This window comes from Algoriphagus aurantiacus (assembly GCF_035156405.1).
GTDB lineage: Bacteria > Bacteroidota > Bacteroidia > Cytophagales > Cyclobacteriaceae > Algoriphagus > Algoriphagus aurantiacus.
Genome location: NZ_JAXRUT010000003.1, coordinates 57,672 through 173,014 on the forward strand (window position 1 = coordinate 57,672; position 115,343 = coordinate 173,014).

Genomic DNA, 115,343 nt, shown 5'->3' on the forward strand with positions numbered 1-115,343 from the left:
TATTCGGTATGATATAATCGATCACTTGATCTTTTCCATCATAATCGGTGAATGAGACCTCAATTTCTCCTCCTACTACTTTTAGAACGGCTTCTGTCTGGCTGCCATTCCAGATATATGGAAATGCTTCCCATCCTTTCTCACTATTGATTAATAGTCTGGTTTCAAGGATTCTTCTACCGCTTTCTGGTTTTCTGAAGTCTGCTGGATAATAGAAGTTTTTGATTAAAACTGTGCCCTCAGGAAAATCCAGTTCATTGCTTGTCAAACTCGCTTTTAATCCTTCAGGAAAGAATATAAATCGGCTTTTCAAGGCATAATCTGTGAAAAGTGATGAAGCCGGCTTGTATGGGATTACTGCTTCTACTGGATTGAGCTTATTCATTTCCCCAGAAAAGAATCCATAAGTAGATAGCCTTTTGTAAGGAAAAGTGCCATCTGCTAGCTCGTCCTCTAAAATAGGTGAAGCGGTTTGGGAGCTGGTAGGTTCCTTTTTGCAGGCAAAGATGGAAATCACCAATGCTAGCATTAAATTAACTCCCCAGAAAATCTTACTTGTTTGCATCACATTTCAGCGATTGTGCTGACGTTTGTAGTTACGCTGACTTTACAATTTTGGAAGGGTGAGGCATCTGAAAAAGCTTCAATATTATCTTCCCCATTCATAAGTGAGAACCGGGTAAAGTATAAATCTTTCATGCCTTTTTCTGAAAGACAAATTCTCATCGGGTTAGTTGAAATATCATCACTAATCGACTCATCCCAAATGCCATCATATATGATATCTTGGGTTTTAGCTTTGCCGTGAGCATTATAAATGCTGATTAATTGTCCCAGCTCTCTACTCAAATCAGGAAATCCTTTTGTGCGATCGTATTCGTTGTCATGCACATAAACATCCTTGGTGAAAGGTGACCAGTTTGGAGACTCACTGGGAAAACCAGTGATTTGATAACTAGCAATAGCCACTCCTGTGGTTTTATTGCGAAGAATACGGTTATTATAAACCTCTACTTCTTTGACCGCTAAAAGTATCAATCCAGATCCAGGAGGGATCATCGTGACAGTATTTCCATTTGGACCTTCTCCTAATGCTGTCGCAAAATTTTTATGGTTGTTTTCAATGATGTCGTTATCGTAGATTTTAGTGCCTTTTCCATCCGCCTTCGGCAAACCGGGTAGGTTGAAAACTAAAATACCGCCAGAATTATTACGAGCGACATTATTGAACACCTCTGCATTATCACAATTTTCGATTTCTATCCCAGCGACATTTCCGAAGGCAAGAGAGTTTTTGACAATGATATTTTCAGATTGTCCTACATAGATTCCCGCATCTCTGGAATGAGAAGCGATGCACTCATCTATCATCACATTTTTACACTGAACAGGATAAATCGCATAAGTTCCATTTTTAGACTTGTCACCGTTCGTCCACGTTACATTGATCCTTCGAAAGGTAATTCCATCCGTATGCTGTGCCTTAACGCCATCTCCAGGTGCATCTTCGATGGTCAGGTCTTGAATGGTAATGTTATTGCCAACCAGTTTCACTCCTTCTCCACCAGTTTTAAGGTTTTTGAAAGAAAGAACGGTTTGTTTCAGCCCAGCACCTATGATGGTGATGTTTGATTTGTTGTCAAGGATCAACTGAGTGTTCAATTCATAGAAACCTGCTGGGATTTCAATTGTCGCCCCATCTTCGGCCATGATAAAATCTTCTACGATTTTTTCTGTCTGTTCCTCTGTCATTCTAGGAAGTACAGAGCTGTCAAAGGTCTGTTCATTAGAAGAGCTGCCACAGCTGAATCCTATGATAGAAAATAGTAATAGTGCGAAGGAGCTGAGAAGTTTCATGGTGTTTTGGGTATTTAAAATGGCTCATTAAAGTTATGTACATAAGCGAACTAATTGGTTGATATTTATCAAAAAATGAAATTTTGACCGGCCATCAAATTAAATACCTGTAAAAAATCACTTGTTACTGATCAACAGGCATATAATATTCTTTTTAGTTAACTTACAATTAGTGATAAACTCAATTAATTATGCTCAAAAAACCTATTACATTTATTTTACTCACCTTGATTTTTTCGGCTCAAAAACCGAAAAATGAGGGACTGAAGGACATTTTCTCAGACAGCTATCATATTGGCGTAGCATTGAATGGAAGGCAAGTTAATAGTACCGATTCTAAGGAGAGTGCCTTGATCGAAAATCATTTCAACAGTCTAAGTCCAGAGAATGGACTGAAATGGCAATTAGTTCATCCAGGTCCTGATCGATACAGCTTCGAGTTTGGAGATGCTTATGTGGCTTTAGGAGAAAAGATTGGTGCATTTACGATTGGTCATTGTTTGGTTTGGCATCAGCAGGTTCCAAACTGGGTATTCGAAGATGAATCGGGGAATACCGTGGACAAGGATGTGCTGCTCAGTCGGATGGAAGAACATATTGAAGCCGTAGCAGGTCGATACAAAGGCAAAATTCATGGCTGGGATGTGGTGAATGAGGCGTTTGAAGAAGACGGAAGTTTTCGGAATTCAAAGTGGTATCAGATTGCTGGCAAAGATTTTATCAAGGAAGCGTTTCGTAAAGCTTATGCTGCTGATCCTGAAGCTGAACTTTACTACAATGACTACAACGTATGGAAGGCTTCAAAGCGGAAAGGTATTCTTGATTTTGCCAAAGAAATGAAGGCAGAGGGAATAAAAGTGGATGCCATAGGTATGCAAGGACATTATCAACTTGATACACCGACTCTTGAAGAAATCGAGCAAGGCATAATTGATATTCACGAGGCTGGTTTCAAGGTGATGATTACAGAGTTGGATGTGGATGTTCTGCCCCGTCCTCGAAGAGCTGTAGGTGCAGATCTGAACATGAACTTTGCCAATTCAGATGAATACAATCCCTATAAGGATGGAATCACCCCGGAAGCTGAAGCTCAACTAGCACAGCGGTATGCTGATATTTTTGAGATTTATGAAAAACACAAAGATAAAATCACCAGAGTTACATTTTGGGGATTGAGTGATCGTAACAGCTGGTTAAATAATTTTCCCGTACGTGGACGTACAAATTATCCTTTACCATTTGACAGAAACCTTGAACCGAAGAAAGCTGTGTTTGAGAAACTTGCTTCAGTTGTCAAGTAAAAGTAGCTAAGTATAAATAGGGGCAATTTCAAGTGATGAAATTGCCCCTATTTTTTTCTAAAAAGCTTCATCGATCAATTCCTTATTGCACGCAGCTCCTGCCATAGTTCCCGACGACACAGCTTGTGATACTGAGCGAAACATAGTCGTAGAATCCCCGCATGCATAAACTCCCGGGATGGTAGATTTTTGAAATTGATCTACCTGAATTAGTCCTTGTTCAGTCAGCTCCAAATCGAGCTGAGATGGGATTTGTGAACTTTGCACAAAGGGTGCCTTTGCATACATGGCTTTTAGCGAGAAAATACTGCCGTCTTTGAGGTTCAAATGTTCAAGCTTGCCTGCTTTGTGCTCAATACTTTCAATCTCAGTTTCGAGAATGTTGACGCCTTTAGATTCCAGTTTTTCCGATTGTTCAACTGTCAATGTTGATTTACCATTGGTGAAAAGTGTCAGATCATTCGTCCAGTTGGTGATCATCTTTCCGAATTCATATCCGAAATCACCATTGGCGAAAATCCCTGTTTTTTCATTTCGTACTTCGTAACCGTGACAATAAGGACAGTGGATCACAGAAATTCCCCAGCATTCTGCAAAACCGGGGATTTCGGGCATAATATCTTTAACTCCAGTTGCTAAAATCAGCTTTTTTCCTTCAAAGACTTTGTCATCTTCGGTTTTGATTTCGAAGCCCGAATTGGTCTTTTTTGCATCCACGGCAAATCCTGAAAGGGAAGTGACCGTGTCATATTGCTCAACTTGCATTCGGCCTATTGAAGATATTTCTGCCGGAGTTTTCCCGTCCTGTGTCAAAAAATTATGGGAATGGGGAGTTTGTCTATTGCAGGGTTTACCAGCGTCAATGACCAAAACTTTTCTCAGAGATCTACCCAGTGCCAAAGCTGCTGAAAGTCCGGAATAGCTTCCGCCTATAATAATTACGTCAAATTTGCTTGCATCCATTTTTGCTCAATCACAATTCCAAAGGTAAACAAACAGCGATAATTAACGCAATATTGTTGCATTAATTATCGATTCCTATTTGATAACAATTGGGGGTTTTCTATCAAGGATTAGTTGACCAAAGACCTACTTCCTTCACAAATGCTCGTTTTGGTAACTTCAAGTGTGCCACAAGCAATTCTGCAAAATCCTCAGCCTGCAATACTTTCTCAGGATTGCCATCTGTAAGATTTAAGCTGATGGACAAGTCAGTTGCCACTGTGCTGGGACTCATACTAAATACCCGGATATCTGATTTTCTTACTTCCTGCATCAGCGATTCAGTCAAACCATTCAAACCAAATTTAGAAGCACTGTAAGCACTGGTCATCGCATTCCCTTTCTGTCCGGCAGTAGAGGATACATTCACGATATCTCCTGACTTACGGGCGAGCATTCCTGGAAGTACTTCGTGAATTACATAATAAACCCCAAGCAAGTTTACTTTGATGATATTTTCCCATTCACTTACTTCCAAGTCTAGGAATTTACCAAACTTCCCTATTCCTGCATTATTCACCAGAATGTCAGGGACGCCTACTTCGGAGATCAATGACGCGATGGCAGTTTTGATGCTTGAAAAATCAGACTGATCCGCAACAGCTATAGCTACGTTTAGGGAGGAATCGATCCCTGCTATGATGTCTTTGAGAGCAAGTAAGTCCGATTCTGTTCGGGACAGAAGTGCCAGATGAACACCTTCTTTGGCCAAAGCCTCGGAGATTGCCTTGCCCAATCCTTTTCCTGCGCCGGTGATGAGCGCTACTTTTCCGTGTAGTGATTCCATTTTTTCTTTTTTTAACCTATTTGTTCTAATTCTAAAATGTTCTCAAGAGTTCACTCCTACTATATTGATGCGCTTAAGTATGAAAAAAATATTTCAGGAATCGTTAATTTTTACTTCTTGATATCAGTTCATCACCCGCTGTTAATAATATCTTAACCTCCCGAATTCCTTTTTGGGTCTGAACGGGGTTAATTTTGAGTTATACCCCACTCAGGATTATGTCCGCTTTTCAAAATTCAGCTCATTTCGAACAGGTCTTCAAGGACAATTGGAAATTGATGTATCATTCGGCCTATTCCAAAATAGGCGATCAGGCAGTAGTGGAGGATATTCTACAGGAGATTTTTATAGATATCTGGCAAAGGCGAGAATGTTTGGATATTAAAACTGGTTTCAAAGGCTACCTACTGACTGCTGTGAAATATCAGGTAATGAAGTACTTTGATGAGCTGGCTAAAAACAGACCTAATAGCGCCAATACACTACCTGAATCCTTCTATGAAGAAGATGTTTTTGGATTTGAGGAACTCTATAAAGAGATAGAAATAGCTGTTGAGATGCTTCCTCCGCGTGCTCAGTTGGTTTTTAGGATGAGTAGACTGGAGGGTTATTCGGTCGATGAAATAGCAGAAAAGCTAAAGATTTCTCCCCAGACAGTTCATAATCAGCTTTCCAAATCGCTTAAAACTATGCGAGGAGAATTAAAGCATTTAGCTCCGGCTTTAGCAATATATTTTGTGGCCTAAACCCCTCTTTGTTATGGGTAGATTAATTTTTCCCTATTCATATTTCATGATTAGATAATCAAAATGACCGGTAGTGGGGTGGCTGTTTTAGCACTTAATAAGTGAAAGACAACTGCACATGAGATTACCTTCTGTCCTTTCGGGCATCCTTTCTAAAATCCTTCGGGGCAAAGCTTCTAAAGAAGAGGTACAACAATTCAACTCTTGGTATGACAAGGGAGTTGATTCTGAGATGCACATCCAGGATTTCAAGAATCGCAACAAAGAACAAGTAGAGGCTGAGATGCTAAAGCAGATTCAGAGAGCTATCTATGACCCGATCCCCCGAACTGTTCCCAAGCAAAGTTTGAAATGGTGGAAGGTGGCTGCATGCTTTATCATTCTTGTTGGAATTGGGCTTTTGGCTAAGAATACTATGACTTCTGCCTCATCAGGAACTCAGGAGCCTAAGTTTCTGACTTTTGAAAACGCTAAGGGAATGATCAAAAAGGTACGCCTGCCAGATGGCTCTACAGTGAGTTTATTTCATGATTCTCATATTCAGGTAGCAGAAAATTTCTCTGAAAATAGGCTGGTTAAACTTTCCGGCGAAGCATTTTTTGAAGTGAAAAGAGATACACTGCATCCTTTTCGAGTAGAGTCTGCAAACCTTACCACAGAAGTTTTAGGGACTTCTTTTCTCATCAAAAACTCCATCAATCAGCAAGTTGTAGTAGCGGTGAAAACAGGACTTGTAAAAGTGTCTGATGAAGTCGATTCAATTTTTATGCTTACACCAAACCTTAGGCTCGACTATACCCAGCAACTCGGTTCCGTTTCGGGCATACCCGAAAATGATCCGCTTTTCGCCTGGACAGAGGATATAATAGTTTTTGACAATACGCCCATGGCTAAGATGATCCAGACGCTGGAAGATTGGTATGGCGTGAAAATTACTGATAATCTGACCGCGAATAACAACTGTGAGATTTCTGGTACTTATGAAAAACAAAGTTTGGAGAACCTACTGCAACTGATCCAATATTCGATTCCACTGACCTATCAATTAGACGCTAAAAATGTAACCTTAACTTTCAAAAATTGCCCTTAAAAGACGAATGGATTCGCGCCAACGAATCCATTCAGTTCTAGTAAAAAACGCTTGAAACATTTTATCACATGAACATTTCAAATCTATGAAAAAAAAGTTACTACCAGCCTTAAAAACCTTGGTTATGAGATTATTTACGGCTTGCCTACTCAGTTGCTGGATGCACTCCATGGTGTTTGCCAGTGGCGTCAATGCCCAAAAATTGGAAGAAACTATTGTCTCTTTCAGTTCTAATGAAATGGGGCTTTCTGAATCTTTTGTTCAGATCGAAAGACAATCAGGATTTAAGTTTTCCTATGAAACAGGATTAGATCTTACTACTAAAGTGAGCTATTCTAGGCGGAAAACGGATCTTCAGACCATTCTGGAAGAAATTTCCCGCCAGTCCAATCTGAAATTCAAACAGATCAATAATACCATTGCGGTAAGCACAAAGAAAAATTTCGTAGTACCGCCTTTACAGGCAGCAGAAGTACGGCTTTCCGGGATTGTGATTGATGAAGAGACCGGCGAAACGCTGCCTGGTGTCAATATTATCATCAAGGGAACTACCACAGGTACGACCACGGATCTTGATGGCAAGTTTGCGATCACAGTGGACGAAGCAGCGGTTTTGATTTTCTCTTATGTAGGATATGATAGACAGGAAGTACAAGCGCAAAACCAGACGAATCTTACTATTCGATTAAGATTGGATAGCGATGTGCTAGGTGAAGTGGTCGTTACTGCGCTGGGTATCAAAAGAGAAGAAAAAGCGCTGGGCTATGCTACACAAAAAGTGGATTCCGAGCAGTTACTTGATGCGAGATCCAATAACTGGTCAGATGCTTTGAGGGGAAAAGTCGCTGGCTTAAATGTCCTTTCCGCAGGTTCTGGACCTATGAATTCCTCACAGATCAGCCTAAGAGGGGATAATTCCCTCAACCCAAATGGGAATTTTGCACTTATAGTGGTAGATGGAGTTCCGATGAATTCGGGCTTGACTTCCTCAGGTGTGAGCAATGCCTATGGAGCGGGGTCAGGAAATGATGTCCCCGTAGATTTTGGTAATGGAATAGCTGATTTGAATCCGGATGATATCGAATCAATTAATGTGTTGAAAGGTGCGAGTGCCACGGCTCTTTATGGTAGCCGAGCTGCAAATGGTGCTTTGATTGTGACCACAAAAAGTGGTTCTCGAAGAACCAAAGGACTTGGAGTGACGATCAATTCTAATTTTAGCTTTCAGAATGTACTCAAGTGGCCTGAAAGACAATACGAATACGGACAGGGAACAGGAAAGTCATTTAATGTAGACGGTGATCCTTATTACTCGTACGGTGTTTCTGAGGATGGTTCCAGTACTGGGGGCACCAGTAGTGCCTTTGGGCCGAAATTTAACGGTCAATCTTATTTCCAATATGATCCTACTTTAGAAGGGCAATCTGCTGAGCGTCAGCTTTGGAGACCTTATGAAGATAACGTGACGGGTTTCTGGGAAACCGGTTTCAATATGGTCAACAGCGTGGCTTTGGAAGGCGCCAATGAAGGCGGATCATTGAGAGCATCTATCACTCAGACCAAGAATGAATGGATCATGCCTAACACGGGTTTTGAGCGGTTGGTAGCATCACTATCTGCTTCTCAGCAGATCAGCAAAAGATTGAAGCTGAATGCGAAGGTGAATTACACTAACAAGAGTTCTGATAACCTTCCTGCTACTGGCTATAATAATCAGTCTATCGCTTACTTTATGATCTTTCAAAATCCAAGTATTGACTTGGAATGGTATAGACCTATTTGGAAAGAGGGGCAGAAAAATGTGGAGCAGGTTCATCCTTTCAGCTCTTTCATAGACAATCCTTATTTGATCGCCTATGAGATGACCAACACAGTGAATAATAACTCAGTGTTTGGTAACCTATCTGCTAATTACACCTTTAGTGATCATTTCGAATTGATGGTACGTACTAGCCTAGCCATGAGCCAAGAAGAGAGGCAACAACAGCGACCTTACAGTACCGCCAATTTCAGAAGAGGCTACTTCAAAGAGCAAAACATCACTAATTATGAGCAAAACTCGGATTTCTTGTTCACTTACAACGGAAAGTTGGCAGAGAAAATCTCTTTGAGAGCTAGTGTGGGAGCCAATCACATGTCGAGAAAATTCCGCATGATGTCGGCCTATGTAGATGGACTGGTGATCCCGGGAGTGTACAAACTTGCCAATGGTATTAATAATCCTGTGTTTTCTACCAATGATAATAATCGTGTAATCAATTCTCTATATGGATTGATGACCTTGGATTTCGATGAAAAAGTGTTCGTTGATATAACAGGAAGGAATGACTGGTCCAGTACACTTCCGGTCCAAAACAATAGCTTCTTCTATCCCTCTGTGAGTACAAGTTTTGTACTGTCGGATATATTTTCATTGCCAAGTCCGATTTCATTTGCCAAACTTCGGGTATCAGGAGCTCAGGTAGGAAATGACACAGATCCCTATCGTACTTCCAAGTATTATGGACAAAGCGAATTCCCAGGCTCAGCCTCGGTGCCTTCTACGCTTTACAATGTAGCGTTCAAGCCAGAGATCACTACCAGTTTTGAAACTGGATTGGAGATGATTTTCTTCAATAGAAGGCTGGGATTTGATGTTAATTACTACATCTCTGAGACTAAAAACCAGATCCTTCAGGTTCCTGTAGATGTCACCACAGGATATTCCAGTGCAATTCTTAATGCAGGTAAGGTTCAAAATCGTGGAATTGAGCTAGTGCTCAATGGTAGTCCTATCAAAACAAATAATTTCCAGTGGAATTCATTTATCACCTGGGCAAAAAATGAAAATGAAGTGCTTTCTCTTCCTGACGAAGTAGATGGAAGTCAAGTGATCGGCTATGGAGGAAATGCGACCATTATCGCCAAAGTTGGAGGGACTACAGGAGATATATATGGGTTTGGTTTTGTAAGGTCTCCTGAAGGAGAAATAGTGTACGGAAGCAATGGACTTCCTGCCAGACCTTCGGAGATCGAGTACCAAGGAAATGCTTATGCGAAGTGGAAAGGCGGATTAAGAAATGAATTTGTGTACAAGAACCTTAGAATGAGTATTCTTTTTGACGGGCAATATGGAGGTATCGTCTATTCTCAAACCCACCACAAAATGACAGAGATGGGTAAGCTTAAAAGCACTTTGGAAGGCAGAGAGACCGGAATGATTGTAGGAGATGGAGTAGTGGATAATGGAGATGGTACTTTTTCTCCAAACACTACACAGGTCAATATCGCAGATTACTATAGAGACAAATACCGTAGGGCAAATGTGGAATCCAATTCCTTTGATGCCTCATTTCTAAAACTTCGAGAGATGAGATTGGAATATGGTATTCCAGTCAAATTCCTTCAAAAGACAAGCATACGTCAGGCTTCCATCGCACTCTATGGTAGAGATCTGGCGATGTGGACCAAATTCCCAGTGTTTGATCCGGAAACAGCTGCTTTAAACGGCGGAACTTTGCTTCCGGGAATAGAAATGGGACAATTACCAAGTACCAGAAATATGGGAGTGAACTTAACCCTTAAGTTTTAATTGATGAACAGTATGAAATCGAGCATGTCGAAGACGACACACGGAGGGATGATTATCCGTAATGCGAGATTCGATGTGACCATATAAAATAATTTTAAACACATGAAAAAATATATCGCAACACTACTACTAGGATCCTTGGTATGGGCATCTACTTCCTGCACCGGAGATTTTGAAGAGATCAACACAGATCCAAATAGGATTGACCAGATCAGCCCGGGTACTTTGCTTAATCCTACTATTTATGGATTATCCAGTTTTGGAACCGATAGGGCAGATGCCTTCACCTTTCAGGTCATGCAGGTGGCATTGCCTTTTCCAAGTGCGAATGGGGGTATTCATCGCTATGATATTTCAGAAGCCGCAGGGAATTCCACTTGGAGTACCTATTACAGATGGCTAATAAATATCAAAGAAATGGAGACTTCTGCCATAGCTAATTCTGATGTGAATTACGAAGCTATAGCACTTACATTAAGAGCTTACAGCCTTAGTCAATTGACTGATAGTTTTGGGGATATTCCTATGGTGGAGGCCAGCAGAGCAGAGGAAGGGATTTTCCAGCCACAGTTTGACACCCAAGAGGCTGTCTATATGCAAATTTTCCAAGATTTGGAGCGTGCAAATACCTTGTATGACGACACGCAGGCAATGATTTACGGAGATGATATTCTCTTTCACAATGATGTAATTAAGTGGAAAAAATTTACCAATTCCCTTCACTTAAGATTGTTGCTAAGAGTATCTAATAGATCAGAGCAGAACGCCTTTGCAAAGCTCGCTGCTATGATCAACAATCCAGATCAGTATCCGGTATTTGAAAATACTGCTGAGTCTGCCATACTTCAAATAACAGGAGTCACACCAAATCTTTCTCCTTGGGGAAGGGCGATTGACTTCACGACCTTCCGTTCGATGTCGGAGTTTTTTGCAGATAATCTTAATGCCCTGGAAGACCCTAGAAGAGAAAGGTTCATGACTAGAGCCCGAGCTATGGATGGAACTACTGATATTGGCTATAAAGGGATTCCGAGTGGGTTTGACGGCAATGAAAACCAGTTTCAGTTTATTCCAAGTAATCATAATCGGATATTGGTGGAGGCTCCGATGATCTCCTTGATCTTAACCTATTCGGAGGTTGAATTTATCAAAGCAGAATTGGCACAACGTGGTGTGATAGATTCAGATGCGATGGTTCATTATGAAAATGGAGTAAAGGCTGCTATGGAGCAGTGGGAAGTGGAATTTTCTGAAGGTTATTTCGAAAATCCGGCTGCTGCTTACGACGGAACCTTGGAGCGGATTATGCTTCAGAAATATGTGGGGTTGTATTTCAATGATTATCAGCAATGGTTTGAATATCGCAGAACAGGCTTTCCAGTGCTTCCAAAGAACGAAGGCATGTTAAATAACCAGCAGGCTCCAGTGAGATTTAGATATCCTGTAAGTGTACAGATCAACAATCCTGAAAATTACAAGACCGCTGTAGCCAGAATGGGTGCAGATGATATCAATACTAAAGTATGGTGGGAACAATGATATTAAAATTCATACAAGCAGGACTGTCAGCAGTTCTGCTCTTTACAAGTTTCACGGCATTTTCCCAAGAACTGGCAAAAGGCTATGTCTATCATGATGCCAATGGCGATGGGAAAAGGCAACGTAGAGAAGCTGGACTTTCCGCAGTCAGTATTTCCAATGGCAGAGAAGTGGTACAAACTGACGAAAAGGGCTATTATGAAATCGGATTGGAAGACGGTCAACTGCTCTTTGTGATCAAGCCAAGAGGTTTTGCTGTTCCACTGGATTCCCTGAACAAACCTCAGTTTTATTATATCCATAAGCCAAGTGGGTCTCCTGACCTAAAATATGCTGGTTCTGCTCCAACGGGAGAGTTGCCAAAGGAAATCAACTTTGCGATGTCTGCCACAGAAGAACCTGATGATTTTACCGCTTTGATTTTCGGTGATCCTCAGCCATACACACTGGAAGAAGTTGACTTTTTCGACCGTGGGATAGTCAGTGAAGTGGAAGGAATCCAGGACGTTGCTTTCGGTCTTTCTCTTGGCGATCTGGTAGGAGATGACCTGGATTTATTTACTCCATATGCTAAAGCTGTGGCAAAAGTTGGCCTTCCTTGGTATAATGTAATGGGAAATCACGATCAGAATTATGATGTGGAAAAAGATGAGTTGGCTGATGAGACATTTGAAGCTCATTTTGGCCCAAGTGCATATGCATACAATGTAGGTAAGGTTCACTTTATCGTTCTTGATGACATCTTGTGGCCAGACCCTAGAGATAAGCAGGGATATTGGGGTGGCTTGCGACCAGATCAATTGGACTTCCTGAGAAATGACCTGAAGTTTGTCCCCAAAGATCATTTGATAGTAATCTCTATGCACATACCACTGTCTGAACAGGGAGATTCATTCCGTGATGAAGATCGTCAGGAAATCTTTGAGTTGTTGGCAGATTTCCCTTACACACTATCGCTTTCTGCCCACACCCATTTACAGAAGCAAGATTTGTTTTACAAAGAGGACGGGTGGAAACAAGATAAACCACATCATCACTACAATGTAGGTACTACTTCTGGGGATTGGTACAAGGGCATATTGGATGAAAAGGGAGTTCCTGTATCCACCATGCGTGATGGTACTCCAAAAGGCTATGCGCTGATTCACTTTGAGGGAAATCAATATAAAATACGCTATCAGGTAGCAGGTAAATCCAGTGATTATCAGATGGAGATTTTTGCTCCAAAAGTACTGGAGAAGGACAAAAGAACTACTTCAGGTATTTTTGTAAACTTCTTCATGGGTGGAGAAGGCGATGAGGTGTTGATCAAGTTTGATGAGGGAGAATGGAAAACCGCGACTAAAGTGGAGGATTATGATCCTTCCTACTTGGTAGATTTATTTGAATGGGATGTGACAGAAGAATTGATCGATGGTCGAAGACCTTCCAGTCCTACTCAGAGCAAACACCTTTGGAGGGGCGCAATTCCTAATGGGTTGGAAGCTGGAGAGCATGTGATTCATATCCAGGCCACGGATCGTTTTGGACAAGTGCATTCCGGTGAAGCGAGCTTGCGAATTATTGAAAAAAAGTAAATTATGGTTTGAATTGGGAAAGCCCTTGCGGATATCTGCAAGGGCTTTTTTGTGGTTTATCTGCTAAGCATATCTGGAAGTTGCCCTGCTTCTCCAGAAGCTGGACACTTGTAATCTATCATTGACTCTGCTTTTCAAACATCTCAATAGTATAATCTAACAACTCCGTACCGCCGATCTTACCATGACCGGGAATCACGATGCTAGTTTCAGGAAACGTTGATTTTACGTTACGGACAGTGGTAGGCCAAGCTGCGACATTAGCATCTTCGAGATTTCCGTTTCCCGCACCCAGCTCTTTAATCATGCAACCGCCGAAGATAACTTTATCAGAAGACACGTAAGCGACAAAATTGTCTTTGGTATGTCCTTCACCTAAAAATTGGTTTATCACGTCTATATTTCCTGCTTTTAGCACTAATCTCTTTTTGAAACCATTTTCCGGAACGGGATAACCTGCAGCTTTCGCCAGTTCAATAGTCATGGAGGAAGCGTAAGAAGGTATTGCCTTTGCATGAAATTCATTCAATCCACCGAGGCAGTCCCAATGAAAATGCGTAGCTACAACTCCTTTTACTTTGGTTTTTTGGTCATTTTCCAGCCAGTTTAGCAATTCTAAACTAGCCTCATCATTTGCTGGGGTATCAAAAACTAATGCTTCGCCTTCGTTAATGACAATCATCCCATTGCAACCCACTTTTCCAAAATCTTCCGTATTCAGGTAACTGATATGAACAAAGGTGTTTGGACTGATTTGCTCGATTTTTAAGGTTTCTGACTCGTAGATGGTTGTTTGAGCAAAGCTGCTAAATGAAAATAGAAGCAGGAGTAAGAGAAATGAGATTTTGGAATTCAAGTTGTCAATAGATTTAAATGTATGATAGAAAGCATTCACAGTTGCATTGAAAATAACTGTGAATGCTGATCTTTATTTCCTCAAGGTCTCCAGATAGCTTACAAGATCCACCAGTTCAGTTTCTGTAAGTGGAAATTTAGGCATAAGAGATTCGTCAAGTTGGGTGACACTTTCCACGTCCACTAGCTTATAAATTTTCTGCTCGGCGGTGCCAACTAATTTTACCACCAAATCATTCTCAGTTTTGGAATTGACAATACATGTGAATTGAGTACCGTCTTTCATTTTTACAAGTTGGGTTTCATAGCCAAAGCCCATTCCTTCAGATGGGTTAAGGATGGCATTGAAAAGTCCTTCCTTGGAGAGTTTGTCTCCGATTTCAGTGAGTGCAGGTCCAAAATCAATGCCTTTCTCTTCTATTTTATGGCAGGCTACGCAGTAATTATCGGAAATGAGAAGCCCCTTCTCAACATCTCCTTCCTGAGCGAGAAGCTTAGGAAGATCGATAGTGGATTTTTCAGTATTATGTCCAAATTTCTCATTTGCCTCGGCACGGATACTTCCATTCCAAGATGAAAGCAGAATTTTCTGCGCAATCGGGAGCATATCTGCAGGTATTTGATCTGCTTTGGCTAGTTCCCAGAGATATGGTTCTGAATTATATCCTTTCGCAGCTTGCATCGCAGCAGTTCTTAATTCCAGTGGCTTTGATTCGTCAGAATAGATATCCGCAAGCGACTTTGCCATGGCTTCATTATCAACAGTGCCAAACTTTTGAATAGCCAAAATAGCGTAGGCCTGGTCAGTATTGCTAAAGGATTTTCGGATGTCATCCATGCCATAAAGGGATGCATAAATGTTTGCAGCCATTTGCGAATGCTGATTGTTTTCCGATTGGTAAACCAACTTTTCTATCCTGTCCTTCTGATCTGTCAAGCCATACTTGCTGACTATATCCATGAAATCTCTATCATCTGCAATGCTTCCAGCTGTTTGTTTTGCAAGCGAAAGTATCTGCCTATCCGGATTTTTTTGGTCAAAACTGATCTGTCTTAAAATAATCAATTGATCCTCCTCGGGAGCATTTGCAAGCAGCGCTTTTAAGGTTTCATTCTTGGCTGTGGGTGATTGGAAGTCCAATGCCCTATAATAAGCCTGATTGTTTCTTCCAGGTTGTGTAAGAATGATTTTGCCAAGCAATTCAGCCGTATTTGAAGCCCGTGATCTCCAGACCATATTCTTAGCTTCTTGATTTTCCATCCAGCCAGAACCGCTTGCTTCCAGATATTTTGGTAAATAATCATCCCAAAAACCTTCTGCAGCAATCCCCAAAGCTTCCAAATACCAGCGATCTCCACTCTCATATCCATCGACAAGCTTCAGCCATACTTCAGGATTAGATTTGTACCTAATAGCCAATGCAACTTCTCTGCGAACTTGTGCAGATTCATCGCCTGCCATGTCCAACAAGAATGACACGTCACTCATTTTATTGTTTCTGTAAGCTCGAATAGCTGCCACTCGGATGTTTTCATCTGAATCAGTCGCGGCGGTTTTGATGTAATCGTTCCCATTTGGTAGCTTGGTGAGCACCCAGAATGCTCTTGCTCGCATTCGGCTTTCTCCTTCGGTAAATAATTTTTCTAAAGCATCTTTCGCTTCATCTCCTTTTTCTACCAGCGCCATGAAAGCTTTAAAGTGAGTCGCACGATTCGGGTTTTGAAGTAAATTAATTAGAGAGGAAATACTGGAATAATCAGGCTTGCTCACTTCATAATCAGTGCCTTTTGGAGCTAGCCTATATATTCTTCCTTTATCCAAATCCCCCATCGCATGACCGCCTACTCCCGGATCATACCAGTCTGAGATAAATAATGAGCCATCAGGTGCTACTGTCACATCGGAAGGTCTAAACCAGTTGTCTCTTGAGTTTCCATCGAGAAGATTGATGATTTTTGCGTCGAATCCAGCTCCCGAAGGAACAGTTGGGTAAGCTCTCACAATATTAGGCCCTGCGTCCGAGTGAATGACCTGATTTTGGTATTCTTCAGGAAGTAATTTGCCTTCATATACCAAAATTCCAGTTGGAGAACCAGCGTACGTTTGAAGGAGATTTGGTACTACTCCTGGGTCATTGAGATGCCAGTGTTGCTGATAAACTGAGTCCTCCATGTTGATTCTTCTGGCTCTCCAGTCAGCTCCCGTGAATTCATCTTTGAAGCCATAGTTACCGTAATCCATGACGTAATTGATCCGGGTACTTCGGTTACCATCGTCATCATTGTCAGACTGCCACATTCTGCCGTAGCTATCTGTTGCTACTTCGTAGTTGTTTCTAAAATTCCATCCTAAAACTTCCACATCCGAACCGTCAGGATTCATTCGGAATACCATTCCTTCCCTGTATGGAGCGGTTTCACTATTCACTGGTCTTCCCAAAGGATCGAGAATCGGCGACCCATCTGCATGATGAATTCCTTTGCCTTCATTTCCGTAGTTGAAATACAATTTCCCATCAGGGCCAAAAGTAAAAGCGTGCATGCCATGGTCATGTTGCACTCCGCCTACTCCTTCGAAGAGGATCTCTTTTTTCTCAGGGACATCGTCTCCATCCGCATCGGTGAATACATACACATACGGACTTACAGAGACATACACTTTGTCGCCAAAAACCGCAATACCCAATGCTGCATTAATATCATTTCCCTGATAAAAAACCTTGGATTCATCTGCTACACCATCACCATTAGTGTCTTCCATGATTAGGATTCTGTCACCTTCTGCTCTGGTGGGGTTTCTAGGGTTCAACGTGGTACGGTAGTTATACGCCTCCGCAATCCAGACTCTTCCGCGATCATCAATATCCATATTTGTGGGATTAGACATCATTGGTTCAGAGGCAAAAAGCGTGATTTCCAAGCGGTCATCTGCTACTATAATTCCATCGACAGCATGCTCTGAGCTTCTTTTTTGCTCATCGCTGAGTTTGGAATATTCTTCGTCTGAAAGTTGAACATGCTTTTTTTCACAGGAAAAAAGTATTAATCCCAGCAGACTGAGAATCGTAAATTTCTTAAACATAGGATGAGAGGTTAAAAGGGTTAGAAAATCCAAGTATCAAATTAATGAAAAGTCTGGAAATGTGATGTGAATGTCAGGTTTGATAACGGAGGGGATTTAACTTCTTCTCTGTTAATTGTCTAATATTCAATCACTTGATAATTCCATGGTGAAATTTTTCTTTGGATATAATAAGCACTCTTCTTCTTAGAATCTTTTTTTTGAAGCATAAGAATTATTGCAAGAGCAAGCAGATTATATCATTTTTGCTATTACCATTCATTTCCATATCACAGGGAATTGAATGGTTTTTTCAGAATTGTCAGGTAGTATTACCCATTATCACACTAGTTCACTGGCGTCAATTCTTTGAAGAATAGAAAATAAAAAAAAGCAGCCCTAAGGCTGCTTTAATTATTTAGTGAGCTGCTGGAGCAGTATCGGGATTTTTCCCTTTTTGCCAGAAGTAGAAAATAAGAAACAGGACAATTAGTATCGCTGGGAATAGCATCATTTTTTGTAAAGTTTCTTGACCTGTTGCTAATTCTAGAGCGTCTCCAGTAAGACCGGCAGCAGCGTTTGTAGCTCTTGCATCATCAATCCATCTTCCTGTTATAGGATTATAAAAGAAGTTTGAAAGCATTCCAACTCCACCAATTATAGACATACCCAATGCCCCAGTGAGTGGAGCTCTTTGCGCAGTTGCGCCAATCATTACTGGCCAGAAAAAGCATACACCTAGACCGAATATTATAGCCGCCACATAGGCTAAAGGCCCAGTGACTGTGCTAAACATGTAAATACCTATAGTTGCAAGGACCGCACTGCCTAGCAGTACTCCTGGCTGACCAAATTTAGCAACAACCGGCCCCCCAAAGAATCGGCCTACAGCCATAACACCTGTTGTCAAAGCAAGAAGTAACATTCCGCTTGCTCCAGAACTATTTAATACCACATTTGCCCACTGTGTAGTGCCGAATTCAGTAGTAGCTGTAAAAATCATGCAAACAAATAAGAATATAAACATAGGCGAGATCATCGCTTTTAGATTTTGAGGTATTGACATAGCAGCATCTATATGCGGCTTAGGAAAAGCTTTTCCAAAGAAGAGAACTGCATAGATTACCGTAGGAATCATCAATACCCACATTTGTGTTTGCCAGTTGGCCAAAAATCCGCCCGAAAAGGTCATGAATTCTGAAATTAAACTTCCAACTACGATCCCACCAGGAAACCACATATGGAATCTGTTGAGCATTTTGTTCATTTTATCACCGGTGTACATGTCAGCGATTAGCGGATTACAAGCAGCTTCTGTACAACCGTTACCAAATCCTATAAACAGTGTAGAAAGTAATAAAGTAGTGTAGCCTCCAGCGTAAATAGTAAGAAGAATACCCAAGGTGTGCATCACAAAAGCAATTCTCATGATATTGGCTGGGCCAACTTTGTGATAAAGAAGACCTCCTAAAATCATAGAAATAGGAAAACCTAAGAACCACATGGAATTGATGAATCCGAGTTGCTCATTTGATAAATTAAATTCTGCTCCTAATTGTGGCAGAATTCCTGCTCGGATGGAGAAGGTAAAAGCGGTGGTAATGAGCGCAAAACAACTTGCGTTGAAGAGTGCTGATTTGTTGATGGTTTGTGTCATATGATAGGTTTTTGAATTTTGGGTTGTGAACAATCGATTGTAAAAGTTGAAAAATAGGAAAAATATTGCATTCAACTTTCCCTCTAATAAAAAATATTCTTCTGCATTGTGTCTTTAATCAATTACTAGTAGGGGGACAGTTTCTTTTTCTTCAAGACCATAAAGTGCGTTTCGGAGTATAATTACGACCACGTAATTTCCAGTTGGAACGTATTCCCCAGATGCTTTTCCATCCCAAGTGAGTATTGGCACTTCCAAGGGAATATCATTAGTAGATGTGTGATATATTAATTCCCCTTGACGGTTTAAGATAAATAGTTCTGCTTCGGTAATACCTTCACTCACTAGCACTCTAAAGTTCTTCTCAGGATCACCTAAGATCATAGCATTGGGATAAACTATTTGGTAGTCACAGACATCATAGGTTCTGAAGTTGTCTTCAAATTCACAACCATCTACTGTGGTCACTAGTAATCGGTAATCTCCAACCTGAACAGGATTATATAATCGCTCAGTAGATACTAACTGCTCTTCAAAAAACCATTCATACTTCTCATAATCTCCCGGATCGATAGGTGATAGTGTGTTATTCTTTAAGCATATCGGGTAGCTTTCATCCAGATTAGGAAGTGCCAAAAGCGAACTTTCCTCAACCAAAATGAAATTTCTTCCTATCTCACAGTGAAATTTATTATAGCCTACAGCTTCATAGGTTCCTGGTTCATCTACTACTATTTCCAAGAGATCATGGAATTCAGGTAGTTCTCTGCGCTGATCATTTAAATCGTAAAAAATCCATTCCGTCTCCGAAACCTCTTCTTCATCAGTAGTCAACGTGACTACAGCAAATCCAGGTTCAGGGCAAATTTTGGTGGTTTCTAGTTCCATGGGCACTGAAGTTACCGGAGGTACCACTTCAAATTCGATGGGAGCAACATCACAAAAGGCACTGCCTAATGGTTGTACAATTAAAGAAAAGATGCCTATTGTCCCGGGATAAAACTCAAGACCTCTGCCAACAATTACATCTTCTGAATTGAGCCACCTTATACTTGTCTCTTCAGGGAGAAGGCCTTCGATGTCTGCAATATATTGGATTGGATCAAAGCACCCCTTTTCTACAAGAATAGGTTCGAAGGTGATTTTTGTAGAAACGGTTACGTTGAATTCTTCTACTCTGGGACATAATGTAGATGATGGGTCATTTGATTCCGCTTTTAAGGAATAAGATCCCGCTTCAGCAAGAGCGAAGGGTTGTCCTGATTCTAAATCTTGAGTGCTTCCGTCAGGGAAAGTCAGAGTGAAAAGTAAATCTTCGGCTGTTTCGGGAATAAAATCGAAATTCTCGCAGATTTGAAAATCCTTAGGTATACTAAATTCTACCTGTGGCTGATCAGCAATGGTGAAAGATTCGTTAGGGTAAGTACATCCATCAATTACTTTCTCAAGAATGTAACTGTCTGAAGAGAGATCAAGCTCCAATAATCCACTGGTTGGAATCGCACCTGCATCGATTTGTCCTCTTGAAACAGAAAATAAGCGATATGTTCCATTTCCAATAGTTTGACCAAAATCTACTTCTATCTTTCCATTAATCACACCATCCGCAGAGCAAGTTTCTGGAAAGTTCGTTATTGTTGATGTTAGCTGGTTAGGTGGACTCGGTGTTACAGGAGGTTTTTTTGCTCCCAGTTGTACTAACTTGGTGATTTCACACCCATTTTGGGTAGTTATGATCGAATAGATCATTGGTTTTAGATTTGAGTATGTCAACACCTGGCCTGCTAAAACAGGGCTTTCAGAAACACCTAATTCGGGTATTACCATTGAATCTAGATTAGAGTTGGCGGTAATCTGAAAACTGCCGTTTTCAGTAATGCAGTCGTCTGGAGCGACTAAAATTTGGGTATCAACCGTTGGGGATTCTAAAAGCTCAAATGCAATTTTTCTTTCGGACGGGCAGTCTGGATATCTCTCGTCTACCGCACTAAAAAAGACTTCATATACTCCTGGCCCGGTAAGATCGCTTGATCCCAGGGTAATCTCAAATGCACTCCCAAGACTAGTTTTTGTGGCGGCACCACTTTTTCTAATGAACCATTCTCCAGTTAATGGAGTATCTGTTCCAATTAGGATGTTTTCGTCTTCACAGATTTTTTCGTCGGATTGGGTGATTTGAAAATCGACCGGTGGGCCTACAAATGTTGATCCATTGACGGTACAAGCCTGGGTGCCATCGGCATTAGTTAGGAATAATTCTACGAAGTGGTACCCATTATCGTAGGCCAAGTATTCATTTCCAGTTCCTAGATCTACCTGATTTCCATCTATATCCAGAGACTTCCATATAATAGTGTAATCAGAAAGATTAGGCGTAGTTGGATTTAAGGCTGTTAGTAAAACAGGTGCATCCCCACAGACTAGGTAGTCTGGCTTTAATTCCAATTCAGGACCCTTTTGTATTTTTACATCTAAACTCTCTTCGTAAAAATTCGAATCCGTGCCTCTTCTAATTTTTAAAGAAACAGTGTAGTCTCCGACTTCATTATACAAAAACTGAATGGATTCATATTGGTCACCTCCTCTTCTGCTCAATAATTCCTCTCCAGTTGACTTGGTTATTTTCCATTCATATACATCTCCTGGATCACCTCCTGCACTATAGTTGCCTATTACACCACCAATCACAATACACAAGTTAGTATCACCAGTGAGCCCTATGCCTGCATTTTTCGAGTAGGTAGTTTCGGGTTTACTTGGGCTTTTCACTGACCTCCCCAGTATGACCAAAGGCGTCAAAATAAGTATGGTCCAAGCCATGACCATTCCAATTTTTAGTACATTAAATTGGTTCTTCCATACAGAAAATTGGTCTTCGGACTTCAATTAACTTAAATTTGGGTGTGTGCAAAGATAACAATACTTGTCGTCAAAGTATTAATAGTAGGCGGTTGGCTTCAAAAAATGTTCCAATCCTATTTATACCTCTGCTACACGAATTAATCTATAATAAGAATGGAGCCAAATTCGGATTTAGAGATATTCTTTTCATAATTCTTAAAATTTATCCGCACAGCATAATTTCCGTTTGGAATAACTTTGCCATTATATGTACCGTCCCAAAGACATGTAGTTTCTTCAGAAATTAGATTGGTCTGGGAACATTGGAAAATAACCTGTCCCCATTGGTTTAGTATAACCAAATTTACTTCGTCAATAAGGTAATTGGTATATAATAAAAATTGCTTATCTGGATTTCCGAGTTGCACAGCATTAGGGTAAATTACCCTAAGTTCACATTCCTCTTCGGTAGCGAAATCAGTTTGAAATGCACATCCTTCTTCACTGTAAACGATTAGTCTATGATCCCCTATGTTAACCGGCTTATAAACCGTGTTGGTGGAAACTAGCTGATCTTCAAAGTACCATTCATAGCTGGCAAAGTTACCAGGGTTAATTGTAGGTCCAATTTGGTATTTAGGACAGATTTGATAGGTATCCTCCACTTCAGGTCTGACGATATCAGTACTTCGCAAAAGTAAAACCCTATCAAAGCCAAGATTACATTGAATTTGATTGAGCAATCTCACTTCATAAGTCCCTTCATTTATTGCTAAGATTTCTTCTTTGTTGCGTTCTCCAACCAGTTCTGATTGCTCACCAGTCGGCGAGGTATACCACCACTCTATCATAGTCACTAAGCTGAAGTCTGCCTCCGCTCGAATAGAAGCAGATGCCGAATCAGGACATAGTGGATCTGCTACTAGCATCACATCAATTGCTAACAATGGAGGCAAAACTTCAAAGGTAATGGGAGTAATATGGCATGGGGTGGCATCAGATGGTTGTACTTCTAAAGTATAAATTCCAGGTATGTCAATTGTTATAAATTCACTGCTTGCCACTTCATTACCATCCTTATCACTCCAAGATATGTCAACATCCTCAAGCGCATAATTACTAACTGATGCCTGATATATTTTTCTGCCATCACAAAATTCCTCCGATAAAATTGGTTGGAAATCAACAGCATCGGTTAAAGTGACCACAAGCTCCTTCTGCTCAGGACAGAAGGCAGTAGGACTATTTCTGTCAAATGCCAAGAATGTATAAATACCTGCATCTTCTAGTTTGAAGGATTGTCCAGAAGACTTTTCGACTACTTCACCTGTAGGAGTAGTGAGAAAGAATTCTAAATCTTGGCTTGTTTCAGGAACCAGTTCATAAAAGTCACAGATAATCAGTTGATCTGGAATTTCAAATTCTACTTTATCAGGAGTCAAATCCAGTTGAAAAGTAGTCCTTCCCAGTTCGCAATCTTTATTGATTTGCGGAATAATACTGTAGGCGGCTGCCTCATAAGTACCACCTATCCGTGTCATGATGATTTTTTGATTATTGAATTCTGGAAGCTCCTCGATTTCTCCAGCCTCATCAAATCTCCGCCATCTAATATTTGTAACAGCTTCCGGCGATGTGGTAATCAACTCCAAAATTGCTTCAGGGCCAAGCTCACATAGTTTGGTGGAATTTATTGATGCATCTACAAATAATACAGGTTCCTCAACTGTAAATTCCTTTGGAGAAATAGGACAGTTTTGGCTGTTTATTGGCTGCACTTCCAAAGAAAAGGTTCCTATTGAATTAGGGGAGAGGAAGAGACTTTGTCCTGTCCCGATAATATCTCCAATAGAATTTCTCCAATAAAAATTGGCCAAATTTTGATCAATCCCATAAATATCGGCTTCAAAAATTCTATTGCCAATCACGCAGTCTTCACTTATAAGTACTGGGTCAAATGGAATAGGATCAGCAGTGCTTACAGTTAGCTTAAGTTCTGATGGACAAACATCACTTTGATTAGGTAGTAATCCTAATAGGCTATATTCCCCACCTGCTGTGATAGTGAAAGGCTCTCCTGCATTTTTTGAGATTGTGTTTCCTGAAGGGTCGGTTAAAGTGAAAAGCAGGTTTTCTGTCGTCTGAGGAATTAGATCATAGGACTCGCAAATAGTTAGCTGTTCAGGTATCGTAAAGATAACTTGGGGTTTACCTGGGATTTCAATAAGCTCTCTAGTAGGTAATTTACAGCTATCAGAATCTAATATTTCGAAGAAATACTTTCCCCCTCCCAGCTCGATCTTAAAAGGATTGACTGAAGAAGGCAATGCTTCTTTTACTACCACATCCCCTTTTTCACTCAATATCCTAAAAGAGCCCTCTGTAGGCCCATTAATTAAATTGACATCGAATGAACCATTTTTTTTTCCGATGCTAGTACAGGATTCTGAGGTAATGTTTTCAATAGCAAAATCCAGAATCGATGGAGCGATGTCTAATGGTACTACGGCACCAAGTCTATTTTGGCATCCATTGAGATACGAATACAAGGTATACCCCCCTGATTCTAAATTTGTAATTGATATGGTCTCTCCAGCTAGAAATGGACCATAAGAAGTTCCCACCCCGCCAACAATTATTTGATCAAGATTGGTCTCTGCAATTAGTTCTAGTCCTCCATCCGGAGTGAAGCATCCGCTTGCCCCAAATGATGATACAAGAGAAATAAGAGGTTCTTGGTTATATGTGAAATTACTGATGGCTTGGGGTCTGCAGGCGGGGTTTTCGATATTTTCAAGGATGAGCTCTATACTGTACTCTCCAAAAGTGGGTAAATCAATGTTAGGCACAAGTGTAAGAGAAGATGAATTACCTTTAGGGATGGCAGTTGGCTCACCGGGAATTGTCAAAAGCCACTGGCCTTGATTTGGAGGATCGGATGTGAAGGTGATACTGCCATCACTGCAGACCGAAGCTGAACTTTTAATAATAGTTATAGCATCAAGGATTTCAACTAAAGTTTGAAGCTTGGTTTCGCATACGGGGTTTGAATCTTCATCCGGAACATAAAATGTAACAGAGTAGCTACCGGCAGTATTTACCTTTAGTGTGTTAGAGCTACCTACTACTTCGTCATTTTCACTTTTCCATTCGAAGATATAGTTTGAGAAATTAGCACTTGAAGGTGAGATGGCCTGTAGATCTAATGGCTGATCTACGCAGATTTTATAATTATTTGCAAGTGTTATAATCGGTCCATTTATGACTTCTACTTCTTTTTTAAAGTCAGCGATCACCTTACCAGCACGACTCACTTCTAACTTGATTGTGTGTGCCCCAATCTGTTCAAATGCATATTCGATAGTCTGAAAAGCCCCGGCTGGTCTTGTAAACAAAACTGTTCCATCTGGAGCTATAATTGTCCATTTATATACATCACTAGCAGAGTCTCCTCCACCGGAAAAAACACCTATTACACTGCCAAAAATATTACATAAGCCGTCCGGGCCAATTAGCTCAGGGTCGTTCAGCAACGATTGTGCACGAACCATAGCATAGCTTTTTTTATAAATATTCTCCAATGATGCATCAGCAACAAAAATTACTAATATGGAGAATATGGCGATTGCCACAGTTTTTAGGGATACTTGGGTCAAAATAGAGGCTATAAACTTAAATTTACTACCCCTAAGTTACAATTTTATACAGGTGAAAAAACAGTTGCCGTATCCAAGTATCATTTAACATGGAATTTTATACTTATCTCACAAAAATCCAATTGTTTTGATCGCTCATCTGGTCAGAATACTCATATCCTCCTCCATTGAAAGTCTTCAATTGTTCGGGATCTGCGATTCTGTTCTTGATGGCAAAATTACTCATCATTCCCCGGGCTTGCTTCGCAAAAAATCCAATGATTTTGTAGCTATCATCTTTATATTCTTTGAATTCAATGTTGATGAGCGGACTTTTTAAGGCTTTCAAATGAACAGCTTTGAAGTATTCCTGAGAGGCAAGATTCACTATAGTTTGCCCATTGGCAGCTTCGTTGATGGCTTTGGCGATTTTCTTGTCCCAAAATTCATAGAGGTTTTTTCCTTTTTTATTTTCCAGTTTGATCCCCATTTCCAAACGATATGGCTGGATCAAATCCAAAGGTTTTAATAAACCATATAGACCGGATAATATTCTTAGGTGGTCCTGAGCAAAATCAAAATCCTGTTTTGAATATTCATCCACATCAATTTTAGTATAAACATCACCTTTGAATGCCAAGATTGCCTGCTTTGAATTCTCCCTAGTAAAATTCTTCTGAAAAGTCTTAAAACGTTCATTATTTAGCTCTGCCAAATTATCTGAGATATGCATCAGCTCGCTTATTTCTGTGGCTGACTTCTTTTTCATTATTCGGACTAATGAGTGAGTGTCAGTTTGAAAATCAGGCTGTGTTGACTCTGAGAAATTTGGGGTGCTGTAGTCTAGCGTCTTTGCTGGTGAAATGAGAATAAGCATACTATTGAATTACTGTAATCGCTTTTGTTAATTTTTCTGTTATGTTTTGGTCTTCACTTGTAAACTTCACAACTACGGCATATGTTCCGTTAGGCACAAATTCTCCTTGTACTTGCCCGTCCCAAGGGCAGAATGGTTGTTGTGGTTCAATGTTCTCATGTTCACAATAGAAGATCAATTCTCCCCAGCGATTATAAATATAGACTTCCACATCATCTATATATTCATTCGCATAGAGGATGAAATTTCTATTCGGATCATTCAAAACCACTCCATTCGGGAAGACTATTTTCAACGAGCAGTCTTCTACAATATCTATTATGGTCACGTATGCACAACCTAGATTGTCAGAAACTGTAAGTTCATAAATCCCTCCCTCAGTTGGGGTATAGGCAGGAGCTTGCGAAATCTCCACACCGTTTAACTTCCAAGAGTAATTGTCATATATGCCAGGTTCAATTGTCTGCAGTACGCCTTCTAATGCGCAGATGGTAAAACCTGTGGGTACTACTGGAGGGATGATAGTAGATTGGGAAACAACACCATTGGCGCGCCCAAGATCACATCCTACACTACTCCTCAGTAAAGCTTCATAAGTCCCTTCTTGAGAGACTTCAATGATTGGCAATCCATCAAAAGCAGGAATTCTGGTTCGGGTGCCGTTCACTACTGAATACCATTCTATATCTGCCACATTGGTCATGTCTGCATCTACCATAATGGTAGTGCTGGTTTGATCTATACAGAATGGCACGATATCAAGGCTGACATCAACCCGCTCCGAAATGGCTTCAGCAGTAAATGTTTTTTTGTCAACGGGGCATAGTCCTCCAGCTACTGGCTGAACTTCAAGAGTATAATCTCCAGATCTGCTTGGGACAAAGGTTTGCCTTCTACCCACGATTATTCCCCCATTATCTTTCCACAGAAAGATCACATCGGCAGGGGATACATTGTTCAAAATTGCTTCGTATTGAATGCCAACTTGACAATCTACTATAGGAGGGGAAACTTCAAAATCTATTGGCTGTGTGATGTTTGCTACAATGGTTTCTTCTCGTGGACAATCTACACCGGTTGGATCTTCTCCTCTGACCGTGTAAGTGTCAGATTGAGTGATGGTGAATTCTCCATCTGTATCTGGAAAAATGACAGTTCCCGCGGAATTGGTCACTGTATAGTCCAATGTATCAGGAGAAGTAGGAGTGAAGGTGAAGCTTTCACAGGCAGTTAAATTTGAAGGGACAGAAAATACTACTTCAAATTTTTGAGCTACGGAATAAATAGTTGTATCTGGAATAGCGCAGCCACTCGGGTCCTGAATTTCTATAGCGTAATCTCCATAAGGAACATCGATATCAAACTGATTTGTAGATGTAAATGATCCTTGGAAGATTTGCCCATCACCTTGCCTTGTCACTACATAAGTGCCAGATTGAGGAGAGTTGGTGAAGTCTATCGTTAGCAGGCCGTTTTGAATTCCAGATAGTCCGCATACTTCCTCGGTTGGATTGACTGTATATTCAAATCCAGCTGGAGGATTACTATTCTCTACTGTGACACTTCCTGTATATGTGCAGCCAAAACTACTTTCTGCTTCAATGGTATAAACTCCGGGAAGGACGCCTGTAACTTGCACAGAGTTGCCTGCCAGTATGTTTGAGAAAGTATCTCCTGTTTCTAGAACAGTTAGTGTTTCAGCATCGGCTTGCATCGTGATTTCAAATGAGCCATCTGGCGTATCACAATCCGTAGCAGGAGTCGTTTGCATCGCTGTAAATAGCGGTAATGCATTTACCACTAAATCCAACTTTTTCTCAACGGTACATCCCTCAAGAATAGGGTCCTGAGTCACAAAAAAAATCTCATAAGCTCCGGGTCCTGGAAGAGTATTGATATAAAGTTCAAGCTCGAAGAATTCTCCTAAAGAAACTCGATTTGGATCACCATTAAGTTCATAAAACCATTCTCCGGTGGTTGGGGTGTTTGGCGCAAAAGTAACCGTTGTCTCTTCATAACACACCTCTTCGGCAGTCTGAGTAAGATCAAACTCAAATGCTGGGCCTACGAAGATTTCTGCGGTAGCTGGACAGGTTTCATAAAGTAAGGCTTCATCCTCAGAAAGTCCATCCGGTAATTTATAGCTCACATTTACAGTGTAAATACTTTCTTCATCAACTGTAATTGAATTGGAGTTTTCATCTCCAAAAACTTCTCCGGCGGCATTTGTCCATTCGAAATCATACAAGCCCTCAGCAGGATCGTATCCATCAATTGCTGTTAGTGTCACCGGATTCCCAGCACATAGGGTGGCATCATCTGCTAATGTCAACTCTGGTGGCGCTTCTACCAAGATCTCTGTACTCGCTCGGAAATATTCAGGATCACCACATCTATCCACTCTAAGCTCCACGGTGTACGTACCAGGATCATTGAAAATTTGATCCAAGCTTTGAAATTCATCCCCTGGCCCCCCATAATCACTCCGGATGATTGTACCATCATCATTGTTTGTAATAGTCCAGAAATAGCTATCTATATCTGGTTCTCCAGCACCTTCGAGAAGAGCTCCTGCACCAAGCTCCGGATCAAGACAAAGTCTGGCTGGAGCTGAGAGGCTAGGCTCTGGAATCGAACTTCCTGAATTTTGGACAAAGGAAGGGAGTCCCAAATTGGATGGTCCTGGCATGGCATCTACGCCATCCTGTGTAAAGGTGCTTTCAGAATTACAGCCAGACCCTACATTGATTTGCCCAATTCTATTGTCTCCAACTACGGCTACATAGATCTGACCATTTGGTCCGATCTGGAGAGCACCCAGATTTTTTCCCGCTGTATCACTGATTTGATTTTTGGTACTGATGATACAAGCTTCTATTTCAGCTCTGGTACTCGCTCCATCAAAGCAAGTAGGGCAAATAGCTGCATCAGGATCATCGTTATCATTGGCTTTGATGATGTATTCTTCTATTCCCGGTCCACCATTTCTATAAGAGACCAGTACTCGCTCTCCATCTTCTGAAAACTCCATTCCGTAAACTTCTCCATCACAGCCTAAATCTATACGGGCATATTCACTCATTTCACCAGTATCGCTGTCAAAATCAAAGATCTCTAGCTTATTACATCCTCCTTCTGTGATGGTGACGGCTATTTTGTCTCCATCCGAATTGAATTTCATAGCACCAACGCCTGAATTGAATCCATGATTGCTTCCCACTGAACTAAGAACCGGTTGACCAATGCCTTGAGACGAAACCGGATATGCCCGGAAGGTATTATTTCCTAGTTCGTGATACATTACCCAAGTCGTATCCCCTGCGTCCAAAGCTGCTGAATGCTCGGTAGATGGGCTAAAGAGGAAATTGTCCTTAGTTACAACATTCCCCACTCCTGTAGGATTTTCCGATTTGATATCTACCAGTGAATATTTAGCCTCGTTATTTCCATTTGAAGAAAGCTGTGAGGTAAATAGGTAGAAAAGTGTTTCCTCCCCCGGGACTGGCACTGCTATCACGCCTTGACTACTTGAATTATCTCCGCCAATATCATTACCATTCTCCATCAGAACTCCATTGAGATCCCAAACTGATTGTCCATCTGTGTAGAATAGCACTTGGCCTGCCTGATCAGAAATAGTAGTAGTCCCAGCAGGGATATTTTGCGGATGGGGAGATGCTATCGGTCGCGGAGTAGGGGCATCCGGATCATCCGGATCGGGATTAAAGTCTAGTCCTGCTCCATCTCCAAAGTACCAGATATTATTAGTCTGGTCTTCTACATCCCACATTTTAACACGAATCTCAGCATATGCGTAGCAAGAAGATCCAGGCTCGCGAACCAAAACCCAGTAAAGTCCTGGCTTGCAGACTTCATTTGCTTCCTTGCCAATCCACCCTTGATCCCGCTTATTTGACCAGAAGTATTCATAGTCTTCACCGCCGCCAGCTCCTCCACCTGGAGCTCCTCCTTCACCGTCTCCTCCTTGATCTTGTGCAGTAAGAAGTGGTTCTAAGTCAATGCAGGTTTCACAAAGTGTAGTATCCTGAGGAGAAAAATTAGCTTCCAGATTGTTTTCTGTTAAGGTGATAGGGTGAGAAACAGTCTTAGTCTCTCCATCTGCAAAAGTTACTGTTAGGGTTACATTAATGCTTTCACCTGAGGTAGCATCTGCTGGTATCATAAAATGCTCTTGGGCATAATCAGCTGGGAGCGCATTTCCCGTAGAGTCTGTAAGCGGAGGATCAAAATTCCATGCAAAACTTACTGGTCTATAGTTTTCTGGTGTTAACACAGAGGTAAGTTGAACAGGGTTGTTAGCACATGGCATTTCTGGGGCCCAAGTAAAATCAACCGTAGGCTCAATATCAGCATTTGGAGCAAAGGTGGGGAATACCGTGCCGCAGAAGTCAGTCCCTGCAAATGGATCTTCTTCTACCTCAATCAATGTCAAATCTGCTTCGTTCGGATTGGTTACTTTTCCAATCATTTGTGGACCTCCGTCTACTTCCTCATAGATGTAATAGATGCTTCCATCTGGACCTGCTTTGATATCATGGACCGCGAAAATCCCCACAGGCGGTGTGCCTGGATCTACTATAGGTATTACTTCTGGCGTAGAAGTGAGGTCAGATGTAGGTACTCGAAGTAAAGAATCTCCGGCGGAATAGTAGATGTAATTTCCGTCAGGAGAAAATTCGGCCCCACCGTAAGCCCCTGTCCCCGTAGATTGCGCTATTGGATTGGGTGATCCAAATGTTCCACCATTCGTATCAAAATCCAGTACTAAAATGGGATCAGATTCAGACTCAGGTATAATGATTAGTTGATTCGTTTCTTCATTGAATACAATCTTCTTTGGGATGGAAGAAATCCCTTGAGTGTCGGTATTGGTGAAATTTCCTTCTCCTGCATCTAGACTTCTGGAAATTAAATTTCCATTATCAAAACTGATTAAGTAGGAGGATGATGATGGGCTTTTTACTACTAGGAGAGCACCAGATCCATTTCCTATTGAAATGTCTTTTGAGGTGATTTCTCCTAATGGTCTTTCATTTCCTGTAGCTTGTCCGGGAGCATTCATATCTACCACGGCATACTGCAATTCCCCACCTAGAGAGAGGTAGAAGATATAAAAGAGCTTATTTCCATTTGGATCGTATTCCAAAAAGCCGGTAGCTACTTGTTGGACTCCGTCTATATTTCCATTTAATCCAGACCCAACACCTTGTATGGGGTTTTGGCTGTAATCGTAAACTAGTTCCCCATTAGTAAGAAAAAGAGTTTGCCCCGTAATTGGGTCAATTGCAAGCGCGGAATTGTTTTTTGTAAAGACAATTGATCCAGGAATTGACTGGACAATAGGAGTATCGCCTTTTCCGAAGGACAAATAATTGTTTTCAGTCGCTCCATCGCAATACCCGAATATCCACTCATTGTTATTAAAACCCTGCGAATACACAGTAGAATTAAATACAAATGTTGTAAATAGTAGAGTAATAGTAAAAATGTAGGTTAACCTTATGGAATTAGGGCTGCTTTTCATAATTTTCGAACTGCTTCCAAAACAACATACGTTTTGTATCGTTTAAGAAGCCTATCTGAATATTCAAATTAACGAACAAATACTTGTTACGGTCTCTGGTTTACGTTGTTTTTCTTTGTGTGGTTGGACTATTTATTGGAACCAATGCTTATGCACAGGATCCGCAATATAGCCAATATTATGCGGCGCCCCTTTACTTAAATCCAGCTTTTGCAGGATCTGAGTTGACTGGAAGAGTTGGTTTCAATTATCGAAATCAATGGCCAAGTATTGATGCACAATTCACGACATTTTCTGCCTATTACGACACCTACCTCAATGATTACAACTCTGGGATAGGCGTAATGGTTATGCAGGATACAGAAGGAGCTTCCAAACTTCGCTCTACCACCATTTCAGCAATTTATTCTTACGAGTTGAAATTGGGCGATAATGCTTATTTCCGTCCTGGTTTTCAGGCAAGTTATATCCGGAGAGAGATTGGTTTTTATGAGAATCTGATTTTCGCCAATCAAATCAATCCTAATGATCCCTTCGGTCCAATTTTTCCAGGTTCGGATATCGCAGGTTTAGGAGACCCTGTTAATATGCTTTCTCTATCTTTTGGAGGATTGTTTTTTACCGAGGACTTTTGGATTGGTGGATCAGCTCATCATGTGAATCAACCTAATCAGTCTTTTATTGATGGTGATAGCCCTTTGCCAGTTAAGTTTTCTGCCCATGCAGGCTATAGGATTCCTTTGGGTGAAGGCTCTATGCGAGGTGATTTTACCCACCTGAGAAAACAACGCTATCTTACCCCAACTATTAACTATAAAAAGCAGGGGCCATTTGAACAGTTGGATGTTGGGGCTTATTTTTATGTGGAGCCAATTGTATTCGGTGTTTGGTATAGAGGGCTTCCGTATAAGAAAGTGGAGGAGCAAAGTAACCGTGATGCAATTGTCATGATGGTGGGACTCAATCTTCTTTCTGGGTTAAATGTCGGTTACAGTTTTGATTATACAGTTTCACAATTGGGTATTCAGTCTGGAGGAGCTCATGAGTTGAGTGTGTCATGGACTTTGCCAAACAAAAATCAAGGCCAGCCGAGAAGAAGAGACACCTTGCTCCCTTGTCCCAAGTTTTAATCTAAAAATTCGGATTTACGATATACGAGGCTGCCGAATACAAAGTCCTTTTCTATATTCAATTTTTTTGACTGAAAGAGTGGATTGAAGTCCAGTTTATCGGAAGTAAAAATAACCTTAGCCTTTTTGGAAACCATTGGGAATTTCGCCGTAAAAAATAAAAAAAGCTGAAACGATTTCTCATTTCAGCTTTAAACAACTTTTCTCTATAGGCTATAAAACTCTTCCCATCCTTTTCTAGGGACTTCACCGCCTAGTAGCTGATTTGCTAGGGGATTATTAGTGATACGTTGCGTTTCTCTGTCAAATTTCAATGTTGTATTCAATTGCTGTGCTAATACACCGAGGCAGAAAACTTGGCTTAACGGGCCCGCAATCTCAAAGCGCGAACGAGTTTCTTCCTCGCCTTTGCATGCCTTCAAGAAATTAGCAAAGTGATTGGAAGGGCTTTCAGACACTTCAGGAAGCTTGCTTGCCATGTCTTTAGCTTTTTGTTCGCCTATAATTGAAAGCGTACTGCCATGAGATCCACCCTTGAACGTAAGATCTTTGCCATAAATAATTTTGCCTGGATTTAATTTAGCAGGCTGAATCTGGCCAGTGCTGGCTGCCGGTATTTCAGCATTCAATTCGGAGACCCCATAATCTTCAGGTACTGGTGGGACATTGTCCACCCCATCATACCAAGTCATTGTCATAGCAGGCATGTCTCCCCGCTCTGGGAATTTGAAAGCAAGAGTTGATGACATCGGGAAGAAGAAAGGATTGTGACCTCTTAGCATCACTGGATCTACCTCATATGGAAGACCTAAATCTAGAAACTCATGAACCGTATCCATAGTATGTGCTCCCCAGTCGCCTAAAGCGCCCATTCCGAAGTCATACCAGCATCTCCACTGGCCGTTGATAAAATCTTTGTTATAGTCATGCTCACTTCTTGCTGCCAGCCATGTATCCCAGTCTAGTGTGGAAGGAATAGCTTCAGCTTTAGGGAAACTCTTCATGTTCACATCCCAGCCATGCCATCTTCTCGGGCTATTCATATGGGCTGTCACTGCGGTCACATCTTTGATTATACCAGCTTCTTTCCAAGCCTTGAATTGGAAATAGTTGCCCTCAGAGTGTCCCTGATTACCCATTTGGGTGATTACATTATGTCGTTTGGCACTGTCCATCATGAGTGACACCTCATTGAAGGTACGGGCCATTGGCTTTTCTGTATAGACATGCTTGCCTTCAGACATTGCTAGCATAGTAATAGGAAAATGCGAAAAATCTGGCGTTGCCACCGTAATAGCTTCAAATCCATTTCCATACTCATCAAACATCCTTCTAAAGTCCTGAAACCGCTTTGCATTCGGGAACTTGTTTATGATTTCTGTAGTATGAGGAGCCCCCATATCCACATCGCAAAGTGCCACGATATTACACAGGCCTGTATTGTAAAGGTCATTGATGATCTGTGCACCTCTGTTTCCTATACCACAACATGCGAGATTTACTTTATCACTTGGAGCAATATGTCCCATAGACTTACCAAGTACGGTGGAAGGAATGATTGAAATTCCACCAAGGCCGAAAGCGGCAAGGGAACTGGTTTTTAGAAAGTTTCTTCTGTCCTTTTTCATATTTTAGGGTATTTTGGGAGTTCAAATTGTTTTTTGAATGAGAAAGTAAAGATTTTTTACCGCTAGTCTATTTATTTTTCTGTTGAAAGGCGAAAGAATTAACGGAATCGATACCGAAAGAGAAATTTGAATACAGGATGAAAACCCTTGAAAGTTTTGCTATTTTCCCAATTCAATCCTCCATAAACCTATGAATAATTCATTCATCAAAAAGTATGCATTGTTATTAATTTTGATAGCAGTTCTTTCAATTCCTTATGTTTCAGCGCAAAACGGAAAAACCTTTCTTCAATTTAAAGGGAAAGATGGTCCGGGTAAAGGCAAGAATGTGGTGCTCATCTCAGGTGACGATGAGTATCGATCTGAGGAGTCAATGCCGATGATGGCCAAAATACTTTCTAAACATTATGGTTTTAATACGACAGTGTTATTCCCCATCGAACCTGAAACCGGAAATATTGTACCAAGCTATCAAACCAATATTCCGGGTTTGGAGCATTTGGCAACTGCTGATTTGGTAATAATGCTCATCCGATTTCGTGACTTGCCTTTGGATCAAATGCAGCATTTGGAAGACTATTTCAAATCAGGCAAACCTTTCATTGCCCTGCGTACCTCTACACATCCTTTTGCCATCAAAGACCAGAATTCTCCTTTTGCCAAATGGACTTGGGATAGTAAGGTTGCCGGTTGGGAAGGTGGATTCGGTCAGCAGATCATCGGTGAAACTTGGATCAATCACCATGGAATTCATAAATCCGAAGGAACAAGAGCTTTGATAGATGGGGTAAATCGCGATACAGATCACCCGATCTTGCGTGGGGTCGATGACATCTGGGCTCCGACGGATGTATATTCGATTAAGAATTTACCAACAACGGCCAATGTACTTTTATATGGACAGTCCACTGCAGGAATGACTCCAGAGGCACCGTTGATGTGGGATAAGTCGATAATGCCGATTGCCTGGACCAAGGATTATTCGCTGGACGGTGGGAAAACAGGTAAGGTATTGGGAAGTACGCTAGGGTCATCAATTGATTTCCAAGTGGAAGATATGCGTCGCTTGATCGTGAATGCTTCTTTTTGGCTATTGGATATGCCTGAGGTGATTACTCCAGAGTTATCGGTGGATATAGTCGGAAATTATGAGCCAACCATGTTTGGTTTTGATAGCTTTCGGAAGGGAATGAGGGTAAGTGATTTTAAGTAAAAAGAATCCCCCTTGCCCCCTTTGTAAGGGGGAATTGCCATCATAAAATTTTAAACCATCAATTTCGAACGTATTGTTTTAATTGAAAGAGTGAAGTTCAGGAAAACCACTCCTCCTTTTGAAGGGGGCAGGGGGATTTAAAAAAAGATATATAATGAACAAAATAGGATTTAATGTACTGGCCTGGTCTGCTGAGATGTCGGAAGAGCTATTGCCTGTTCTCGATCGTTTGAAAAAGATCGGATATGACGGGGCGGAGTTTTTTATCGGAGGTTCGCCGGAAGCATCCTTCAAATTGATAGGAAGGCATTGTGCAGATATAGGATTGGAAGTGACGGCAGTGACGGTGATGGGGGCTGATCAAAATCCAATCTCTCCTGATGCTAAAGTCCGGGCAGCAGCCAGCGAACAACTTAAATGGGTGATTGATCGAGCGGCGGATTTGAATGCACAGGTCCTTTGCGGTCCATTTCATTCCGGATTTACGGTTTTTGCATCACGCGAACCGATAGAAGAGGAATACAATTGGTCTGCTGAAGTTCTCAACGGAGTTGCTGATTACGCACAAAAATCTGGTGTATTATTGACTCCCGAAGCGCTGAATAGATTCGAATGCTACCTCTGCAATACTATGGAGCAGCTTTCTTATTTACTGAAGAAAGTAGCTCATCCAAATGTCCAGGCGATGTTTGATACGCACCATGCAAATATCGAAGAGAAAAAGCTTGGAGATGCTATTAAGTTTATTGCGCCTCAATTAGGACATTTTCATATATCTGAAAATGACCGTGGCACACCAGGATCTGGTCATGTGAATTTTGATGAAACATTCAAAGCACTGGCTGATATCCAGTACAATGGCTGGCTGACTATCGAAGGCTTTACCAGAAATGATCCTGCTTTTGCCAACTCCATCGGTGTGTGGAGGAATTTCTCTGAGCCTTGGGATATGGCAGAGAAAGGATATGAGTTGATCCGTTCGATGGGAGAGAAGTATGGGTTGTAGAAAAAATATAGCCCACTATTTAAATTGTGGGCTATATCACTTTTATGGATTGGCCGGTTTATGATCCATTTCTAAACCAACGGTAGTTCGAGGCTTAAAGCCGGGCCATTCTTTCTTTTCAGCATCTTCTTTGACATCCAAATATGATTTATAGTCTTCTTCTCCTTTGAGGTAAAAACTTAGAAACGCTGTGACAAAATGTTGATTAATATTGTTGATTCTACGCATATCCCAAACAGAATCTGCATATCTCAAATATTCATCTATATGTCTGGCTGAGTCAAGAGATTCTGCCGGGGCAGGATTTGGGGCTACATTGTGACGAGCATTAATGTAGGTAAGTAGGTACCTCTCAGAGTTTACTGCTCCGTCATAAATTGCTTTGATACCCTCTTCATAGCCAGAGATATCATCTTTACTTCCTGCAATAAATAGTGAAGGGATTTTGATGCCAGCCAACCCTTCGGCATTCCAAACTCCTCGCTGCATACCCCAAGGAGCAAAAGCTACTACAGCCTTGATTCTTGGATCGATCGATGCCTCAAATTCCGGATTTCCTGCAGTTCGCTTCATTAAAGCGGTACTTCCGCCGGCCATTGCTCCAACTAGTTGAGCTGCTTGCGGACTGTATCCTGCACCTACTACATTGATTGCTCCATAGCCTCCCATCGAATAGCCGATTAATGCGGTGTTATCTGAGTCCACTAGACCCTTTAAAAAGGACCCATCTTCCTGACCCAATCTTGCGATTTCATTAAGGACAAAAAGATCATCCAGTGAACGATTGAGAAGGGTACTTTGAAATCCGGCTGCATCGCGAAAGGTTGATTCTGTATGGTCTATTGCTACGACTAGATAACCTTTTGAGGTAAGATTCTCTGTCAAATAAGTCATCAAATATCTGGAACCTGTATATCCATGCGAAACGATCACTAAAGGAAAAGGATCATCACTGAAGGCCGGTTTTGCATTTCTTGTTGCTCTGCCTTGAAAAGTAAATGGAATTATAGGTCTTGTTGGTGAACCATTCTGTCCCATTACTTCATCGTAAGAAATTAATTCACTTGATCCGGCTGTAGCTTCTGCAGGATACCAAACTTCAATCTTCAGAGGTCGATTGTAAAGCGAATCCTCGCCTTTTTTATAGTTAAGGATATCTACCTGATCATTATGAATTAAATCCAATGTTTGAACGCCAACAGCATATTCGCCTCGTCCTGCCAACTCTGGTGCATCAGGCAATAGATCTCCATACACAAAGGGTTTGGAAGCAGACTGCGAAAAGCTTAAAGAGATTGAGCTTAAAAACAGAATAGGGGTAAAAATTGAGGCAAAAAGGTGTTTCTTAGTCATTTTGGGTGGAGGTTTAGGTTTACTGGTTGAAGATGAGAAGTCTTGGAAATCAGCCTGTTTTGATGTGGCTTTAAACATCCGCAATTGCACCTACCTTTTAATCTCTCTTTATTATAAAGTAGTTCTTGTATCTTCATTTCTACAAAGATGTGATGCAGCATTCAAACTTATTCAAAAAGCCGATATGGTTTGATTGAAGTACTATTAGATCTGGTGTCATTTATCCAATCTTCAAATTCCCGCGCATAGTACTCAGGTTTCAAAATTCTTTTTGGAACAATTAAAGCTGATAAATTAGATAAATAAATATAGAAGCTATGTCGGTCATCTAGAATCTTATCAATCTCGTTGATACTAACTTCTCCTTCAGAGTTTCGTCCAGACCATTGAATATTATCCTCATTAAAAGCCATTATTGTTTCACCTATGACCTTTTCATTCTTTTCATTTTTTAGAAATTTCTCGACCTTGCTCTTAATTATTAAAATCATTAATGGTTTGGCTATGAAAAAACCAAAAGCAAGAAAGACTAAACCTATAAAAAAAAGAAGATTAAAGTTTTGGTCAGAGAAGATGAATGAAGTGAAGGGAAGAAAGAATGAAATAAATCCGAAATTAAGTCTTTGTTTAAATCTGAAATTTTCTTTTTCAGGTGAATACCCTCATTGAACTTGTAGAATTCGTATAGATCATCTTTGTGAACATCAAACTTTAGTTTCATATGTCTTCAAACAAAAATATCATCAAATTTAGAACTTAAGTCCACTTAACGAAAATTAGTCAACTAATCTATTTCTCACTTTCTCTTCTTATAATTTTTTATCTTCAATCCATGATCACAGTCACTCGCACAAACTCTTCCAATCCAGACTTTGTAGCCTTAGTAAAGCTTCTGGATGCTTATCTCGCAGAAAAAGATGGACGAGACCATGACTATTACAATCAATTCAACACTATAGTTATGCTGAACCACGTGGTGGTTTGCTCAGAAAATGGGATTCCTGTAGCATGCGGAGCAATCAAGGAATTTGATGCAGATGCTATGGAAGTGAAACGGATGTTTACCTCGCCAGAGGCCAGGGGGAAGGGGTTGGCTTCCCGTGTTTTGACGGAATTGGAAAACTGGGCTGCCGAACTGGGGTATAAAAGCTGCGTACTTGAAACGGGCAAAAGGCAAGTGGAGGCGGTAGCATTCTATAAAAAGAAAGGCTATTCCATCATTCCAAATTATGCACAATACATTGGAATTGAGAATAGCCTTTGCTTTATAAAAGAATTGAAATAATCGTCTTAGGTAAACTGCGTAAACTTATGAGAAGGGTCGCAGACAATCAGAACTCTATTCCAGAATTTTAATTCCCACAGCTTCTATTCCAGGCAACTGGTCTTGACGCATGTACTGCAAGAGTGTTATGCTTTTGGTTTGCTGATCAAATAGGAAAGGAAGGGTATCATAGCGTGTGTAGGAACTTCCAAATCCCTCACCGAGCGGTTCGCCAGATTTAGGATCGAATAGCAAGATATTTACCAGCTTATTGTCTAAAATCACACCCGATGAATCCTTACTGATCACTCTCAGGTAACAGTTAGAAAATGCATATTCCTCGTTAAACTTCACTGCCACCAGATTAGGGGAATTAATCAGTTCCACTTCTCCCAACTCGAAATTAAGGCTATCTGTGATGCCCCAATTTTGATTTGGTAGGCTTCGAAAATCCTCGTAAATCCGCCCGTCTGTACAAGCACCAATTACAAGAAATAGCAGTATAAACAGGCAGTGCTTTACCTTATTCATTCTCTGGTTTATTTGGATTTAGCCCTTGGTTTTTTCTTGGTGGAAATTTCTTCTTTCCTTGAGGTTTTGGCTTAGGTACTCCTGCATTTGCATTCCCTGTATTCCCGTCATTACCTTTTGGCTTTTGCACATTTTGCCTTTTTTGAGGGCCATTAGCTGCTTTTGGCTGCTGAGGTTGAGTTTGAGGAGGAGATGCCTGGCCAGCATTTGCTTCAGGATTTCTAGGCTTATTTCTGTTTTTGTTATTTCTACGTTTTTTCGGCTGGTCTCCCGCAGGTCTCTGACTTTGAGGAGTATTTTGCTGCTGAGGTTCAGCTTGATTAGGCTTTACATCAGAATTATTAGATGCTTGAGATGCTTGTTGATTTCTATTACCTCCAACGTTTTTATTCTGTGGTCGTGGCTTTTTCTTGCGTTTTGTACTTGAGTTAGCAAATTTCTTATCCAAAAGTTCCAATTCCCGAGTTGATTTAGCTGCCAAATCTTCAATTTCTGAAGCTTCATTGTAGCGAAGCGTAAAGACCTTTTTGCCGCTTTCATTGATTGCCTGTATCTCTTTCACACGCTCGCAAGTGATGCTGTGCCAGTCATTATCGTTGTTATAGCTGAACCACATCAGCTTACGGAAAATATCTGTCTTCTGAAGCTTAGCTGGGCCAGATTCTGTCTGAAGTGGACGGTCGATGGCTGGGATATCTTTGATTGCATCCATGTAAGTGTCCAATTCGTAATTGAGACAGCATTTCAGCCTTCCGCATTGACCACTCAGTTTTCCAGGATTCAGGGAAAGATTCTGATACCTGGCAGCAGAGGTACTTACATTTTTGAAGTCCACCAACCAGGTAGAACAGCAAAGCTCTCTACCGCAAACTCCGATCCCTCCCAGTCTTCCGGCTTCTTGCCTTAGACTGATCTGACGCATTTCCACACGGATTCTAAACTCTCCTGCGAGGACTTTGATCAATTCACGGAAATCAACACGATCATCCGCTGAGTAGTAGAAAGTGGCTTTGGAATTATCCGCCTGATATTCTATATCAGACATTTTCATTTTGAGCCCTAATTCTTCTACAATTTGGCGGCATCTATATAGGGTAGGGATTTCCCGGTTTTGAGCCTCTCCCCATTTTTCCATGTCCTTTTGATTCGCGACACGGTATATTCTCAGGATTTCATCGTCATCCCTGATTTTTCTTTTCTGCATTTGCAGGCGAACTAGTTCACCCTGAAGTGATACGTAGCCAATGTGATGTCCACTCGGGACGTCCACTACTACGGGATCACCGGTATTTAAGGCAAGAAAATCTACATTACGATAGTATTCCTTTCTTCCACCTTTGAACTTGACTTCGACAATGTCAAAGGTGTCCACCTCGGGAATCCCCATGTGAGATAGCCAATCGAAGACATTCATTTTATTACAATCACTCGTCCCGCAACTGCCATTGCTTTGGCAGCCTCCGGTACCTCCCGAGGAGGTTGAGCATGTGCTACATCCAGACATAATATATAGACAGGGCAAAGCCCTGGTTAGTTTTGGGTTTAATTCATTAAGTTCAGGATATCCATCCCGATATCCTTGCGGTAGTAGGCCTGTTCCCAGCTGATGCCTTTTACCGTGGTGAAAGCATTGCTAAGAGCTTCCTGCAATGATGCACCCCTGCCCGTAACGGCAATCACCCGACCACCTTGATTGGTTAATTCACCATTTTCATTTCTACCAGTTCCGGCATGGAAAATCTCCGCACCTGAAATGGAATCAGGAAGTGAAATCGTTTTCCCTTTTTCATAAGAACCAGGATATCCACCACTGACCATAACAACTGTTGTGGCATAATCAGGAGAGATTTTTAGTTCGTAAGAAGCTAGTGTCCCTGTACCAATGCCATAAAGCAACGCCAAGAAATCACTTTCAATTCTAGGTAGTACGGCTTCTGTTTCCGGATCCCCCATTCGCACATTGTATTCAATTACCTTTGGCTCACCGTCTTTATTCATCAATCCGATAAATAAGAATCCTTTGTAGGGTATATTCTCTTTGGCGAGCCCTTCTACTGTTGGCTTTACTACCTTTTCTTCAACACTTGCCATAAAGGCTTCATCTGCAAAAATAACGGGACTCACAGCTCCCATACCTCCAGTATTCAGTCCGGTATCTCCTTCTCCAATTCGCTTATAATCTTTCGCCTCCGGCAAAATCTTATAGCTTTTTCCATCGGTAGCAACGAAAACAGAAAGCTCGATTCCAGTCAGGAACTCTTCAATCACAACCTTAGAGGAAGCCTCACCGAATTTCTTATCTAGAAGCATTTCCTTCAATGAAGTTTTTGCTTCCTCTAGCGTCAAGCAGATCAGTACGCCTTTGCCAGCGGCAAGCCCATCTGCTTTTAAAACGATAGGGAGGTTTTGTGCCTCCAAATATGCTAAACCAGCATCCAATTGATCTGCTGTGAAGGTCTCATAGGCAGCTGTAGGAACACTGTTACGCTGCATAAAGCGCTTCGAAAAGTCCTTACTTCCTTCCAGTGTTGCGCCAAGTTGCGAGGGGCCAACAACAGGAATAGCTGAAGTTTCAGGTTGATTTTGAAGGTAATCTACTATGCCTTTTACCAAAGGCTCTTCAGGTCCGATTACTACTAGACTTATGTTTTTTGAGGTGATAAAATCCCGGACTGCATCAAAATCAGTGATGCTGATGTTGACATTGGTAGCTATGCTTTCTGTGCCGGCATTGCCGGGAGCTACATATAATTGAGTACAATCGGTGCTTTGTACGATCTTCCAAGCGAAAGCATGTTCTCTGCCTCCGCTTCCTAATAAGAGTATATTCATTGACTCAATTCAAGTTAATTCGCATGCTCAGAGATGAATTTGATCCGATAGACTCGCAGTTCATCTTCTGCAAAGTCTTCATCCTCTAATTCATCCAAAGCTGCTTTGATCTGATCACTCGTAGCATTCATGAAGTAGTCGTGGAGCATATCCTCCCGATCTTCATCCATGATGTTTTCTATGTAGTAATCTATATTTAGTTTAGTTCCGCTATAAATGATCTGCTCTATTTCATGGAGCAAATCACTCATACTCATGTTGAGGTTTTCTGCTACCTCATCCAAGCCTACCTTGCGGTCGATTTGCTGGATTATTGAAATTTTTACTTTGGACCTGGTTCCAGATGATTTTACTACAACATCTGAAGCGGTCTCGATCTCATTCTCCTCTACGTAGTTCGCAATTAATTTCAAGAATGAAGACCCGAATTTAACGACTTTTCCCATACCTACGCCAATGATTTGCGCTAGCTCCTCTCGGGTGGTGGGATATACGGTTGACATTTCTTCCAACGATGGATCTTGAAAGATGACATAGGGAGGTAGCCCTTTTGAGCGTGCGACTTTTTTTCGCTCTGCCTTTAACAGTTCAAATAACTTCTCGTCATAAGCAATCCCTGTACTAATATCTATCTCCGCCTGTCCATTTTGCAATTCTGCATCGAAATCGTGGTCATGATGGAGATCAAGTTTATATGGTGCTTCGAGAAAATCCCTGCCTTTAGGAGTTATTTTGAGTACGCCATAATTTTCGATATCCTTCTCAAGCATATTCAAGATCATCACTTGACGGATCACGCCGATCCAAGTTTTTTCTGTGGCTTCTTTTCCTTTTCCAAAAACCGGTAGTTTGTCATGTGAGTAGCTCAATACGTAATCTGTCGATTCTCCTACAATTACCTTTACCAGATGGTCCAGACCAAAACGCTCGTTGGTTTGTTTTGCAGCTTCTAGAACAGTACTTACCATTTCCATTCCTTCGAAGGTCTCGCGATTTCGCTTACAATTGTCACAAAATCCGCAGTCATCATCCATGGTTTCCCCGAAGTAATTCAGGATAAATTTCCTTCTGCACACGCCAGTCTCTGAGTAGGCGGCCATTTCCTGTAAGAGGATTTTAGCATTTTCTCGCTCAGTGACAGGTTTGTCTTTGTTGAATTTTTCGAGTTTTACTATGTCTTCGTATCTGTAGAACAATAGACAATGCCCCTCTAATCCATCACGACCAGCTCGACCTGTTTCCTGATAGTAGCCTTCTAGAGATTTTGGTACATCGTAGTGGATCACGTAGCGCACATCCGGTTTGTCAATCCCCATTCCAAATGCAATAGTTGCCACAATCACATCCAACTCCTCATTGAGGAAATCATCTTGAGTCTTGATTCTCACAGAAGAATCAAGTCCCGCGTGATATGGCGCTGCATTGACTTGGTTTACTTTGAGTAGCTGTGCGATTTCTTCTACTTTTTTCCGGCTTAGACAATAGATGATTCCAGATTTCCCTTTGTGTCCCTTGATGAATTTGATCAAATCCTTCTTTGAATCATTCTTTACTTTAGGGCGAATCTCATAGAAAAGGTTGGTTCTGTTGAAGGAGGACTTAAATAAGTCTGCCTCTTCCATCTGAAGATTACGTTGAATGTCCTGTTGCACTTTTGGCGTAGCGGTAGCAGTCAGTGCTATTATCGGTAAATTTGGTGCGATCTGAGCAATTATTGATTTGATCCTTCTGTATTCTGGTCTGAAATCATGTCCCCACTCAGAAATACAGTGTGCTTCATCTATTGCAACAAAGCTAAGCTCAGCCGACTTGAGGAATTCAACGTTTTCTTCCTTAGTCAACGATTCTGGCGCCACATAGAGAAGTTTGGTTTTCTTCTGTAGTACTTCATTTTTCACTCGTGTAGCCTCCGATTTATTCAAAGTAGAGTTCAGGAAGTGGGCATTGATTCCCAATGCCTGTAACTGATCCACCTGATTTTTCATCAAAGCAATCAAAGGGGATATAACTATCGCAGTACCATCATTGATTACAGCAGGCAATTGATAGCATAAAGATTTGCCAGCGCCTGTAGGCATAATGACAAACGTATTTCGCTTATTAAGCAAGTTATCTACGATCAATTCCTGATTTCCACGGAATTGACTGAATCCAAAGATTTTTTTAAGATCTGCTTTTACTTTTTCTTCCACTTGTTAGGGGGCTTAAAGGGTAACTAAAGCCTGTAAACAGGAATGATTTATTACATTTATACCCATGTTCAAAATTAGTTATAAACACGGGTAAAATTGAATTTAGCTAAAAATATTAGAAATACAGCCACGAGAGTACTTCAAAACGAGGCTCAGGCAGTGTTAAATCTCGTTGATTTTTTAGATGGTGATTTTGATGCATGTGTAGAGCATATTTTGATATCCAAAGGTAGAGTAGTAATTACCGGTGTTGGGAAAAGTGCCCTTATAGCGAATAAAATAGTTGCTACCCTGAATTCAACTGGAACACCAGCACTTTTCATGCATGCTGCGGATGCAATTCATGGTGACTTAGGGATGATTCTCGAGGGCGATACGGTCATTTGCATATCCAAGAGCGGTAATACGCCAGAGATCAAAGTTCTTGTTCCATTGCTCAAAAAACTAGGTTCTAAGCTCGTGGCTTTAGTTAGTAATACGAAAAGTTTTCTAGCGGAGCAGTCAGATTATGTGCTGAATGCTACCATTTCTGAGGAAGCATGTCCCCATAATTTGGCTCCAACTACAAGCACTACAGCACATTTGGCACTCGGAGATGCTTTGGCAGTTTGTCTGCTGGAAGCTAAAGGTTTTACCTCAGACGACTTTGCTAAATACCATCCTGGCGGATCTTTGGGCAAACAGTTGTATCTTAGAGTGGGTGATGTGTTGGGAGGAAACGAAATTCCAATTGTCTCCGAAAATGCCGGGTTGGCTGAAGTCATTCTAGAGATATCGGGTAAAAGACTAGGCGCTACTTCCGTGATAGATGCGGAAGGAACTTTGAAAGGAATTATTACAGATGGGGATTTGCGAAGAATGCTTCAAAAATCGCTGGATATTCAGTCGCTTAAGGCAGCGGATATTATGACTATAAATCCGAAATCTATTTCAACCCAAGAATATGCGATTCGGGCTCTGAATATGATGAAAAATCATAATATCACTCAACTTGTGGCTATGGATGGAGATAAAATCGCAGGTTTTGTCCATATTCATGAATTGATGAAGGAAGGAATTGTTTAATTTTTAACATGCACAATAAACCTTATATTTTAATAATGGCTGGAGGTATTGGCTCCAGGTTTTGGCCGTATAGTCGTAGAAAACGACCAAAGCAATTTTTGGATATACTTGGCACAGGAAGAACATTGTTGCAAATGACCTTTGATAGGTTCTCTGAAATCGCCGAGCCTGAACAGTTTGTGGTTATTACATATAGAAAATACCTCGCCTTAGTCAAAGAACAACTGCCTGAATTGAAGAGCAGTCAGATTCTAACAGAGCCTTTGCGCAAGAACACCGCTACGTGTATTGCTTATGCTACTTATAGAATTCATTCCATGGATCCGGAAGCTAGGATTTTCGTTACGCCGGCAGATCATCTGATTTTACAGGAAAAGAAATTCATTCGTACTCTTAAAAAGGCTGTCGAAACAGCCGGCGATGGTAAACTAATTACCTTAGGTATCAAGCCAAATAGGCCGGAAACAGGTTTTGGCTACATTCAATACATTGAAAAGCCGAATACGCATGCTTTCCGGGTAAAGACATTTATTGAAAAGCCGAATATGAAACTTGCTAAGACATTTTTGGAAAGCGGGGATTTTGTGTGGAATTCTGGGATGTTTGTATGGAAAGCGGAGAGTCTTATTCAGGCTTTTGAAGAGCACATGCCAGATATGGCAGAAGTATTTGAAGAAGGTAGAAATATCTATGGTACAGATGGAGAAGCTGCATTTGTTTCTACTGCTTATACCCAAATGAAGAACATTTCGATTGATTATGGAATCATGGAAAAATCGAGTCAGGTATATGTGATTCTAGGTGATTTCGGTTGGTCAGACTTGGGGTCCTGGAATAGTCTGTATGACTTAAGAGAAAAGGATGAAAATAACAATGTGATAGAGGCAAATGCGATTCTATTCGATACTGAAAATAGTTACATAAAAGTAAATGGAGATAAGCTCGTGGTCGTGCACGGACTTGAAAACTACCTTGTGAACGAGACTGATAATGTACTTCTCATCTGTAAACTTGATGCCGAGAAGAAATTCCGTGAGTTTGTGTCAAATGCAAAAAAGAAAGGGGAAGACTTTATCTAAAATCTTCCCCTTTCTTTAATTTTTTGAAGTTATTTCCGCTGCCTGATTGCTTCGTAAATCGCTACTCCAGCAGATACAGATACATTTAAACTTTCAATTCTTCCAGCCATTGGGATTTTGACTTTTTCATCCACTATTCCCATTAGTTCGGTAGAAATCCCGTCTTCTTCAGATCCCATTACCAATGCTACCGGGACAGAAAAATCTACTTCATACATCGTTTTCTCCGTTTTCTCCGTGATGGCTACTAATACCAAACCCGATTTCTGAAGATCTCTACAGGTATAAAAAAGATTTCTTACACGCACCACTGGAAGGAAATTCAACGCTCCCACTGAAGTTTTGATTGCGTCCGAGTTAATCTGTGCGCTGCCTTTCTCAGGAATTACTATTGCATCGACTCCGGCACATTCTGCCGTTCTGGCGATAGCACCAAAGTTTCTCACATCGGTGATCCTATCAAGAATCAGGATCAAAGGAGATTTCCCTACATTGAAGCAGCTTTCGATCACATGATCCAAAGAAGCATATTCTATCGAAGACATCTGAGCTACTACGCCCTGATGATTTTTACGTGTGATTCTATTTAGTTTTGCATCAGGTACGCGAACAACTGGGATTTTTTCAGCCTTACATAACTGCAATAGCTCTTTGATCAGGTCATTGTTGATTTCCTTTTGCACCAACACCTTATCGATGTCTTTGCCAGCATGGATTGATTCCATGACAGCTCTTGTACCAAAAATAAAATCTTTTTCGTGTTCGCCTTTTTCAATCAAAAAGCCATCTTTCCGCTTCTCCATATGGATATATTTTTGAACCAAACCGGCTGATAAGCACGTGAGCGATTCAAGGTGTAATAGTGTGGGCTAAGTATGTTTTTAACCCGCGCAAAGGTAAAGCGAATTCTTGAACTCTCGTTAGTTCCTCCATAACTCCACACTTCTCGGTCCAAATAAAAGTTGACTTCCTGAGGTGGACCCATGACAATATATACCATTCCCTTATCCGTTTTCCAACCTTCTTTGAAGTCTGTGAATAGAATATTGGCAAATTCTACCTGTCTGAAATATTCACGGATAAGTTCTTTTGCTGTATCTGGATTTCTGGTTAATCCTATCCAGTAAGTGTCTAAGGCTTTCTTTTTATCCTCAGCTGCCAATAGGTCTTCATGCTCTTTCCGAGTGGAAATGTAGGTAACCATATCCACCATTTCATCCCAATCTTTCACCTTTGGAAATGCTTCATGTGTAGTTTTTAATACAAGTCCTGTGCTAGCTGTTGTATCACTTTGGATAAAATAGTATCCGATTTTATCGAAGGTTTTGGGGATATTTTCTAAGAAATCACCTTCATCTATCACTTGTAGCTCTCTAGGTACTGTAGCTGGCTTGGTTTCCATAGGTGGGTAGGGCACTTCCAAGCTGATTGGATAATAAAACCCATGAAGGGTAGGTCCTCCATTGGACTTGAAAAGCAATGACTCTCCTGCGTTCAGGTAGTTTTGGTCGAAGCCCACATTATTGGCATAGTAGGCCCCGAAGTCTGTTATATCATATACAAAACTGCTTTTGATGTCGGTAGAATAATAATACTCATCTCCTTGCCTAGTGTCTAAAGCGGTAAATAAGGCAATAGAAGTTTCAGTACTAGCTGGGACATCAATAGTCTTTTCAAAGACCCAATGCCTGTCAGTGTCATACTTCAGATCATCTGAGGTTAATATGGACGTGTTGTCAGAAAGAATTTCCTGTTCATAGCTATCCAAAATGGAATAAGTGAAGCTGAATGAAGTGAAAACTGGATTTTCTTCGATTTTTTCTACCTGAAACTGAAGCTTAAAACGTGTGTCAGTTTCTTTGATAGGAATGATCTTAAGCGAAAGTCTGGAGTACCTGGAATAGCGAAGTGTCTGATTTAGACTACTTAATGTCTTTTGCGCCAAGGTGGGTAATGTAGTGCCTGTGAAAAGGATCAAAAAAATCAGGAGTCGGCTTGTTTTACAGTTCATTGGGTGTTGATCTCGGGTTTTCAAAATTAACCTTACTTTTGCCAAAATAGTAAATTTTTGTATGGCTACCTATACAACGGAAATCGCCTCTGACAAGTTGGTCAGTGACAATCCTATTCATCAACGCTTACTGAAAGCATACATTGCTGCTCAGCCTTGGATTTCTGGCAAATTGCTGGAAGTGGGCTGTGGTGAAGGTCGTGGTGTGGAAACACTTTTGCCTTTGGCAGATAGTTATCTCGGCTTGGATAAGATTCAGGAAGTAATCGATGAGTTGAAAATTAAATTCCCAGCTGTAGAGTTTCAGCAGGCTGTGATTCCTCCATTCAAGGGAATATCAAATAATTCTTTTGATACAGTTGTGAGCTTTCAGGTGATCGAGCACATTCCAAATGACAGATTATTCTTAGAGGAAATCTACCGTGTATTGAAACCAGGAGGAAAAGCTGTGATTTCTACTCCGAATATCAATCACACGCTGTCAAGAAACCCTTGGCATGAGCGGGAATACACTCCTCAGCAATTGATTGATTTATGTGCATCCATTTTTGACTCAGTGGAGGCCAAAGGAGTAGGAGGGAATGAAAAAGTCTGGGCATATCATGAGGCGAACCGAAAGTCTGTGCAGAAAATCATGCGATTTGATATTTTTGATCTGCAACACAAATTGCCAGCTTCTATTCTGAGAATGCCCTATGAGATTCTCAACCGCCGAAATAGAAACAAACTTCATCAGCAACAGGGTAAAAGTGTGGTGGATATCACCCATGAAGATTACCCAATTGTCGATGATCCTGCGAAGGGATTGGATTTGTTTTATATCCTGAAAAAGAAGTTGAAGTAAAGTAGAAATCTTGGGTCTTTTATTCAAGAAAAGCTGCCTTAATCCCTGAGATGATCATATTGGTACCGATGATGGCAATGATCAATCCCATGATCTTTCCGATCACGACGATCAGGTTTTTGCCCAATCGCTTTACGATCTGATCTCCCAGTTCAAAAGCTATATGTGTCAAAAAGCACATTCCTGCGAATACAGCGATTACAATAAGAATATTTAGGTAATCACCCTGTGAAGCAAAGTTCATCGCGGTCACGATTGTGCCTGGGCCAGCTAGAATCGGAATTGCCAATGGGGAAATAGCAATATTCTCCTCGATTTCAGGGTCTTTGATGTGCTTCACACTTGATTTTTTGGACTGAAGCATCTCGAAACCCACATAGAAAATCAGGATACCACCAGTGATTTTGAAGGCAGGAATTGTGATTCCGAATATTTCGAAAATGAATTTCCCCAGCACCACAAAGACCACTACAATCACAAAGGCAGTAAGCGTAGCTCTTTTGCTGATGCTTCTTTTGGTAGCCTTATCCAGATCATCTGTTAGGGACGCAAAAATAGGCACGTTTGCAATCGGGTTCATGATCGCGAAAAAACCTGTGAAAACGGATAATGTGAAAGCGAGGATATTATCCATGAATGAGCGTTGATCTTCTGAATTAGATAGAATTTGCGAAGGTATCAAAATCTTCCGTGTGAAAGAACGGAACTACAACTATATCATTTTAAGGGACTCCAAGAGCATATACGCTATTTGCCGTATGGCATGAAAAGGATGGCCAGTCTACTTTTGAACTGTATTTTAAATATTCAAAAACATGAAAACTTACAACACTACGCTTTGGGCTTTTCTTTTGGGAATGGTATTCACTTTTTCTGCTTGTAGCTCGGATGATGATATTAATCCTAAGCAAACAACCCAGACGAATCCAATGCCAAATGCACCTGGAGATGCAAATGCTGTTTTGGCAGCAGTGATGTCTTATTCTGACCTGCCTGGCTCGGTGCCTAGCATACCAGGAGTAGGAGGGGTCGCAATAGATGTAGCTTCTGGTTCTTTTTTTAATGGAGCTGTTGGGAGCAGCCTTGTCAATGTGGGAGATGTGAAGCTCAACTCAAAGGCGCTTCAAATCCCTGGAGGAAATGCTTACATTAATAACCCTACAGATTTTTCTTATTCACTAGTGGCTGGTCAGACCAACTCTTGGCAAGTGGCAGGAGGTAGCGGGTTTGATGCTTTCACTCATACCACGGTTAAGAAAATGCCTTCTCAGGTGAAATTCTCCGCCTCAGTAGTAGATAGCTACAGTAAAGCTTCGGACATAGTGCTAACAATTGAGTCAGTGACTTCCAACACAGATAACATTCTTTGGGTGATTTCTGATGGTAAAACAACTGTCACCAAAGAATCAAAAACTACCTCAGTAACCTTCAGTTCATCAGAATTGAGTGGACTCAAAGCTACATCCACTGGGTTGGTTCAAGCTGCTAGCTATAATACAGAAGAAAAAACTTTTGGCAGTAAAAAAGTCTACTTTATCAATGAGACCGTTCACACTAAAATCATTGAAATCAAACAATAAATTGTTTTTATAAGTCTGTGGGAGTGAGCCCACAGACTTTTTTTAAACTTTTTTTCTGAAAATTCTCTTGAATGGCTCCGTAGTCTGCCCTACAAAATCCTCTGGAAACTTTTCCTCGTCAGGAAGCCCTACGAGAAGATTCTCATCATCCGACGGCCAATAATTTGTACGAAAAAGGTAATCCCAAAGACTCAAAGAAATCCCGTAATTGAAACCATGTGGATGGTTTTTGGGCAATTCCCGGGCGTGATGCCAAAGATGCATTTGTGGTCCATTGATGATGTATTTGAAAGGGCCGAGAGGGATTTTAAGATTTGCATGACCTAATTGACCTAATACCAAAGTGAATATATGGACTATGAAGAAGTCTGTAATCCCGAAGCCAATCATGGCAAGTGGAATATATTCCAGCGTACGATAAAGAATGTTTTCCATCCAATGATAGCGAAGTAGGGCAGCGAATCCCATTTCCCGTGTACTGTGATGGACTTTATGGAATTCCCACATCCAGCCCACATGATGATACATGCGATGAATCGCCCACTGCATAAAGTCACGAAGTATAAAAATTATCACCAATTGTAGCCATCCTGGCAGTCGATCCACTTTGATAGCTACGGTGTTTGTGATTCCAAATAAGCCTAGAAAATCATTGAAGGCTTCCACTGCTACCATGGAAAGTGCATTGTAAGCGACCAAGGCAAAAAGAAAGTAATTCCAAAAAAGATAGAAGATGTCTAGCCAGAAATGCTCTCGAAGAATAGGCTGGTTTTTTCTCCATGGAAAAAGTATCTCCAACCCATAAATAACCAAAGATGCACCCACAAGCCAGTAGAAGTAATTATGCCAACTTGGGTGTAGGACCTCTCCAATAAAGTAATTCCAATAGCCATAATAGCCGTCTGAAATCGCTTTGATGTATTTTTCCATGAAGCAAAGATGGTAAAATTATGGTTTATCGGCGACTGGATGGCGGAAGAGAATTATACCGAAAGCTATCCCAAATGCTATGTAAACGATTCCCATAACCCAAATAGCAATGGGTAATTCGGGGTTGGAAGTAAGTCCTTTTAGTAGAGCAAGGCCACCGATTAGGAAATGGCTAAGATTGGCAATGCAAATTGGACGATTGTAAATCCCACCTATCAGGCTGCCTTTGCTCATCAAGTTGAGCATCCCAAACCCAAAATATAATGCCCCTAAGATTTGTCCTATAAAAAGGGTTGTTTGATTAGGCTCCAGATTAAGATAGCTTAAAATCAAATCTGGTGCAAAAGTGAGTGTAATTCCGACTGAGCACATGAACAGTGCACTTAAGGTCATTATTAACTTGGTATTCATCTAAAAGAGAATGGTTAATAGACCCTGAAATTATAAAGATTTTAGTACCTACACGAAATTATCAGAGTTAATTCAGACAACACTGAGTATGCTTTTCAAAAAATAAGAATGCGACAAGCGCCGCACTCTTTTGATTAATTGTTAGACATTTTTGGATTGATCCACTCGGAAAGAAACCTTGCAGACGCAGCCATATGAGGTGACTTTACCATCCTTCACATGGGCTTTGATATCTTTTACATAAACTGAGTCGATGTTATGGACAGTTTTAGAAACTTCATCCACTGCATTTTGAATTGCATCCTCGATGCTCTTTTCTGATGAGGCAATTACCTCTAATACTTTAACTATTCCCATGGTTATTTTGGTTTATTGTGAAAATTAAGGTTAATTTTTATACAATCGCCATGCTAGCTATAAGAAAACCATTGTTTTGGTATAAAGTCTGATCGAGTTCTGAGGAGGATTTGTGGTTTGTATTGTTTTAGAGAATACAGTAGCCGGAAGTTTTATTTTTGTCTTTTGATCAATCTTGTAGTTATAATCAATATGTCTGTCAGAGGCTTGTCTCGATTGTTTGTTTCGGCTGCAGCTATTTTGTCTACTATATTCATTCCCGAAACTACCTCCCCAAACACGGTGTAGTTCTGATCCAAATGAGCTGCACCTCCCGTCGTTTTATAAACTTCCCGATGTTATTCAGGATAGCTATATGGAACCATTCTTTCTAGCTCGACCTCAGCCAAGGAATCTAATTGACTTTTAAGCTTCATAATGGCTTCCCCATTTCTTAAGTCACTATTTTTTGCAAATTCCTGATATTGAGTAAAGATCGATTTATTGACTGGATCATTAATGACATGATTGTAAGCAAGCATTTTATTGATGCGCTTTTCTGCTATTTCTAACGTGCTATCTGTGTATGTTCTCCCTTGCACGATATAGAACTGGATGAAGCTGCCTTTTCGCAAAGGATTCACATCATCTCCCTCTCGCGCTGCGCCAAGTGCTCGTCTTTTATGAAAATGGGTGGAGGTGATCTCGGCTGGGACTGTCTCTGATAGATTCAGCGAATTTTTCTTTTTCAAAAATTCATCATCATCATAAGCTTCGCCTGCTTGAATCATAAACTTCTCAATCACCCGATGAAAAAGAATGCTATCGTACATCCCTTCTTTGACCAAGCTGAGGAAATTAGTGCGACTTAAGGGAGTGTCGTCATACAAGCGAAGAACAATCGTCCCTTCCGTAGTGACTAGCTCAATGTCTTTTTTTAGGTCCCTTTTGCTAATTTTTGACTTGCTCAAAGAATGACAACTAGCAAGCAAAAGGAGAAAGGCTAGCGCGATAAAATTTATCTTCATATTGTTTTATTATGGTAATACCGTGGGATTCTAATTGGAAATCGAGCATGTCGAAAACGACACACAGAGGGATGATTATTTCCTAGGCGAGATTCCATGTGACCTTTAAAAATCAAATTATAGACACATGAAATTAGTGATTTGCGGTGTTTAGAAAAGCAACCAGCATTTTTTCTCCAAGCTCTTTTCCTTAAATTTCTTTTTCAATAAAGATTTGCTATGACCTTAGAATATTACCGTGATTACTGCCTTGCCAAAGCTGGAGTGACTGAAGATACACCTTTTGATAAGGATGCTCTTTGTTTTCGGGTTGGGAATAAGATTTTTTCGATTTGCTCTATTTCTGCATTTCAATACATCAATCTGAAATGCGATCCTGAGCGGGCAGTGGAGTTGCGTGAGCAATATGATGGAATTACCCCTGGCTTTCATATGAATAAGCAGCAGTGGAATTCGGTGAGTACAACTGGAAATGTTCCTGATCGATTGATTTTGGAATTGGCGGATCATTCTTACGAGCTTATCTTTGGCAGCTTGACTAAAAAACTGCAAGCTGAAATTCGCCCATGAGTTATTTCTCCATTTCCAATGTTTCCAAATCTTACGATCATCAAATTGCACTTCAACCATTTTCACTTGAATTAGGGAAAGGAGAATTCCTTGCAATCGTCGGAGAGAGCGGATCAGGTAAAAGTACATTACTCAAAATAATGGCGGGCTTGGAAGTTCAGGATTCTGGAGATGTTCAGTTGGATGGAAAAGCAATATTAAATCCTAATCAAAAGATAGTGTCGGGATATGATGAGATCAGACTGATTCACCAGAATTTTCATTTATATCCTAATTCTACTGTAGAGGAAAATATCTCCAGACAATTGCTTCACTATGAAAAAGCCTATGCGAAAAGTCGTGTGGAGAATTTACTTAAACTGCTTGGGCTTGACTCATTTAGGGATCGATTCCCACGTCAGTTGTCTGGAGGACAAAAGCAAAAAGTGGCTATAGGCAAAGCGCTGGCGGTGGAACCGGATGTTTTATTACTCGACGAACCATTTTCTTCCCTAGATACTATTCAGACACACCATCTCATTTCGGAGTTGAAAGAGATATTTCAAGAAATGGGCACTACGGTGATTTTTGTAACCCATGATCTGGATGATGCGCTTCGATTGACGGATAACCTGATCATTTTGCAAAAAGGGAAAGTGGCCCAAAATGGCAATTCTCGCCAGCTCTGTGAGAAACCTAAAACCAAGTATGTGGCGCAGTTATTTAGCCCAATAAATACGATCCCAGATACTAAAGGCAGTTATGTCAGACCGGCAGATGTAAAGCTTCGCATCAAGGGTGGATTATTGGCTCATGTCACAGATTCTCGCTTTTTAGTGCACTTTAATTCCCTCAAAGTTCATCTCAAAGAAAGTGGGATCACTTGGGAAGTAGATGACCCTCAGCGAAAATATGAGGTAGGAGACAGGGTATATCTAAGTTGGGATGATTCTAAAGTGATGAATCTTTGAGTGTGAAAAAAAGAAATATACCACTAACTGTACTCTATGAGTTCAAACTGGCGATTAGTCAGGTGAGTTTGTGGCTCTGGATCAAATTGGGCTTGGTGAAATCTTTGCTGATTGTTCCTTTTGAAGGATTTGGGAATGATAAGGAGATTTTACTGGTAGGTAGAGTGATCCGCGACAATAGAATAGGCGAATCAAACCCAGAGGACAGTGTCTGGCGGAATATCGGCAGAATGCGGAGGAGATTTATGAGTGTGGTGATCCCAGGTGTGCAGGTGAAGGCAGAATTTCAGGGCGAAGAATACTTTGTTAGAACCGATGAGGAAGGGTACTTTGAATTTAAAATCCACCCTAAAAAACATATCCAAATTCCAGCGCGCTGGCAACAGATTAATTTGACTTTAGTCGATCAGGTAATCAAAAACCAAGGTAAAGTCAAAGCAACTGCAGATATATTCCTTCCGGTGGGAGATATCGATTATGGTATCGTTTCAGACATAGATGATACCATAATCCCAACAGGCGCGATGCGAATGACAGAAATGCTGAAAACCACGTTTGCCAAAAACGCACATACCCGGGTGCCTTTTCCAGGCGTGGCAGCATTCTATAAGGCCTTACAAAAAGGGAGAGATGGTATAGAAAGCAATCCTTTTTTTTATGTTTCCAGCAGTCCCTGGAATTTATACGACTTTCTCCACGAGCTTCTCCGTATTCATCATATCCCCAAAGGCCCCTTGATGCTTCGGGACATTGGATTGTCCCGCACAGAGCTTATTTCAGGAAGTCATGCTGAGCACAAGCTAGAGCAGATTCGCCAGATTCTTACTGTCAATTCTCAATTGCCCTTTATGCTGATAGGAGATAGTGGACAGGAAGATCCCACTATCTATCTACAAGTAGTTCGTGAGTTTCCAGATAGAATTATAATGATTTTTATCCGCGATGTGCATGCCTCGCGACATGCTTATGCGGAGAAAATAAGCGAAGAACTGAAGAACCTCAGAGTAGAAATGTTGCTGGTGAAGAACACGCTGGAAGCTTCTCGATATGCGCTTGACAAAGGATGGATTTTGGAAGAGGATATGGAGGAAATAGCTGAGGAAAAAGTCAAAAATGAAGAGGAAAATGAAGAAATCTGAATCCTATTCTTTTAGTGAAAGTATATAACTCACCATTGCTTTGGCATCTTCTTCTTTCAAATTGGGGTGAGGAGACATAACTGGACTTCCCCAAGATCCTGAACCTCCTGAAATCACTTTTCTGGCAAGAAGATCTATATACACTTGCTTGATTGGGTATCGTTTTGCGATGTCTTGAAATGCCGGTCCTTTGGCTCGCTTATCAGATTTATGGCATTCTGCACAATCTGAATAAGAAATCAAAACCTCACCTTTTTTGATGATGTACATAGCTATTTCTTCATCCTCGCCTTCAATTGCCCGTATATACGCTTGTTCCTTTTCAACAGAAGAGTCAACATTCTCCTCTGAAGTTTTTTGTGTGCAAGCTGCAAGAGTGAACAAGATGAAGATCAGATTTCTTCTCAATTCTGAAGAGTTTAAAGTGGTAGATTTAGTTCTATAAAAAGTAAGAGGTAAAAAGCCATACTTCTTACCTCTTACACTACTTACTACTTACAATTTACTATTCCTCGTCATGGGCACCGTGCTCACCATGTACATGTCCATGCGCAAGCTCATCTTTTGTTGCCTCACGTACTTCTTCGATACTCCCTTCGAAATGCAAATCAAAGCCTACCAGAGGATGGTTGAAATCCAATAGGATTTCCTCACCTAGGTCTTTCAGGATTTTTGCCTGCATAGGGTAACCATCTTCGTCCATAAGAGGAAGAAAATTACCTTCTTCCAGCATTTCTGGATTGAAACCATTATCTCCTGAAAACTGTGATTTAGGAAGATTTACGATTAATTCCTCATCGATTTCTCCATAAGCTTCCGCCACCGGAATCACAAATGAGAAATCTTCTCCTTGCTCTTTACCGAGTAATAATTCTTCGAATTTTTCAGGGAGATCACTTGCTCCAAAAAGAAAATAAAATGGATCTTCTGAATCACGGATTTCTACGCTGAAAGGAGCTGATTCTATCTCATCAGCTTCTTTGCTTACTTTAAGTTCGTATGTGAGTCCGACGACTGTGTTTTCTGATATTTTCATGTGATTATAATTGTTTTTTAATAGTCATTACCTGTCCCATGACGAAGGAAACGGGATGGAATCTTGCATTACGGATAAACATTCCTACATGTGACGTCTGCGTCATGCTCGATTTCCTATGCTTATTTGATGATCCCATGTCTCAAACGTATGCTGATCCGCTCTTTCAAAATATCCCACTTACTTCTGGGGGTGGATTTTAAGAGTGGTTTTATTGCTCGAAACACGAAGTATTGATAATCTTTTTCTTCGAAAAATAGGGGGTAGGTTTCCATTTTTTCCAGGTAAAAACCATTGGAAGTAATGCTTTTGATAAGGTCTCCCGAATCCAATGGCTGATCGATCACCTGGAGTTTTTCAGGTTCATTTTCTATCATCCACTGCAGGTATCTAGGCGCAGGGATATGGATGAAAATTACCGAATTCTGATGTGCATGCTTATGGATATTGCGGAAAAGACGGTGATGTTGATCCACGGGAATGTGCTCCAAAACATCTGGAAATACGAAAAAATCAAAGGTTTTTTTAGGCTTATCAAAGTCTGACATATCCGAAACTTCAAAGGTCAGATTAGTTTGTTTTTTCCAAAGCGTTTTGGCTTTGGATATACTTTCGGGAGAAATATCCACAGCCAACACCTCCCCTTGCTTTACTTGATTTGCAAGCAAATGACTCACTGTTCCGATTCCACAACCTATTTCCAAAATGCTGTTATTCGCATTCAGTCCAGCTGCTTTTACCTTATCCAGAATACTTAAGTGACGGGAATTGATCCCTGTCTTTGCCTGCTTTTCGGCAAACTGGTCGTAAAAACTGATGACTTTGTCCTTATCCTCTTCCATTCTTTTCTTTGATCGTGAAAAACACTCCGGCGATCAATGACAATACGATTAAGTATTGAAAAATAATCATAGGAGTTTTGGTGGCCGTGTAGCTTTTTGGTTCAAACTTAAATACAATCTCATGAGTTCCTGCCGGAATGATCAATCCACGAAGTAAATAATCAGTTCTCAGGATTTCAGCTTCCTGTCCATCGATGGTTGCTGTCCATCCCTCAGGATAGTAGATTTCTGAAAAGACAGCCAAACCTTCTTTACTTATCTCTGCCTGATATTTCAATTCATTAGGTTTGTAAGAAGTGTGTGTGATCTCACCGGCACCGGCGCTTACATCACCAAACTCTTCAGTGTTCACAGTTGCTTGGGACTTGGTATTTATTTTTGCCAGCTCATCCATTTCTTCCTGATTGGTTTGTACCGTCACTACTTGCGAAGGAATCCACGCTGGACCATTCGCTTCTGGGTTTTCAAAAACCGAATTTGCAGCAGTTCCGGCGATGACATATTTTGTATTCATCATATTGATTGTCTGAATACCGTCAAAATCAAATTCACCGTCCTGAGCTTTTTTTACAAAATCATTTAACTCAAAGTTCAATCGATTGTCCAGTAAATCCTGATATCTGCGCATTTTGGCACCATGATATCCACCAAGACTATGGAATCTGTAGGGTGATTTCCCGGTAGCTGTAAGACCCTCTGTAAGATCCAGCACTCTGAAATAAGCGTCGTCCTTTGCTATTACCTGATCGGCTGGAGTTTCTGTAAAGTAAGCTCTGCTGGGATTTCCCTGAAAGGAATCGTCATTTAAGTACTGCTTATTTATTGTCCATAGATCTATGGTAACCAACCCAAAAATCCCCAGCCCTAGAACTAGATCAGAGATTTTGTTTTCCAGGGCAAAGTATATCAAAGCAAAAGATGCTGCTACTAAAGCCAAACTTCTCCAGGCACTTGCTGAAAGCATGGTTTTTCGGTCTTGGCGGATCGCATTTAATAACCAATCTGGCAAACCTCCGTCTGCCGCTCCTTCAAACCTGAACACTCCGGCACCGATCGCTAGCAAGAGTAATAGTCCTCCAATTGATGCTCCAGCAATGTATAGCGGTTTAAAATCTTTGCTTTGATACAGCCTTTCTAAAGAAATAGCAGCCAAAGCTGGAATAGCAAAAAGAGTCATTCCTAAAGCCATGGAGACTGCCCGGAATTTATTATAGCCAGGCAGAATGTCAAAAAGGAGGTAGTTAAACCAACTCAGGTTTTTCCCCCAGGAAAGCATAAGTGAAAGAATAATGATCGCCCCAAAAGTATATAGGCTCTCTTTTGGAGCTGCCCAAATTCCAATGAAAGCAAGGAAAACCAAGATAACTCCTCCGTAAATCGGGCCGCCTGTAAATGGCTGATCTCCCCAATAAGTTGGCGCTCCCTGTAAGAATCCAGTGATTTGTGCTGGATCAAGGCCATTGCTTCGCAAAGCTTTTTCTGATTCGGTATTCTTGCCAAGAGGCGTGCTACTTCCGCCACCATAGAAATTTGGAACCAGTAAGGTTAGGGTTTCCAACTTGCCGTTGGACCAAGAAAACGCATAATCCTTGTCCAGTCCAGCCGAAGCAGATTCCAAAGTTGCCTCGCCTCGGGTGGAATAAGGAGCATATTCAAGAGCTGTTGCAAGCCTCCCAATATTTCCCCCTACTGCCAGTACAGCTCCTAGAGCCAAAAAAGCAATCGTTTTACCGAGTTGAGCAAAGCCCTCTTTTTTCCAGTCAAAGACAAGTCTTACTATGACATAGATCACGGCGATGATTAATGTATAGTATGTGATCTGAACGTGATTAAACTTTAATTGAAGCAATAAGCCAAGCGCTAATACGCCAGCACCAAGCAATCGCTTATTCTTGAAAGCTAAGTGAATCCCTAGCAGAATCACCGGCATCAGACTGATTGCCCAGATTTTGGCATTGTGTCCGGCAGCCAAACTCAGAAGATTATAGGAACTCAGCGCAAATGAAACGCTGGCAATGATTGCAAAAACAGGCCTGACTCCAAACGTCAACATCAGGACATACATGGCTACCATGCCTAGAAACAAACTACTGACTGGGTGAGGAAGTCCTAATGTGATTACAGAAATCAGCGCTCCACTGATGTCACCGGCAAATTCCAAGCTGACAAAATAGGCCGGCATACCGCCGAAAACACTATTTGTCCAAAGCGCTTCTTCACCGGTAGCCTCACGATAATCCAGTGCTTCTCTGGCAGAACCTTCCCACTTTAGAATATCACCTTGAGTGATTACTTGATCCTGAAGCACCACAGGAGCGAAATAAACGACTACGATAGCATAGAAAATAGCGATTCCCACCAAATGGGGAAGCAGGTCTTTTTTGAAATTCAGCTGCATGAAAAGAGTTTTTCTTTGGAAAATGGATGCTGGCGCAAATTAGGGATTTATAGGCAAACCCTTCTACAAAAATAGGCAGTCTATAGTCGGAATAGATTAAATCGAGTATGACGAAGGACATCACGCAGTGGGATGATTATTAACCATGCGAGAACCGATGTGTCCACTAAAAAAACAATTATAATCACATCAAAGACTCCTTTCTATCCCTGATGAAAATCATTACTTTTGCACCAAATAGCCACATAAGGAATGTTTGATAATTTAAGCTTAAAATTAGACCGTGCTTTCAAAACGCTGAAAGGAACCGGGACAATCACCGAAATAAACGTCGCAACGACTGTCAAAGAGATCAGAAGAGCTTTGATCGATGCCGATGTTAACTATAAAGTAGCCAAAGAAGTCACTGATACCATCAAGACAGAAGCCCTAGGCCGTGATGTCTTGATCTCTGTTTCTCCAGGTCAGCTATTGATTAAAATCACCCAAGAGGAGCTGACCAAGCTCATGGGTGGTAAAAAGGAGGATATCAAAATCTCAGGCGATCCGTCGATTATCCTGATCTCCGGTCTTCAGGGTTCTGGTAAAACCACTTTCACCGGTAAGCTTGGAGCACATTTGAAGAAGCAGGGACGACAGGTACTATTGGTAGCTTGTGATATTTACCGTCCTGCGGCGATTGATCAGTTGAAAGTGTTGGGTGAGCAAATCGGAGTAGAGGTATATGCCGAGCCTGAGAATAAAAATGCGCTGGAAATCGCCAACAATGCGATAGCATACGCAAAGAAAACCGGCAAGAAAACCGTGATTGTCGATACGGCTGGTCGTCTGGCTGTGGATGATGTGATGATGACTGAGATCGAAGGGTTGAAAAAAGCCTTGAATCCATCAGAGACACTTTTTGTAGTAGATTCCATGACAGGTCAGGATGCGGTGAATACTGCAAAGACCTTCGATGAGCGCTTGAATTTTGACGGAGTTGTCCTTACCAAACTCGATGGTGATACACGAGGTGGTGCTGCAATTTCTATTCGTCACGTAGTAAATAAGCCGATTAAGTTTATCTCCACCGGAGAGAAAATGGAAGATCTGGATGTGTTCCACCCAGATCGTATGGCACAGAGAATCCTCGGAATGGGTGATGTGATTTCCTTGGTGGAGAGAGCTCAGCAGTCCTTTGATGAAGATGAAGCCAAGCGAATCAATTCTAAAATCCGTTCTAATAATTTCAACTTTGATGATTTCCTTTCCCAGCTGGAGCAGGTGAAGAAAATGGGTAATATCAAGGACTTGCTAGGAATGATTCCGGGAATGGGTAAAGCCATGAAAGGAATGGATATCGATGATGATTCCTTCAAGCCAATCGAAGCAATAATCAGATCCATGACTCCAGCAGAGCGTGAACAGCCTGATCTGATTGATGGAAGTAGAAGAAAGAGACTTGCTGCGGGTTCTGGTAGAACTATCGTGGAGGTGAACAACCTGATGAAGCAATTCTCTGATATGCGTAAGATGATGAAGCAGATGAACAAAATGGGAGGAGCCAAGGCAGCCATGAGCAAGATGCTTCCTCCAGGTAAGGCAGGAAGAAGATAAACTATTGAAACCCGGTCGAGAGATCGGGTTTTTTGTTTTACTATCAAGCTGGGAATTTATTTTTATTGCGCATAGCTCTCCTATGCAGAAATAGCCGCAACTCTACGTTTATAGGAAGTAAACCCAGTCTTAGAGGACATTAGCGTCAGATGGAATATAAATCGAGTTTCAAATAAACTGGATTCGACTGATAGGGAGGAATTTTCCCTTATTTTGGGTGATGGATTAGATAGTTAGGTGGAAAAAGAAATACTAGAGCCTGAACTGTAGAGATATGAAAAATATACGCAATTGAGGATATAAATAGGTTAGGCCATATTAAAAAATGAAGATACTCAACACACTAATTCTTCTGCTATTGTCAGTCATTGCATTGGGACAATCAACAGACGAATTAACAGCTGAACAGATTTTAGACTCGTCAATAGTATTTTGTGGTGGAGAAAAACGGATTGCTGAAATCGAATCTTCCAGTGTTAACTACTTGCTTGTTCAGCCAGATAAATCAACAGCAGTAGTTACTGAAAAAAGAAAGTCTGGGCAGAAGTATGTTCAAAGCATCTTGTCAATGACACATGTGCCTCAAACAACCTTTTTTGATGGTAAAAAATTATCAAAAGTAAATGGTTCTTCAGTCATCCAAGTTGACAATATTAAATCAATTGAAGAAATAAAACTAAGAACCTACAACCAAGTCCAATACGGATATAAAATGCTTAACTACAAGCTAACGAGACTTTCGGATAAGAAATTTCAACACTTTGATTGCTTTGTGATAGATGCAGAAGCGGACAATGGGTACATTACAACGAATTTTTTTGACAAGACAGATTTCAGGTTGCTTATGGTTATTTATCCCAATGGCAATAAATCCTTAATGATTGATTACTTCTTTAAGGACAGTGTTTTATTTAATTCTCACATCGTTAATACATTCGCTAATTCTGATGACAAGCAAATTTTGAAACTACAACATGTCCATTTGAATACTAATATTTCAGAATTGTGGTTTAATTGCCCTTACCAGGATTCGGCATATACTCCACCACATATTAAAACAGGAAAATTCGAATCAACAAATGGTGAGAAGACATTATTTACAAGAACGGAGAAGTCACAGGATTACTATGACGATCATGGTAAAATCATTTTGAGACGGTTCTTAAAATGGGCTAACAATAATACTTATGGATTAATAAACGAGAACGCAATCAAGGAAAATGATACTTCACCCGAATCTGAGATTTTAGTAAGAATAATCTCTTGGGACGATGATGAATACGTCTGTCATTGGATTTCTGGAAAATACACAGATACGCAAGACTATAAAATAAAAAAATAACATGGCAACACCACCTACCCGTCAGGCAGCGAAATGATGAACTCGTTTGTTCATTGCACCAATGTAGCGATATTGAAACACGAAAGAAAAATACCAACAAGGCTGCCTGTCGGGTAGCCCAACCGTTCGGACAATATTGGAAATAGGTACTTACTTTTTACTAATGCAGTAGTATGATAAAGGTATTTATAAGTAGCACAAGTGAAGATCTTAAGGCATACCGGCAAGTTGCTAACGAGGAATGTAATAGACTGGATCTTGTTCCAATAGATATGCAATATTTTCCGGCAACGGGCAAAGGTGCAACTGAGGGCAGTTGTCGAAAACTTGACGAAGCGGATCTATATATAGGGATTTTTGCGCACCGCTATGGATACACTGAGGAAGGATTCGAGAATAGTGTAACAGAGATGGAATATGATTATGCCGGTAAAGAGAGGGGGTTGGATCGCCTATGCTTTCTGATCCATCCGGAATATAATTGGCCTGAATCATTGCGAGATCATGAAAATGATGAACGATTACATGCTTTTAAGGCTAAAATTGAAAAAGACGTCATAAGGAATTATTTCAAATCAGTTGAAGACTTTCAAGGAAAACTTCGGATTGCGCTGATCGATTGGAAACTCGGGGCACTGGAGAGTGGGCCTTTACAACCACCTTTATCACTTAATTTACTGAAACCTACCACTAGAAATCGTTTGACTTACCGGGCAAGGCAGACTCCCTTCTTTGGAAGAACTCATGAGCTTACAATTTTGAGTGATTTTCTATCTGAAAAAACTTCTTTTTCTTGGACTGTAGTAAGTGGTCCAGGTGGGTCAGGTAAAAGTCGACTTGTGCAGGAATTATGTGTAGACTCCGCTCCATACTGGCGTGCAGGTTTTTTAGCACCTGGTCATAGTTTTGTCTCTTGGGCAACTTGGAAGCCATACAAAAACACGCTCATAATTATAGATTATGCAGCAGAGCGAATTGATGAAGCGAGGAATATATTTAATGGGCTTGTGCAAAACCAACAAATTACTGATGGACATTTATTTGTTCGCGTTATACTGGTTGAACGTGAAGGTAAAGGTCAATGGCTTGAGAAACTCTTAGGGAACCGTTCTGAGAGATATGTTTTAGAACAAGTAAGATATTCGATTGCTGATATTGAGCTGACATCAATGTCAGAAGAAGTTTTGTGGGAAGGATTAAATATCTTGAATCAAGATCAAACTGCATCTTTGCCTTTGCCTCCAAGAGAACAATTGATATCAGATCTAAAGGTTATTGATCCACTTTGTCGTCCGCTTTATACCATTCTGGCTACTGATGCATTGATATCAGGACGAAATATCCGTCTTTGGGATCGTGAACGGTTGATGCTCGATGTACTCGGCCGAGAACGTCAGAGTTGGTTAGAAGCTGGTGTGACCAGACCATATGAGAATTTGCTCGCTTTAGCCACAATGGTTGGTGGATTAACTGAGGCTGTTTTGGAACAGACAGATTTAAATATAGACTTGCCAAACTTTGAGTCTTTTGATAGGAATTTATATAGTGCAATGAGTGGGTGTGCTCTGGAAGGCGAGGATCTGCCTCCCTTAAAACCTGATTTGGTTGGTGAATTTTTCGTATTGAATCACATTAAAGGCAGGAATGAACGTCTAACAGCCAAGAATGCTAGGGATTTATCTTCAGCAGCCTGGAAAATATGTGGTGGAAGCGAGCAGAGGAACTTTTTTATCGAGCTTATTAAGTATGTTTCTCCTTCAAAATTGATATTCTTTCTTAATCGGCTCATCATTGATTATGGGGATCATCCAGCAGCTATCTATTTTCTATATCGGCCTGAAGGACCTGATATAGATCTACTTTATTGGGGAAGTCTTGTTGTTGCGGGGATTCACGACAATCTATCTTCCGGTAAGATCGAAAATGCCAGGTTACTATTCAGCTTTCTTTCATCACTTAAGCCGGATGAATTGAGGACTATTGATGCTGAGGATATGTTGGTAAAGGCAGCATTCACTTTTTTATCCAGTAAAGAATGGCTAGAACTACCTGAAGATCCAAACAGCATGTTGCAACTCGCAAAGGAGCAAACATTTAAAGAATATTCGACTTTTAGTACTCGCCTGGCATATTGTCACGGATCTGCCAATGCAATAAATTCTTTGCTGACCGCAGGAAAAAATAGCATTCTAAATCAAATTTTGGATGACCAATACATTCTTGTACAAGAACATCCTGAGGAAAATCAACTGCAGGCTCAGTATGCAAGAAGCTTAAGAATCCTAGTCTGTTCTGAAGGTGAACTTGAACAGCGTGAAGCATATCTTGAGACCCTTAGATCCTTCTGTAAGCACTTTGAAAATAATATTATGCTGTATGTTGAACTGGCTAAGGCAGCTGATTCACTAATAAATATATACCTCAATTCTGATCGCATTGGGGATGCAGAAAGAATGAACCAGATTATTAGAGGCTTATACAGATTACGTACAAAGCAGCGTATTATTCAAAATCCAAGCTCTTATGAAGATATCATGGATTTCAAATTGGAAGTATATGAGGATGATATTGTGGAACTGGAATATACCTTGGCCAAATCCGATCTTTGGCTGATCGAACCCTTTATCTTAGCGAAACGATACCGCGATTCTAATTATTTACTTAAAGAAATCAATCGAATTTGGCAAATGCGACATCCAAAAAATCCTGATTATGCCATTTTGTGGGGATATGCACTAATGAAAGACGCAGATGCTTGTTCGCAGCTAGGGCAGTTTAATATGATTGCAAAAGCTGTTAAGGAATTGAACGAATTGGCGGAGAAATTTCCAGACCATCAAGCTATTCTGGGTTTCAGCTCAAAAATTGCGACGATTGGTTTTAACTGTGCGATTGCGCAAATGGATATCCCACTTGCTGAAGAAATGTTCGCAATTGTGAAAGAATTGGCCAACCCTCCTCAAGCATGCCAAGAAGCAATAGTGAATTATGCAGATTGTGCTTTTAAACTATGTACTACCTATCAGGAAAAAAAAGAGGACGAAAAATCAATGAGGGTGATACAAGATGCAATTTTGGCATTGCGCTCAGAAACATACAAACAAGTTTTGCTAGCTCGTAGCTCCGAATCCAGTATTCACGAGTTTTATGAATGGCTTGACAAGGTTGAGACCTGGCCGGATTAAATTTATTTTTGTACTATTATCCCACATTGCTCATGGTAAAAAACAAGAGCAACAAGAAATATCCCATTTCTGTTGCGGCTTCATCATCAACTTCGGCACGTGTATAAAGCGGATACAATTCCGCCTTCTCAATTTTTAATTCAGGCATGGACAATATTTTTTGCGAAGTTGTTATAGTGCCCATGTTTTTGGAAAGCTTAGCACCACCATGGGAGCTGCTTTCCGGGTTGATATTAATAAGGGAAAGGATGGCATCGAGTTGGTCCTGAATCCGGATCATTACCAACCTGTCGTATTCTCTGTATACCACTTCAAACTTGTTTCCTTTGTAATATCCTGTAATGGTATACAACGCTTCCGAAAGGTCATCATCGCCCATCTGAAATTGTAAATTGTGCAGAGAAATGTCATTCATTCTCACTATTTGCTTATAAAAAATAAACTGAGCGATCAGGAGATCCTGGTCATAATAGGCACCGGTTATCGGTGAAAGTATTCTTGAGTCCAGTTCATCATCATCAAGGGTTGCCTTCAACGATTCTTCGAGCCAGTCAAGTCTTACCTTGCGCTTCAATCCGTCGTGTGTGTATATGGCTCCAGTTCTTTTTTCCTTCGATTTCAACGTGTAGTAGGTATCTATGCCGGTGATTTGAGAAAATATACCCGCCAGTATTTCATTGCCGCTCACGTTAAAATCAACATCAAATAAACCACCCGGCTTGTAAGAAAAGTCGCTGAGCACAAGTGAATCGCGCAACAACTTATAGCTGGTGTTCGATTGTTGCATCATAGCACCGGCTACGGCGAGTGTATATTCTTTTTCTATGGGCATGTGTGTGGCCACTTGCTGCCGTATTAATTCCGACGATCCGAGCGAAACAGGACCAGGAGAATTTGGTATTAAACCCACACATTCATCAAACATGAATAAGAAAACGTTCATAAACTCATTTTCATCCATCCATGGCTGTTTGCTAAATCGGATACTCACGGAGTATGGATCGAGTTCGTGCTCCACTATTTTATCAAGAATCACTTCTTTGTTTTTCCTGATGATCACATTCATATTCCAAAGGACCTTGTAATTGGTCGTACCCCGGGTGATGGACGAGGCAATGGCAATGTCGAAATCGGCGTCAGAAGGCTTGGGCATTTTAACTTTAGTCTTGCCGAATCCACTTATAAGGCGATAGTCAAAATGATCCGGCCAGATGATCTCCGAACATTGTAAGTGCTGGCGAAGGCGCTCGTCTATTTCTGTCGTCAGCTCTCGCTCCAATACATAGTCATCGAGAAATTTCGGGAAGTTATCTTCAGTTTGCCAGCGGAGTGAATGTTCAAGATGTACAATGCGGGCGGTCTGGCCGACTGCTGAAAATTGGAACAGCAACAGGCCAATAAATTGGAGGATTGTTTTCATGGCTGTTATATTAGCTATGATTAATTTAAACAATAGATTTGATTTATGCGCATGTTGTGGGGCAATATAAAATGACTAACTGTCTGTTTTTCAGGCAATAATGTTTATGGTAATTCAATAAAACTCTTATTGCAAAAGCTAGAGTGTAAAGGGATAAACAAAATTGACTTTTGTAAAGTAGATCTACCAAAAGCCAGACATTGAAATGGTATTAAAATCAGATGAAGAAAATAAGACAAACGAGAAGGCAGGAACTGTAGTTTTTGGTGACCTAGATCAACGAGGAGAAAAAGAATGAGTAATATCGAAATAACATATTTAGTTGTGGCTACAATAGTATGGTTTTCGGGTTACTTTCATAATGGACGTTTTGTCCGACCGAGATGGAAAATTCCGGGAAAATTTATTTTTTATATGGGAGTTTCTTTTGCCTTAGTGCATTGGTTCGGGCATTGGGGTTTGATATTCATACTAGGACACCCAATTATTGGTTTGATTTTTCACATAAAGGTTTGCAAGGAAAACATTATAGATTGGAAGACTTGTGAACCGAAAGGGAAATACCTCGAATTACAGGAAAAATGGGCAAAAGGAGACTTTCACAAATCGACAAAAAACGAATAAAACGTGCTATAGTAGCACATCAGAAAAATGTGGGACGGATTGTGGTTTCTGATAGGCTCCTTCTTCGTGGCTACCTTTGTCAAGGGTGGGCAGGGAAGTGTTCTATAAAGCCCCGCCTTCGGGTCTCTTCAAAACGTTATGTGTAAAGATACAATAATGAGAAGTGCTATATTACTATTTATCTTTTCTGCATTGAGTATAAATGTATTTGCTCAGACAGACACTTGTACCTTCAGCTTCAATAAACACAGGCTAAAGTCAGAACACTTGCAGCAAGAGCGCAATTTCTGGGTAAGTCTTCCTCTGCAATATTCAGACACTTTGGAATATAGCGTAATGTATGTTTTTGATGCAGAGTGGAGATTTAACTTGATTAGAAATGTTGAATTTGACTATTCTGCCAATAATAAAATTGATAAACACATTATAGTTGGTATCCCGCATATTGATTCCGAATATCAACGCGGTATTGATTTGTCATTTAGCCAATCAAGAATGGAATATGACGGTGAAGCGGTAGACTCTACTTGGTATAATGACACCAACTCTGGTGGAGGGATGAAGTTTTATAACTATTTAACTCAAGAACTCATGCCAACTGTAGACTCCTTGTACTCGACCAACGGAAATAACACTTTGATTGGTCACTCTATGGGAGGATATTTTGCGGGTTACATTTTATCCATGAATCACCCCTTTACTACTCTTCACTTGTATGATCCTTCAATTTGGTATAGTGACGGAGAAGTCATAAAGGTTATCAAAACGGGAATTCCTAAAAAAGATAGGGTTAATGTTCTAATTACGTATCAACCTGTTCCGGATTTCCACAAAGAAAAAATTGAACAGCTGATCCAAGGATTGAAAAAGACAGATAACATATCATTGAATTACCATTTTTACAAAAATGAAACGCATAACTCTCTTTTTTTACCAAGCTTTATTGAAGGAGTGGAATTGCAAATTGAAAGTATGAATACACATAAATAAGTGATATAGCACATGCCTCTACTGAGTTACTTAAACGACCATGGTAAAATTGAAATATTGGCGATATTTGAAAGTACCGAGGCACGTGCCATATTTGAACATTATGTGTATTGGCAGGAAACCGTCTAGCTAACATAAACAGAAATAATTATGAAATACATTTTAAGCTTTTTGGGATTTTTGATTTTTACTGAATATTCAATTGCTCAAATTGACCAATCCGATTCGGTTTACATAAATCAGGCGTATTCAGATGATGTTCAAAAGGCACAGGGAATTATAGTTGACTTGATGAACGAAAAGAACATTCCAGGTCTTTCTGTGGCTATTGCTACAAAAGACCAACTCATTTGGGCACAAGGATTTGGATTTGCAGACTTGGAAAACAGGACTCCTATAAAGATTAATTCCAAATTTCGAATAGGCAGTGTATCAAAAACATTAACAGCTTTAGCAATCACCAAACTAATCGAAAATGGACAATTAAGTCTATCGGATGATGTTCGGAAATATGTTTCCTACTTTCCTGAAAAGAAATACCCAATTACGATTGGTCAACTGGTATCACATACTGCAGGTGTCAGAGATTATAACTATAGGAATGGAGAATACTTCAGTGACAAAAACTACAAATCTGTACAAGAGAGCATCAATATTTTTAAAGAGGACTCCCTGCTTTTTAAACCTGGTTCGAAATACAGCTATTCAACTTATGGTTATGTATTATTAAGCGCGGTAATTGAAGGTGTAACAAAAGTGGATTTCATCGATTTTATGAGAGAAAGTATACTGCTGCCTATGGATTTAAAAAACACTATGCCTGATTATAATAATGACATTATCAGTAATCGGGTTCGATTTTATGATGAAGTAGATGGGAAAATAGTAAATGGCTATTACGTAAACAATTCTAATAAATGGGCAGGTGGTGGTTATCTTTCCACACCCTTCGACCTTGTCACGATGTGTCAAAGTTTATTAAGTCATCAATTTTTGAAAGAATCAACCACCCAGCTTTTATGGACACCAGCAACATTAGCTGATGGACAAAAAACAAACTATGGACTTGGATGGAGACAAGACCTTGATAGCTTAGGTCGAACTTATGTGCATCACGGGGGGAGTTCAATAGGCGGACGTTCTTTTTTACTACTCTATCCAAATGAAGAACTGTCTATTGCAGTAACAAGTAATCTAAGCACAAATTTTGATCAAAAATTTGTATTGAAAATTGCTGAACTGTTCATTGAATAATGGTTCGATTGAGAAATTAAGATAGAAACCACTACCTACAAAACACCGCATTTAATTTATTGCCAATTCTAGCGTACTTGCGAAAATCCGCAAGGATTTTCATTTTGGTTGGTATTTACTAAATCAGTTGACGAACTACACATCAAACCATATTCAAATTGCCATACGCAAAAAAACATAGCAGAGAAATCAACCAATCAATTCATCCATTTACTCATAAACTCCAAGAAAGCCTCTTTGTAGTTGTCGCTTACACTGATGTGATTTTTCCCGATTTGGATACTAGTCGGTCGCTAAGCTTATTTACCTGTATAAAAACCAAGATTAATATTTTTACGTATTAAATTTTTATATTTGCACGTATAATAATTACATATGGATACTAAACTCACTTTAAAACTTGATCAAGAGGTAATTGAAAAAGCTAAGCTATATGCGTCAGAGAAGAAGTTGAGCTTGTCTCGATTGATTGAGAATTACCTTAATTCTTTGACTTCAGATCAGCCAACTGATGAGCTGGAAATTTCTCCATTTGTGAAAAGCATTTCTACTGGGGTGAAAATACCTGCTGATTACGACTATAAAAAGGATCGAGCTGATTATTTGGAACAGAAATACAGATGAGCAGGATTTTTTTAGATACCAATGTTATTTTGGATCTATTGGGAGAAAAATCTCCTTTTTATGATGCAATTGCAAAGGTTGTGACCTTGGCAGATCAGAAGAGGATTACTGTAATTGCTTCCCCACTTTCATTTACTACTGCAGATTACGTTTTAAGTAAATTTGAATCTTTAGATTCAGTTTTAAAGAAACTACGCAAGTTTAAAATTCTCTGCGAGGTATGTGTTGTGGATGAAGAAACCATTGAGAAAGGATTGAACTCAGGTTTTAAAGATTTTGAAGATGCGGTTCAGTATTTTACAGCATTGCAGGCAAATTGCTTTATCATCCTTACTAGAAATGGAAAAGACTTTAAGGGTTCTACCTTGCCGGTGATGACAGCTGAGGAATATTTAAACAGTATTATTTAAAAAAAATCAATTCATCCATCTACTCATAAACTCCAAGAAAGCCTCTTTGTAGTTATCACTTACGCTGATGTGGTTTTTGCCGATTTGGATCACATTTTTGGATACAGAGTCTATATGGTCTAGTGCCACGATATAGGATCGGTGAACTCTCATAAACTTATCCGAAGGAAGCAATTCCTCCATGCTTTTCAGACTGGTCAAAGAAAGAACTGGATTCGGCTTAGAAAGCAAGTGCACTTTTACATAATCCTTGTATGCTTCCACGTAAGCAATATCCTTTAGCATTACTTTGACTAGTTGGTATTCTACCTTTAGAAAAATGTATTCCTGAGATGAAGATTCAACGGGTGTGGCCTCAGTTCTAGGTAGCGCTTGTTTTTCGAAATAAGAAAAAGCTTTGGTAGCGGCATTTAAGAAGTCTTCGTAGCTGTAAGGTTTGAGAAGGTAGTCGAGTGCTTCTACCTTATATCCTTCGATAGCAAACTGATGGTAGGCTGTTGCAAAAATGATCCTGGTCTTATCCGAATTTTTCTTTCCATCCAATACTCGTGCGAGCTCCATACCGGACAAGTCAGGCATCTGAATATCCATAAAAGCAAGCTGCACCTCATTTTGATTGATGAATCCCAAGGCTTCAATAGCATTGGAAAACCTGCCGATTAAATTCAGAAAGGAGGTTTGTTCAATGAATTTGCTGAGTAATTCCAGTGCAAGCGGCTCATCGTCTATGGCAACACAGTTGAGTTTCATGTGTATATAATTTGATTTTCAGTGGTCACATAGCCTGTCCCGAACTTGATTCGGGAGAATCTCGCAAATCTTATAATCATCCCGGCCTGTGACGCTTGGGACATGCTCGATTTCATTCTAGATTGATAGTAAGATTTACCCAATACTCTTGTTTGGCTTCGTCTTTACCAAATTTCAGGCGATGTTTATCCGGATAAAGTAGGCTCAGTCGTCTTTGGGTGTTTACTAAACCAATGCCATTTTCCTTAGCTTCTGGACTATCAGAATGTACCGGAAAAATATGGTTTCGTGTTTCGAAAAATACGGTTTTGCCCATAATCTCCAGTTTAATCATAATTTCGCTTTGCTGCTGGCTGCTTATTCCATGTTTGAAAGTATTCTCCATAAATGGGAGCAAAAGCATAGGAGCTATCACCAGATCGTCTTTTGGGTCGTCTATAGAGATATTGAGGATTACTTTTTCAGTTAACCTCATTTTCATCAATTCTATGTAATCATTTATAAAACTGACTTCTCTACTCAGTAATGTTTCATTTTTTTGATTTTCATATAATACATAGCGCATCATTCTAGATAGTTTCAAAAGAGCTTCCTGAGCCTTTTTTACATCCAAATTTGTGAGGGCATATATATTATTAAGGGTATTAAAGAAGAAGTGAGGATTGATCTGGGCTTTTAGGTACGAAAGTTCTGTGTTGATTCGCTGTTGGTCCAGTTCTCTTCTGAGCGACTCATCTTTTTGCCATTTTTGCACAGAAGCTACAGAGGTGCTGATTCCAATGGTCAATAGATAGAGCATGATGTTGAATATATCGCCAGACGTTCTGCGAGGCTTTGGTTTATAAGGCTCATCTGGGTTAAAAGCTTTATGCATCAGTTCCTGCAAATTCAGGGAATTCTCGGCATAAATAAGCAAGCCAACAAAGAGCACTGCTCCAAGTATGATAGTCAATAGATATACTGCGTGCTTTCCCTGTAATAATACCTTGGGTACAAACCAGAGCATATTTATGTAAAAGATACAGATAAGCAGCACTGCCATGAATACTTGCCTAACCCAAAACTCTACTGGGATGTCGACACGCCAGGAGAGTGGGGAAAGAAGCAATAGCACCGTGCTTAGCATGGCCCATCCCAGAATATGTACTAGAATCGAAACTCTTCTCTTAGGACTTAGATTGATCATAAATCTGATTTTCAGTATTCAAACTAACGCAAAGCACTCCTTTATATAAAATGTAATCTACCAATTCGGCGATTATAACTACCAAAGTGCTATATGAACAGATGAACCGACTCGCAGATTGATTTGAAGGTTTTATCCGATGAAAACGGGTGTTTGTCGATGAAACTACCCTAGCCGTCTATTTACGAAAAAACTGCGAAACAAACCCTGTTGTTTTGGGGTATCAACTAGCACGAGGTCCAAGAATTGAGAATAACTGGTGATCAATAAAGGGCTTCAAAGGAAAAAGAGTAATTCTTAAATCACCAGCCCAAATGAGCAAATACCTACTAAAAATGAAAAAATTATTTAACATTATCGCCGTTCTTCTTCTGTTCAGCACTAGTGGCGTAATAGCCCAGCAGACCACGGGAAAAGTAACTACTCCTGCTAAAATCGTTGGTATTGCCAAGGATGTGAATACAGGAGATCCTGTGGCTTATGCTACAGCTGCTCTTTATGTCGCCGGAAGTGAGACCAATATTGCTGGAGCAGTTGCTGACGGCGATGGGATGTTTTTCATCACAGGTATGGATCCTGGAACTTATGATTTGAAGATTAGCTTTTTGGGTTTTGAAACCAAGACGATCAGTGGTATCCAAGTAGTCTCCAAAACGGGAGATGTTAATATTGGAGAAATTGAAATGACTGACGAAGGACTTGCTCTGGAAGAAGTGACGGTACAAGGTCAGCGTGATTTGATCGAAGAGCGAGTGGATCGTACAATCTATAAAGCTGAAAATGATAAGACTACTGCAGGTGGCGATGGAACAGACGTACTAAGAAGGGTACCGATGCTTTCTGTGGATCTGGATGGTAATGTGTCCATGAGAGGAAGTAGCAATATCACAGTGCTGATTGATGGTAGGCCTTCAGCAATTGCGGCAAGCAGCATTACAGATGCATTGAAGCAGATTCCTGCTGACGAAATCAAATCAGTAGAGGTAATCACTTCTCCATCTGCAAAATACGATGCTGAAGGTACTTCAGGGGTGATAAACATCATCACTAAAAAGAATAATCTACAAGGCATGTCTGCCAATATCCGTACAGGTACAGGCTTGAGAGGTACTGATTTTGGACTTAATGCAAGTGCAAGAAAAGGCAAGTTCGGATTTACTCTGGGTGGGTTTGGTAGAGCGGGTTATAATACGCCAGGTGGCTTTGATAACATGCAGGTTGTGACAAATCCTGACAACTCTATCTCAACTGTACTTCAGTCAGCAGATACTAAAAGAGACTTTCTCTTTGGACGATATAACTTCGGGGCGGATTATGAAATTGACCAATACAACTTCTTAACGGCAGCAGTGAATTTCGGCATCAGAAACTCTACAAATTTCCAGAACAACTTCCTTACTCAGAATTTCCTTGATGGTGATTTAGTGAGAAATGCACTAAGAGAGACAGATACTAAAGACAACTCAAATTCCATAGATGTCAGCTTAAACTACACTAAGACTTTTGAGAAAAAAGGAAAAGAGATTTCTGTGTTGACTCTGTATAGTAGAAATAATCGGGAGAATTCTTTTGTAAATACACTGTTTGAAGAGGATTTGTCCACCATCGATTCTCGATTGAAAAATGACAATCCTAGTAAAAATGAGGAGTTTACTATACAGCTTGACTTTGTGGAGCCACTTGGAAAAGAAGGTAATTCTATCCTGGAATATGGGGCAAAAAACATCTTAAGAAAAGCTTACTCTGACTTTGCTTATTTCCAAGCAGACGGAGCTGATGGCGAATATGTAGAGAACCTGAACCCAAGCTTCAACAATGAATTTAGCTACGATCAGAACGTAACGGCTGGTTATTTATCATACACAGCTACTCTGTTTAAAAATTACACGATCAAGCCAGGTATCAGATATGAGTATACTACGATCAATGCTGATTTCAAAACCGAGGCAGTTGCAGATATCCCTTCTTATGGCACGTTTGTTCCAAGTTTGAACTTGAGTAGAAAGCTTGCCAATGGCAACCTGATCAAGGCGGCTTACAACAGAAGAATTTCCCGTCCATCGCTTAGGTTTTTGAATCCAAATATTGATGCATCTAACCCGCTTCAAATTTCTCAGGGTAACCCTGAATTGTCTCCTGAATACACTGACAATTATGAGTTGGGCTATAGCACCTTCTTCAAAGGCACTATGATAAGCTTCAGTGGATTCTTCAGAAATACGACAGGATCTATTCAGTCCGTGAGAACTGTTCAGGATGATGGTGTTATTTACACTAGCTATGACAATATCGGTCAAGAAAATGCAGTGGGAACAAACATCTTTACCAATATCAGCATCAGTGATAAGTTCTCATTGAACGGTAGTGTGGATGCATACTATGCAATGCTTGATAACGGTCTTACAGATCCCGATTACGCAGCCTCCAATGAAGGATTCGTAGTAAGTGGTCGTCTATTCGGAAACTACACACTTCCTAAAGACTGGCAAGTTCAGGTGTTCACTTTTGCTAGAGGTAGAAGTGTGCAACTGCAAGGTTCTTCTGGAGGATTTGCAGCATATGGACTAGGGCTTAACAAGCAGTTTGATGAGAAAAGAGGTAGCATTGGTTTCGGTGCAGATAACTTCCTTTCCAAAGAATTTAAAATTAAAAACGAGATCATTACACCAACTATTGTTCAGAACAGCACGAACATCATGCGTAACATGAATTTCAAAATCAACTTTAGCTACAGAATAGGTAAGCTAAGCGTAGATCAGAAGCCTAGAAAGAAGAAATCAGTGACTAATGATGATTTGAAAGAAGGCGGAAGTGGTAATGTTGAAATGACTCAGAATAAATAATTAAAAAAAGTAAATAGTAGATTGGGTTACAAGAGGAAAACCCGTCCTAGTTTGAGGGCGGGCTTTTTTATGCTTGGAGATTCAAATTTACCACAGTGAGCGCGGAGGTTTACGCGGAGTACGCAAGTGTTTTGCTCCAATCACTTACTTGGTTCAAGGTACTATCATGAGTCTTCAGACCTGCCTGCTGCCAGGCAGGCTTGGACCCTAACCAATGCAGTCTCATGACTGCGTCCGATCTTCTTTTTTTGTCGCAGAACGACTTCAATTAAAAACAAAAAGCCCGACTCCATATCCATGAAGTCGGGCTTTAATATATTTAGAATCAGCTTTATTAATCTTTATAGCAGACCTTCTTAATTGCATCTACGGTTCTCTTCACATTTGGCAAAGTAGCCTCAATATAAGTTGGCGAGTAGCTCAAAGGAATGTCCATGGAGTTCACACGGATTACAGGTGAGTCTAGGTAATCAAATGCATAGCGCTGGAAGTGGTAAGTCAATTCAGATGAAATACCTGCGATAGGATTGGCTTCTTCTACGATCACTACGCGATTGGTTTTCTTCACAGATTCCATGCAAGTGGCGTAATCGATAGGTCTTACCGACCGAAGATCAATGACTTCGGCCTCAATCCCTTCTTTAGCCATTTCTTCAGCAGCTTGAAGAGCAACCTTCATCATTTTCCCAAAGGAAATAACAGTCACGTCTTTTCCTTTTCTCTTCACCTCAGCTACGCCGATTGGAAGAAGGTACTCTCCCTCAGGTACTTCGCCTTTGTCGGAATACATTACCTCAGACTCCATAAAAATCACTGGATCTGGGTCACGGATGGCTGCTTTCAAAAGGCCTTTTGCATCGTATGGATTAGAAGGAACGATTACTTTCAGACCTGGAGTATTAGCAAACCAATTTTCGAAATTAGAAGAGTGCGTAGCACCAAGCTGTCCTGCATTTCCGGTAGGACCTCTAAAAACGACTGGTACACTATAAGCTCCGCCTGACATGGCTAGCATTTTTGCGGAGGAGTTAATGATCTGATCTATTGCTACTAAGGAGAAGTTGAACGTCATGAACTCGACAATGGGTTTTAAACCGTTCATCGCAGCACCTACAGCTAATCCGGAAAAACCAAGCTCGGCAATAGGAGTATCATAGATACGCTCAGGGCCGAATTCATCTAGCATTCCTTGGGACACTTTGTATGCTCCGTTGTATTCAGCGACTTCTTCGCCCATCAGAAAAACGTCTTTGTCACGTCTCATTTCTTCAGACATTGCCTCTCTTAAGGCTTCTCGAAACTGTATTTCTCTCATTAGTTATGACAAAATTTTGGCTCGTAAAAATAGAAAGGAATTGGCCAAAACCAAAAATTAAGCCTGCTTTATCCCTAATAGATTAGCCCAAATACATTGTTTTTGAATTTACGAACTCTAAAATCCCATATCTGCTCAATTCTCTTCCGAAACCTGATTTTTTTACTCCGCCAAAAGGTAGGTGCAGATTGGATGCTACCATAGCATTGATGAAGACTGCACCGCTCTCTATTTTTGAAGCTAAATGCACCGCTTTTTCCTTGTCCTCTGACCAGATAGATGCTCCCAGACCAAACTCAGAATCGTTTGCTAAGGCAATAGCATCTTCTTCATTTTTTACCTTGAAAATAGTAGCTACTGGCCCAAAAAGCTCTTCATAATAAGCTGGAGCATTAGTTGGAATAGCAGTCAAAATCGTGGGTTGAAATACAGCTGAATCTTCTTCAGGCTCTTCACCTCCGAAAAGGAGAGTAGCTCCAGCCTTCACAGAATTTTCTACCTGAGTATAAAGTTCTTTTGCCAGATCCGGTCTTGCCATGCAAGCAAAATCAGATCCTTCTTCCATCGGATCTCCTTGTTTCAGGTTTCTGAAATGTTCAACAAAGAGTGTCAGGAAATCTTCGTAAACTTCTTCTTCTACAATAAACCGTTTGGCGGCAATACAACTCTGCCCAAAATTGATCATCCTGGCTTTTACCGCTGTTTCCGCAGCTTTTTTGATATCCGCATCCTTGAGAACTATGAATGGATCGCTGCCGCCTAATTCGAGAAGGGATTTTTTTATATGCTTTCCTGCTGCCGCAGCTACAGATGCCCCTGCTTTTTCACTACCAGTGAGCGTGACAGCTTTGATTCTATCGTCTTCGATCAACTTGGTAGTGACTTTGGAATCAATCAGAAGGCTTTGGAAAGTACCCTCTGGAAACCCTGCTTCAGTGAAGACTTCTTCAATTGCCAGAGAGCATTGTGGAACATTGGAGGCATGCTTCAATACGCCTACGTTGCCAGCCATTAGAGTGGGAGCGGCAAAGCGGAAGACTTGCCAAAACGGGAAGTTCCAAGGCATTACCGCCAGAATGATTCCAAGGGGTTGATGAATTACTTTGGCTTTTTTGCCATCCGGCAAATCAATCGGCTCGGCTTTGAGGAATTCTTCAGCTTTTTCCGCATAATACTCGCAGACTAAAGCGCACTTATCAACTTCTGCTAAAGATTCTTTGAGGACTTTCCCCATTTCCAGGGAAATGATCTTGGCGTATTTTTCACGCTTATCCTTCAATACCTTAGCTGCTTTGTTCATTAATTCAGCTCTTTTAGAAACGTCTGTTTCTTTCCAATTGGAGAATGCTATTGAACCAGCACTCAGCTTTTTCTCAATATCTTCTTCAGAATGAGATTGGAATTCCGCGAGTAATTCTCCTGAATAGGGATTAATTGATTTGATTATTGTCATTTTTCTATAGGTTTTCCAGCTTCTTGCCAAGCTTCTATTCCTCCGTCCAAGGAATAGATGTGAGTAAATCCTGCCGCTTTCATAACTGATGCTGCATCTCCGGATCTGACTCCAGTTTTACAGTATAGCAGGTAAGTTCTTTTTTTGTCCAGCTTGGCAATCTCACTTTTGAAATTATTATTTTTATAGTCAACGTTAGTTACGCCCAGCAAATGCCCCTCAGCCATTTCCTCAGGAGTGCGTACATCAAGTATTCGTACCGCGCCTTTGTTTTTTGCCAGTTCTTCAAATTCTGCTACGCTAAGGGCTATTACCTTAGAAGATTGAGCTTGGGTAAATACAGTACTCACAAGAATGATGGCAAATGTAAGTATGAGAATTTTTTGAAGTTTCATGTTTTATGAGTTTGATGTGAACGATTGCTATTCCATATTGGAATGAAAATTTAGCAAGATTAAGTTCAAATGCCTACCAAGATCGCCCTCATCTCTGATTCTCATAGTTATATAGACCACAAAACGCTCTCCTATCTAGAGGAGGTGGATGAGATATGGCATGCCGGGGATATTGGGACCTTTGAAGTGATGGAATCATTGCCTCAGGGAAAGCCAGTAAGGGCTGTTTTTGGAAATATTGATGACAAGGCGATGCAGCAAGCTTACCCCGAATGGCAGGAATTCACCCTGGAAGGAGTGAAGGTGCTTATGACGCACATCGGGGGCAAACCTCCCCGCTACGCCACAGGTGTCAAAGTGAAAATTAAAGAATCGGCTCCTAATCTTTTTATTTGTGGGCATTCACATATTTGCAAAGTAGAATTTGATAAAACAGTGAATTGTCTCTACATGAATCCAGGAGCTATTGGGCAGCATGGGTTTCACGTGATGAGGACTATGCTACTTTTTGATTTGGATGCTGGGCAAGTGAAAAATCTTAGAGCGGTGGAACTGGGGAAACGAGGGAAGTTGGGCTGATTTTTACTGGTAAGTAGTTAGTTGTAGGATTTGTAATAGGTAGAATGTAAAAAGTGAAAAGAGTCGCAGTTTTCAGTCTCAGGATTCAGTAATAAGCTTATTGCCAATGTAATTCATACCTGATAGGTTTTGAGAATATGGCCGGTAATTTCTCTGTAAGCTTCCAAGGTAATCCGCATATTTTCCATCAAGTATCCTCGGGAAATATAGTAGACTTCTAGAAGAAGCGGAACAGCCACTCAGATTGCCACTCGTAAGCTTTTCATGGCGATGAAGGGATTCTCTCAAATCCTTTGAAAATTCAAAAAAATAAGGAAGTCTAAAGTTGTGTACTCCGCGTTGCTCTCTGTGCTCACAGTGGTTAAAAAGTGGTCCAAAACAAAAAAAAGCGATCAAATGACCGCCTTCAATGTTTTTGCAGAAATAAAATTATTTCGCGAAAGACTTCTTAAGCTCTTCAACGTCCACGTTTCTGATTACAGGCTGAGCAGACAATTGCTTGATCTTAATCACACGTGTGGTCTGAGATTGTCTTTTTCTTTTAAGTTTTCTCTTCAGTGTAGTAACTGCCATGGTCGTATATTTTTAATAGTATTGTTTCGAAACGAGTCGCAAAAGTAAATAAACATTTCTTTTTAGCCTAAATTATTTTGGGATTTAATTGTTGGACTTTCCTGATATCAGGGAGCATTTCCTTTTTTTTGAATAAATTTGGCAGCTAATCACCAAAAAATAAGCTATGCAAAAGCCAAGTCTGCCAAAGGGAACCCGTGATTTTGGGACCGTCCAGATGGCCAGAAGAAATTATATCCTAAATACAATCAGGGACACTTTTCAACTTTTTGGCTATAATCAGATCGAGACTCCAGCAATGGAGAACCTAAGCACCTTGACCGGAAAATACGGCGATGAGGGTGATCAGTTGCTTTTCAAGATTCTGAATAGTGGGGATTACCTGAAGAATGTAGGGGAGGAGGATTTGCAGCTTGGCTACAAGCAAACTCTTACAAAGATTTCTGAAAAAGGCTTGCGCTATGATCTTACTGTTCCCTTTGCCCGCTTTGTGGTGATGAACAGAAATGATTTAACTTTTCCATTCAAGCGCTTTCAGATTCAACCTGTATGGCGTGCTGATCGACCTCAGAAAGGTAGATACCGCGAATTTTATCAGTGTGATGCAGATGTGGTTGGTACGGATAGTTTACTTTGCGAAGCAGAAATTATTCTGATGATCCGATCCGTTTTCGAAAAATTGAAACTGAATGATTACAGCATCAAATTGAACAACCGAAAAATCCTTACTGGAATTTCTGAAGCTATAGGTGAAGCGGGAAAAGAAGGTCCGCTTTGCGTAGCAATTGATAAGCTGGATAAAATCGGCTGGGAGAAAGTCAAAGAAGAATTAAGTGAGCGGGGTTTTGGAGCGGATTCAGTGGGGAAATTGGCTCCGTTAGTCACGTTGGAGGCTGATCATGCAGGTAAGTTGGCTTTTCTTAAAGAATTCTTGGCATCTAGTGAGATTGGACTTCAAGGTGTAAGCGAATTGGAAGAAGTGTTTCAGATCTTGACGAACATGGGTGAAAACCTTGATTTCGTAGACTTGGATATTATGCTGGCCCGTGGACTCTCGTACTATACAGGGGGGATTTTTGAAGTAAAAGTGAACCATGTATCTATAGGATCCGTCAGTGGTGGTGGTAGATATGATAATTTAACGGGAGTTTTTGGGCTTTCGGGAATGTCTGGAGTCGGATTTTCGTTTGGCGTAGATCGCTTGTACGATGTGTTGGAAGAGCTGGATTTATTTCCAGAGGATAGCGTTCAGAGCACGAAAATTCTTTTGACACACTTTGATCAGAAAGCGTTTGTTTATGCTTTAGGAATATTGAAGAAATTCAGAGCAGCTGGAATCAAAGCAGAACTTTACCCTGATTTGACCAAAATGAAAAAACAACTTGATTTCGCTTCTAAAAAGGCGATTCCATTTGTTGGCATTTGCGGTGATGCTGAGATTGAAGCCAATGTGATAGCATTGAAAAATTTAGAAACAGGTGCTCAGGAATCCGTAAGTTTGGAGGAAGCAGTTGAGCGATTGAAGTAAATTGATAATCACAATAGAGAGGGGATCTTAATAACGAAAATATGTTTGATATAATGGGCATGATGGGCAAAGTGAAAGAAGCCCAAGAAAAAATCAAAGAGACACAGGCCAAGCTTGTGCATCTTACAGCGACAGGTGAATCTGGAGCGGGTATGGTGAAAGTAACCGTAAATGGAGATAGAAAAGTCGTAAGTATAGAATTCGATGACTCACTTATTTCACCAAAAGACAAGGAAATGCTGAGTGACCTGATTGTAGCTGCTACCAATATTGCGATGACAGCCATAGAGATGAAGATCAAAGCGGAGATGAAATCAGCTACGGAAGGCATGATTCCAAATATCCCTGGAATGGATCTAGGCGGAATGTTTGGATGAAATCGAGCCTGCCTGCCGGCAGGCAGGCATGACTCAAGCGTCACACAAAGAGATGATTGACCTTGCGAGATTCTCCCGAATCAAGTTCGGGACAGGCTATGTGGCCAATAAAAATCAATTATAAACACATGAAATCCTGTGCTATTGTCATTCTGAATTACAACGGGGAAGAAATGCTAAATACATTTCTTCCTTCTGTTTGTATGTATAGTTCGTATGATGTGTGGGTGATAGACAATTCAAGTACTGATGGTTCATTAAATTTTTTAGAGAAAAACTATCCTCAAATTCAGCAAATCAAACTTGAGGAGAATTTTGGCTATGCTGGAGGTTACAATAAAGGCCTAGCTGAAATTGAAGACCACTACGAATATTTTATACTGCTCAATTCCGATGTGGAGGTTACAGCCGGTTGGGATGTAAATCTGATAGCTTGGATAAACGCTCATCCTGACTATGCTGCACTTCAGCCTAAGATTTTGTCTTGGAAAGAAAAAGACACATTTGACTACGCAGGTGCTGGAGGTGGTTTTTTAGATGCCTATGGCTATCCTTATTGCAGAGGGCGGATTTGGGATTCGGTAGAAATAGATAAGGGAAATTACAATGATGCTATTGACGTAGATTGGGCTTCAGGAGCTTGCATGGTGGTAAAGTCTACACTTTTCCATCAGTTGTCGGGATTTGACTCAGATTTTTTTGCCCACATGGAGGAGATTGATCTTTGCTGGCGTATGCGGAAGTCCGGTTGGAAAATAGGCTATCAAGGCTCGGTGGAAGTATATCATCTAGGAGGAGCCACGCTTGATAGGGCTAGTCCTAAGAAAATGTACCTGAATATTAGGAATAGCTTAAGTATGCTTTATAAGAATGAGACTTCGTCTAGATTTTTCTGGATTTTTCTGGTCAAATCTTTGTTAGAGCATTTAGCTGCTATGAGTTTTATAAGCCAAGGCAAAAAGGAGTTTTCAAAAGCAGTATTAGATGCCTATCGAGACTTTAGAACGAAAAAAAGTACAATTGAGAAGTTCCAACCTAAAGTGGATGGAAGAGAAGAGGTGAAAAGAAAAGGAAAAATCAACCTGATCTTTTGGTATTGGAAGGTATTAGGTAAAAAGAGCTACGATCAGCTTTAATCGAAAAGTACTGGATTATTCTTTTTCCGGAAGAACTTTCTGATTTTCATTGTCATCGCCATGCTCACATATAATATCACCGGTGAGCCCATCGTAACAAAAGAGGCATAAATAAAGAATAAACGAATGCTGTCAATAGGGAAGTTGAGTTTTTCACCCAAGCGCGAGCAAACCCCAAATGCTCTTTCTTCGAAGAATATTTTCAGCTTTTCCATAGTAATAGGTGGTTTCGTTGCGGTAAATTTAGAAAAAAGACTTGTGAATTAATAAATAAGAATGATAGACCAATTGTTTAAGAAAAAACCTGTTTTGCTTTTAGTCATATTATTGCCTCTTATTTGTAGTTCAATAATGGTGCCCCAAACTGATTTCTTGGAAGATTCCAAAGTGAACCCAGGAAAGCTAGAATTCTTTAGGGATTCTGTTCGGTTTGAGGTGACAGGAACCATTCCAATCGAATCAGTTCTTAGTCCGAAAAACCCAAAAGTAAATATTCTGCTTAAGTCCTCGGAACACTCTATGCTCTTCGAAGGGCTTGAATTGACCAAGAACCTGGCTGCGTATTCTTACAAAAAATCTTTCGTCCTTGCTTATGAACCATGGATGGAAGGAGCTTTTTTGGAAGCACAATTTTTTCAGGGGAAAAAAGCTCAAGCTGTACCTTACCAAAAGAAGATTCTTGCCAGAGGTGTGATCACTACCCCGTTACTGGCAAAAATAGGCGCGGTCAATCCCGATGAACCTATTCCTCAAGTAGGACTTTTTATTTCAACAGGTGTGATGGATGCAGATCTTTCCCGTTCGAAGGAATTCCTGATCAAGTTCGAAGAAGGATCATCCACTATAAATATGAATAGTGCAAACATGCAAGCTATTGCTGATTTGAAGACTTTTTTGACTGAAAATTCATCGGTTGTATCTTTAAAGATTACAGGGACTCAATCCCCGCAAAATTCAGAAGGTAAGAGCAGTAAATTGGGAATGGATAGATCAGAGGCTGTAAGTAGACTTTTGAGAGAATCAAATATTAACCTTAAGGATAGTTTATCAGAAGTGAGTTCAAGATGGAACGATTGGTTTGATTTTCGGCTACTACTTCGAGAATATGAAAAGATATCCACTCAAAGAAAAGATCAGTATTATGCTATTTTGTTAGACGGGTCAGATTATCAGAGCCAAACCCAAGCATTAAAAAAGATTCCAGGGTTCAATCAAGTTGCAAGTGATTTATTTCCAAATCTAAGAGCTGTCAAAATTGAGGTAGTGGCAAAACCACTACCAGGACTTGACCAATCTCAGAGCGCTGTCCTTCAAAAGGCCTTAGAAGAGAGCACAGCAAATTCGGGACTAGATCTAGCTGATTGGGCGATTGCTGGAGAGACCACACCGAGAATGGAGGATAAAGCGAAAATCTACAGTAAGATGACAGAGCTATTTCGATCCGTGATACCTTATAATAATTTGGCGGTAGTGAAGATGCGTCTCGCTCAGCGTACACTTGATCAAGACACTAAGGATTTGCTTTGGAAAGAAGCGAATGACTTGCTTTATCAAGCCGCTAAAATTGATACCAATCCCTATGTGCTTCATAACCAAGGACATATTATGGTTCTGCAAGGAAAAACATGGGATGCGTATAAGAAACTATCTGATGCTTCTGTGCTTACTCGTAATCAGGATTTTCTGAAGTATAACGAAAGTTTGAGGGGAGCACTTGATATCATGAGAGGGGATTATAAGCTGGCTACACTCCGGTTTGATTATCCTTATTCAGAGCCAAAGGATTTTTTTAATAAGGGATTAGCCTATTTTCTATCAAAGGATTTTGCCAACGCCAGTTTGTCATTTGAGCAGTCAGTGATGGCAGGAAGGAATTACGGATATGGCTTTTATGGACTTGCAATGATAGCTGCAGAAAGTGGTCAAACCGAGGTCGCATTACTGCAATTGGATAAAGCAATTCACGCTAGTGAATTAATTTATCAGAAAGCATTGGTTGATCCGATTTTTGAAGAAATCAGGTCTTCTGATGATTTTTTTCAAATATTCAGGCCATCTGTTAGCATAAATGAAAAAGAAGTAACAATTATTTAATATCTCGTCTAGCAATGACAAGAAAGAATTTTTGAATTGTATTATTTTGGTTTTTGGTAAACTCATTAAATACGCTAAATTGGAGCTGTGTAAGCTATCCATGGTGTAGATATCTACTGTGATTTTGAATAAATTCCAAATTTTATTATTGTCTTTGAATTTGATTTTTATTTAAGATTTTTTAACATTGAGGAATTAGTACAATTAAAGTAACCCAAAATATTTGCCTATGACCTATTTCTACTTAGAAGTAGTATTCCCTCCCCAAAGCATCTTCTGATGCTCTCAAACTAAAAGGTTTCTTAATTAGTCGACTTAACTACCAAGGTATAATTGCAGTTTCTTCTTGAATTCCATGTAGGGATTTTATGCAATTATTTTGAGCAAGATCGCAAACGATTGCATTAACAAATATGAAAAGAAAAGTATTTGAATTTAACCTTGTTACCCAATCTATCTATGTTTATGAAAAATATTTGCAAAAATCTAAGTGCACTAATGATGCTCTTGGCTATTTCGAGTACGGTTGTACTCGCTCAAATCAATGTTTCAGGAAAAGTTTTAGATGAATCTGGAATTGGACTGCCAGGTGCAACTGTAACTATAAAAGGAACTACTACAGGGGTAGTATCTGATATTGATGGAAATTACAGTATTGAAGCTTCTTCCAATGAATCAATACTTGTGTTTTCTTTCGTTGGGTATGCTACATTGGAAGAAGTGGTTCGGAACAGATCCTCGATCAATGTTCAATTGGAACTATCAGAAAGGTCACTACAGGAGGTTGTTGTGACTGGTTATGGAGCTCAGTCTAAAAGAGATATTACTGGGGCAGTAACCACAGTGGATACAGACGAATTGCTTTCTATTCCCGCTACTACATTTGCTCAGCAGCTTCAAGGAAGAGCTGCCGGGGTGAACATTGTCAACGATGCTACTCCAGGGGGTGAAGCCACTGTGCGTATCAGAGGCTTTGGCACCATCGGCAACAATAATCCTTTATATGTGATTGACGGTGTACCTACAGAGAGACAAGGCAATCTCAACCCCGCCGACATTGAATCTATTCAAGTGTTGAAAGACGCATCTGCTGCTTCTATCTATGGATCAAGAGCTGCAAACGGTGTGGTTATCATTACTACAAAAAGAGGGAAAGTAGGTAAGACAACAATTTCATTCAATACCTATTATGGAACTCAGCAGTCTGGAAATTCTACGGAGGTGTTAAATTCAGCAGAACTTGGTCAGTATTTGTATCTAGCTGATATCTATGCAGGCAAAACTCCAACTCACGGACAATATACTTTTGGTCCAAATGGAGAAGTTGGGATTCCTGATTATGTTTTTCCAAGTGGAGCTATGAATGGCGACCCTGCTACTGACCCTGAGCTTTATTCGTTGAGACCGGAAAATATTTATGCAATCACTAAGTCAGCTGATACCAACTGGTGGAATGAGGTGACGAGATCTGCGGCTATTAAAAATTATCAAATTTCTGCAGCTGGTGGTACTGAGAGCGGTCGATATGCTTTGTCAGTCGGATATTTCAATCAAGAAGGTATCATCAAGTTCATTGGTTATGAAAGATACTCTTTGAGAGCTAACACTGAGTTCAAAGCTCTTAACAATAAATTGACGATTGGAGAAAACTTTTCGGTAACATTTGATAACAGAAAAGGAGGGTTTGGAAATCAGAATGAGCAAAATGCCGTATCTGGATCTTACAAGCACCATCCTTTGTTGCCAATATATGATATCGCGGGGAATTTTGCAGGAAGTAGAGGGGCTAACTTAGGGAATAATTTCAACCCTTTTGCAGTGCTTTCACGTCAGCAAGACAACAGAACTTACAGAATCAGGGTTTTTGGAAACGCTTATGCTTCTTATGATTTCACTGACAATATCCAATTTAAAACAAGTCTAGGTATTGATACAAATATAAGTAGAGGAAGATATCTAGGTCGCCCTCAGCCTGAATATGTAGAAGGAAATTTCATCAACAGTACCACTGCAACTAGTGACTATCAGTATCAGTGGGTTTGGTCAAATGTCTTAAGCTATACGAAGACGTTTAATGACATTCACAAGGTGGACGTGTACGTCGGAACTGAAGCGATCAAGGAATTTGGTGAGTCTTTCTCGGCAGGAAGACAAAGATTTGCATTTAACTCACCTGAAATCCTTAGCTATTTGGATTTAGGTGATGCAACCACAGCATCTAACTCAGGAAACGTATTCAGAGATTACAGCTTGTTTTCTCAGTTTGGTAAATTCAATTATTCTTATGATGACAAATACTTAATCCAAGTTATCGTAAGAAATGATGCTTCTTCTAGATTCTTGTCAGCATCAAGAAGTGCGGTTTTCCCTGCATTCAGTTTGGGATGGAGATTGTCTGAGGAGGCTGCAGTCATATCAGCATTGCCTTTTGTGACTGACATGAAATTGAGATATGGATGGGGTAAGACTGGTAATCAAGCTATTGGTGATTACAATGCCTTCACTACCTACAGATCTAATATTTTCAATGCTGGATATCCTATTGATGGATCCACTTCTTCACCGACAATCGGGTTTGATGCACAAAAATTCGGAAATCCTAACGCTAAGTGGGAAACAACTACCTCTAACAACCTAGGATTGGATGTTTTGATGTTTGGGGATAAGGTTAATTTTGAGTTTGATGTTTGGCAGCGAGTTACTACAGACATGCTATTTACTATTCCTATTACTTTCACTGCAGGTGATGCATCAGCTCCTTCTTCAAATGTGGGTCAAATCACAAATAAAGGAATTGACCTAAATCTAGGTTATAAAAACACGGACAGAGGTGGAGATTTTAGTTACAGTGTTTCTGGTAATATCTCAGTGTATAGAAATGTGGTGGATAAATTGGATGACAATGAAGGCACCAGATTCTTCGGATTTGGATCAAGAGTTCCGGCGGTAACTTTGACTCAGGCAGGATTGCCATTGTCGTCTTACTATGGCTTCAATGTCCTAGGAATATTCCAAACTCAGGAAGAGGCTAATTCTCATGCTTCTTACGGAAGCTATAATGCTCCGGGTAAATTCAAAATAGAAGATGTAAATAACGACGGAGAGATTACTGACCTCGATAGAACCGTAATTGGAAATCCGCATCCAGACTTTACGTATGGCATCAATGTGAATTTGGGTTACAAGAACTTTGAGTTTACCATTTTCGGTAATGGTTCTGTAGGTAATGATATCTTTAACTATGTTCGATACTTCGCCGATTTCAACACATTTCAAGGTAACAGATCAAAAGATGCTCTTTATAACGCATGGCAACCAAGTAACCCATCAGCGCCTAAGTCGCAGTGGGTAGCAACTAATCCGAATGCCACAGCTCCTATTATGGATGCGAATGATCAAGTAAGTAGCCGTCCATCAAGCTACTTTATTGAGGATGGTTCTTATTTCCGAATCAGAAACATTCAATTGACTTATAATTTGCCTACTGCTACCTTATCTAGAATTGGGTTTGGTCGAGCATCCTTATATGTACAGGGACAAAATCTAATAACTATTACCAAATACTCAGGTCTAAATCCAGAGATTCAGACAAATACTGATAATACACTAGGATTTGATGGCGGATATATGCCGGTATCTAAGAATTTCTTGGTAGGTTTTAATCTAAATTTCTAAAAATATTTCTGATATGAAAACGATATATAAATTACTATCATTTGTAATTTTTCTACTCGTTACAATTAGTTGTAATGATGAATTCTTAACAAATGAGCCACAAGGACAATTCTCATCCAGCGGATTGGCTACTGAAGCTGGGGTGGAAGGACTTTTGTTGGGCTCTTATAAAATGCTATCAGGTACTGGACTAGATGGCCAATCTCCATGGGAAAATGATGTTCAAAACTGGGTGTTTGGTGGTATAGCTTCAGATGATGCTTATAAGGGCACAGATGCGGGTGATCAGCCTGAGCAGTCTTTTATTGAAGCGTACGATTTTCAGGCTTTCAATAATCACATCAGAAATAAGTGGAGAGGCCTTTATAAAGGCATTGCAAGAGCAAATGATGCACTTAATACCTTGAAACAAGTAGAGAATGTTAGTGAAGCTACTAAAACTCGTATCATTGCAGAAGCAAGGTTCTTGCGAGGTTTCTTTCATTTTGAAGCTAGAAAAATGTGGAAAAGTCCACCATATATCAGTGACGATATTTTTGACATCAATGATGTAGAAAGCACAAAAGTCCCTAATGATGTGGAAATCTGGCCTGCAATCGAAGCTGATCTTCAAGCTGCTATGGAAAAACTACCTGACACGCAAGCTCAAGTAGGTAGACCTACCAAATGGGCTGCTATGGCATTGCTGGCAAAAGCTAAAATGTACCAGGGATGGGACGAAAACGGAAATGCCAACCCTGTCAAACTTACTGAAGCTAAGGCTCTTTTGGATCAAATCGTTAATAGCGGAAAATTCACGCTTGTAGATAAATTCCAAGACAACTTCTTGGTTGCTACGCGTAACAATGCTGAGTCTATCTTTGAAATTCAATACGCGATAAACAGTGCCAACGACCAGGCTTCAAATCAGGGAGTGGGTCTTGCGCATCCATACATCGATCCATGGGGATGCTGCGGGTTCTACCAAGCATCTCAAAACTTGGTGAATGCTTTCAAAACGTCTACTTCTGGACTTCCTCTTCTGGACAACTTCAATAATTCAGATGTGACTTGGCAAACTGAGTTTACTGGTTTCCTCGATCCTAGAATCGATCATTCTTTAGGTAGACCAGGTATTCTTTTCAAAGATTTCAAAATTCATGGTACAGATTTCGTGAGAGACCTTTCTTACGCAGGCCCTTATTCTTCTATGAAACATGTAGCAGAAAAAGCAGCTTTTGGTGTTGGTGGATGGGGTAACCTGACAGCTAATAACTACAGGATCTTGCGTTACAGCATGGTTTTACTATGGTTGGCTGAGGCTGAAGTTGAGATTGGAAGCATTGATAGAGCCAGAGAATTAGTGAATATGATCAGAACTAGAGCTGCAAATCCAGATAGTTTCGTTCCTAAAGCTATCCAGGGAAGTTCGAGAAATGATTTTACCATCATGGAGGGTGTACCGGCTGCGAATTACAATATCAAAACCTATGATACTCCTTGGACGGATAAAATCGTTGCCAGAAAAGCTGTAAGATTCGAAACAAGACTTGAATTTAGTATGGAAGGACATCGCTTTTTTGATCTTCAAAGATGGGGTGTTTCTGATGAGGTGTTAAATGCCTACCTAGCAGTGGAAAAGAACAAACGTCAGTACTTGGATGGAAAATCATTCACTAAGAACAAAAATGAATATTTCCCTATTCCACTTGAGGCAATAGACAGATCATTGAAAGATGGTGAACCAACTTTGACCCAGGATCCTAATTATTAATTTGATTGACTAGTCCTGAAAAGACGTTACAGTTTTTAAGGATAAATTTAGATAGCATCGGGTTTCGACTTGGTGCTATTTTTGTTTTTGTAGGTTCTAATCTTTATGGTGCTTTGCAGGTGCATTTTGTTTGGTGTTTCCATCCGACAGCTCCAATGCGGCCTTTTATTATTGTAAATATAAATAGACTCTTCTATCAGTTTGTTCATCAGTTCTAAATCATGGATTGTGATTCCCAGAATAAATTCATGTTTCAGGATTCCGTTGACTCTTTCTGCCACTGCATTTTGGTATGGATCATAGCTTTCTGTCATGCTACAGCTGACTTGATGCTTTTCCAGCAAGGTATGGTAGAGGTCACAGCAGTATTGCAATCCCCGATCAGAGTGATGAATGAGCTGCTTTTTTGGATGTTTGCGATTAGCTATCGCCTGTTCCAGGGCAGCAACTGCTCCGCAGGCATTCAGACAGACTTTGTGATACATTGAACCCCATTATTTTCTTTGAATAGGCATCGGTAACCAGAGACAGGTACATCGGATTTGCCCTGGTGCCAATGTAGGTAATGTCAGAAACCTATACCTGTTCTGGGCTCACGATAGGAAGAGACTCAAGCAAGTTTTTATGCTTTCTAAACCGATGGTGTGAGTTGGTTGTGATGTGGTATTGCCTTTTAGGGACAATATGAAGATGATTGGCCCTGACGATGGCAAACAGACGATCTCTTCCCACCCCCATGTCCTTTAACTCCCCATAGAGGAGATGGTACAATTTCCGGGTACCGATCCGTGGCATTCTCATCCGTACTTTTTTATCATAGTCACCACTTCAGTAGCCACCTGACGGCTCTGCCTCTCTCTTTTAACGGCCCGGTAATACTCCTGTCTGCTAACCCCAAACAACCTGCAGGTTGCTGTCACGCTTTCTTTTTGTTCGATTTTGTATCGATCGACTGTTCGGGTAAAGACTTTTTCTGATCGGATTTTTAAACTCTTCTTCGGCAATATCAATCATCAACCGCCGAGCTCTCCTTCACAGGGTTTGAAACGCCTTTTTATAATGGCTTAAACCCCTCCAACCGATGCGGCGTTCTCGGATCCCGTGGGACCAGCCGGTATGCCTGTTTAACAAACGTAACCCAGCAAAATCCACCGGAAGGCCTGCTTTGAACCCCAAAGTTTTGATCGGTGCGGTGATCATCAAGCATATGCTTAATCTGGACAACCGTGAGACCGTCGCTCAGATTACTGAAAACATGTATCTTCAATATTTAAACGAAGGGCAGACGTATGCAATTGAATTTGATCTGGGAAAGTTCTTCGATAAAGTAAATCACTTTAAACCGAGGTCGCATTACTGCAATTGGATAAAGCAATACACGCTAGTGAATTAATTTATCAGAAAGCATTGGTTGATCCGATTTTTGAAGAAATCAGGTCTTCTGATGATTTTTTTCAAATATTCAGGCCATCTGTTAGCATAAATGAAAAATAAGTAACAATTATTTAATATCTCGACTAGCAATGACAAGAAAGAATTTTTGAATTGTATTATTTTGGTTTTTGGTAAACTCATTAAATACGCTAAATTGGAGCTGTGTAAGCTATCCATGGTGTAGATATCTACAGTGATTCTGGAAAACCCCAAATTTTATTTTAGCATTTGAATTTGAATTTCGTTTAAGAATCTTTAACATTGGTGCTTTAGTACAATTAACGTAACCCAAAATATTTGCCTATGACCTATTTTACTTAGAAGTAGTGTGCCCTCCCCAAAGCATCTTCCGATGCTCTCAAACCTAAAGGTTCTTAATTAGTCGGCTTAATTGCCAAGGTATAATTGCAGTTTCTTCTTGAATTCCAAGAGGAGATTTTATGCAATTATTTTGAGCAAGATCGCAAACGATTGCATTAACAAATAAGAAAAGACAAGTTTTTGAAATTAATCTTGTTACCCAATCTATCTATGTTTATGAAAAATATTTACAAAAATCTAAGTGCACTTTTAGTGCTCCTAGTACTAACCGGTGCGGCTGCCTTTGCGCAAAAAACCGTAACGGGTACAGTCACAGACGAATTTGACATAGGACTTCCCGGAGTCTCTGTGCTCGTCAAAGGTACGACCACTGGTACAGCGACAGACATTGACGGCAAATTCTCTCTCAATGTCCCTAATGACCAGTCAGTTCTTGTTTTCTCTTTTATCGGTTACGGTAAAGTGGAAGAAATTATCGGCAACAGAAGTATAATTGACCTCAAACTGATGCCTGATGAGACTTCGCTTACAGAGCTGGTTGTAACTGGTTATACAATTGATAGCCGAAGAGAAACAACGGGTGCTATCGCCACAGTTGATGCCAAAGATTTGGCAGTAATTCCAACTGGTAACGTAGAGCAGGCACTTCAAGGCCGTGTTTCTGGTGTTACAGTAATTACAAACGGTCAGCCAGGTACTACTTCAATTATTCGTGTCCGTGGTTTTGGTTCCTTTGGTGGTAACCAACCTTTATACGTTGTGGATGGAGTCCCTGTGGGATCTACGGATTTCCTTAATCCAGATGATATCGAATCCACTACTGTATTGAAAGATGCGGCTGCTGCTTCCATTTATGGAGCTAGGGCTGCTAGTGGTGTGATTATCTATACTACAAAAAGAGGGAGAAGAGGAAACCAAAAGCTAAGAGTTGATTACAACGGAATGTATGGTGTAACTACTCCTGGTTCAGGAATCGATATGATGAATCCTCAAGATCAGGCAGATTACACTTGGCTTGCTGAGACAAATGCTGCAGCTGCAGAAGGTAGACCGGTGAACTATACTCACCCTCAATTTGGTACGGGTTCTTCACCAGTGTTGCCATACTACATTAGAGTAGGCGCTGAAGGTGGTGTTGCAGGGCCATTTTCACAAGACAGATTGGCTGAGGAGGCTGCAAAATACAACGTAGACCCTAATAAGGGATCTGTGTATCAATTGGTAAGAGCAGCTACGGGAGAAGGAACTGATTGGTATGATGCCATTACTAGGGTTGCCCCTTTAAATCGACACTCTTTAGGAATAAATGGTGGGTCTGAATTCAGCAGATTCTACATAGGATTAGGTATTCAGGATCAAGCAGGTATCCTTCAAGGAAATACACTCCGTAGAATGAGTATGAGAGCGAACTCCGAGTTTGATGTAACTAACAAAATTAGAATAGGTGAAAACTTCCAAGCGACTTACAGAAGAGCATTAGGTATAAGTGGAGGAAACGGTGGACAGGGTGTGTCTAGAGATGAAAACGCAATTTTATCTGCTTTCCGTATGCCTACTATCATTCCTATTTACGATGAATTCGGCGGATATGCTGGTACTGCAGCTCAAGGTTTTAACAATCCAAGAAACCCAGTAGCAGAAAGAGATGCACTAGAAGACAACAGAAGTTTTAATGCAAACATTTTCGGAAACGTATATGCGGAAGCTGATATCATAGATAATTTGACTTTCAGATCATCTATTGGTGGTCGATATGATAATTTTTACTTCTACAACTATTCAAGACGTTCATACGAGAACTTGGAGAATAATTCAGCTTTCGGATACGGTGAAGGATCAGGCTATAATTTTGCATGGACTTTTACCAATACACTAGCTTACAAAAGGACATTTGAAAAGCATTCATTTGACTTCTTGGCAGGTATGGAGGCATTGAATACTGGCTCTGGTAGAAATATCAGTGCTTCAGGTCAGAATCCATTCTCACAAGATCCTGATTTTATTACGATCTCGAATCTTCCGGTTTCTACTAGACAAGTAAACTCTTCTTTGTTCAAAGGTGTAAACTTCTACTCAATCTTTGGTAGATTAAATTATACCTACAATGACAAATATCTTTTCAGTGCGGTTGTTAGACGTGATGGTTCTTCAAGATTTGGAGCTAACGCTAGATTTGGTGTATTCCCTGCATTTTCAGCAGCATGGAGAATTTCATCTGAAGGATTCTTGGCAAACTCTACTTGGATGGACGAATTGAAAATCCGAGGTGGTTGGGGACAAATGGGTAACTCCAATAACGTAGATCCGAACAACCAGTATTCATTGTTTGGTGGAGATATCGGAGCTTCTTCTTATGATATTACTGGATCTAACTCCTCTGCACTTATCGGTTTTAGAAGAACTAGAATTGGTAACCCTAATGCACAGTGGGAAACTGCTGTAACTCAGAATATCGGGTTTGATGGTACCTTTTTCAATGGGCGTATGGATGTGATATTTGACTTATGGAGAAAGGATACTAAAGATTTATTATTTCAAGTTCCTATTCCTTCAACAGCAGGGTTCAACGCAGCTGCTCCCGCAGTTAATATCGGAGAAATGCTAAATCAAGGGGCTGATCTATTGGTGCAATTTAGAGGTAATCTTTCCAGTGACTTCACTTATGAAGTATCTGTGAATGGTTCATTGTTGAAGAATGAGATCGTTTCTTTGGCTCCAGGATTGACAGTAATTACTTCTGCTAACCCTGGATTTAGAGGAATAGAGCCAATCAGAAATATGGTAGGCGAATCTCTTTCCTCATTCTTCGGATACGAAGTAGAAGGATTGTTTAGCTCTACACAAGATGTAGACAACCATGCTACTCAGGACGGAGCTGGTATAGGGCGATTCAAATATAGGGATATCAATGGTCGTGATGCAGATGGTAATTTAACTGGTATGCCTGATGGAAATATTGATGCAGATGATAGAAAGATTCTAGGTTCTCCAATCCCTGATTTCACTGGGGGTATGAACTTCACCTTGGGCTACAAAGGCTTTGATCTATCAGCTTATGTATATACTTCTATTGGAAACGAAATTTGGAACCAGTCTAAGTGGTTCACTGATTTCTATTCTACATTCGAAGGTGCGGCTACTTCTGAGCGTTTGAAAGATGCCTGGACCCCTCAAAATCTTAATGCAACTATTCCAATTGTGGAAAAAGCAGCAAACTTCTCTACTTCTAACGTGGGTAACTCCTTCTATGTAGAAGATGGTTCTTATCTGAGGTTGCAGAATGTGACCCTTGGCTATACGTTGCCAGCTCCACTATTGGAAAGATGGAAACTGGAGAGATTGAGAGTATTTGCTTCTGCAAATAACTTATTCACTATAACCGGATACGAAGGATTAGATCCTGCAGTAGGCGGTGATGCTGATTTGACGTTTGGTATCGATGTAGGTAACTATCCGGTTACACGTGGTTATACCTTCGGTCTGAACTTAAGCTTCTAAGCTGTACAATTCAACTAGAATCGAGTTATAGAAACTATAATTGATTAATAATATGAAAAATATAAAATTAAAAGTCGGCGCTATAGTAGCATCCACACTATTGATGGTTGCGGTAAGTTGTAGCGATGATTTTCTGGAAATTGCGCCTACAGGTCTTTTGGCTGAGTCGCAATTGACTTCCTTGGCAGGCTTGGACGCATCCTTGATAGCTGCTTATTCTCAGGTGAACGGTAGAGGCCAAAGAATGGCGTCTCCTTCCAACTGGGTATGGGGAAGTATCCGAGGGGGTGATGCAAATAAAGGTACTGACCCAGGCGATTTCAACACTATCAACCCAATCCAGCGTTTTGAGACAGATGCTACTAATGTGATTCTTCTCGAAAACTGGAATGGATTATATGAAGGAGTTGCAAGGTCAAATAACGTTTTGAGACTTCTTTTATCCAAAGGAGAAGATGTAACGGATGCTGATGTAGTACGCTTATCAGCTCAGGCGAGATTCTTAAGAGGGCATTATTATTTCCAATTGAAGAGAAATTTTAATAATGTACCTTATGTAGACGAGACACTTGATTACGGAACTGGATTGGAAGATGTGGTCAACAATGTGGATATATGGCCTATGATCGAAGCCGATTTCCAATATGCGGCTGATAATCTGGCGGATACTCAATCCCAAGTGGGTAGAGTAAATTCTTGGGCAGCCAAAGCTTACCTAGGTAAGGTTTACATGTATCAAGGCAAGTTCCCACAAGCAAAAACACTATTTGACGATGTAATCAATAACGGTGTGACTAGCAGTGGTGATAAATATGGTTTACTGGATAATTATGGAAATCTATTTAGAGGTGAATATGACAATAATCTTGAGTCTGTTTGGGCCTACCAATCTGCCGCGGGAACTGGCTCTGTGAATAATGCGAATCCAGAGTTTGATCTGAATAATCCATATAACTCAGCCGCTCCTGGAGTTTGCTGTGGGTTCTTTGCGCCAAGTTTCACCTTTGTGAATTCCTTTAGGACAAATTCTAATGGACTTCCTTTATTGGATGAATCGTATAATTCTTCTGCAAACCGGGTGAAGAATGATATGGGTGTTGCTACTGACGCTGCCTTCAGTATTGATCAAGGCCCAATTGACCCACGTGTGGATCACACTGCAGGAAGAAGGGGTATTCCATATATTGATTGGGTGGAGCATCCAGGGCAGTCTTGGATAAGACAGCAGTCTTTTTCAGGTCCTTATTCTGTAAAGAAATTTGTGTATTCCAGAACTGAAGTTGGTACTTTTCAGGATAACAGTTCTTGGACTCCTGGCTACACAGGAATTAATTTCAATATTATTCGATTTGCAGATGTGTTGCTAATGGCAGCAGAGGCAGAAGTAGAGACTGGCGGTCTGGAAAAAGCCAGAGATTATGTGAATATGGTAAGAACAAGAGCGATGAATTCCAAAGTGATGAAGCTGGACGGTTCTGGTCCGGCAGCTAATTATCAGGTTGGCCTATATACTACTCCTTGGAGTGATCCTGCGGCAGCCAGAGCTGCTGTACGTTTCGAAAGAAAACTGGAGCTGGGTATGGAAGGACATAGATTCTACGATTTGGTAAGATGGGGTACTGCCTCCGAAGAATTAAATGCATATTTGGCATTTGATGGAGCTCTGCTTCTAAATGCATTAGGCGGAGCCACTTATACAGACAAACATGTTGTTTTACCAATACCTCAAGCACAAATTGACTTGTTAGGACCGGATATTCTGATTCAGAATCCTGGATTCTAATTACTAGATTATTATTATTTAAAAGAGGCTGTCTCAGAAGTAGGGACAGCCTCTAATTTGTACGGGTAGGTATCTGAGAAAAATTCCAAATACTCAAATGTCAGGCTGTTGATTTAAGTTATGAGACAACCTCTTTTTTTGTTACTATTCCTAAAAAGCGAGGTTTTATTTCGCTTATGCTCTAAAAGTGCTAATATCAGCGCAACCCAAGTACCCAACCTATTTACTATGAAGTTTTCTTTCTTTAGCCTTTTGGTTTTGGCCTTTTTGGCCTTTTCATCTTGTAATAAAGAAGCTACGTTATTTGAACTGATCCCATCCAGCAATACTGGAATTGATTTTAATAACGATATTGTAGAATCTGACTCATTCAATATCCTCACTGATGAATATATTTTTAATGGTGGGGGATTAGCAGTTGCTGATTTCGATAACAATGGATATCCCGATCTGTATTTTACTGGAAATCAGGTTTCTAATAAGTTATACTTGAATTCCGGAAAATTCAACTTCGAAGATGTTACAGAATCAGCTGGAGTAGCTACTGATGACCAATGGTGTACAGGTGCTGTCGCGGTTGATATCAATGGCGATGGCTGGATGGACATATATGTTGCCTCTGCGATGAAACTTGGCCCTGGAGAGCGTAATAATCTGCTTTTTATCAATCAGGGAAAGGATGAATCCGGCAAAATTACTTTCAAAGAAATGGCTTCTGAATATGGTATAGCTGATTCTGGTAATGCTATGTGGGCTGCTTTTATAGATTATGATTTAGATGGCGATCTGGATTTGTATGTGCTAAATAACGAGCAAAGCCGAAGTGTACCAAGTAACTACCGCCTGAAAATAACTGACGGGTCAGCTATTAATAATGATAGGTTTTATAGAAACAATGGCGATGGTTCCTTCACAGATGTTACCATAGAGGCAGGGATCACCATTGAAGGTTATGGGCTGGGCTTATTAATTTCGGATCTGAATAATGATGGCTGGCCAGATATTCATGTCAGCAATGATTATGTGACCAACGACATTCTTTATATCAACAATCAGGACGGTACTTTTTCCAATCAATCCAAAGAGATGCTGAGGCATCAGAGCCAATTTTCTATGGGGGCTGATATTTCTGATTTTAATAATGATACTAGACCTGATATCATTACCCTCGACATGCTGGGGGAAGATAACTATCGTAAGAAAACCACCATCGGGAACAACTCTTACCAGGTATATCTAAGTAATGAGCAGTGGGGCTATGAATACCAGTACGTGAGAAATATGCTCCATATGAATAATGGAGCAGACGTGCCTTTTAGTGAAATAGGCATGATGGCAGGCATCTATCAAACGGACTGGAGCTGGGCGCCTTTGTTCGGTGATGTGGACAATGATGGTCATCGTGATCTGTTAGTAACTAATGGGTTCCCCAGAGATATCACAGACAAAGACTTTGCGAATTACCGTGCAGATGTAGGCAATATTGCATCAGACAGGCAGCTGCTAGACTCTATTCCAATCGTGAAAATTCCAAATTACGCTTTCAAAAATAAGGGCGATTTAACTTTTTCAGATGAGGGAAGTGCTTGGGGTTTGGACAAACCTTCGTTCTCCTATGGAGCGGCTTTCGTAGATTTAGACAATGATGGAGATTTGGATTATGTGGTGAATAATATCAACGATCCGGCATTTGTCTTTGAAAATACGCTTAAAAATAAAGAGCAAAAAAATAACTATCTGCGGATCAGATTAAAAGGAACACAGCTTAATCCCCAGGGATTGGGAGCTAAAGTTCTGATTTCCTTTCCAGATGGCAGTCAGCTCTACCAAGAGCAGCAGGTAGTAAGAGGCTATATGTCCTCAATTGACGAAGTAATGCATTTCGGAGTAGGAGATGTAGCCGAAATTTCATCTATTCAAATCATTTGGCCTGATGGTAAAGAAAGTGTTCTGGACAATGTGACATCTAACCAACTTGTTGAAGTTGCCTATTCAGAGGCAAAACAAGGAAAGAATCAGGTCGCTATTATTGCTTCAGAATCGCGAAACGCACTTTTGAAAGAAGTTTCCTCTACCAAAGGTTTGGACTTTACACATGAAGAAGTGGATAAGATTGACTTTAATATTCAGCGGATAATCCCGCACAAACTGAGTCAGTATGGCCCGAGCTTAGCTGTAGGAGATGTGAATGGTGACGGAATCGAGGATTTGGTAGTAGGCTCAGCTTCTGGCTTTGCCCCTCATGTGTTTATCCAGGATAATGACGGAAAGTTCTCAGCAAAAAATCTAATTCCAGCGGAAGGGAATTTCTTCGAAGAAATGGGAATACTGCTTTTTGATATTGATAACGATTCAGATTTGGATATGTATATGGTAGGTGGAAGCAATGAATTTTTGGGAGATGATACTCCATACACAGACCGGGTGTTTTTAAATGATGGGAATGGAAACTTTACGCTTGATCAAAACTTCTTATCGGTGAAGGCAAGTGGATCGGCAGTAAGGGGAGCGGATTTCGATGGGGATGGATTTATGGATTTGTTCGTGGGTGGTAGAACTCCAATTACACAGTATCCTTATCCGGACAAAAGCTATCTTCTTCGAAACGTCAATGGTGAACTTCAGGATGTAACGGATGAAATGGCTCCTGGCTTGCGCAAAGTGGGAATGGTGACTGATGCCATCTGGTCAGATGTGGATGCCGATGGACTAGTGGACTTAGTAGTGGTCGGGGAATTGATGGAGATTTCTATTTTCAAAAATTCGGGAGATCGATTTACAAAACTTGAAAATACCGGTCTTGAAAATTACTTGGGTTGGTGGAACTCTATTACCTCCGGTGATTTTGATCAAGATGGAGATACTGATTTTGTAGTAGGTAATCTAGGAGAAAACAACTCACATCACCCAACAGCTGAAAGACCAGTTAAGATTTACGCTAAGGATTTTGATAATAATGGGAGTGTGGATCCAGTCACTTTTGCTTATTACAAAGATCGTGAAGGCAATTACAACTCTTTCCCGAGCCATTTCTGGGGTGATTTGTATGGGCAAAGTCCCATGTTTAGAAGGAAGTTTGAGCGCTACAAATTGTATGCGCTAACTACTGAGCAGTCTCTTTTTTCCGAACAAGAAAGAGAGGGAGCTCTTATTCTTACAGGTAATTATGACAAGACAGCATACATTGAGAACCTTGGTAACGGAAAATTCAAAGTCAGCAGACTCCCTACTTTGGCCCAAGTGGCTCCGGTAAATGGATTGACTACGGGAGACATTAATGGTGATGGGTTTCTTGATGTGATTTTGGTGGGGAATGATTACGGCAATGAGATCTTTGTTGGAAGACTTGATGCTCATCTGGGCTTGGTATTATTAGGTGACGGAAAAGGAGAATTCACTCCTATGAGTCCGCAGGAAAGTGGTTTTATGGTTCCCGGAGATGGGAAAGCATTAGTGAAAATAGCTTCAGCTCAAGGTAACCCGCTTCTAGTAGCTTCTCAAAATCGAGGAAAACTCCTGATGTTCCAGCATCAAAACAGCCAGACTAGCAGGACAATCACGCTAGAGCAGGATATAATGGCAGTAATACTGGAATTGGAAAATGGTCAAAAACAAAGAATTGAAACCAGCCTTGGGTCTGGATTCTTATCACAATCAGGAAGAGAAGTCATCCTTCCACCAGGGGTGAAAGGAATCCAATTGCAGGATTACAAAGGAAATACTACACCTGTAGATATGAATTCCTTGGATTGATCAGGTATATAATTGGCCTGCCTTTGCATCACAAATATCTACCATAAGCTCAGCAACTTTATCCGTTACGTCTTCAAAATATTTCCTTCCTTTCTCAGGGGAGGATTTTTTTGGATTACCTATTCCTGTGTCTTCCGATACTTCTGACCATTTTCGCTCTGCCCAGGCCCATTTTTCCTGCACGCCTTTTATCACTGACTTTTTCTCTTTTCCATCTCCAGCTTGCTCAAGCGGCAATACTAATTCGGGATGCAGGTGCATAATAATGGATGTTTCCATTTCATCGGCATGATCGCCTGCTTCTTCAAAATACCTAGTCTTGTCCAATGCCTGAAACCAATTGCAAGTGAAGAGCATCATTTCAGGAAACTGAAGCCCAAGCTCACGGAGCATTGTTTTGAAGTCATTTCCACCATGGCTGTTTACAATCAACAGTTTCTTAGTTCCCTGTCGATCTAGAACGGTAATAATATCCTTTAGAATCAGCAGCTGTGTACTTGGATTCAGATTGATATCCAAATAAATATCGGATTGCCCAGTATTCACACCAAAGGGAATTGTAGGCATAATCGTGACATTTGCTCCTTTTTCCCACGCTTTCCTTCCTGCCTCACTAGCTACAGCGTTAGCTTCATACACATCAGTACCATAAGGCATGTGATAATTATGGGCTTCAGTTGCTCCCCAAGGCAATACGGCTAAGTCAAAACGATGATTTTCAAGTGTTTTCCAGTTGGATTCTGCAAGTAGGTAGGGTTTCATATGTTTATAATTGTTTTTCAGTGGCCATATGGAATCTCGCATACCAGATAATCATTCCTCTGTGTAACTCTTCAGTTATGCTCGATTTCATGTATTTATTTTTGTTTTCTAATGGTAAAATGGAATTGGCAAGGCGGTTTTTCAAACTAAGTTGGTGCTTCTCAATCTTGCTTATTTCAAAAATTGATTTGAAAGGAAATGAGGGATGGTTAGCCTAATTAGCTCCAATTTTAATAATTTAAGACCTGATTCTAAATTAACTCGAATGTCACAAAGAAGAAAATTTATCAAGCAATCCCTGATGGGCTCTGCATTATTTATACCTGGAGTATCTACCATAGCTGAGACTAAAGCAACTTCGCTTTTCAAAGGAGAAAAACCACTTATCTTATCCACTTGGAATCATGGATTGCCAGCCAATGCTGCTGCAGTGGAAAAACTGAAAGCGGGAGGAAGTATAGTGGATGCTGTGGAAACTGGCGTTAAAGATACGGAGTTAGATCTGAGTAACTTGTCCGTAGGCTTGCAAGGCTTACCAGATAGAGAAGGCATTACTACATTGGATGCTTCTATCATGTCTGGTGATGGTTCATGTGGATCAGTGGCTTTTGTAAGGCAGGTGAAGCATCCCATCACACTTGCCCGAATGGTGATGGAAGAGACTCCTCATGTGATGCTTGCAGGGGAAGGGGCTCGTCAGTTTGCGATTGCTCAAGGAATGGAGATGGAGAAAGAAGAACTAAGTCCAAACGCTAAGGAAGCCTATGAAAAATGGAAAGTTACGAGTAAGTACAAGCCGATAATCAATATTGAAAATCACGATACCATCGGAATGATTGGAATGGATGCCATTGGTAATTTGGCTGGAAGCTGTACTACAAGTGGATTGGCGTATAAAATGCATGGAAGGGTAGGAGATAGCCCGATTATCGGAGCTGGACTATTTGTGGATAATGAAGTTGGCGCGGCAACTGCTACTGGTCTGGGAGAATCTATCATCCGGATTTGCGGAAGTTTCTTGATTGTGGAATTGATGCGTCAGGGGCGTACTCCTCAGGAAGCTTGTGAAGAAGCTGTGAAGCGCTTGATTTCAAAAAATAAAGACATTAAGGATATACAGGCTGGTTTTCTTGCCATGAATAAAGATGGAGAAGTAGGGGCTTATGCAGTACATCCAGGCTTCAACTTTGCGCAAGCGACATTACAAAACAATATGATGATAGATTCCAATTCGCATTTCAAAGGATGAGCAAAATAATATTAGAGTCTCCAGTTTTTAATGTAGAAGCAGCTATGGATGCAGCTGAATTTGGTGTTGATCGATTGGAACTCTGTGCTAATTTTCCGGAAGGAGGAGAAACTCCAAGTGCAGGAATGCTTAAGTTTCTGAAAACAGAAATTGATATTCCTGTATTTGTCATGATTCGGCCAAGAGGTGGTGATTTTGCTTATTCTCAGAAGGAAATGATGGTGATGAAGCGCGATATAGAAATACTGGGTGAGCAAGGTGCGGATGGTTTTGTGTTCGGGGTGTTGGACAATCAAGGTTTTGTGGACAGTGATTCTTGTAAATCACTTTTAAGAGCGGCCTCTGGAAAGCCTTGTACATTTCACCGAGCTTTTGATGCATCAGCAGATTATTTTGATTCTTTGGAGAAAATTATTTCATGTGGCTTTGATCGTATTTTGACTTCTGGAGGTAAAGATTCTGTAACTGATGGATTAGCTACGATGAAGGAATTGTTGGTAAAAGCTCAGGATAGAATCAGTATTATGCCAGGTGGAGGCACTAAGCCTGAGCATGTTTTGGAGTTGAAAAAAACCGGTTACTTGAAAGAAGTCCATGCTTCATGTAAGACCTGGAGACCTTCGTCTAATCAATTTGTAAATCCTGATTTATCTTTTTCGGATGATCCAAAATCATTTACCCATCACCTTAGAATAGATCAGGAAGTAGTTAATGATTTTTTGAAGGTAATAGGCGAATGAAGTTAAGAAGCCTGATTGTTATATTTGTAGCGGTAATCTTGGATTCCTGCAGCCCTATTTCGGAGCGGAAGCAACCGCCACCATCTTTGGAGCTATTAGCTTCTATGGATTTGAATTTAAGTGGTGAGCAGCTCGCGAATGCCTATTGCGCAAGCTGCCATGTAAAGCCTGAACCTGAAATTTTGGATAAAAATACCTGGCAGGAAAAAGTGCTTCCTGATATGCGTAAGCGCATGGGGCTTTACTTACCAGATGATTTTGGGCAAGCTTTGCCAGAAGATTTGGGAGTCCCCCCTGGAGTTTATTCCAAAGTTCAATTAATTCGAGGTAAGGATTGGGAGAAGATACTTGCGTATTACTTGGAGAATGCGCCAGATTCACCTTTGCCCCAACAGAAAAAAGCAGTACTGATCAAAGGGATTCCGGGTTTTCAAATATCACAACCGGAATTTCAAAGAACCAAGGGAAATCTGTCCACCATGCTTCATGTAAACCCCCAATCCGGTGAATTGTGGCTCGGAGATCGTTTAAAAGTTATTTACATCCTAGATCCTAAGAATGGTTTTCAAATCAAGGATTCTATTCCCACAGAAGTTGCTCCAGTGGATATCAACTGGAACGAAGATGGTACGTTCGATTTGCTGACCATGGGTAGAATGGATCCCTCTAATGACACCTTGGGAAAGGTTTCGGAATTCTGGAACGAAGCTGGAACTTGGAAAAGTAAAGAACTATTGACCGACTTGATCCGACCTGTAAATCTGGCAGTTGCAGATTGGGATGGGGATGGAGAGCAAGATCGAGTGGTGTCGCAGTTTGGAAATCACTTTGGGAAGATGAGTATTTATCTTTCGGGACCTTCTGGAGAAAGTGAAGTGATTTTGAGCTCTGAGCCTGGGGCAAGACGTGCCATTGCAGTTGATTTTGATAAAGACGGGGATTTAGATGTACTTGGGTTGATGGCGCAGTCCAAAGAAGGGATATATGCATGGTTAAATGAAGGAGCAAGCCAATTTAAAGAGAAAGCGATCCTTCAATTTCAGCCTGCATTTGGATCCAGTGACTTTAGGTTTGTAGATGTGAATGGGGATGGGCACAAAGATATTATTGTGGTGAATGGTGACAATGCGGATCTGTCACAAGTGCTCAAAAACTTTCACGGCGTTCATATCTATTTGAATGATGGTGAAAATGAATTTGAGGAATCATGGTTCTATCCTATGCACGGAGCAAGCGGGATTGAAATCGCGGATTTTGATGGAGATGGTGATCAGGATTTCTTTGTGTTGTCATTCTTTCCTGATGATTCGCAAAAGCCAAAGCAGAATTTGGTTTATTTCAGACAAAATGAAAAGGGTGAGTTTGATCCATTTATACTGAGTGAAACCGTTGAGGGAAATTGGCTGACTATAACTTCGGGCGATGCTGATTTGGATGGTGATATTGATGTAATGGTAGGAGCATTCGAATTTGATGATTTATATAAGGGAGCAACTAAACCTTGGAGACCATTTATTTACTTAGAGAACAAACTAAATTAAAATTTTGAAGTAGTGATTATTTTAAAAATATAGTATCGATTTATTATGTGTTTTAAATTATAATTTTTATTTACGGTGTAATATCGGTAATTTATTCTTTCACCTTAAATTTTAACCTATGGTAAAAAGTTTTCAAGGGGTTAGAATGGCAGAACCCAAAAAAGCCCCGATTCCGCAAATTCTCGTCAAGGAGTACATGAGTACTAACTTGATCACCTTTAAGCCAGATGATACCATTGATCAAGTGATGGAAATACTCACTAAGCGAAAAATTTCTGGAGCACCAGTGATTGACGCATCGGGTGCATTGATTGGTATTATTTCGGAGGTTGATTGCCTCAAAGAGATCATCAAAGGAAAATATACGAACACGCCAAAATTCCCGGCTAAAGTAAGTGAGCATATGTCCACAGATGTACTTACACTATCGCCTGATTTGTCAATATTCGATGCAGCGTCGCAATTTTTAGAACATAAAATCCGAAGATTTCCAGTGATGAAAGATGGGAGACTGTTAGGTCAGATCAGTCTGAGTGATGTGATTCGGGCTTTTCCTACCTTGAGGCAAACTACTTGGTAAAATATCAATAGCGAAAAAAGTGAATGCCTCCATAAAGGGAAACCTTGATGGAGGCATTTTTCTGAAAGGCAATTAACCACCGAGGACACCAAGGTTTTCACAGAGGAACGCAGTAGTGATAATTGTCAGGCTTAGAGCCTGCCTCGCCCAAAGGCAGGAAGCCGAACTTCATGAGACATTTTATTTTGATAAGTCAATCGCTCTTTCTACATCTAGTATAATATCTTCATAATGCTCCAGTCCCACAGAAAGTCTCACTAATCCATCTGAAATGCCTACTTGGGCTCTTTCATCAGAAGAAAGTTTGCTATGCGTGGTGGAAGCTGGATGAGTGATAATACTGCGGCTATCGCCAAGATTAGCTGTAATAGAGATCATTTGGAGCTGATCGATAAATTTCTGGGCTCGACTCACTCCGCCCTTCAAGTCCAAAGTAATTACTCCACCTCCTTGGCTCATTTGTTTTTTGGCAACTTCGTATTGTGGGTGCGATTTCAGGAAAGGGTATTTTACTGCAAGCAACTCTGAATTTCCTTCAAAATACTCTGCTACTTTAAGTGCATTACTACAGTGTCTATCCATTCTCACCCCCAGTGTTTCCATGCTTTTCGCCAGAATCCAAGCATTAAATGGGGATATAGATGGTCCAGTATGCCTAGCGAAAAAATGCACTTCTTTCATCAAATCAGCTTTACCTAAAATTAAACCACCTAGAACCCTTCCCTGTCCATCAATGTATTTTGTAGCACTGTGAGTCACGATATGAGCACCCCATTTTGCAGGTTGCTGAAGGTATGGCGAAGCGAAGCAATTATCCACTACTAATATTAGGTTATGTGCTGCCGCAAATTTACCCGCCCATTCCAGATCGATGATCTCCAAACCAGGATTGGATGGAGTTTCTATAAAAAGCATTTTGGTGTTGGGCTGTACTAGTTTTTCCCAATTCAAATAATCAGAAATGTCTCCGTACGTTGAGGTAATACCCCACTTGGGAAATACTCTGGTTAATAACTGATGCGTAGAGCCGAAAAGTGATCGGGCTGCAAGCACATGATCCCCTTGCTGCAGTAGAGCGGCAATACTTCCAAACATTGCAGCCATTCCTGATGCTGTCGCAAATCCATCTTCCGTTCCTTCAGCTGCACAGACCTTTTCGATCAAATCACTGGAGTTGGGATTGGCATAGCGGGAATAGATATTTCCTTCTATCTCATCTGCAAAAGTAGCTCTGGCCTCCTCAGCAGAATCAAAGGTAAAACTTGAGGTAAGATAGATCGGAGCAGAGTGCTCTCTTTGGCTGGACTTTGATGGTGAAATCCGCACAGAATTCGTTTCGAAGTGCTTACTCATGTATTGATCAGTTTAAATTTTAACAAGACTAATCAAGCAGATTTGAGAAAATCAAACCCAGAGGCGGTAAACGAACTAAAAGGGATTATTTGTGAAGTAAGCCAATCTATAGTTCCCGCGTCGGGTAGGATTTGGCACCGTTCTCCGTTTCGGGATGGTTGCCAGAGGGTCTTAGAGCCTATTCTCTCGCCTCTTCTTTATAAATCAGTTGCCTGAAGTGATGCAAAGAAAGAACGCGTTTAGTGGATTTCCAAATCTTATTTCATTTGGTTATAATTTATCTTTTAAAGGTCATACGGAATCTCGCATATATTTTAATCATTCCAGTGTGTGACGCTATAGTTATGCTCGATTTGATCAATCGTTAAATTGATTCATGGTACGCTCTATTCCAATAGTGCAAAAACTGAGGCTCATTTCTATCGCCTTGTCCATTATAGCGGGTAATTCAGCAAATTCATGCTGATTGAATTTCCCTAAAACAAAGTCAATTTGCCTTCCTTTTGGAAAGTCATCACCTATTCCCATTCGGAGTCTTGGGTAGTTTTGGCCGCCTGTGAGTTCCTCAATATTTTTCAGGCCATTGTGTCCAGCTGCACTTCCTTTAGGCTTCATGCGAAATTTTCCAAAAGGAATGGCAACATCGTCCACAATGACCAAGGTATTTTCTTTGGAAATCTGAAGCTCTTTCATCCAATAGTTCATCGCCTTTCCGCTTAGATTCATATAAGTGGTAGGTTTGATCAGGTGGATTGTTCTGCCTTTGTGTTTGAACTCTGTCTTGAAGGCAAGTCGGTCGCTTTTCCAGGAACATCCATTTGCATCAGCAAGTCTGTCCACTGTCAAAAATCCGATATTGTGTCTGGTGAGTTCGTATTCGGGTCCAATATTCCCGAGGCCTATGATTAGAAATTTCATATGTTTATAATTGATTTTTATGGCCAGATAGCCTGTCCCGAACTTGATTCGGGAGAATCTCGCAGGTCTTATAATCATCTCTCTGTGTGACGCTTGAGTTATGCCTGCCTGCCGGCAGGCAGGCTCGATTTCATCTTTCTGTAGCTATTTGGCTTGAAAATAAAAAATCCCGCCCAGTTGTGGGCAGGATTTTGAATGATTAAGAGACTGAATCTATTCCTCGTCTCCGCCTTTTTTGCCTCTAAGTGCTCTTGGGATACCAATAGTCACGATAGAAACGTTTGGATTTGTTAGGATTTCGAAGCCTTCAACTTTTACATCTTCAACTTTAAATGATTTACCCAAATCAAGGTTGGAAATATCAATAGGGATAACGTCAGGGAAGTCTTTTGCAAGACCTTTTACTTTCAGTACTCTAGTTTTTAATTCTAATTTACCACCTTTAGCAAGTCCTGGAGAACTTCCTTCAACTTTCACTGGAATTTCAAATTTGATAGGCTTGTCGTCTGCAAAAGCTACGAAGTCAGCGTGTAGAAGAGCCTCACTTACCGGGTGGAATTGTGCGTCCTTCAATACTGCTTTAATGATAGTTCCTTCGATGTTCAAGTCAACCATGTGAACCTCAGGAGTATAAATCAAGTCTCTGAAAAGGATGATTGGAGAGTAGAAGTGAATCTGCTCTTTGATACCAGGTCCGTAAACTACACAGGGAACATTACCTGATTCTCTCAATTCAGAAAGACTGGCACTGTCGAGATTTGCTCTTTTAAACCCTATAATCTCAAGATATTTCATATTGTATTTGTATTAAAATTGGTTCTTATATAAACAAAGAACTGATAGACGTATTTCCTGTCACGGCATGAATTGCCTTGGCGAACAGGTCAGCGACTGTCAATACTTTGATTTTGGATGATTGTTGTTTTGGAAAGATGGTGTCAGTGATCACCAATTCATCTAAAACTGAGTTTTCGATGTTTTCATAAGCTTTGCCAGAAAGTACGCCATGTGTTGCAATAGCTCTTACTGAAGTCGCTCCTTTCTCCATGACGATTTGCGCAGCTTTGCAGAGCGTGCCTGCTGTATCCACCAAATCATCCACAAGAATAACATCCTTACCCTCTACATCCCCGATTACTTGCATAGAAGCGATCTCGTTGGCTCTTTTTCTGTGCTTATCACAGACTACCATTTCTACTTCAAAATGCTTGGCGTAAGCCCTGGCTCTTGCTACTCCTCCCACATCCGGAGATGCAAAAATCATATCTGGAAGCCGTAGCGAATTCAAATAGGGCACAAAAATAGCTGATCCATTCAAATGATCCAAGGGTATATCGAAAAAACCTTGAATTTGTCCGGCATGAAGGTCGCAGGTCATGATTCGATCTGCTCCAGCAGAGGTGATCATATTAGCGATGGCCTTAGCTGCTATGGATACTCTTGGCCTATCTTTCCTATCTTGCCTAGCATATCCGAAATAGGGAATAACGGCGCAAACTTTATATGCGCTGGCTCTTTTTGCAGCATCTATCATCAGACAAAGCTCCAAAAGATTGTCACTTGGCGGTGTAGTGCTTTGTACCAAAAAGACTGTACAGCCTCTAATGGATTCGTCAAAGCTTGGTGATAATTCGCCATCACTGAATTTGGATAGCGTAAGATCTCCTAGCTTTTTGCCATAGTTTTTGGCGATTTTCTCTGCAAGTGATTGGCTGTTAGTGCCTGAAAATATTTTAACCTCGGACATGGTTAGTTGTTTTTTTCGGGAAAGGTTAGGAATGGATTTAAGATCAAAAGTAGTAATTTTTGAATGGATGGCTAGGGTGTTATAAGTTGATTCAGAAGATAAATTTGACTTCTGATGCTTTTAAACTCATTCTAACAGCAGCTAAGTGTGAAAAAGATGGCCTATTGATGAAAGCAATTGTTGTTAGTTAATCTTTTCACTCTGTTTCAGTGAATTGAGTTTGGATTACTTAGGACGATTTCATTGGTTACAGCTATGAATAGCTTATTGTTCATATTTTCCAGTCCTGTAAAATATGAACAAAAGAACCTTTTGATTACTGGTGACCTCTTTTTTCGTGCTAATTTAGAAAGCGAATAAACCAACCCATATGCTTATGAGATTAAAAATTACACTAGTTATTCTGCTTATATCCTTGTCATTAGGAGTATTTGCCCAGCGTATTCCGACGCCAAAAGCTCATTTTGGCTTTGATATAGGAGACGATTACAAACTTGCCAATTTCACAGAAACTGAAGCTTACTTCAAGAAAGTAGCTGATGCAAGTGACCGGGTAAAAATGGTTGAAATTGGCAAAACCGAATACGGAAGATCTCAGCCAATGATGATTGTGAGTTCCCCTGTTAATTTGGCGAAGCTGGACCAGTATAAAGAAATTTCGCAGAAACTTGCTCATGCTGAAATCACGCGCGAAGAGGCAGAGAAGCTTTCTGTAGAAGGCAAACCTGTGGTGTGGATAGATGGAGGTTTGCATGCCAATGAGGTCGTTGGCCCTCATCAGCTAATTGAGACGCTTTACCAATTAGCCTCAAGAGATGATGCGGAGACGCTGAAAATTCTGGATAACGTAATTATTTTATTAGTGCACGCGAATCCTGACGGGATGGAAATCATGTCGGAATGGTACATGAGGAAAGATGATCCTGAGGCCCGTGATCAGAATATTCCTATTCTCTATCAAAAATATGTAGGGCATGATAACAACCGTGATTTCTACATGAATAACATGAGCGAAGCGGCAAATATGTCTCTTCAGCAATACGTAGAGTGGATACCTCAGATTATTTACAATCACCACCAGACTGGCCCGGCAGGAACTGTAGTTGCCGGCCCTCCCTATCGGGACCCGTTTAATCATGTATTTGATCCGTTGATTATTACAAGCTTGGATGCAGTTGGAGCTGCCATGATCAATAGAATGCATCAGGAAGATAGACCAGGCTACACCAGATTAGACGGTTCTGTGTTTTCTACTTGGTGGAATGGTGGCCTGAGAACCACCCCTTATTATCATAATATCATAGGGATTCTTACTGAGATTATCGGCAATCCCACGCCTACTAAAGTCCCTCTGGTGCCTGAGCGTCTAATTCCAAATAATGGAACTCCCTATCCTGTGACACCTCAGGATTGGCACTTCAGACAATCCATTGACTATTCTGTTTCATTGAATTACGCCATCCTCAATCACGCTGTGCGACATGGTGATGAGTTGCTGTTAAATATTTATTTGATGGGCAGAAAGTCGATAGACAAGGGCAGTGAGGATAATTGGACGATGTATCCTAAATATGCGCAAGCCGTGGAAGATATTTTTAAAGAATCTCAGAAAAGTCAAGAAGATGATGACTCTTCCAGGTCAAGATTTCCTGCGCAGTTCTACGATTCTGTATATACAGATCCTGCCAACAGAGATCCTAGAGGATATATTCTTTCCGCAGATCAGCCTGATTTCTCTACGGCAGTGAAGTTCATGAATGCGTTGATCAAGTCAGGGATTTTGGTGGAAAAAGCTACAGATGACTTTACTGTAAACGGTAAGACTTATCCAGCTAATTCTTTTATCGTGAAAACAGCACAAGCCTTCCGTCCACATGTGATAGATATGTTTGAGCCGCAAGACCATCCAAATGATTTTCTTTATCCGGGAGGTCCTCCGATCCGTCCGTATGATGCAGCAGGTTGGACATTGGCTTTGCAAATGGGAGTGGAAGTTGATCGCCTATATGAAGGCTTTGAAGGTCCATTTGAGCGGATTCCATACGGAGAAATTCAATCTCCTCCGGCAAAGAATCTTGCAAACGGGTCAGGTTACTTGCTTGATGTGAGAAACAATAACAGTTTTATGGCGGTGAATGATTTGCTGAAAGCAAAAGTTAAAGTTTATAGAACTGCATCTTTAGTGAAAGGGTTGCCAGTTGGTTCTTTCTACGTAAGTGGAGGGAAAAAAGAATTGGAAGTAGCGGCCAAAGAGTATGGAGTATATCCAGTGCCTTCATCTATGCCAAAAGGAGCCACCCAAATACAGCCTGCAAGAATTGGGCTGTATGATTATTATGGAGGATCTATGCCTTCCGGTTGGGTTCGCTGGATGATGGAGCAATTTCATTTTGAATACCAATTGGTGTTTCCCAAAGAAATTGATGCCGGAAATCTGAATGATAACTACGATGTGCTGGTGTTTATCAGTTCTGGAATCCCAGGAGTTGGTTCGCGTGGTTATTCTAGATCGCAACCTAAGCCTGAAGAGATCGATGAAAAATACCATCATATGTTGGGGAGTTTTTCTGTGGATGAATCTGTTCCTCAGCTAAAGAAATTCATTGAAAATGGAGGAGAAATCATTTCAGTTGGGTCGGCTACAGAACTTGCTTACCACTTTGGGTTACCTGTGGAAGATGCGTTAGTAGAGATCGATGCAAATGGGAATGCAAAATCACTTCCAGGTGAGAAATATTACGTTCCAGGCTCTGTGCTGGAAATGCATGTGGATAATTCAGTGCCTATTAATTACGGTATGGGTGAAGAAGCCTATATCATGTTCAACAGAAGCCCAGTATTCAAATTGTCACCTTCTGCAGGAAACAAGGGTGTCAAGCCAATTGCATGGTTTGGAGATGAAGAGCCGTTGAGAAGTGGATGGGCATTTGGACAGTCTTACCTGAAAAATGGCGTAACTGCCTTCGAAGCTCAAATCGGTAAAGGGAAATTCTATGCTTTTGGCCCGGAGATTACTTTCAGAGCACAATCATATGGGACATTCAAAATGCTGTTTAATGGACTTTACAAATAAATAGTTAGATCTTTATTAAGTTAAAACCGCCCTCAGAAGGGCGGTTTTTCCATGGAATTTTTTAACTGCAGGGAACACGGAGTTATTATCAGTGAGTAAAATTAAATCCCGATGTACTTTAGTGTTTCCGTTCGTGTGACACGAACGGCGTCTAAGATGATTTTCTTCTCTAGAAGCTGG

The 115,343-nt window shown here is 40.6% G+C and carries 85 protein-coding genes, 2 pseudogenes and 1 riboswitch (1 of these 88 only partly in view); of the genes and pseudogenes, 42 read left to right on the forward strand and 45 right to left on the reverse strand.

The window, feature by feature from the left end; translation table 11 throughout:
* Nucleotides 1-565 carry the 5' portion of an SO2930 family diheme c-type cytochrome gene (locus tag SYJ56_RS03925; RefSeq protein WP_323832331.1) on the reverse strand. Its footprint begins 527 nt before the window's first position, so the window shows 565 of its 1,092 coding nt (coding positions 1-565); the start codon lies at nucleotides 563-565; its stop codon lies beyond the left edge, outside the window.
* Nucleotides 565-1,857, reverse strand: a complete 1,293-nt coding sequence (locus SYJ56_RS03930) for a parallel beta-helix domain-containing protein (RefSeq protein WP_323832332.1) — start codon at nucleotides 1,855-1,857, stop codon at nucleotides 565-567. The genes SYJ56_RS03925 and SYJ56_RS03930 overlap by 1 nt, the downstream gene beginning before the upstream one ends.
* 191 nt (nucleotides 1,858-2,048) lie before the next feature.
* Here SYJ56_RS03930 and SYJ56_RS03935 point away from each other — a divergent pair, with 191 nt between their 5' ends.
* Nucleotides 2,049-3,158 carry an endo-1,4-beta-xylanase gene (locus SYJ56_RS03935; RefSeq protein ID WP_323832333.1) on the forward strand — a complete coding sequence of 370 codons (1,110 nt, stop codon included), beginning with the start codon at nucleotides 2,049-2,051 and terminating at the stop codon, nucleotides 3,156-3,158.
* 57 nt (nucleotides 3,159-3,215) lie between these two features.
* Here the strand turns inward: SYJ56_RS03935 and SYJ56_RS03940 are convergent, their stop codons facing one another.
* Nucleotides 3,216-4,121 (reverse strand): NAD(P)/FAD-dependent oxidoreductase, encoded by a 906-nt coding sequence (locus SYJ56_RS03940; protein WP_323832334.1) that lies wholly within the window; start codon nucleotides 4,119-4,121, stop codon nucleotides 3,216-3,218.
* A 103-nt stretch (nucleotides 4,122-4,224) separates the two neighbouring features.
* Nucleotides 4,225-4,947 (reverse strand): 3-ketoacyl-ACP reductase, encoded by a 723-nt coding sequence (locus tag SYJ56_RS03945; protein WP_323832335.1) that lies wholly within the window; start codon nucleotides 4,945-4,947, stop codon nucleotides 4,225-4,227.
* A 218-nt stretch (nucleotides 4,948-5,165) separates the two neighbouring features.
* Between SYJ56_RS03945 and SYJ56_RS03950 the strand changes: the two genes are divergently transcribed.
* From SYJ56_RS03950 to SYJ56_RS03970, 5 genes are all read left to right on the forward strand, one after another.
* Complete coding sequence (locus SYJ56_RS03950) at nucleotides 5,166-5,693, forward strand: sigma-70 family RNA polymerase sigma factor (protein WP_323832336.1); 528 nt, start codon at nucleotides 5,166-5,168, stop codon at nucleotides 5,691-5,693.
* A gap of 118 nt (nucleotides 5,694-5,811) precedes the next feature.
* A complete protein-coding gene (locus tag SYJ56_RS03955; RefSeq protein WP_323832337.1) occupies nucleotides 5,812-6,783 on the forward strand; it encodes a FecR family protein in 972 nt (323 codons plus the stop codon).
* Between the two features lie 85 nt (nucleotides 6,784-6,868).
* Nucleotides 6,869-10,354, forward strand: coding sequence for a SusC/RagA family TonB-linked outer membrane protein (locus SYJ56_RS03960; RefSeq protein ID WP_323832338.1), 3,486 nt, complete (start codon nucleotides 6,869-6,871; stop codon nucleotides 10,352-10,354).
* 102 nt (nucleotides 10,355-10,456) lie between these two features.
* A complete protein-coding gene (locus tag SYJ56_RS03965) occupies nucleotides 10,457-11,893 on the forward strand; it encodes a SusD/RagB family nutrient-binding outer membrane lipoprotein (protein ID WP_323832339.1) in 1,437 nt (478 codons plus the stop codon).
* Nucleotides 11,890-13,470, forward strand: a complete 1,581-nt coding sequence (locus SYJ56_RS03970) for a calcineurin-like phosphoesterase family protein (RefSeq protein ID WP_323832340.1) — start codon at nucleotides 11,890-11,892, stop codon at nucleotides 13,468-13,470. Before SYJ56_RS03965 ends, SYJ56_RS03970 begins: the two co-directional genes overlap by 4 nt.
* 118 nt (nucleotides 13,471-13,588) lie before the next feature.
* Here SYJ56_RS03970 and bla read toward each other — a convergent pair whose 3' ends face one another.
* The 7 genes from bla to SYJ56_RS04005 form a co-directional block, all read right to left on the reverse strand.
* A complete protein-coding gene (bla, locus tag SYJ56_RS03975) occupies nucleotides 13,589-14,326 on the reverse strand; it encodes a subclass B1 metallo-beta-lactamase (protein ID WP_323832341.1) in 738 nt (245 codons plus the stop codon).
* A gap of 72 nt (nucleotides 14,327-14,398) precedes the next feature.
* On the reverse strand, nucleotides 14,399-17,407 hold the full coding sequence (locus tag SYJ56_RS03980; RefSeq protein ID WP_323832342.1) for a PVC-type heme-binding CxxCH protein: 3,009 nt from the start codon (nucleotides 17,405-17,407) through the stop codon (nucleotides 14,399-14,401).
* Between the two features lie 397 nt (nucleotides 17,408-17,804).
* On the reverse strand, nucleotides 17,805-19,043 hold the full coding sequence (locus SYJ56_RS03985; protein ID WP_323832343.1) for an MFS transporter: 1,239 nt from the start codon (nucleotides 19,041-19,043) through the stop codon (nucleotides 17,805-17,807).
* A 114-nt stretch (nucleotides 19,044-19,157) separates the two neighbouring features.
* Nucleotides 19,158-21,863 carry a hypothetical protein gene (locus SYJ56_RS03990; protein ID WP_323832344.1) on the reverse strand — a complete coding sequence of 902 codons (2,706 nt, stop codon included), beginning with the start codon at nucleotides 21,861-21,863 and terminating at the stop codon, nucleotides 19,158-19,160.
* A gap of 179 nt (nucleotides 21,864-22,042) precedes the next feature.
* A complete protein-coding gene (locus SYJ56_RS03995) occupies nucleotides 22,043-25,516 on the reverse strand; it encodes a hypothetical protein (RefSeq protein WP_323832345.1) in 3,474 nt (1,157 codons plus the stop codon).
* A gap of 127 nt (nucleotides 25,517-25,643) precedes the next feature.
* Nucleotides 25,644-26,396 (reverse strand): peroxide stress protein YaaA, encoded by a 753-nt coding sequence (gene yaaA, locus SYJ56_RS04000; RefSeq protein WP_323832346.1) that lies wholly within the window; start codon nucleotides 26,394-26,396, stop codon nucleotides 25,644-25,646.
* Nucleotide 26,397: 1 nt separating this feature from the next.
* Nucleotides 26,398-31,941 carry a T9SS type B sorting domain-containing protein gene (locus SYJ56_RS04005; protein WP_323832347.1) on the reverse strand — a complete coding sequence of 1,848 codons (5,544 nt, stop codon included), beginning with the start codon at nucleotides 31,939-31,941 and terminating at the stop codon, nucleotides 26,398-26,400.
* 83 nt (nucleotides 31,942-32,024) lie between these two features.
* On the opposite strand from SYJ56_RS04005, the gene SYJ56_RS04010 reads away from it, so the two are divergent.
* The gene (locus SYJ56_RS04010) at nucleotides 32,025-33,071 is read left to right on the forward strand and encodes a PorP/SprF family type IX secretion system membrane protein (RefSeq protein ID WP_323832348.1); all 1,047 of its coding nucleotides are present in this window, start codon (nucleotides 32,025-32,027) and stop codon (nucleotides 33,069-33,071) included.
* 206 nt (nucleotides 33,072-33,277) lie between these two features.
* Here SYJ56_RS04010 and SYJ56_RS04015 read toward each other — a convergent pair whose 3' ends face one another.
* Nucleotides 33,278-34,699: a Gfo/Idh/MocA family oxidoreductase gene (locus tag SYJ56_RS04015; protein WP_323832349.1), complete on the reverse strand. Its 1,422-nt coding sequence runs from the start codon at nucleotides 34,697-34,699 to the stop codon at nucleotides 33,278-33,280.
* 190 nt (nucleotides 34,700-34,889) lie between these two features.
* On the opposite strand from SYJ56_RS04015, the gene SYJ56_RS04020 reads away from it, so the two are divergent.
* Nucleotides 34,890-35,912: a ThuA domain-containing protein gene (locus SYJ56_RS04020; protein WP_323832350.1), complete on the forward strand. Its 1,023-nt coding sequence runs from the start codon at nucleotides 34,890-34,892 to the stop codon at nucleotides 35,910-35,912.
* 154 nt (nucleotides 35,913-36,066) lie between these two features.
* Nucleotides 36,067-36,918 (forward strand): sugar phosphate isomerase/epimerase family protein, encoded by an 852-nt coding sequence (locus SYJ56_RS04025; protein WP_323832351.1) that lies wholly within the window; start codon nucleotides 36,067-36,069, stop codon nucleotides 36,916-36,918.
* A 42-nt stretch (nucleotides 36,919-36,960) separates the two neighbouring features.
* Here the strand turns inward: SYJ56_RS04025 and SYJ56_RS04030 are convergent, their stop codons facing one another.
* Nucleotides 36,961-38,271: an alpha/beta hydrolase family protein gene (locus SYJ56_RS04030; protein WP_323832352.1), complete on the reverse strand. Its 1,311-nt coding sequence runs from the start codon at nucleotides 38,269-38,271 to the stop codon at nucleotides 36,961-36,963.
* Nucleotides 38,272-38,438: 167 nt separating this feature from the next.
* Nucleotides 38,439-38,762: a YcxB family protein gene (locus tag SYJ56_RS04035; RefSeq protein WP_323832353.1), complete on the reverse strand. Its 324-nt coding sequence runs from the start codon at nucleotides 38,760-38,762 to the stop codon at nucleotides 38,439-38,441.
* Nucleotides 38,763-39,103: 341 nt separating this feature from the next.
* On the opposite strand from SYJ56_RS04035, the gene SYJ56_RS04040 reads away from it, so the two are divergent.
* The gene (locus tag SYJ56_RS04040; protein ID WP_323832354.1) at nucleotides 39,104-39,556 is read left to right on the forward strand and encodes a GNAT family N-acetyltransferase; all 453 of its coding nucleotides are present in this window, start codon (nucleotides 39,104-39,106) and stop codon (nucleotides 39,554-39,556) included.
* Between the two features lie 54 nt (nucleotides 39,557-39,610).
* Here SYJ56_RS04040 and SYJ56_RS04045 read toward each other — a convergent pair whose 3' ends face one another.
* The 4 genes from SYJ56_RS04045 to recQ all read right to left on the reverse strand — a co-directional run bounded on the left by SYJ56_RS04045 (nucleotide 39,611) and on the right by recQ (nucleotide 45,090).
* Nucleotides 39,611-40,066, reverse strand: coding sequence for a gliding motility lipoprotein GldH (locus SYJ56_RS04045; RefSeq protein ID WP_323832355.1), 456 nt, complete (start codon nucleotides 40,064-40,066; stop codon nucleotides 39,611-39,613).
* Entirely contained in the window at nucleotides 40,059-41,480 is a 1,422-nt protein-coding gene (locus SYJ56_RS04050; protein ID WP_323832356.1) for a PSP1 domain-containing protein, read from the reverse strand. The genes SYJ56_RS04045 and SYJ56_RS04050 overlap by 8 nt, the downstream gene beginning before the upstream one ends.
* Nucleotides 41,481-41,608: 128 nt before the next feature.
* The gene (gene purD, locus SYJ56_RS04055) at nucleotides 41,609-42,898 is read right to left on the reverse strand and encodes a phosphoribosylamine--glycine ligase (RefSeq protein ID WP_323832357.1); all 1,290 of its coding nucleotides are present in this window, start codon (nucleotides 42,896-42,898) and stop codon (nucleotides 41,609-41,611) included.
* Between the two features lie 14 nt (nucleotides 42,899-42,912).
* Nucleotides 42,913-45,090, reverse strand: coding sequence for a DNA helicase RecQ (gene recQ / locus SYJ56_RS04060; RefSeq protein WP_323832358.1), 2,178 nt, complete (start codon nucleotides 45,088-45,090; stop codon nucleotides 42,913-42,915).
* A gap of 96 nt (nucleotides 45,091-45,186) precedes the next feature.
* Here recQ and SYJ56_RS04065 point away from each other — a divergent pair, with 96 nt between their 5' ends.
* Both SYJ56_RS04065 and SYJ56_RS04070 read left to right on the forward strand, forming a co-directional pair.
* Nucleotides 45,187-46,155 carry a KpsF/GutQ family sugar-phosphate isomerase gene (locus tag SYJ56_RS04065; protein ID WP_323832359.1) on the forward strand — a complete coding sequence of 323 codons (969 nt, stop codon included), beginning with the start codon at nucleotides 45,187-45,189 and terminating at the stop codon, nucleotides 46,153-46,155.
* An 8-nt stretch (nucleotides 46,156-46,163) separates the two neighbouring features.
* Nucleotides 46,164-47,234 (forward strand): mannose-1-phosphate guanylyltransferase, encoded by a 1,071-nt coding sequence (locus tag SYJ56_RS04070; protein WP_323832360.1) that lies wholly within the window; start codon nucleotides 46,164-46,166, stop codon nucleotides 47,232-47,234.
* A 29-nt stretch (nucleotides 47,235-47,263) separates the two neighbouring features.
* Here the strand turns inward: SYJ56_RS04070 and rlmB are convergent, their stop codons facing one another.
* Together rlmB and SYJ56_RS04080 are read right to left on the reverse strand one after the other, a co-directional pair.
* Nucleotides 47,264-48,037, reverse strand: a complete 774-nt coding sequence (gene rlmB, locus SYJ56_RS04075) for a 23S rRNA (guanosine(2251)-2'-O)-methyltransferase RlmB (RefSeq protein ID WP_323832361.1) — start codon at nucleotides 48,035-48,037, stop codon at nucleotides 47,264-47,266.
* Nucleotides 48,010-49,245, reverse strand: a complete 1,236-nt coding sequence (locus SYJ56_RS04080; protein WP_323832362.1) for a GWxTD domain-containing protein — start codon at nucleotides 49,243-49,245, stop codon at nucleotides 48,010-48,012. The genes rlmB and SYJ56_RS04080 overlap by 28 nt, the downstream gene beginning before the upstream one ends.
* A 61-nt stretch (nucleotides 49,246-49,306) precedes the next feature.
* Between SYJ56_RS04080 and SYJ56_RS04085 the strand changes: the two genes are divergently transcribed.
* The gene (locus tag SYJ56_RS04085; protein ID WP_323832363.1) at nucleotides 49,307-50,089 is read left to right on the forward strand and encodes a class I SAM-dependent methyltransferase; all 783 of its coding nucleotides are present in this window, start codon (nucleotides 49,307-49,309) and stop codon (nucleotides 50,087-50,089) included.
* Between the two features lie 19 nt (nucleotides 50,090-50,108).
* Here the strand turns inward: SYJ56_RS04085 and SYJ56_RS04090 are convergent, their stop codons facing one another.
* Nucleotides 50,109-50,723 (reverse strand): MarC family protein, encoded by a 615-nt coding sequence (locus tag SYJ56_RS04090; protein WP_323832364.1) that lies wholly within the window; start codon nucleotides 50,721-50,723, stop codon nucleotides 50,109-50,111.
* 181 nt (nucleotides 50,724-50,904) lie between these two features.
* On the opposite strand from SYJ56_RS04090, the gene SYJ56_RS04095 reads away from it, so the two are divergent.
* Nucleotides 50,905-51,669, forward strand: a complete 765-nt coding sequence (locus SYJ56_RS04095) for a hypothetical protein (protein WP_323832365.1) — start codon at nucleotides 50,905-50,907, stop codon at nucleotides 51,667-51,669.
* 42 nt (nucleotides 51,670-51,711) lie between these two features.
* On the opposite strand, the gene SYJ56_RS04100 is transcribed toward SYJ56_RS04095, so the two are convergent.
* From SYJ56_RS04100 to SYJ56_RS04115, 5 genes and pseudogenes are all read right to left on the reverse strand, one after another.
* Nucleotides 51,712-52,599: a sterol desaturase family protein gene (locus tag SYJ56_RS04100; protein WP_323832366.1), complete on the reverse strand. Its 888-nt coding sequence runs from the start codon at nucleotides 52,597-52,599 to the stop codon at nucleotides 51,712-51,714.
* An 18-nt stretch (nucleotides 52,600-52,617) separates the two neighbouring features.
* Complete coding sequence (locus tag SYJ56_RS04105; RefSeq protein WP_323832367.1) at nucleotides 52,618-53,010, reverse strand: hypothetical protein; 393 nt, start codon at nucleotides 53,008-53,010, stop codon at nucleotides 52,618-52,620.
* Between the two features lie 141 nt (nucleotides 53,011-53,151).
* On the reverse strand, nucleotides 53,152-53,367 hold the full coding sequence (locus SYJ56_RS04110; protein WP_323823510.1) for a dodecin family protein: 216 nt from the start codon (nucleotides 53,365-53,367) through the stop codon (nucleotides 53,152-53,154).
* A gap of 152 nt (nucleotides 53,368-53,519) precedes the next feature.
* Nucleotides 53,520-53,675, reverse strand: a pseudogene (locus SYJ56_RS25880) (peptidylprolyl isomerase); the annotation flags it as partial.
* A 30-nt stretch (nucleotides 53,676-53,705) separates the two neighbouring features.
* Entirely contained in the window at nucleotides 53,706-54,374 is a 669-nt protein-coding gene (locus SYJ56_RS04115; protein ID WP_323832368.1) for a peptidylprolyl isomerase, read from the reverse strand.
* Between the two features lie 219 nt (nucleotides 54,375-54,593).
* On the opposite strand from SYJ56_RS04115, the gene SYJ56_RS04120 reads away from it, so the two are divergent.
* From SYJ56_RS04120 to SYJ56_RS04130, 3 genes are read left to right on the forward strand one after another with little or no spacing between them, the layout of a single operon-like run.
* The gene (locus SYJ56_RS04120) at nucleotides 54,594-54,944 is read left to right on the forward strand and encodes an MmcQ/YjbR family DNA-binding protein (protein WP_323832369.1); all 351 of its coding nucleotides are present in this window, start codon (nucleotides 54,594-54,596) and stop codon (nucleotides 54,942-54,944) included.
* A complete protein-coding gene (locus tag SYJ56_RS04125; RefSeq protein ID WP_323832370.1) occupies nucleotides 54,941-55,894 on the forward strand; it encodes an ABC transporter ATP-binding protein in 954 nt (317 codons plus the stop codon). The genes SYJ56_RS04120 and SYJ56_RS04125 overlap by 4 nt, the downstream gene beginning before the upstream one ends.
* A 2-nt stretch (nucleotides 55,895-55,896) precedes the next feature.
* The gene (locus SYJ56_RS04130) at nucleotides 55,897-57,033 is read left to right on the forward strand and encodes an App1 family protein (protein WP_323832371.1); all 1,137 of its coding nucleotides are present in this window, start codon (nucleotides 55,897-55,899) and stop codon (nucleotides 57,031-57,033) included.
* Between the two features lie 3 nt (nucleotides 57,034-57,036).
* Here the strand turns inward: SYJ56_RS04130 and SYJ56_RS04135 are convergent, their stop codons facing one another.
* The 4 genes from SYJ56_RS04135 to SYJ56_RS04150 form a co-directional block, all read right to left on the reverse strand.
* Nucleotides 57,037-57,441, reverse strand: coding sequence for a c-type cytochrome (locus SYJ56_RS04135; RefSeq protein ID WP_323832372.1), 405 nt, complete (start codon nucleotides 57,439-57,441; stop codon nucleotides 57,037-57,039).
* A gap of 97 nt (nucleotides 57,442-57,538) precedes the next feature.
* Complete coding sequence (locus tag SYJ56_RS04140) at nucleotides 57,539-58,069, reverse strand: FKBP-type peptidyl-prolyl cis-trans isomerase (protein ID WP_323832373.1); 531 nt, start codon at nucleotides 58,067-58,069, stop codon at nucleotides 57,539-57,541.
* Nucleotides 58,070-58,191: 122 nt separating this feature from the next.
* On the reverse strand, nucleotides 58,192-58,911 hold the full coding sequence (locus SYJ56_RS04145) for a class I SAM-dependent methyltransferase (RefSeq protein WP_323832374.1): 720 nt from the start codon (nucleotides 58,909-58,911) through the stop codon (nucleotides 58,192-58,194).
* A complete protein-coding gene (locus SYJ56_RS04150; protein ID WP_323832375.1) occupies nucleotides 58,898-61,309 on the reverse strand; it encodes a YfhO family protein in 2,412 nt (803 codons plus the stop codon). The genes SYJ56_RS04145 and SYJ56_RS04150 overlap by 14 nt, the downstream gene beginning before the upstream one ends.
* Before the next feature lie 252 nt (nucleotides 61,310-61,561).
* On the opposite strand from SYJ56_RS04150, the gene ffh reads away from it, so the two are divergent.
* From ffh to SYJ56_RS04165, 4 genes and pseudogenes are all read left to right on the forward strand, one after another.
* Entirely contained in the window at nucleotides 61,562-62,905 is a 1,344-nt protein-coding gene (ffh, locus tag SYJ56_RS04155) for a signal recognition particle protein (RefSeq protein ID WP_323832376.1), read from the forward strand.
* 325 nt (nucleotides 62,906-63,230) lie between these two features.
* A complete protein-coding gene (locus SYJ56_RS04160; protein WP_323832377.1) occupies nucleotides 63,231-64,247 on the forward strand; it encodes a hypothetical protein in 1,017 nt (338 codons plus the stop codon).
* Between the two features lie 173 nt (nucleotides 64,248-64,420).
* Nucleotides 64,421-64,663: pseudogene (locus tag SYJ56_RS25885) on the forward strand (DUF4062 domain-containing protein); the annotation flags it as partial.
* Nucleotides 64,664-65,005: 342 nt separating this feature from the next.
* The gene (locus SYJ56_RS04165) at nucleotides 65,006-67,432 is read left to right on the forward strand and encodes a hypothetical protein (RefSeq protein WP_323832378.1); all 2,427 of its coding nucleotides are present in this window, start codon (nucleotides 65,006-65,008) and stop codon (nucleotides 67,430-67,432) included.
* A gap of 16 nt (nucleotides 67,433-67,448) precedes the next feature.
* Here SYJ56_RS04165 and SYJ56_RS04170 read toward each other — a convergent pair whose 3' ends face one another.
* Nucleotides 67,449-68,852 carry a hypothetical protein gene (locus tag SYJ56_RS04170; RefSeq protein ID WP_323832379.1) on the reverse strand — a complete coding sequence of 468 codons (1,404 nt, stop codon included), beginning with the start codon at nucleotides 68,850-68,852 and terminating at the stop codon, nucleotides 67,449-67,451.
* A 762-nt stretch (nucleotides 68,853-69,614) separates the two neighbouring features.
* Here SYJ56_RS04170 and SYJ56_RS04175 point away from each other — a divergent pair.
* From SYJ56_RS04175 to SYJ56_RS04190, 4 genes are all read left to right on the forward strand, one after another.
* On the forward strand, nucleotides 69,615-70,466 hold the full coding sequence (locus SYJ56_RS04175) for an alpha/beta hydrolase (protein WP_323832380.1): 852 nt from the start codon (nucleotides 69,615-69,617) through the stop codon (nucleotides 70,464-70,466).
* 171 nt (nucleotides 70,467-70,637) lie between these two features.
* A complete protein-coding gene (locus tag SYJ56_RS04180) occupies nucleotides 70,638-71,720 on the forward strand; it encodes a serine hydrolase domain-containing protein (RefSeq protein ID WP_323832381.1) in 1,083 nt (360 codons plus the stop codon).
* A 375-nt stretch (nucleotides 71,721-72,095) separates the two neighbouring features.
* The gene (locus SYJ56_RS04185; protein ID WP_323832382.1) at nucleotides 72,096-72,344 is read left to right on the forward strand and encodes a DUF6364 family protein; all 249 of its coding nucleotides are present in this window, start codon (nucleotides 72,096-72,098) and stop codon (nucleotides 72,342-72,344) included.
* A complete protein-coding gene (locus SYJ56_RS04190) occupies nucleotides 72,341-72,754 on the forward strand; it encodes a type II toxin-antitoxin system VapC family toxin (RefSeq protein ID WP_323832383.1) in 414 nt (137 codons plus the stop codon). Before SYJ56_RS04185 ends, SYJ56_RS04190 begins: the two co-directional genes overlap by 4 nt.
* 6 nt (nucleotides 72,755-72,760) lie before the next feature.
* On the opposite strand, the gene SYJ56_RS04195 is transcribed toward SYJ56_RS04190, so the two are convergent.
* Together SYJ56_RS04195 and SYJ56_RS04200 are read right to left on the reverse strand one after the other, a co-directional pair.
* Nucleotides 72,761-73,504: a LytR/AlgR family response regulator transcription factor gene (locus tag SYJ56_RS04195; protein WP_323832384.1), complete on the reverse strand. Its 744-nt coding sequence runs from the start codon at nucleotides 73,502-73,504 to the stop codon at nucleotides 72,761-72,763.
* 112 nt (nucleotides 73,505-73,616) lie between these two features.
* The gene (locus SYJ56_RS04200; protein WP_323832385.1) at nucleotides 73,617-74,690 is read right to left on the reverse strand and encodes a sensor histidine kinase; all 1,074 of its coding nucleotides are present in this window, start codon (nucleotides 74,688-74,690) and stop codon (nucleotides 73,617-73,619) included.
* Between the two features lie 335 nt (nucleotides 74,691-75,025).
* Here SYJ56_RS04200 and SYJ56_RS04205 point away from each other — a divergent pair, with 335 nt between their 5' ends.
* Nucleotides 75,026-77,533 carry a TonB-dependent receptor gene (locus tag SYJ56_RS04205; protein ID WP_323832386.1) on the forward strand — a complete coding sequence of 836 codons (2,508 nt, stop codon included), beginning with the start codon at nucleotides 75,026-75,028 and terminating at the stop codon, nucleotides 77,531-77,533.
* A gap of 334 nt (nucleotides 77,534-77,867) precedes the next feature.
* On the opposite strand, the gene SYJ56_RS04210 is transcribed toward SYJ56_RS04205, so the two are convergent.
* The 3 genes from SYJ56_RS04210 to SYJ56_RS04220 form a co-directional block, all read right to left on the reverse strand.
* Entirely contained in the window at nucleotides 77,868-78,848 is a 981-nt protein-coding gene (locus SYJ56_RS04210; protein WP_323832387.1) for a pyruvate dehydrogenase complex E1 component subunit beta, read from the reverse strand.
* An 82-nt stretch (nucleotides 78,849-78,930) separates the two neighbouring features.
* Entirely contained in the window at nucleotides 78,931-80,301 is a 1,371-nt protein-coding gene (locus SYJ56_RS04215) for an NAD-dependent succinate-semialdehyde dehydrogenase (RefSeq protein ID WP_323832388.1), read from the reverse strand.
* Nucleotides 80,298-80,696, reverse strand: a complete 399-nt coding sequence (locus tag SYJ56_RS04220; RefSeq protein ID WP_323832389.1) for a rhodanese-like domain-containing protein — start codon at nucleotides 80,694-80,696, stop codon at nucleotides 80,298-80,300. The genes SYJ56_RS04215 and SYJ56_RS04220 overlap by 4 nt, the downstream gene beginning before the upstream one ends.
* A 69-nt stretch (nucleotides 80,697-80,765) precedes the next feature.
* Between SYJ56_RS04220 and SYJ56_RS04225 the strand changes: the two genes are divergently transcribed.
* The gene (locus SYJ56_RS04225) at nucleotides 80,766-81,275 is read left to right on the forward strand and encodes a metallophosphoesterase family protein (protein ID WP_323832390.1); all 510 of its coding nucleotides are present in this window, start codon (nucleotides 80,766-80,768) and stop codon (nucleotides 81,273-81,275) included.
* A gap of 429 nt (nucleotides 81,276-81,704) precedes the next feature.
* On the opposite strand, the gene SYJ56_RS04230 is transcribed toward SYJ56_RS04225, so the two are convergent.
* The gene (locus SYJ56_RS04230) at nucleotides 81,705-81,848 is read right to left on the reverse strand and encodes a hypothetical protein (protein ID WP_170857096.1); all 144 of its coding nucleotides are present in this window, start codon (nucleotides 81,846-81,848) and stop codon (nucleotides 81,705-81,707) included.
* A 166-nt stretch (nucleotides 81,849-82,014) separates the two neighbouring features.
* Here SYJ56_RS04230 and hisS point away from each other — a divergent pair, with 166 nt between their 5' ends.
* From hisS to SYJ56_RS04245, 3 genes are all read left to right on the forward strand, one after another.
* On the forward strand, nucleotides 82,015-83,376 hold the full coding sequence (hisS, locus tag SYJ56_RS04235; RefSeq protein WP_323832391.1) for a histidine--tRNA ligase: 1,362 nt from the start codon (nucleotides 82,015-82,017) through the stop codon (nucleotides 83,374-83,376).
* Between the two features lie 41 nt (nucleotides 83,377-83,417).
* The gene (locus SYJ56_RS04240; RefSeq protein ID WP_323832392.1) at nucleotides 83,418-83,753 is read left to right on the forward strand and encodes a YbaB/EbfC family nucleoid-associated protein; all 336 of its coding nucleotides are present in this window, start codon (nucleotides 83,418-83,420) and stop codon (nucleotides 83,751-83,753) included.
* Nucleotides 83,754-83,881: 128 nt separating this feature from the next.
* A complete protein-coding gene (locus tag SYJ56_RS04245) occupies nucleotides 83,882-84,889 on the forward strand; it encodes a glycosyltransferase family 2 protein (RefSeq protein ID WP_323832393.1) in 1,008 nt (335 codons plus the stop codon).
* Here SYJ56_RS04245 and SYJ56_RS04250 read toward each other — a convergent pair.
* Nucleotides 84,886-85,104, reverse strand: coding sequence for a PspC domain-containing protein (locus tag SYJ56_RS04250; RefSeq protein ID WP_091695064.1), 219 nt, complete (start codon nucleotides 85,102-85,104; stop codon nucleotides 84,886-84,888). The two genes, SYJ56_RS04245 and SYJ56_RS04250, sit on opposite strands and share 4 nt — an antisense overlap.
* A gap of 136 nt (nucleotides 85,105-85,240) precedes the next feature.
* Here SYJ56_RS04250 and SYJ56_RS04255 point away from each other — a divergent pair, with 136 nt between their 5' ends.
* The 3 genes from SYJ56_RS04255 to SYJ56_RS04265 all read left to right on the forward strand — a co-directional run bounded on the left by SYJ56_RS04255 (nucleotide 85,241) and on the right by SYJ56_RS04265 (nucleotide 92,411).
* Nucleotides 85,241-86,983, forward strand: a complete 1,743-nt coding sequence (locus SYJ56_RS04255) for a tetratricopeptide repeat protein (protein ID WP_323832394.1) — start codon at nucleotides 85,241-85,243, stop codon at nucleotides 86,981-86,983.
* Nucleotides 86,984-87,448: 465 nt separating this feature from the next.
* On the forward strand, nucleotides 87,449-90,658 hold the full coding sequence (locus SYJ56_RS04260) for a SusC/RagA family TonB-linked outer membrane protein (RefSeq protein WP_323832395.1): 3,210 nt from the start codon (nucleotides 87,449-87,451) through the stop codon (nucleotides 90,656-90,658).
* Nucleotides 90,659-90,671: 13 nt separating this feature from the next.
* The gene (locus tag SYJ56_RS04265) at nucleotides 90,672-92,411 is read left to right on the forward strand and encodes a RagB/SusD family nutrient uptake outer membrane protein (RefSeq protein ID WP_323832396.1); all 1,740 of its coding nucleotides are present in this window, start codon (nucleotides 90,672-90,674) and stop codon (nucleotides 92,409-92,411) included.
* A 47-nt stretch (nucleotides 92,412-92,458) separates the two neighbouring features.
* On the opposite strand, the gene SYJ56_RS04270 is transcribed toward SYJ56_RS04265, so the two are convergent.
* On the reverse strand, nucleotides 92,459-92,896 hold the full coding sequence (locus tag SYJ56_RS04270; protein ID WP_323832397.1) for an integrase core domain-containing protein: 438 nt from the start codon (nucleotides 92,894-92,896) through the stop codon (nucleotides 92,459-92,461).
* A gap of 312 nt (nucleotides 92,897-93,208) precedes the next feature.
* Nucleotides 93,209-93,331: a hypothetical protein gene (locus tag SYJ56_RS25890; RefSeq protein ID WP_416377779.1), complete on the reverse strand. Its 123-nt coding sequence runs from the start codon at nucleotides 93,329-93,331 to the stop codon at nucleotides 93,209-93,211.
* Nucleotides 93,332-93,492: 161 nt separating this feature from the next.
* Here SYJ56_RS25890 and SYJ56_RS04275 point away from each other — a divergent pair, with 161 nt between their 5' ends.
* The 4 genes from SYJ56_RS04275 to SYJ56_RS04290 all read left to right on the forward strand — a co-directional run bounded on the left by SYJ56_RS04275 (nucleotide 93,493) and on the right by SYJ56_RS04290 (nucleotide 103,200).
* Complete coding sequence (locus SYJ56_RS04275) at nucleotides 93,493-93,804, forward strand: transposase (RefSeq protein ID WP_323832398.1); 312 nt, start codon at nucleotides 93,493-93,495, stop codon at nucleotides 93,802-93,804.
* A 572-nt stretch (nucleotides 93,805-94,376) separates the two neighbouring features.
* A complete protein-coding gene (locus SYJ56_RS04280) occupies nucleotides 94,377-97,664 on the forward strand; it encodes a SusC/RagA family TonB-linked outer membrane protein (protein ID WP_323832399.1) in 3,288 nt (1,095 codons plus the stop codon).
* Between the two features lie 52 nt (nucleotides 97,665-97,716).
* Entirely contained in the window at nucleotides 97,717-99,447 is a 1,731-nt protein-coding gene (locus tag SYJ56_RS04285) for a RagB/SusD family nutrient uptake outer membrane protein (protein ID WP_323832400.1), read from the forward strand.
* 228 nt (nucleotides 99,448-99,675) lie between these two features.
* Nucleotides 99,676-103,200: a VCBS repeat-containing protein gene (locus tag SYJ56_RS04290; protein WP_323832401.1), complete on the forward strand. Its 3,525-nt coding sequence runs from the start codon at nucleotides 99,676-99,678 to the stop codon at nucleotides 103,198-103,200.
* Here SYJ56_RS04290 and SYJ56_RS04295 read toward each other — a convergent pair whose 3' ends face one another.
* On the reverse strand, nucleotides 103,201-103,962 hold the full coding sequence (locus tag SYJ56_RS04295) for a creatininase family protein (protein ID WP_323832402.1): 762 nt from the start codon (nucleotides 103,960-103,962) through the stop codon (nucleotides 103,201-103,203).
* Nucleotides 103,963-104,227: 265 nt separating this feature from the next.
* Between SYJ56_RS04295 and SYJ56_RS04300 the strand changes: the two genes are divergently transcribed.
* The 4 genes from SYJ56_RS04300 to SYJ56_RS04315 all read left to right on the forward strand — a co-directional run bounded on the left by SYJ56_RS04300 (nucleotide 104,228) and on the right by SYJ56_RS04315 (nucleotide 108,072).
* Nucleotides 104,228-105,211 carry an isoaspartyl peptidase/L-asparaginase family protein gene (locus tag SYJ56_RS04300; RefSeq protein WP_323832403.1) on the forward strand — a complete coding sequence of 328 codons (984 nt, stop codon included), beginning with the start codon at nucleotides 104,228-104,230 and terminating at the stop codon, nucleotides 105,209-105,211.
* Nucleotides 105,208-105,951 carry a copper homeostasis protein CutC gene (locus SYJ56_RS04305; RefSeq protein ID WP_323832404.1) on the forward strand — a complete coding sequence of 248 codons (744 nt, stop codon included), beginning with the start codon at nucleotides 105,208-105,210 and terminating at the stop codon, nucleotides 105,949-105,951. Before SYJ56_RS04300 ends, SYJ56_RS04305 begins: the two co-directional genes overlap by 4 nt.
* Entirely contained in the window at nucleotides 105,948-107,492 is a 1,545-nt protein-coding gene (locus tag SYJ56_RS04310) for an FG-GAP repeat domain-containing protein (RefSeq protein ID WP_323832405.1), read from the forward strand. Before SYJ56_RS04305 ends, SYJ56_RS04310 begins: the two co-directional genes overlap by 4 nt.
* A gap of 118 nt (nucleotides 107,493-107,610) precedes the next feature.
* Complete coding sequence (locus SYJ56_RS04315) at nucleotides 107,611-108,072, forward strand: CBS domain-containing protein (protein ID WP_323832406.1); 462 nt, start codon at nucleotides 107,611-107,613, stop codon at nucleotides 108,070-108,072.
* Nucleotides 108,073-108,252: 180 nt separating this feature from the next.
* Here SYJ56_RS04315 and SYJ56_RS04320 read toward each other — a convergent pair whose 3' ends face one another.
* The 4 genes from SYJ56_RS04320 to SYJ56_RS04335 all read right to left on the reverse strand — a co-directional run bounded on the left by SYJ56_RS04320 (nucleotide 108,253) and on the right by SYJ56_RS04335 (nucleotide 112,090).
* Nucleotides 108,253-109,425 carry a trans-sulfuration enzyme family protein gene (locus SYJ56_RS04320; RefSeq protein WP_323832407.1) on the reverse strand — a complete coding sequence of 391 codons (1,173 nt, stop codon included), beginning with the start codon at nucleotides 109,423-109,425 and terminating at the stop codon, nucleotides 108,253-108,255.
* A gap of 103 nt (nucleotides 109,426-109,528) precedes the next feature.
* A riboswitch (SAM riboswitch) is annotated at nucleotides 109,529-109,631 on the reverse strand.
* 151 nt (nucleotides 109,632-109,782) lie between these two features.
* Entirely contained in the window at nucleotides 109,783-110,343 is a 561-nt protein-coding gene (gene pth / locus SYJ56_RS04325) for an aminoacyl-tRNA hydrolase (RefSeq protein WP_323832408.1), read from the reverse strand.
* A 213-nt stretch (nucleotides 110,344-110,556) separates the two neighbouring features.
* The gene (locus SYJ56_RS04330) at nucleotides 110,557-111,138 is read right to left on the reverse strand and encodes a 50S ribosomal protein L25/general stress protein Ctc (RefSeq protein ID WP_323832409.1); all 582 of its coding nucleotides are present in this window, start codon (nucleotides 111,136-111,138) and stop codon (nucleotides 110,557-110,559) included.
* A gap of 25 nt (nucleotides 111,139-111,163) precedes the next feature.
* Nucleotides 111,164-112,090, reverse strand: coding sequence for a ribose-phosphate pyrophosphokinase (locus tag SYJ56_RS04335; protein ID WP_323832410.1), 927 nt, complete (start codon nucleotides 112,088-112,090; stop codon nucleotides 111,164-111,166).
* A 376-nt stretch (nucleotides 112,091-112,466) separates the two neighbouring features.
* Here SYJ56_RS04335 and SYJ56_RS04340 point away from each other — a divergent pair, with 376 nt between their 5' ends.
* Complete coding sequence (locus SYJ56_RS04340) at nucleotides 112,467-115,163, forward strand: M14 family metallopeptidase (protein ID WP_323832411.1); 2,697 nt, start codon at nucleotides 112,467-112,469, stop codon at nucleotides 115,161-115,163.
* Nucleotides 115,164-115,343 lie beyond the last annotated feature (180 nt).

Excerpts from the sequence above, each read along its gene's own strand:
- SYJ56_RS03930 (WP_323832332.1), bottom strand. The coding sequence starts at position 1,857 with ATGAAACTTCTCAGCTCCTTCGCACTATTACTATTTTCTATCATAGGA.
- SYJ56_RS03935 (WP_323832333.1), top strand. The coding sequence starts at position 2,049 with ATGCTCAAAAAACCTATTACATTTATTTTACTCACCTTGATTTTTTCG.
- SYJ56_RS03940 (WP_323832334.1), bottom strand. The coding sequence starts at position 4,121 with ATGGATGCAAGCAAATTTGACGTAATTATTATAGGCGGAAGCTATTCC.
- SYJ56_RS03945 (WP_323832335.1), bottom strand. The coding sequence starts at position 4,947 with ATGGAATCACTACACGGAAAAGTAGCGCTCATCACCGGCGCAGGAAAA.
- SYJ56_RS03950 (WP_323832336.1), top strand. The coding sequence starts at position 5,166 with ATGTCCGCTTTTCAAAATTCAGCTCATTTCGAACAGGTCTTCAAGGAC.
- SYJ56_RS03955 (WP_323832337.1), top strand. The coding sequence starts at position 5,812 with ATGAGATTACCTTCTGTCCTTTCGGGCATCCTTTCTAAAATCCTTCGG.
- SYJ56_RS03960 (WP_323832338.1), top strand. The coding sequence starts at position 6,869 with ATGAAAAAAAAGTTACTACCAGCCTTAAAAACCTTGGTTATGAGATTA.
- SYJ56_RS03965 (WP_323832339.1), top strand. The coding sequence starts at position 10,457 with ATGAAAAAATATATCGCAACACTACTACTAGGATCCTTGGTATGGGCA.
- SYJ56_RS03970 (WP_323832340.1), top strand. The coding sequence starts at position 11,890 with ATGATATTAAAATTCATACAAGCAGGACTGTCAGCAGTTCTGCTCTTT.
- SYJ56_RS03980 (WP_323832342.1), bottom strand. The coding sequence starts at position 17,407 with ATGTTTAAGAAATTTACGATTCTCAGTCTGCTGGGATTAATACTTTTT.
- SYJ56_RS03985 (WP_323832343.1), bottom strand. The coding sequence starts at position 19,043 with ATGACACAAACCATCAACAAATCAGCACTCTTCAACGCAAGTTGTTTT.
- SYJ56_RS03990 (WP_323832344.1), bottom strand. The coding sequence starts at position 21,863 with ATGGCTTGGACCATACTTATTTTGACGCCTTTGGTCATACTGGGGAGG.
- yaaA (WP_323832346.1), bottom strand. The coding sequence starts at position 26,396 with ATGCTTATTCTCATTTCACCAGCAAAGACGCTAGACTACAGCACCCCA.
- SYJ56_RS04005 (WP_323832347.1), bottom strand. The coding sequence starts at position 31,941 with ATGAAAAGCAGCCCTAATTCCATAAGGTTAACCTACATTTTTACTATT.
- SYJ56_RS04015 (WP_323832349.1), bottom strand. The coding sequence starts at position 34,699 with ATGAAAAAGGACAGAAGAAACTTTCTAAAAACCAGTTCCCTTGCCGCT.
- SYJ56_RS04020 (WP_323832350.1), top strand. The coding sequence starts at position 34,890 with ATGAATAATTCATTCATCAAAAAGTATGCATTGTTATTAATTTTGATA.
- SYJ56_RS04025 (WP_323832351.1), top strand. The coding sequence starts at position 36,067 with ATGAACAAAATAGGATTTAATGTACTGGCCTGGTCTGCTGAGATGTCG.
- SYJ56_RS04030 (WP_323832352.1), bottom strand. The coding sequence starts at position 38,271 with ATGACTAAGAAACACCTTTTTGCCTCAATTTTTACCCCTATTCTGTTT.
- SYJ56_RS04035 (WP_323832353.1), bottom strand. The coding sequence starts at position 38,762 with ATGATTTTAATAATTAAGAGCAAGGTCGAGAAATTTCTAAAAAATGAA.
- SYJ56_RS04040 (WP_323832354.1), top strand. The coding sequence starts at position 39,104 with ATGATCACAGTCACTCGCACAAACTCTTCCAATCCAGACTTTGTAGCC.
- SYJ56_RS04045 (WP_323832355.1), bottom strand. The coding sequence starts at position 40,066 with ATGAATAAGGTAAAGCACTGCCTGTTTATACTGCTATTTCTTGTAATT.
- SYJ56_RS04050 (WP_323832356.1), bottom strand. The coding sequence starts at position 41,480 with ATGAATGTCTTCGATTGGCTATCTCACATGGGGATTCCCGAGGTGGAC.
- purD (WP_323832357.1), bottom strand. The coding sequence starts at position 42,898 with ATGAATATACTCTTATTAGGAAGCGGAGGCAGAGAACATGCTTTCGCT.
- SYJ56_RS04070 (WP_323832360.1), top strand. The coding sequence starts at position 46,164 with ATGCACAATAAACCTTATATTTTAATAATGGCTGGAGGTATTGGCTCC.
- rlmB (WP_323832361.1), bottom strand. The coding sequence starts at position 48,037 with ATGGAGAAGCGGAAAGATGGCTTTTTGATTGAAAAAGGCGAACACGAA.
- SYJ56_RS04080 (WP_323832362.1), bottom strand. The coding sequence starts at position 49,245 with ATGAACTGTAAAACAAGCCGACTCCTGATTTTTTTGATCCTTTTCACA.
- SYJ56_RS04085 (WP_323832363.1), top strand. The coding sequence starts at position 49,307 with ATGGCTACCTATACAACGGAAATCGCCTCTGACAAGTTGGTCAGTGAC.
- SYJ56_RS04090 (WP_323832364.1), bottom strand. The coding sequence starts at position 50,723 with ATGGATAATATCCTCGCTTTCACATTATCCGTTTTCACAGGTTTTTTC.
- SYJ56_RS04095 (WP_323832365.1), top strand. The coding sequence starts at position 50,905 with ATGAAAACTTACAACACTACGCTTTGGGCTTTTCTTTTGGGAATGGTA.
- SYJ56_RS04100 (WP_323832366.1), bottom strand. The coding sequence starts at position 52,599 with ATGGAAAAATACATCAAAGCGATTTCAGACGGCTATTATGGCTATTGG.
- SYJ56_RS04105 (WP_323832367.1), bottom strand. The coding sequence starts at position 53,010 with ATGAATACCAAGTTAATAATGACCTTAAGTGCACTGTTCATGTGCTCA.
- SYJ56_RS04110 (WP_323823510.1), bottom strand. The coding sequence starts at position 53,367 with ATGGGAATAGTTAAAGTATTAGAGGTAATTGCCTCATCAGAAAAGAGC.
- SYJ56_RS04115 (WP_323832368.1), bottom strand. The coding sequence starts at position 54,374 with ATGAAGATAAATTTTATCGCGCTAGCCTTTCTCCTTTTGCTTGCTAGT.
- SYJ56_RS04120 (WP_323832369.1), top strand. The coding sequence starts at position 54,594 with ATGACCTTAGAATATTACCGTGATTACTGCCTTGCCAAAGCTGGAGTG.
- SYJ56_RS04125 (WP_323832370.1), top strand. The coding sequence starts at position 54,941 with ATGAGTTATTTCTCCATTTCCAATGTTTCCAAATCTTACGATCATCAA.
- SYJ56_RS04140 (WP_323832373.1), bottom strand. The coding sequence starts at position 58,069 with ATGAAAATATCAGAAAACACAGTCGTCGGACTCACATACGAACTTAAA.
- SYJ56_RS04145 (WP_323832374.1), bottom strand. The coding sequence starts at position 58,911 with ATGGAAGAGGATAAGGACAAAGTCATCAGTTTTTACGACCAGTTTGCC.
- SYJ56_RS04150 (WP_323832375.1), bottom strand. The coding sequence starts at position 61,309 with ATGCAGCTGAATTTCAAAAAAGACCTGCTTCCCCATTTGGTGGGAATC.
- ffh (WP_323832376.1), top strand. The coding sequence starts at position 61,562 with ATGTTTGATAATTTAAGCTTAAAATTAGACCGTGCTTTCAAAACGCTG.
- SYJ56_RS04160 (WP_323832377.1), top strand. The coding sequence starts at position 63,231 with ATGAAGATACTCAACACACTAATTCTTCTGCTATTGTCAGTCATTGCA.
- SYJ56_RS04170 (WP_323832379.1), bottom strand. The coding sequence starts at position 68,852 with ATGAAAACAATCCTCCAATTTATTGGCCTGTTGCTGTTCCAATTTTCA.
- SYJ56_RS04175 (WP_323832380.1), top strand. The coding sequence starts at position 69,615 with ATGTGTAAAGATACAATAATGAGAAGTGCTATATTACTATTTATCTTT.
- SYJ56_RS04185 (WP_323832382.1), top strand. The coding sequence starts at position 72,096 with ATGGATACTAAACTCACTTTAAAACTTGATCAAGAGGTAATTGAAAAA.
- SYJ56_RS04190 (WP_323832383.1), top strand. The coding sequence starts at position 72,341 with ATGAGCAGGATTTTTTTAGATACCAATGTTATTTTGGATCTATTGGGA.
- SYJ56_RS04195 (WP_323832384.1), bottom strand. The coding sequence starts at position 73,504 with ATGAAACTCAACTGTGTTGCCATAGACGATGAGCCGCTTGCACTGGAA.
- SYJ56_RS04200 (WP_323832385.1), bottom strand. The coding sequence starts at position 74,690 with ATGATCAATCTAAGTCCTAAGAGAAGAGTTTCGATTCTAGTACATATT.
- SYJ56_RS04205 (WP_323832386.1), top strand. The coding sequence starts at position 75,026 with ATGAAAAAATTATTTAACATTATCGCCGTTCTTCTTCTGTTCAGCACT.
- SYJ56_RS04210 (WP_323832387.1), bottom strand. The coding sequence starts at position 78,848 with ATGAGAGAAATACAGTTTCGAGAAGCCTTAAGAGAGGCAATGTCTGAA.
- SYJ56_RS04215 (WP_323832388.1), bottom strand. The coding sequence starts at position 80,301 with ATGACAATAATCAAATCAATTAATCCCTATTCAGGAGAATTACTCGCG.
- SYJ56_RS04220 (WP_323832389.1), bottom strand. The coding sequence starts at position 80,696 with ATGAAACTTCAAAAAATTCTCATACTTACATTTGCCATCATTCTTGTG.
- SYJ56_RS04225 (WP_323832390.1), top strand. The coding sequence starts at position 80,766 with ATGCCTACCAAGATCGCCCTCATCTCTGATTCTCATAGTTATATAGAC.
- SYJ56_RS04230 (WP_170857096.1), bottom strand. The coding sequence starts at position 81,848 with ATGGCAGTTACTACACTGAAGAGAAAACTTAAAAGAAAAAGACAATCT.
- hisS (WP_323832391.1), top strand. The coding sequence starts at position 82,015 with ATGCAAAAGCCAAGTCTGCCAAAGGGAACCCGTGATTTTGGGACCGTC.
- SYJ56_RS04240 (WP_323832392.1), top strand. The coding sequence starts at position 83,418 with ATGTTTGATATAATGGGCATGATGGGCAAAGTGAAAGAAGCCCAAGAA.
- SYJ56_RS04245 (WP_323832393.1), top strand. The coding sequence starts at position 83,882 with ATGAAATCCTGTGCTATTGTCATTCTGAATTACAACGGGGAAGAAATG.
- SYJ56_RS04250 (WP_091695064.1), bottom strand. The coding sequence starts at position 85,104 with ATGGAAAAGCTGAAAATATTCTTCGAAGAAAGAGCATTTGGGGTTTGC.
- SYJ56_RS04255 (WP_323832394.1), top strand. The coding sequence starts at position 85,241 with ATGGTGCCCCAAACTGATTTCTTGGAAGATTCCAAAGTGAACCCAGGA.
- SYJ56_RS04260 (WP_323832395.1), top strand. The coding sequence starts at position 87,449 with ATGAAAAATATTTGCAAAAATCTAAGTGCACTAATGATGCTCTTGGCT.
- SYJ56_RS04265 (WP_323832396.1), top strand. The coding sequence starts at position 90,672 with ATGAAAACGATATATAAATTACTATCATTTGTAATTTTTCTACTCGTT.
- SYJ56_RS04270 (WP_323832397.1), bottom strand. The coding sequence starts at position 92,896 with ATGTATCACAAAGTCTGTCTGAATGCCTGCGGAGCAGTTGCTGCCCTG.
- SYJ56_RS04275 (WP_323832398.1), top strand. The coding sequence starts at position 93,493 with ATGCGGCGTTCTCGGATCCCGTGGGACCAGCCGGTATGCCTGTTTAAC.
- SYJ56_RS04280 (WP_323832399.1), top strand. The coding sequence starts at position 94,377 with ATGTTTATGAAAAATATTTACAAAAATCTAAGTGCACTTTTAGTGCTC.
- SYJ56_RS04285 (WP_323832400.1), top strand. The coding sequence starts at position 97,717 with ATGAAAAATATAAAATTAAAAGTCGGCGCTATAGTAGCATCCACACTA.
- SYJ56_RS04290 (WP_323832401.1), top strand. The coding sequence starts at position 99,676 with ATGAAGTTTTCTTTCTTTAGCCTTTTGGTTTTGGCCTTTTTGGCCTTT.
- SYJ56_RS04295 (WP_323832402.1), bottom strand. The coding sequence starts at position 103,962 with ATGAAACCCTACCTACTTGCAGAATCCAACTGGAAAACACTTGAAAAT.
- SYJ56_RS04300 (WP_323832403.1), top strand. The coding sequence starts at position 104,228 with ATGTCACAAAGAAGAAAATTTATCAAGCAATCCCTGATGGGCTCTGCA.
- SYJ56_RS04305 (WP_323832404.1), top strand. The coding sequence starts at position 105,208 with ATGAGCAAAATAATATTAGAGTCTCCAGTTTTTAATGTAGAAGCAGCT.
- SYJ56_RS04310 (WP_323832405.1), top strand. The coding sequence starts at position 105,948 with ATGAAGTTAAGAAGCCTGATTGTTATATTTGTAGCGGTAATCTTGGAT.
- SYJ56_RS04315 (WP_323832406.1), top strand. The coding sequence starts at position 107,611 with ATGGTAAAAAGTTTTCAAGGGGTTAGAATGGCAGAACCCAAAAAAGCC.
- SYJ56_RS04320 (WP_323832407.1), bottom strand. The coding sequence starts at position 109,425 with ATGAGTAAGCACTTCGAAACGAATTCTGTGCGGATTTCACCATCAAAG.
- pth (WP_323832408.1), bottom strand. The coding sequence starts at position 110,343 with ATGAAATTTCTAATCATAGGCCTCGGGAATATTGGACCCGAATACGAA.
- SYJ56_RS04330 (WP_323832409.1), bottom strand. The coding sequence starts at position 111,138 with ATGAAATATCTTGAGATTATAGGGTTTAAAAGAGCAAATCTCGACAGT.
- SYJ56_RS04335 (WP_323832410.1), bottom strand. The coding sequence starts at position 112,090 with ATGTCCGAGGTTAAAATATTTTCAGGCACTAACAGCCAATCACTTGCA.
- SYJ56_RS04340 (WP_323832411.1), top strand. The coding sequence starts at position 112,467 with ATGAGATTAAAAATTACACTAGTTATTCTGCTTATATCCTTGTCATTA.